Below are 109397 nucleotides of genomic sequence, written 5' to 3'. Positions count from 1 at the left end.
TTTGCCCGGCCACTGGCTGCGTCCCCCTGGGGGGAAGCGCCGCAGGCGCACAGGGGGGCGATCATGTTTGATTGGATGGCCTGGACCACGCCTGTTGCGGTCTTCTTCGTTTGCATCGTGCTCATGCTCGCCGGCATGGCCGTGTGGGAGGTCAAGTCCCCCACCACCTTGCGCCGTGGCTTCCTGCCCATCGCCACCACGCGCGGCGACCGGCTCTTCATCGGCCTGCTCTCGGCCGCCTACATCAACCTGATCTTCGTGGGCCTGGGCGCGAAGTTCGCCGAGTGGTTCAAGCTCGAGCAGGAGCCTTCCGTCTGGATCAGCTTCGGGGTCTCCATGGCCGTGCTCGCGCTGATCCTGCGCAAGGGATAGGGACCGTTTCTGCCAGATCACTCGGCCAGCGCTTCCCGACCGAGCTGAGGTTATCCAAGGGAAGCTTCACAGGAGACAACGATGACATTGCGTTTTCACGCGGTAGCCTGCGCCGCCGCGGTCCTGGCCCTGGGCCAGGCCGCGTGGGCCGGCGAAGCCGAGGCCAAAAAGTGGATCGACAGCGAGTTCCAGCCCTCCACCCTGGGCAAGGACCAGCAGCTGGCCGAGATGAAGTGGTTCATCGAAGCGGCCAAGAAGCTCAAGGACAAGGGCGTCTCGGAAGTGTCCATCGTCTCCGAGACGATCACCACGCATGAATACGAGTCCAAGACGCTGACGAAAGCGTTCGAGGAGATCACCGGCATCAAGGTCAAGCACGACATCATCCAGGAGGGCGACGTCGTGGAGAAGCTGCAGACATCGATGCAGTCGGGCAAGTCCATCTACGACGGCTGGATCTCCGATTCCGACCTGATCGGCACGCACTACCGCTACGGCAAGATCATGGCCCTGTCCGACTACATGGCCGGTGCGGGCAAGGACTACACCAACCCGGGCCTGGACCTGAAGGATTTCATCGGCACCAGCTTCACCACGGCGCCGGACGGCAAGATGTACCAGTTGCCCGACCAGCAGTTCGCCAACCTCTACTGGTTCCGCGCCGACCTGTTCGACCGCAAGGACCTGAAGGACAAGTTCAAGGCCAAGTACGGCTACGAGCTGGGCGTGCCGCTCAACTGGAGCGCGTACGAAGACATCGCGGCCTTTTTCTCCAACGACGTCAAGACGCTGGACGGCAAGCCCATCTACGGCCATATGGACTACGGCAAGAAGGATCCGTCCCTGGGCTGGCGCTTCACCGACGCCTGGCTCTCCATGGCCGGTGCCGCCGACAAGGGCATCCCCAATGGCATGCCCGTCGATGAATGGGGCATCCGCGTGGCCGACGACAAATGCACGCCCGTGGGCGCATCCGTGTCGCGCGGCGGCGCCACCAATTCGCCGGCCGCCGTCTTCGCCCTTACCAAGTACATCGACTGGATGAAGGCCTATGCCCCCAAGGAAGCGCTGAGCATGACCTTCGGCGAGGCCGGCCCCGTGCCCGCCCAGGGCCAGATCGCACAGCAGATCTTCTGGTACACCGCCTTCACCGCCGACATGATCAAGCCCGGCCTGCCCGTGGTGAACGCCGACGGCACGCCGAAATGGCGCATGGCCCCCGGCCCCAACGGCCCCTACTGGAAGGACGGCATGCAGAACGGCTACCAGGACGTGGGCAGCTGGACCTTCTTCAAGGACCATGACCCCAACCGCGTCGCCGCCGCCTGGCTCTATGCGCAGTTCGTGACCAGCAAGACGGTCTCGCTGAAGAAGTCCATCACCGGCTTGACCTTCATCCGCGACAGCGACATCCGGCACGAATACTTCACCAGGAACGCCAACCGCTACGGCGGCCTCATCGAGTTCTACCGCAGCCCCGCGCGCGTGGCCTGGACCCCCACCGGCAACAACGTGCCCGACTACCCAAAGCTCGCGCAGCTCTGGTGGAAGAACGTCGCGGTCGCCGTCACCGGCGAGAAGACGCCCCAGGGCGCCATGGACAGCCTGGCCGGCGAGATGGACGACGTCATGGCCCGCCTGCAGCGCGCCGGCATGGCCCGCTGCGCGCCCAAGCTCAACCCGAAGAGCGACCCCGCCAAGTGGCTCAGCGACCAGCATGCGCCCTGGAAGAAGCTCGACAACGAGAAGCCGCAGGGCCGCACCATCGAGTACGACAAGCTGCTGGCCGCCTGGAGGGAAGGCCGGGTCCGCTGAACCTGCGGGGCGCACCTGCCAGGGGCCCTTGCGCCGCTGGCATCATCGCGCCATGAAACTGCACCTGCTGCGCTACTTCGCCGTGCTGGCCGAGGAGCTGCATTTCGGCCGCGCGGCAGAGCGGCTGGCGATCACCCAGCCGCCGCTCAGCTCGGGCATCAAGGCACTGGAGGACGAACTGGGCGTGAAGCTCTTCGACCGCAGCAGCAAGCACGTGGCGCTCACGCCTGCGGGCCAGGCCTACCTGGCCGAGGTGCGCGTGGTGCTGGACCGCGTGGCGCGGGCGGGCGACACGGCGCGGGCCGTCGCCGCGGGCCTGCGCGGGCGGCTGGACATCGGCTTCACCGGATCGATGGTCTACCGCGACATGCCGTCCATCGTGCGCGCCTTCGGCGAACGCGCGCCGGGCATCGAGGTCAACCTGCGCGAGATGTCCTCGGGCGAGCAGATCGAGGCGCTGCTGCACCGGCAGCTGCACGCCGGCTTCATCAACGCCAGCGTGGTGCCCGTGCCGCTGCGCAGCCTGCCGCTGGCGCAGGACCATTTCGTGGCCTGCCTGCCGCACGACCATGCGCTGGCCGGTGCGGCGCAGGTGGACCTGCGCGCCCTGGCCGAAGAAACCTTCGTGATGTTCGCGCGCGACGTCGCCCCGGCCAACCACGACAACGTGGTCGCCCTCTTCCACCGCGCCGGCATCCACCCGCACACCCGCCATGCAACGCGCCAGTGGCTGACCGTGGTCGCCCTGGTGGCCATGCGCATGGGCGTGGCGCTGGTGCCCGCCACGATGGCGCAGGCCGCCGTGCAGGGCGTGCGCTTCGTGCCCATCGCGCACCTGGAGCATCCCACGGTGGGGGTGCTCGCATGGCACGAGGCGGCACCGAACCCGGCATTGCAGACGTTTCTGGACGTGGCGGCGGCTGCCGTGCCGGGCCAGGCCGGTGGCCCTGGCTGAAGGCACGGGTTCGCACGACTGGTGTGCGCCGAGGCGGCGAACGCCGAGTGCCGCCCGCGTCCGGGGCCAGCCCTTCCGCTCCCGGCGCTACTTCGCCAGTGCGGGCGATTTGCGCAGTGCGACCGCCAATTGCGCAAGGGCCTCATTGCTCGCGCGCACCGCCGCGAGAGAGAAGTTGTCCTTGAACTCATCGAATTGGGCCATGCCGCGCCCCTCGACCTGTATGTTGTCCAGGGTCTTTCCCTGGGCGTCCTTCAATTGGCACTGGATCGCAACAGTGAACAGGGTAGGCGGCCAGGTGACCAGGCTCTCGGAATAGGATGTGGTGCGGATATCCGGAATGATCAGCAGCTGGATTCCGCTCTGGCGGATTTCCTCGGCATTCTGCGGATCGCGGACCTTTGCCACATCCCGGAACACCGTAGCAAGGGCTTTGTAGATTCCGGTTTCAAGATCACGGTATGGGAAGTACCGGACCTTGTCGCCCCCGCCTCCGGCAGTGGTCACCTCCACCTCGGCAGCGGATGCCGCGATGTAATAACCGGCCTTTTTGTCCAGGGGAACCTCTCCCGCGGCGGATTCCAACTTGGACAGATCGGGCGCCATGGAGATGGGATGGGCACAGCCGACCAGGGCCATGGCGAGGCTCGCGGCGGCTGCGAGCATTGCGACGCGCTTCATCATCGATCCTCAGCGCTTCTTCACGGCTGCGACGAAGTCGGGATCCGAAAACAGCTCTCCCAGCAATTGCTGCACCATCAGCGGATAGTTGTTGGCCGCCTGGGGAATGGCCACTCCGCCGGCGAAGGCGCCTTCCCACTCGCGGGTGATTTTCTTGGTCTTGTCGTAGCGCACGGTTGCACCGTCCTTGACGACGAACTGTGCTTCCAGCTGGCCGTCGTTCTTGCTGATGCCGCCGGCATTGATGTTGTTCTCGATGAGAGTGCCGGACACCTCGATGGTGGATGCCGGGTCATACAGCTTGGCCAGTTCGAGTTCCGACTTCAGCGCCGCCGCCAGGTAATCGCCGTAGTTCTTGCCGACGGGAGACACCATCGACGCGGCCCGCAAGCCGATGGACTCCGCATTCGGCATCCCGGCTTTCGGCGTGAACGCTCCCACCTTGGCAGTGGACAGGTCCATTTTCTTGAGCTTTTCCACGTTGCTGACGGACGGGGAATAGTTGGGAGCCGGGCCCGCGCATCCGACGAGGAAAATGCCGACGAGCGCCGCGGAAAGGGTAAGGAGTGAACGCTGGATTCCCATGGATTTCTCTTTTGAAATGTGTTTTGGCCGCTTCACTGTCGAGCAGCGGCGGGAATCATATATGAACCAAATTTACAAAAAGACACTCAAGCCAGCTCTTTCTACAATCGTGTCCATGCAGCCCCTCCACTACACCCGCGCCCAACAACTGCCTGGCATCCTGGCCGAACGCATCGCCATCCTCGACGGCGCCATGGGCACCATGATCCAGCGCTTCAAGCTGGGCGAGGCCCAGTACCGCGGCGAGGGCTACAGCGGCCCCGGTGGCGCGGGCGACCGGTTCAAGGATTTCCCGCGGGACGTGAAGGGCAACAACGAGCTGCTGTCGCTGACCCGGCCGGACGTGATCCGCGACATCCACGAGCGCTACCTGGCAGCGGGCGCCGACCTGATCGAGACCAACACCTTCGGCGCGACGACCATCGCGCAGGAGGACTACCACATGGCCGACCTGGCGCGCGAGATGAACCTCGCCTCGGCCAAGCTCGCGCGCGCCGCCTGCGACAAGTACTCCACGCCCGACAAGCCGCGCTTCGTGGCCGGCGCCCTGGGGCCCACGCCCAAGACGGCCAGCATCAGCCCCGACGTGAACGACCCCGGCGCGCGCAACGTCGATTTCGAGCAGCTGCGCGCGGCCTACTACGAGCAGACCGAGGCACTCGTCGAGGGCGGAGCCGACGTGCTGCTGGTGGAAACCATCTTCGACACGCTGAATGCCAAGGCCGCCCTTTTCGCCATCGACGAGTACTTCGAGGCGAGCGGCGAGCGCCTGCCGCTCATCATCAGCGGCACCGTCACCGATGCCTCCGGCCGCATCCTCTCGGGCCAGACCGTGACGGCCTTCTGGCACAGCGTGCGCCACTCGCGCCCGCTGGCCATCGGCCTCAACTGCGCCCTGGGCGCCACGCTGATGCGCCCGTACATCCAGGAGCTGAACCGGGTGGCGGAAGACACCTTCATCAGCTGCTACCCCAATGCCGGCCTGCCCAACCCGATGAGCGACACCGGCTTCGACGAGACGCCCGAGGTCACCAGCCGCCTGGTGCACGAGTTCGCGGCCGAAGGCCTGGTGAACATCGTGGGCGGCTGCTGCGGCACCACGCCGGACCACATCGCCGCCATCGGCCGCGCCGTGGCGCCCGTGCCCGCACGGCGGCTGTTCTACCCCGAAGCGGCCTGATCCCGCCCGGTCCGGCCCTCCGGCCTGGACCTCCGGGCCGGTGGATGGGCTGCTCTCCTACCGCCGGCTCATCCGTGGCACCGTAGGATGCGCACGTCTTCCACCCGCGGATCCCCCGTGCGCTCCCTGCGTATCCAACTCACCCTCTTCTGGACCCTGCTGCTGGGCGCCTGCGCCCTGGTGGCCGTGGTCCTCACGGTGCTCTACCAGTCGGGCTCCGGCGCGCAGGTGGCCGCCGGCCGCACCCGCGTGGCCCAGGCCTGCGCCGACGTCGCCGCACGCTACGCCCAGTCCGTGCCCGACGTGGCGGCCGACGCGCCGCGCGAGGACCTGCTGCGGGTGCTCCTGCACATGGTGCTGCTGGAGGCGCCGCGCGTCGAAGGCGGCGCCTGGAGCGCCAGCGGCGGCATGCTGGCCTATGCCTATCCCACCTACGAAGGCAGCGGCGTGAAAAGCGACGTGCCCTCCGCCGAGGAGCCCCTGATCGTGGAAATGGCGCGGCAGTCCAGCGCCGGGCGCCAGCCGCTGGTGAACCTGGTGCGCGGCAGCCGCGAGGTGCTCATCGTGGCGGCCTGCCCGCTGTCCGCGCACCCGGACACGGCCGTCTGGACCATGACCCGCGTGCATGCCGGCGCCATCGCCGCGCAGGACAGCCTGCGCGCGGGCATCGCCATCCTGGCCCTGCTGGTGGTGGTGTCGGGCGCCTGGCTCGGGTGGATGCTGCAGCGCGGCCTGCGGCAGGTGCAGCGCATGGAGGATGCGCTGGCGCAGGCCGGGGGCGACACCGTGCCCGTGCTGCAGCGCACCGGCATCCGCGAGCTCGACCGCATCGTGGATGGCTTCAACAGCTTCGGCACCCGGCTGCAGGAAGCGCGCGAGCGCCTGCGCGAAGCGCTCGCCCAGCAGCACCGCGACATGCGCCTCACGGCCCTGGGCCGCATGACGGCATCGGTGGCGCACGAGATCCGCAACCCCATCGCCGCCATGCGGCTGAAGGCCGACAACGCGCTGGCGGCGCCCCCTGCACGCCATGCCGACGCGCTGGCCGCCATCGGCACGCAGATCGACAGGCTGGAGGGCCTGGTGCAGAGCCTGCTGACCCTGGTGCAGCCCCTGCAGCTCGAACCCCACCCGGTGGACCTGCCCGCCTGGCTGCAGGAGCGTCTGGACACCGCCCGGGCCGCGGCCGGTGCCCGGGGCGTGCGCCTGACGCTGCGCGGCGATGCGCCGGCCACGGCCGTCTTCGACCCGGTGCACGCGGCACGTGCCATCGACAACCTGCTGGACAACGCCGTGCGCCATGCGCCGCAGGGAGGCGAGGCCGTGCTCTCGGCCCAGGTGGATGCCGCCCGTTCCCTGTGCGTGATCGCGGTGGAGGACGACGGCCCGGGCGTACCCGAGGCGTTGCGCGCCCAGCTCTTCGAGCCCTTCGCCACCGGCCGCACCGACGGCAACGGCCTGGGCCTGGCACTGGCGCGCGAGGTGGCGCTGGCGCACGGCGGCGACCTGCACTACGCGCCGCGCGAAGGCGGCGGCGCCCGCTTCCTCCTGGAGCTGCCATGGCACGCATCCTAGCCGTCGATGACGACGCGGCCTTCCGCGAATCGCTGGTCGAAACCCTGCAGGGCCTGGGGCACGAGGTGCACGAGGCCGCCAGCGGCGACGAAGCGCTGCAGCAGGCCGGGCGCCACCGCTACGCCGCCATTTTCCTGGACCACCGCATGCCCGGCATGGACGGGCTGCAAACCCTCGCCGCGCTCGCCGCCCGCGTGCCCGAACTGCCCCCGGTGGTGGTGCTCACGGCCTACGCCAGCGGCTCCGGCACCATCGAGGCGATGCGCCTGGGCGCCTTCGACCACCTGACCAAGCCGGTGGGCCGTGCCGCGGTGATCGAGGTGCTGGAGCGCGCCCTGCGCTCCCGCGCCGAGGCGGATGCCACCCCGCCCGCCCCCGCGGCGCGGGCCGGCGCGGACGAGGCGGACGGCGAACTCATCGGCGTGAGCGAGGCCATGCGCGAAGTCCACAAGCGCATCGGCCTGGCCGCCGCGAGCGAGGCGCCCGTGCTGGTGCAGGGCGAAACCGGCACGGGCAAGGAGCTGGTGGCGCGCGCGCTGCACCGGCACTCGGCCCGCAGCGCCGGCCCGTTCGTGGCGCTCAATTGCGCGGCCATTCCGAAGGAACTGCTGGAAAGCGAGCTGTTCGGCCATGTGAAGGGCGCCTTCACCGGCGCCGCCACCGATCGGCCCGGGTGCTTCCGCGCGGCCGACGGCGGCGTGCTGCTGCTCGACGAGATCGGCGACATGGCGCCGGACGTGCAGGCCAAGCTGCTGCGCGCGCTGCAGGAGGGCGAGGTCACGCCCCTGGGCAGCCACCGGCCGGTGAAGGTGGACGTGCGCGTGGTGGCCGCCACGCACCGCGACCTGGCCGCCGCCGTGCGCGAGGGGCGATTCCGCGAGGATCTGCGCTACCGGCTCGACGTGCTGCAGATCGCGCTGCCCCCGCTGCGCGAACGGCTGGCCGACATCGTGCCGCTCGCCGAGCATTTCCTGCGCCGCGCAGCGGCGCCGCAGCCGGCCAAGCGCCTGGCGCCGGACGCGGCGCGCGCCCTGCTCGCCCACGGCTGGCCGGGCAACGTGCGCGAACTGCGCAACGCCATGGAGCGCGTGCAGGCCCTGCAGCGCGGCCCCGTGGTGGGTGCGGCCGACCTCGACCTGGGCCCGCCCACGGGCCCGGCGGCAGCGTCCGGGCCCGCCGACGGCGCCCTGCCGCAGGACTGGCTCGACGTGCCGCTGCCCGAGGCCGTGGAACGGCTGGAGCGCCGGCTGATCGCCCACGCGCTCGAACAGGCCCGCGGCAACCGCTCGCTTGCCGCCCGGCGCCTGGGCATCCACCGCCAGCTGCTCTACAGCAAGCTGGCCCAGTACGGCATGGAATGAGACAGGTGGAGGCCCCGGCGATGTCGCGAATCCGGACAGATTGTCTTCACGACATCCATGCACCGGCAGTGAAAAGCAACGCAAGCCCTTGATTCATAAGGAATTCCATGCTGGCACGCCTCTTGAGATACCAGAGCTCCACAACCTGAAGGAGTTCTGCCATGCGACTCAACACCCTGACCCGCGCCGGCCTCGCCGCCCTCCTGCTCGCCTGTGCCGGAGCACAAGCCCAGCCCGCGCCCCCGGCCCCCGGCGACGTTCCGCCGCCCCCCGCGGCCGGCCAGCCGCCCGGCCCGATCGGCCAGCCTGCTGCCGTGGAGCAGGCCTCGCACAGCGGCGCCGTGCAGCGCTGGCTGCTCAACCCCAACGGCGAGGCCGACGGCCTGCTGCTGCAGGACGGCACGCAGGTGGCCTTCCCGCCGCACCTGTCCGATACCCTGACATCCTGGCTGCGCGCGGGTGATGCCGTGGACGTGGCCGGCTGGCACTATTCCGGCGTGCCCGTGCTGCGCATCGGCGCGATCAGCTCGCAGGGCCGCACCGTCCAGGACACGCCCCCGACCCCGGGCCAGATGCCCCCCGCCCCGCCGCAGCGCCCGGCCCTGGTCGAGCTGCAGACCGACGGGCGCGTGGCCGCCGTCCTGCTCAACACCCGCGGCGACGCCCACGGCCTGCTGCTCGACAACGGCGTGATCGTCCGTTTCCCGCCGCACGTGGCCGCCTCCATCGGCAACCTGCTGCAGACCGGCGCCACCGTGTCGGCCCGCGGCTGGGGTACGCGCAATGCACTGGGCACGGCACTGGAGGCCACGCAGCTGGGCTCCTCCGCCAGCACGCTGCAGGAAGTCTTCCGCGGCCCGGCCGGCGGCCCGCCGCGCATGCCCTGATCCCCTTTCCGTTCCCCCTCACCCACAGGAAACCCGTATGACCCAACCCCAGGAAACCGTGGAAGTCTGGTCCCTCGAGGGCCGCTTCCAGCACCTGCTCCACAGCCCGCGCGGCGAAGTGGAAGGCGTGCTCATCGACGTGGACGGCGTCCCCGCGCAGTTCACCTTCGGCAAGCATGACGAACGCGCAGTGCGCGCCGCCGAAGCCCTGAAGCCCGGCCAGTCCGTCGTGCTCGAAGGCAGCGTGGCGACGCCCCCGCGGCATGGCGAGGCCGCACACGAGGTCTATGTCTTCGAGCGGCTCGTGTCGATCGATGGCGAGCCCGCCGCGCCCGAAGAGGCCGTGCGCCGCGCCGAAGGCCGCGTGGCGCGCATCCACCACGCCCGCCACGGCGAGCCCAACGGCGTGGTGCTGGACACCGGCGACTTCATCCACCTGCGCCCCGACGGCTACGCGGCGCTGCAGCTGCAGCCCGGCGACGCGGTCGAGGCCACCGGTCCCGCCCGCCCGCTGCGCGGCGCGCAGGGCCATGTGATCGAGGCCCGCACCGTCAACGGCAAGACCCTCCCCGCCCAACCCCACCACGGGTGACACCATGACCACCGCCGCGCACCCCGCCATCGCAGACACCGCCCCCTCCCCGCTGTTCGGAGGCCCGGCCCCCGAGGAAAGACGGTCTGCCGGAGGGAACGCGCCGGTGGCCGCCGGGGCCTCCCTCACGGCCCTGGCCTGGATGGCGTTCTTCATGGCGGACGTGCGCGACGGGCTCGGTCCGTTCCTCGCCACCTACCTGCAGACCCAGCGCATCGACCAGACCATGATCGGCATCGTGATGTCGGCCGGCGGCCTGGCCGGCATGCTGGCCACGCCCCTGGCCGGCGCCTGGGCGGACCGCGTCCACGCCAAGCGGATGCTGGTCGCCATCGCCGCGGTGGCCATCCTGGCCGCGAGCGCGATCGCCTTCGGCACCCGGTCGCCGGGCATGCTGGTGCTGTCGCAGGTGCTCACCGGCGTGGCCGGCGCGCTGCTGGCCGCCGGGCTCGCGGCGCTCACGCTGGGCCTGGCGCGCAGCGGCGGCCTGCGCCACCAGACCGGCCGCAACGAGGCCTACAGCCATGCCGGCAACATCGTTTCCGCGCTGGGCGCGGCGGCCTTCGCGCACTGGCTGGGCGCGCCCTGGATGCTGGTCGTCATGACGGCCATGGCCGTGGGCGCCCTGGCCTGCCTGATGGCCATCCGCGACCGCGACATCGACCACGTGGCAGCCCGGGGCGGCGAGCCGGATCCGGAGGCCGCGCGCATGGACGCCGTACCGGCTGCCGCATCCGCCCGCGCCACGGCCGCTCCCGAAGGCTGGCGCGCCTTCCTGTCGCACCGCGCGCTCTGGCTTTTCGGGCTGGCGTGCGCGCTCTTCCACCTGGGCAACGCGGCCATGCTGCCGCTGCTCAACCAGCGGCTGGCGGCCACGGTACCCGACTCCGCGCCGCTGCTGTGGACCGGCATCGCCATCGTCGTCGCCCAGCTCACCATGGTGCCGGTGGCGCTGTGGGTGTCGCGCAGCCGCCGCCTCGACCTGCAGGTGTTCATCTACATCGCCATCCTGGCGCTGCCCGTGCGCGGCATCCTGGCCTGGGCGATTCCCGATGCCTGGGCCAACATTCCCGTGCAGATCCTCGACGGTCTCGCGGCCGGCGCCCTGGGCGTGGCCACCCCCCTGATGGTGGAGCGCTACGTGCGCGGCAGCGGCCGCTACAACACCGCCCTCGGGCTGGTCATGACCCTGCAGGGCGTCGGCGCCTCGCTGAGCCCGGCCATCGCCAACAGCGTGGTGGGAGCACAGGGGCACTTCGGGCTGGCCTTCGCCGTGCTCGCGGGCTGCGCGGTGCTGGCGCTGCCGGTTTTCTGGCTTGCGCAGCGGCAGGCCGCACTGCATCCCGCACCGCATTCCGCCTAGGGAAAACGGCGAAAGCAGCGGCGCGGGAGGGTGGCCTCCCCATCAGCGGGACCGCAGTCACGGTCGAGCCGCCCCATAATGGATGGGCCACCCGTCCATGGCAGCCCGATCCGAGAGGCCCGCATGCCCCCACCGCGCCGACCCCTGCGCAGACCCGTGCGCCTGTTCCCACCGCTCCTGGCGTCCGGCGCCCTGGCGGCGGCCCTGCTCGCCACCGGTCCTGCCCATGCCGCCGCGCCCCTGCCCGAGCCCGACACGCAGGTGCTGCACCTGGCCATCGACGGCCGCGAGGTGGACGTGGCGACCCAGGTCTTCCGCCCCGGCGGGCCCGGCCCCTTTCCCCTGGTGATCTTCTCGCACGGCCGCTCGGCCGATCCCGCCGTGCGTGCCGCCCTGCAATATCCCGTTCCCCTGGGCCACGTGGCCTACTGGCTGCGCCAGGGCGTGGCCGTGGTCGCGCCGATCCGGCCCGGCTATGGCGCCACCGGCGGCCCGGACCGCGAGAATTCCGGCGCCCGCTGGCCGGCCGGAGCCGCCGGCTGCACAGGCCTGCCCGACTATGCCCAGGTGGCGCAGCACGCCGCGGCCACCGTCCAGGCCGTGCACGGCTGGGCCCTGCAACAACCCTGGGTGCGGCGCGACCGCATCCTGCTCGAAGGCCAGTCGGTGGGCGGCATGGCCACCATCGCCGCGGCGGCGGGCCGCCTGCCCGGCGTGGTCGGCGCGGTCAACTTCTCCGGCGGCGCGGGCGGCAAGCCCGACACCGCCCCCGGCCACAGCTGCCGGCCCGACGTGCTCACCGGGCTGTACCGCCAGCTGGGCACGCAGGTGCGCGTGCCCACCCTGTGGCTGTATGCCCAGAACGACCAGTACTGGGGCCCGGACATGCCGCGCCAGTGGTTCGGCGCCTTCCGCGAAGGCGGCGACGATGCGCAGTTCATCGCGGCCCCCGCGCTGGAAGGTGCGGACGGGCACAACCTGCTGCGGGTGGGAGGCCGCTACTGGCGGGACCCGCTGAACGGATTCGTCGCGAAAACCGGACTGCTGGCGCCCTGACACCTGCGGGCACGCCGGGGCCTGCGCATGGCTGGCGGCGATGCGGATACCCCACACCCGCCGCACTACAAAAAGTCTCTTTTGTTGCGTTTCGCATTATTCTGGGTCACGTAACGACCATCCCCACCGGAAGCCTGCCATGGACGCACCGAAACGACGCCGCCATCTCTCCCCCAGCGCCCAGCAGGCCCTGCAGGCCATCGGCTGCCGGGCGGACGGCCTGCTGCTCGCCATCTGCGTCCTCGGCGCGGTCGTCGCGCTGTGGCTCGGTTTCATGTACGGCCGGCCCGGCACCGCCGCCCTCTGGGGCGGCGGCCTGCTGGCGCTGGCCGCATGGGCCTATCTGGCGGTGCGCGGCAGCCTGCTGAGCCGGCTGGCGCTCGTGACCGCCGGCATCGGCATGGTGGCGCTGCACATCCAGCTCAGCCTGGGCGCCACGGAGATGCATTTCGGCGTCTTCGTCTTTCTGGCCTTCGTGCTGGCCTACCGCGACTGGCGGCCCGTCGTCTTCGCGGCAGTGCTGATCGCCGTGCACCATATCGCGTTCGACCGCCTGCAACTGGCCGGGGGCCCGGTGTACTGCCTCACCGAGCCCGACTTCGGGCGCATCCTGGTGCACGCCGCGTTCGTGGTCGTGCAGACCGCCGTGGAAGTGGCCATCACCTTCCGCACCCGCGCCGATGCGATCGAATCGGCGGAACTCCAGTACCTGTGCCGCCCCCAGCAGGACGGCCAGCTGTCGCTGGACGTGCGCGACGTGCCGGTGAACAGCACCGCGGCCCGGGCCCTGCAGGCCGCGTTGCTGCGGCTCAACGGGGTGGTGACCGATGTCCACCAGGCCGCGGCGGGCCTGGCAGCAGCGGCGGGCGAGATCGCCACGGGCAACCGCGACCTCAGCCAGCGCACCGAGCGCACCGCGTCCCACCTGCAGGACGCAGCGGCATCGATGGGCCAGCTGGACGGCGCCGTCCAGCACAGTGTGCAGGAGGCCGTGGCGGCCCGCCGGCTGACGCAGGAAGCCACCCAGGTGGCCGAGCACTGCGGCAGCGTGGTGACCGAGGTCGTCGCCACCGTGCAGGACATCCACTCCAGCGCCGGCCGCATTGCCGACATCGTGGGCGTGATCGACGGCATCGCCTTCCAGACGAACATCCTGGCGCTGAACGCCGCGGTGGAGGCGGCCCGCGCCGGCGAACAGGGCCGGGGTTTCGCGGTGGTGGCGAGCGAGGTGCGTTCGCTGGCCGGTCGCAGCGCCGAAGCCGCCCGCGAAGTCCGCACGCTGATCGCCGCCTCCGTGGAAAAAGCCGAGCGCGGCAGCCGGCTGGCGACGGATGCCGGCGAACACATGCAGAACGTGGTGGATTGCGCACGCCGGGCCTCCGAGGTGGTGGGCGCCATCAGCACGTCGGTCGAAGGGCAATCGGGCGAACTGGGCCGCGTCAACGCCTCGGTGACCGAACTCGACCACATGACCCAGCAGAACGCGGCGCTGGTGGAGCAATCCTCGGCCGCCGCGGCCAGCCTGCTGGAGCAGGTCGGCCGGCTCAGGAGCGTGGTGGACGGCTTCCAGTTCCAGCCCGAGCGCCTGCTCGCTTCAGCGCGCTGAATCCACGCCGTCGAACTGCAGGAACACCTTGCCCTGCTCGATGCGCACGGGGTAGGTGCGCAGACCCTGCGTGAGCGGCGCGCACAGCGCGCTGCCGTCGCGCACGTCGAAGCGGCCCTGGTGCAGCGGGCACTCGATCTCGTGCCCCTCCAGGAAGCCGTCGCACAGCCGGGCGTTGCCGTGGGTGCAGAGGTTGTCGGTGGCGAACACCTCGCCCTCCACCGAATACAGGGCCACGTCGCGGCCTGCGACGGTCACGCCGATCACATCGTCCTGCGGCACCTCGTCCAGCGCGGCGGCCTCGGTCCATCCGGTATCGATAGCGGTCATGGTGTGTCTCCTCGGATCAGATGGGATAGATGATGGAATTCAGGATCATTTCGCTGTCGTAGATGCATTCCTTGCGGGCGAAGCGCAGCCCTTCGGGCGTGCGCACCACCACGTCGAGGTAGCGGCCCACGTTGAACACGGTGGAGGGCTCCGACAGCTTGGTGCGGAACACGGCGTAGTTCGCCTCGCACTCCCAGCGGCCCTCGCCGGCCGCGCGCACGCGCGGCGCGCCGATCACGTGGCGCTGGTAGTAGGGGTCGTGGAACAGCGTCTCGCGGATGCCGTAGACGCGGTCCTTCAGCATGCCCTGGCTGTCGAACGAGAGCGTGGCCAGCGGCAGGCCGCGCTCGTGGTTCTCGCGCGGCTGCAGGCGATAGACGCAGTCTTCGGTGAAGAAGCCGGGCCAGCGGTCCCAGTCGGCGGCGTCCAGCGCCGATGCGTAATCGGCATAGAGCTGCTGCAGCGCAAAGAAATCGGCGAAGTCGATGGCGGGCATGCCGGTGGTGGCAGTGGTGGTCGTCGTCGTGCTCATGGTCTCAGTCCTCCTTCTCCATCACGCCGCGCCAGTATTCGTACATGCCGCGGATCAGCGTCTCGGTCACCATGTGGTCGGTGTCGCCCACCTCGTGGCCGCCCAGCTCCACCAGCGCGCGGTGGAACGGCTTCTGCTCGAAGCCCTGCTGCGAGAACTCGATCACCTCGCCGTCGTCGGCCGACACGAAGCCCGCCGGGCCGAACAGGTTGGACTGGCGCAGGCGGCGCTCGGTCATCTCGTCGGTGTCGTCCTCGTAGCCGAAATGCGTCCACACGAAATCGAAGGCATCGTGGCCCACGGGCTGGATGTGGCGCGTGGAGACGCTGTTGACCTGCTGCTGCAGGATCACGCTCGGGAACAGCGTGGTCATCACCGCCGTGGGGCCGCCCCACCAGGGCTCGGGCACGATGTCGAGAAAGCGCGGGTCTTCCAGCTGCATGCCGGCCTTGAAGCTGGAAACATTCGACACGTCCGATGCCTGCTTCTTGGCCTCGCCGCGCGTGGACACCATGGCCGCATGGCGGTGGCGCGCGTCCATCTTCAGCTCCGACTTGTTGTCCGCCCGCCAGAGGCCGAAGGTGACGAACCAGGTGTGCAGCAGGCCGGGGTGGTACGGGTCCTTGATGTTTTCCTGCATCAGCTTCCAGTTGCCCGGAATGCGCTGGCGGTTGTAGCCGAGGATCTTCAGCTTGCGGCCGTTGAACATGCGGTCGAAATAGCCCAGGATCACCGGGCCCATGAAGTCTTCCAGCGACTCCACGTCATGGTCGAACGAGGCGAACACCACGCCGCCGCGCACCGCCACCTTGAGCCGCGTAAGGCTGTGCTCCTCCAGCTTGAAGTCCGCCGGCATGCCGCCGTGGACCTTGCCGTCCTGCTTCACGCCTCGCCGGAAGGGCACGCCCTGCAGCGCGCCGTCGAGCTTGTAGTTCCACTGGTGGTAGGGGCAGACGAACTCCTTGCGGTTGCCGTGCCGCTCGCGGCAAAAACGCATGCCGCGGTGCGCGCAGACGTTCTCCACCACATGCAGCTGCATGTCCTCGCCGCGCGTGAGGATCACCGAGCGCTCGCCGATCGCCGTGCGCTTGAAGTCGCCGGGGTTGGGCACCTCGGCTTCCAGGCCCACGTAGCACCAGTGGCCGCGGTAGAAAAACCGCTCCAGCTCGCGGCGGTAGATCTCTTCGCTGGTATAGGCCGCGAAGGGCACGCGGTGGGTGCCGGGGGTTTCCCAGACGGGCTGCAATGGAAAGACGGGGTGGGGCGAACTGCTCATGTCGTTGTCTCCTGGTGAGGGTTGTTCAGTCAATGCACGGCGCGTCACGATCGAAAGGCCGCGGAGCAGGCCATGCCAGCGGACGCCGCGGAACGGGCTTGGCCCGGCCGCTGGCGTCGTCCCCCTGGAAGGGGGAAGCGGCGCAGCCGCTCAGGGGGTACCCGCATAAAACGCGTCGGCGTAGAGGTGCTCGGGCGCGATGCCGCGCTGGCGCGCCAGCAGCGACACGGCCTCCACCATCGGCGGCGATCCGCACAGGTAGGCACGCCAGCCTTCCAGCGAAGGCCAGTCCTGCGCGATGGCATCGGTGACCAGGCCCGTGCGCTGCCCTGGCCCCGCATCGGCCGCAGCCACCACGGCATGCACCTGCAATTGCGGATGCCGCTGCTGCAAATCGGCCAGCCACTGCAGGCCATAGACATCGCGCGCCGAACGCGCGCCGGCATAGACGTGGATGGGGTTGGGCATGCCGGCCTCCAGCGCGCCGCGCACGATGGACAGGATCGGCGCCAGCCCCGTGCCGCCCGCCACGCAGAGCATGGGCCCTTCGTACTTGCGGCGCAGATAGGCCGACCCCAGCGGCCCGCTCACGCGCACCGCGTCGCCCACGGCCAGCACGTTGGCGACGTGGGTGGACACCAGCCCGCCTTCGACCAGGCGCACATGGAATTCGAGTTCGCCGTCGTGCGGCAGCCCGGCCATGGAATAGGGCCGCACCAGGCCCGGGCCGAACTGCAGCTGCGCGTACTGCCCCGGCGAGAAATCCAGCGGTTTGGCGGGCTTGAGGAGCACGCGGCGGATGTCGTGCGTGAGCGTTTCCACGGCCGTCACCGTGGCCTTGAGCGTGCGGGCGGTGTGGACGACGACCTCGTCGGGCTCGGGAATCTCGATGGTGCAGGACTCGCTCAGCACCGTCTGGCATGCCATCACGTACTGCGCCTCGCCATCGCCGCCCAGCGGCGGCATGCGCAGCGCCTGGCCGGAATCCAGCACCTCGCCCGCGATCACCTTGCAGCGGCAGGTGCCGCAGCGCCCGGCCATGCAGCTGTACGACACGGGAATCTGGTGCTCGCGCAGCACTTCCAGCAGATTGGCGCCGGGCGCCACAGGCAACACGCGGCCCAGCGGCTCGATATGCAATTCCATCGGGGACTGTCTCCAGGTTTTCGTTATGGGCCCGATCATTCCCGCGATCCATTCATCAGCCAATAGAATGGCATGAATACACAGCATCACCTAGATGAATAAAGGTCTGCCATGGAGCTGGAAGAGATCGACCTGAACCTGCTGGTGGTCTTCCAGCAGCTGCTGGTCACGCGCAAGGTGTCGCAGGCCGCCGAGAACCTGGGCCTGACGCAGCCGGCCGTCAGCAATTCCCTGGCGCGGCTGCGGCGCCTGCTGGGCGACGAACTCTTTCTGCGCACCGCCCAGGGCATGCAGCCCACGCCCTATGCCGACCAGCTGGCCGAGTCGGTGTCGTATGCGCTGGCCATGATCCACGGCGCCCTGAACCACAAGCTGGGGTTCGACCCCGCCACCAGCCGGCGCGTGTTCAAGGTGGGCATGACGGACATCGGCGAGATCTACTTTCTGCCGCGCCTGCTGGAGCGCCTGGCCCAGGTGGCGCCCGGCGTGCGCCTGGCCACCGTGCGCAATTCAGCGACCGATCTGAAGGACGCCATGGAGGCCGGCAAGGTGGACCTGGCCGTGGGCCTGCTGCCGCAGCTCAAAGCCGGCTTCTTCCAGCGCCGCCTCTTCCGCCAGCCCTATGTGTGCCTGTTCCGCCAGGACCACCCGCTGCACAAGCGCCGCCGCATCGGGCTGGACGATTTCGCGAAGGCGCAGCACGTGGTCGTCGTCTCCGAAGGCACGGGCCACGGCAAGGTGGACGAACTGCTGGAGCGCATGGGCGTGGCCCGCGACGTGCGCCTCACGGTGCCGCATTTCGTCGCCATCGGCCACATCCTGCAGGCCACCCAGATGGTCGCCACCGTGCCCGAGAAAATGGCCCAGAGCATGGCCGAGCCCTTCGGCCTGGCGTATGCGCCCCACCCCGCCAAATTGCCGCAGGTGGCGATCAATCTGTTCTGGCACACCAAGTACCACCGGGATCCGGGGAACCAGTGGCTGCGGGGGGTGATGGTGGAGATGTTTGCGGAGGGGGAGTGAGGGGCACGGCGGCACCGCCGTTTCGGTCATCGGGATTCAGGAGCTATTGGGGCGCTACTTTTTCCATGAAGCATGGGCGCGTATCAATGTCGCCTGTAGGCTGGCAGCAGACACTTGCATAGATAACCGACTGACTGCCGACGTCGGAAGCGGTCGCGCAACTGCGCGTGCAACGAGTACTCGCTGCACGCGACAAGTGCTCGATCTCACCTAAGGGGTGCGGCGCCGAAGCCCCAGCTAACGTCACGCAGTGGTCGGGAGTACGAGCGCCTCTCGCCAAGCCTCACTCCTCACGTGATCGAAGTGCGACCTAGAAAACCACGAAGCGGACTATCCATCAGCAGAGTTCTTGCTACCTAAGGAAGGTCTGCATAAACCGTCCCACGCCATGCTTGGCATCGACGTGAAGCCCTGAGACGATACGGCACATGAAGCAGCACAGCCTGGGCTTGGGAATGACGGCGAAGCGAACGCGGCGGCGGGAGTTTCTGGATGAGATGGAGAAGGTGGTACCGTGGGCCGAACTGGTGTCCCTGGTGTCGCCGTACCTGCCCGACGGCAAGCGGGGCCGCCCGCCGTTCCCGTGCGAGACCATGCTGCGCATTCACTTCATGCAGCAGTGGTTCGCTCTGAGCGACCCGGCCATGGAGGAAGCGCTGCACGACATGCCGGTGTTCCGCGAGTTCGCAGGGCTCGGAGGCTGGGATGAGCGGCTGCCCGACGAGAGCACGATTCTGCGGTTCCGGCACGTGCTGGAGAGGCACAAGCTGGCGGTGCAGATCCTGCAGACCGTCAACGATCTGCTCAGCGCCAAGGGCGTGATGCTCAAGAGCGGCACGGTGGTGGACGCCACCTTGATCGCAGCGCCCAGCTCGACCAAGAACAGCAGCGGCGAGCGCGACCCGGAGATGAAGCAAAGCCGCAAGGGGCAGCAGTGGTACTTTGGGATGAAGTGCCATATCGGAGTGGACGCCGACTCGGGTCTGGTGCATACCGTGCGCGGCACCAGCGGCGCGGTCAATGATGTGATCGAGGCCAACAGCCTGGTGCGGGGCAGCGACCACGATGCCTATGCCGACGCTGGCTACCAAGGCGCCGGCAAGCGGCCTGATGCCAGGCGCGACGTGACGTGGCACATCGCCATGCGGCCGGGCAAACGTCGCCTGCTGGATCCGGCCAAACCGATCGAAGCCTTGACCCGGCAACTCGAGCGCGTGAAAGCGGGCATCCGCGCGCGGGTCGAACACCCGTTCCGAGTGCTCAAGCGCCAGTTCGGGCATGCCAAGGTGCGCTACCGAGGGCTGGCCAAGAACACGGCACAACTGCACACGCTGTTTGCGCTAGCCAATCTCTGGCTGGTGCGGCGCAAATTGCTGGCTGCCATGGCATGAGTGCGCCCGCGGTTCGCCAAGCAGGCCACCTCGGCTGTAATCCGCAGCCGCGGACGCCTGAAGTGGGGTGAAACAGGCCTTTGCCGCGTTGCAGATCGATAGGTTCAGACGTCAGCACGCTTATGTGTGTGTTGTGCAGACTTTCCCTAACTCAGGTCTATCATCAACTTTTTTGGAGGGGGCGTATGTCTCAAGTTGCGGCGGAAGATATTGTTCAATTGGCTACGAGCATCGACTTTAACGAGGCAGATACTCGTTTTCAGATCATTGATAGGCTCCTGAGGGAGGTGCTTGGTTGGCCAACTCAAGCGTTCCGCATGGAACAATCCACGCTAGAGGGATTCGCCGACTATCACCTTCTTCGGCCAAACGGCAAGCCGGCACTAATAGTGGAGGCAAAGCGAACTGGGGTCTACTTCGATCTCCCTGCAAACTTCAATCACAAGAAACCATTTCGCGCGGTCAAAACACGCACCCTACTAACGGCAGAGGCTTTGAAACGCGCAATCATACAAGCACAGCGGTACTGCGCCGATGAGGGGTGCGAATACGGCGCCGTCACCAATGGCGCACAGTTTGTTCTTTTCAAGGCATTTCAGCGGGGAAAGGCGTGGCGAGACCTTACGGCACTAGTTGTATCCGACATTGTTTGGTTCGCGACTAACTACACAGAAGCAGTCAGGTTACTCGGCTATTCCTCAGTAATTGAGCGCCAGAGTCTCCTAGAAGCGTTTGAAGGAAACAATCCAGACAGCCGTGAAGTCTTCTTTCCGAAAGAGCGGATTGTCTCTTTCAACCAGACGATCAATGCAAATGCCTTGGCGAGACACATTCGAGGCATTGTTCAACGATACTTCGGACCGATAGATGTGGAAGACCCCGAGTTTGTTGATAAATGCTACGTCTTCGAGCGGGCTCACGATAAAAATGTGCGCGGAATTCGCACACTGATTCGAGATTCGGTGTCGCCCTTTATGGAGACGTATGGGGTTGCAGATACAGAGGATGCAGAATCTGGCGGAGTCTTTGCCAACCGTTTAGCGAAGGCCGTCCGAAAGGAAGATAAGGGAGATGTTGTAATTCTCTTTGGGGGCAAGGGGTCCGGCAAGTCAACTTTCATAAAAAAGGTTCTCATGTATAAGCCTCCTCAATATCTAAAGAAGCACTCAACTCCTGTCATCATTGACTTGCTGTCGGCCCCTAAGGATCCGCGTTCTGTTCGCGAGCACCTCTGGCGTGCGTTGATTACAAAGCTTGATACCGAGCAGTTGCTCGTCGCCGACCGGGACGCATTGATCCGGCTCTTTGATGACCGCTTCCAGGTCGCCAAGCGGCAAGAGCTTACAGGGTTGTTTGAAGACTCAGAGGCGTACAACCTTAAGCTAAATGCACTTCTTGCTGCTTGGAAGGCGGATGAAAAGTATGTGGCCGCACGTCTTGTGATGTGGCATAAAAAGCATCATCGCGGCGCAATTATTGCGGTCGATAACACCGACCAATTGGAGAACGAGCTTCAGGACTACGCTTTTTCCCTTGCGGCGGAAATTAGCGAGGAGCTTGGCTGTGTCGTGCTAATAACAATGCGAGAGGAACGCTTCTACGCTTCTAAGATCCGGGGCATGCTGGATGCGTACCAGAATAGCGCTTTTCACATTAGTTCACCAACTCCGGATGAGGTTTTCAGTCGTCGAATTCAGTATGTCCTGGAGTTGATAGCAAAAAGTTCTATCGAGATAGAGGAAGGCTTCCTAGAAGATGTGCTCGCATTCTTCCGGGTATTCCGCGCAGACTTTCAACGCGATCCCCCATCACCACTAAACCAGTTTGTAACTGCGTCCGCTCATGGCAACATTAGACTGGCCCTTGATCTTTTCGGTGACTTGATCCTTTCTGGATATACAAACGCGACAGAGATGGCCCAATCACGATCTGGATGGGTGATCCTGATTCACCAAGTAATCAAACCTCTCCTTACTCCTACACGCCTCTTCTATGATGAAAAGCTCAGCAAAATTCCAAATCTGTTCCAAATCAGAACAAGCGAAGGGGGTTCGCACTTCACGGGACTTCGCATACTGAAGCGGCTTTCAATTGCACAGGATCCTTTATCGCCGTCGTTTGTTTCGATGACCGATTTGCGCGGTTTCTTCTCTGAGACCTTTGGCGCTGACGCGGACTTTCGGCATTGGATAGACCGCCTGCTGGCTTCGAACTTGGTAGAGGCCTCAACGAGACACGACGCCTTTTCTGAAGATATCGATGCGTTGAAAATCACTTCGTTCGGACAGTTCGCTCTGACAGACCTGTACAAGGCATTTACCTACTGCGACCTTGTCTGTACAGACTGCGGCATGAGATCGGAGAGCCACGCTAACGGTCTGGTAACGATCGCCAACACAGAGGTTCAGTTATTTAATGAGCGGCGTCGATTTGAGCGAGTAAAGCTTCGGCTAGAAAAGATGGACCTTTTCGTTAGCTATCTTGCGCAAGAAGAGGATCGAGAGGTTGCCTACTTCTCGTTAGGCAGCGAGTATGAGTTTGTGTCCGACCTAGTCAAGAGCTGGGAGATCGAAAAGCCTCGGGTCTTGCAGAGCGCAAGCCGGAATAAGTAGGGCAAAGATTGCTTCACCGTTGGTGCGCCACCGTCCGAATGACTGTTCTCGGCGCGTTGGCGTGCGTTCAGAGACGGGGGCGGTTGACAGCTACCGCTGCAAAACAGTCATCGCAGCCCCATCCACAGCAATGAACCCCGCACACCGCGTCCCTTAACAGCACCCACGACCCAGAAAGCAAAAAGGCGTATCGGAGCCTCCTCCGATACGCCTTTGCCCAATGTCTCAGCCAAGGCCGAAGCTAACCCCGCCCCAGACTAACCGCTACCGCCCAACTCTACTCCCCCCGAAAAACAATATCCAGCGACACCAGCGCATCCCCGCTCCCCCGGGCCAGGCAACGGAAGCGGCGCACGGCGGAGCGCACGGTGCGGTAGTACTCGCTGGGGCCGGCCACCGGGTTCACCTCCACCACGGCGCCGTCCCGCACGCGGAATTCCACCTTCACGGTGCCGGTGATGCCCACGCGCTCGTAGGCGCCGGCCAGGCTGGACTGCAGCGACTGCTGGTAGCCGGGGCAGGCCACGCCAGCCTCCAGCCGGCCGCGAGGAGCCGGGTGGGGCCGCAGCGCTGTGGGAGTTCAAAACCGATAACTCACCCCCGCCGTCACCACCAACGGATCCAGCCGCACCCTCGCATGCGCCGGCGCCCCGCCCAGCGCCGGCAGCGTGCCCGTCGCGGTCGTCTTGAGCCAGATCTTCTTCGCATCGACGAAGAAGCTCCAGCGCGGGTCGATCGGCACCTCGAAGCCGGCCTGCAGCACCGGGCCCACGCCGTTCTTGACGTGAAGGTTCGACACGAAGCCATCGCGGGATTCGAGCACCAGGGTGTAGTTGATGCCCGCGCCGATGTAGGGGCGCACGGGGCCGTCTTCCCACAGGTGGCGGCGCACGGAGAGCACGGCGGGGCCGTATTTCACCTTGCCGAGCGTGCCGGCGCCGGCCAGGGTGCCGGTGCCCTTGAGGGCGGTGGTGGGGGGCAGGCCCAGGGCGATTTCGGCGCTCCAGCCCGGGTGGAAGTCGTAGATGGCGCCGAAGCCGAGGCTGTTGTTGGCGTCGGCCTTGGCATCGGCGCCGGGCACCCGCTGGCCGCCGGCACGCACTTCGGCCGAGGTGCTGAAGCCGATGTGCGCGGGGCCGGCATAGATGCGCCAGGGCGACTTCGGGGCCGCGTCGGGCGCCTGGGTCTGCGCCTGCGCCTGCGCGGGCAGCGCGGCAGCGAGGCTGGCGAAAGCGGCGGCTGTGGCAAAGGCCGCACGGGCAGACCGTGAAAGGAACGGGCGCGCGGCGGCGAGGGTGTTGCGGTGTGCAGTGGCTTGCATGGCGTTGTCTCCTGGCTGTCTGGGTGTGTGCTGTTGTGACCGCAGGTCAATCCCGCCCCGCGCGCTCGATGCCGCGCGCGAAGCCTTCGGGGTCGGTGAACAGCGCCTCGTGGCTGCCGCCCGCCTCCACGTAGCGGAACAGCCCCAGCCGCTCCGACAGGCGCGGGTGCCAGGGCAGGCTTTGCGGCAGCGCGGTGTCTTCGCGGCAGTTCAGGTACGACTTGCCCAGCGCCAGCGCGGCGGTGGGCTGCGAGAGGGTGATGGGGTCGGTCAGGCAGCGCAGCGGCTGCGGGTGCAGCAGCGCATAGGTGGTGCGCGCCAGCTCCGCATCGGCATCGTTGATGAAGGATTCGCGCCAGACCTCGTAGGGCAGCTGCACCCCGCCGCCGTTGGCGGCAGCAATGCTTTCGAACATGGCGCGGTAATAGGGCGGCGCCATGTCGGCCAGGGATTCGCCGGGCAGCGGCACGAAGGCGTTCACGTACACCAGCCGCCGGATGCGCCCGGGCACGCGGTCGGCCGCGCCGGAGAGCAGCATGCCGCCGTAGCTGTGGCCGACGAGGCGCACGTCTTTCAGGTCGTTCGATTCGAGGAACTGCACCAGCCCGTCGATCGCGTCCTGCAGGCCCAGCGGGGCCGTGCCGTCACCGGGACGGTTGCCCGGCAGCGTGGGGCAGTGCACGGTATGGCCGCGCGCGCGCAGGTACTTCGCCGTCGCCGCCAGGGTCTCGCCGGTATGCCAGGCGCCGTGGACCAGTACGTAGGTGTCCGCCATGTCGTTGTCTCCTTGTGTGGTGGGAGACCCATGGTGGCCCGGCGGTGGGGCCGCGGATGGCCGCTGCGTGCCAGGCCGGCGGACGGAAGGTGCCAGCGGCTACCGGATGTCGTTGTACACCGTGGCCCGGGACACGCCCAGGTGCTGGGCCACCGTGTCCATGGAGCGCTTGATCTCCAGGAAGCCCTCGCCCTTGAGCGTCTGCAGCAGTTCGCGCCGCTGCTCGGTGCGCAGCGCGCGGGGCGTGGTGGCGAGCGTCATCGCGAAGCGGTCGATGCGGTCGCGCAGGGCCTCGGCATTGCCCGTGTCGAGCGTCTCCTTGCGACCGTCCTCGCCGATGGCGGAGAACTGCTCGATCATGGTGGCGATCCCGCGGAAGACGGTCATGTCCACGTTCAGGCACAGCGCGGCGAAGTAGTGCCCTTCGGAATCCTTGATGCCGATCGAGGTGCTTTTCGCGCGGCGGCCGTCGGCGAACTGGTTGGCGTAGTTGGCCAGCACCTGGGGGTACTGGTCGTCCGCGATGCGGGCCAGGCCCAGTTCCGTCGCGGGATCGCCGACCTGCCGGCCGGACAGGTTGTTGTGGATCGCGAGGATCGCGTGCTTGGGGGACCGCAGGTCGTGCAGCACGACCTCGGTGAACGGCGCGAACGTCTCTCCCAGCGCGGAGGCGATGTGCTGGACCTGCTCGAGGATGGCCTGCTGCTCCGCGGTGTGCGCCTTCTTTTTCATCTGGACATTTTATCCAGCATTGGTCAGTTGACCGGGCATTCTGCTGGAGGCCATGGCCGGCCCCTGTCCAAAAACAAACATATTGTCCAATTTTAGATTTATCATCCAACATCGACGACAGCGTGCGGCCGGCTGCGGCGCGCCAGGCATTGAAAGCAGGAACCCGAGACATGACGACTTCGCTCTACATCGACCCGGCCAGCGGCCGGACCTACCCCCTGGACGTGCCGCGGTGGTGCTCCGACGACCGCAAGCCGCTGCTGATCACGCCGCAGCCCGGCATGTCGCGCGACGACATCGACCGCACGTGCCGCTCCCAGTGGCGCTACCGGGCATCGCTGCCGCTGGACGTGGCGCGCCCGATCTCCATGGGCGAGGGCTGCACGCCCCTCGTGCAGAAGGAATGGGGTGCCCACCGGCCGCATTTCAAGCTGGAATGGTTCCACCCGACCAGCAGCTTCAAGGACCGGGGCACCACGGTGATGCTCTCCGTGCTGCGCCAGCAGGGCATCGATGCGGTGCTGGAGGACAGCTCGGGCAACGGCGGTGCGTCGGTGTCCGCATACGGTGCCGCGGGCGGCATGCGCGTGAAGATCCTCGCGCCGGCCTATGCCTCGAAACCGAAGATCGCGCAGATGCGTGCCTACGGGGCGGAGGTGCAGCTGGTCGAGGGGCCGCGGCAGGCCTGCGAGGACGAGGCGGTGCGGCAATCGGCCCATATCTTCTATTCCAGCCACAACTGGCAGCCCTTCTTCCTCGAGGGCACGAAGGCGATCGGCTACGAGATCTGGGAAGACCTCAACTTCCGCGCGCCGGACAACATCGTCATGCCCGCCGGCGCCGGCAGCAACGTGCTGGGGTGCTTCATGGCGTTTTCCGAGCTGCTGCGCGCGGGCCAGATCGCGAAGATCCCGCGCCTGTTCGTCTGCCAGCCGCTGAACTGCTCGCCCATCGACGCGAGCTTCCAGGCGGGCGTGACGACGCCGGTGGCCCGCGAGGTGCGCAAGACGGTGGCCGAGGGAACGGCGATCGCGCACCCCCTGCGGCTGCGGGAGCTTGTCTCGGCGGTGCAGGCCACCGGCGGTGCCACCGTGGCGCTGCAGGAGCAGGCGATCGTCGATGCGCTGAAGAAGGCGGCGCACACGGGCCTGCTGCCGGAGCTCACCTCCGCCACGGCGATTGCCGGGCTCGACCACCTGATCCAGGCCGGCACGGTTCGCGAGAGCGAAGAGACGGTGGTGATCCTCACGGCCACCGGCATCAAGAATGCCGACGCCATCGCGGAGATGTTCGCATGACGGCTTCGACCACCCGGGATGCGCGGCTGCTGCTGCTCACCAGGGACCACGTGGAACAGCTGCTGCAGCCGGAGGGCGTGCTGGCCGCCGTGCGCGAGGCCTTCGTCCTGCACAGCGAGCGGGCCGGCCGGGTGTTCCCGGTGGTGCGCGAGCGCCTGGAGACGGGCGGCATCTTCGGCATCAAGTCCGGCGACGTGCCCTCGCAGGGGCTGCTCGGCTTCAAGGCGGCGGGGTTCTGGCCGTCCAACCGCGCGCTCGGAGGCGAGCCGCACCAGGCCACGATCCTGCTGATCGACCCCGCCACCGGCCGGCCCACCTGCCTGATCGACGGCAACGCGATCACCACGGCGCGCACCGGTGCCGCGGGTGGCCACGGCCTGGCGCAGCTGGCGCGGCCGGACAGCCAGCGGCTGTGCCTGTTCGGAACGGGCGTGCAGGCCGGCGTGCAGCTCACCTACGCGCTGCGGCTGCTGCCGCAGCTGCGGGACGTGCGGTACGTGACGGCCGACGGCCGTCCCGACCCGGCGTTCGAGCAGCGGTTCGCCGGCCAGTGCCTGCTGCGCCATTCCACCGACCGCAACGCGGACGTGGCCGCGAGCGACGTGGTGATCACCGCGACGCCGGGCGGCGGCCCGCTCTTCGAGCTGGACGCCGTGCGCCCCGGCACGCACCTGAACTGCGTGGGTACCGACACCCGCGGCAAGCGGGAAGCGCCGCAGGGCCTGCTGGACAAGGCCCGCGTCTACGTCGATGACGAGGCCCAGGCGCGCCAGATCGGCGAGATGCAGTGGGCGCCCGGGGCCGCGTGCACGGAAATCGGCGATGTGCTGCGGGGGAGTGCCTCCGTCGATCGGCAGCCCGGAGACATCACGCTGTTCGACATGACGGGCCTGGCCCTGCAGGACCTGACCGTGGCCCGGCTGGTGCAGCAGCAGGCCGATGCAGCCGGACTCGGGCTGCCGGTGGCCTGGCCCTGGTGACGTTCACGACCCGGAAGGGCATCGCATCGTCCATTCACGCGACCCGCGCGCGCTCCTGCGCGGGCGTCCTGCCGCACCACTGCCGGCAGGCGCGCGCGAAGTGCGACGGGTCCAGGAAACCCGCGCGCCGTCCGATCTCGGCGACGGTCAAATGCCGGTGCGAGGGCGCGTGCAGCATGCGCTGCGCCACGGCCATGCGCTCACGCATGAGCAGCAGGGCGAAGGTGCTGCCGCCCGCCGACAGCGCGCGGTGCAGCGTGCGCAGCGACACGCCCACGTCGCCCGCCACGTCGGCGGCGGTGAGGCCGGGCTCGCAGAAGCGCTGGCGCACGCAGGTTTCTATGCGCTGCAGCAGGCCGGGGCGCGGCGGCTCCTCGGGCGCGGCGCCGCAGGCCAGCGACAGCAGGCCGCCCAGGTGCTCGGCCTGCAGCGTGCCCAGGCGTTCGGGCCGCTCGGCGCGCAGCTGGCCCACGTAGGCGCTCAGCACCCTGCCCCAGCCGGCGGAGCCGTCCACGCGCCGACCCAGCCAGCGGTCGGCGGCGGGCAGCCAGGTATCGAGCCAGCCGATGGGGATCTGGATGGACACGGTGTCCACCACCTCCGTGAAGTCCAGCAGGTAGCGCCGGCGCGAGTCGATCAGCGCCAGGTCGCCGGGCAGCAGGCGCGCGGCGCCGCCATCGTCCTGCGCGACCTGGCAGGGCGCGGCTTCCTTGCACAGCAGGTAGTAGAAGTTGTCGCTCTCGCTGCGGCGTATGCCCTGCAGCGTGCGGCGCACGCGCTGGGCGCTGCCGCTCACATGGTTGACCTGCAGGCTGCCGCAGGGCATGGAGGCCAGCGTGGCCGAGAAGCCCTGGCGCTGGCCGGGCTCGACCTCCATGTCGAGGAAGCAGTCGCAGACGGCGCCGACCCAGTAGTCGGCCCGCTGCGCCGGGGGAAGGCCGTCGGTGCTCCAGATGCGGATGCCGTCGTGCATGGCATGCCTTTCGTGGGTTCTTTTCTTGTCTTGTCTTTTCTTTTGTCTCCAGCGGCGATGCTAAGCCGGCCCAGCGGCCGGCGGGCTCGGGTCCGACCCCTGGATCGGCCGGGTCCCGTCAGGCGCCCTGCCGCACGCGCCCCAGCAGCAGCACGGCCAGGGCCGCCAGCACCGCCGGCACGGCGGCCACGAGGATGATGGAGGAAGGCGTCCAGGCCGCAGCCAGCAGCGCGCCGCCCGCCAGCGGGCCGACGATGGCGCCGATGCGGCCCACGCCCAGCGCCCAGCCCACGCCGGTGGCGCGGATGTGGGTGGGGTAGATGGCGGCGGCCAGCGCGTTGCAGCCGATCTGCGCGCCCACCACGCCGAAGCCCGAGAGCGCGGCGCCGGCCAGCAGCCCCGTGAGGTTCTGCCCGCTGAAGGCGATCAGCGCGATGAAGCCGGCCGATGCGGCGTAGGCCGCGCCCAGCACGGCGTAGGCGCTGAAGCGGTCGATGAGCCGGCCCAGCACGAGCGCGCCCACCACGCCGCCCAGGTTGAGCATGGCGGTGGAGAGGATGGCTTTCTCCAGCGGCAGGCCGGCGCTCTTGAGCAGCGTGGGCAGCCAGTTGACCAGGAAGTACATGACCAGCAGGTTCATGAAGAAGGCCAGCCAGAGCAGCACGGTGGTGTGCAGGCGGCCGTGGCGGAACAGTTCGAACACCGAGAAGCCGGACTGCACGCCCGCGGCCTCGCCGCGCAGGCCGGCCATCACCGTGGCCGGGTCTTCGCCCGGGTAGGCGCTCTTCACGATGGGCTCGTAGCGCGCAGGGGCCGCGCCGCTGGCGGCCAGGTAGCGCAGCGATTCGGGCAGCAGCGCGGCCAGCACCGGCAGCAGCAGCAGGGGGAGCACGCCGCCCAGCACGAACACCGAGTGCCAGTCGAAATGCGCGATGAGCCAGCTGGAGATGAGCCCGCCCAGCGTGGAGCCCAGCGGGAAGCCGCAGAACATCACCGTGACCAGCGTGGCGCGCAGGCGCTGCGGAGCGTATTCGCTGGTGAGCGCGATGATGTTGGGCATGGCCGCGCCCAGGCCCACGCCGGTGATGAAGCGGTAGGCCAGCAGTTCGTTCATGCTGGTGGCCCAGGCGGTGAGCAGCGCGAACAGGCCGAAGATGAAGGTGGACAGCAGGATCACCTTCTTGCGGCCCCAGCGGTCCGCCGCCGGGCTGAGCAGGAAGGCGCCGGCCATCAGGCCGAACAGGCCCGCCGCGAAGATGGGGCCGAACTCGGAAGCCTTCAGGCCCCAGTCTTCCGCGATGCGCGGCGCCACATAGGCGATGGACTGGGTGTCGAAGCCGTCGAGCATGGCGACGATGGCGCACAGCAGCGTCACGCGCAATTGCAGCGGCCCGAAGGCGGCGCGGTCTGCCGCCGGAATGCCGGCGGCCATGGATGGGTTCATTGTTGTCTCGCTCCGTTTTTATGGATGGAAGGGGCCCGGCCCGCCGGTACCGGATGGCTTGTCGCCATCCTGGCCGGCGGATCTCTGGGCCCTGGGACTCGCTCAGATCAGGTCATGGCTGGTAGTCCGGCTGCGCCTGCGGCCGCGCCGCGACGAAGGCGGGATGCTGCTCGGCATGCGCGTGGACGGCCATCACGCGGGCGTAGGGCGCAAGGTCGCAACCCGCGCGCAGGGCGTTCGCCACCTGGGGCACCAGGCACACGTCGGCCAGGGTGGGCGCGGCGCCGAAGCACCAGGGCCCCTTGCCGCCCTCGCCTTCACCGCCGTGCCGCTCCAGCAGCCGCTCCACGGCCTCGAAGCCTTCGGCGGCCCAGTGGGCGTACCAGGCGTCCTTCTGCGCCGCGCTCAGGGCCAGCGGGCCCTGCAGGTACTTGAGGATGCGCAGGTTGTTGACCGGGTGCATGTCGCAGGCGATCACGTTGGCCAGCTCCAGCACGCGGGCGCGCAGGCGGGGTTCGAGCGGGATCAGCCGGGGCTCGGGGTGGCGCTGGTCCAGGTAGTCCAGGATGGCCATGGACTGGCCCAGGGCGAAGTCGCCATCCACCAGCGTGGGCACGACGCGCGCGGCGTTGAGCTCGGCATAGTCCGCCGCGCGGTGCTCGCCGGTGCGGATGTTCACGCCGTGGTAGTCGGCCGGCAGCCCCTTGAGCGCCAGCGCGATGCGCACCCGGTACGAGGTGGAGCTGTTGAAGAAGCTGTAGAGCTGCATGGCGGTGCCCATCGAGCGTCAGACCACGTCCACCGTCAGCTCGCCCAGGCGCTCCACGCCCACCACCATGCGGTCGCCGCGCACCACCGGGCCCACGCCTTCGGGCGTGCCGGTGTAGATCAGGTCGCCGGGCTCCAGGCGGAAATACGTGGAGAGGTCCGCGATGGTCTCGGCCACCGACCAGATCAGGTGCGTGACGTCGCTGCGCTGGCGGTCCGCGCCGTTCACGGTGAGCCAGAGGCCGGCCTGCTCGAAGTGGCCCACGTCGCTCGCGCGGTGGATGGGGCCGATGGGCGCGGAGGCGTCGAAGGCCTTGCCGATCTCCCAGGGGCGGCCCATCTGGCGCATCTCCATCTGGCGGTCGCGGCGGGTCATGTCCAGGCCCACGGCATAGCCCCAGGCATGCTCCAGCGCCTGCTCGCGCGGAATGTCGCTGCCGGCCTTGCCGATGGCGACGACCAGCTCGGCCTCGTAGTGGAAGTTGTCGGTGCGCGAGGGATACGGCAGCCGCAGCGTCTCGCCGTAGGCCACGGGAATCACCGCATCGGCCGGCTTGCAGAAGAAGAACGGCGGCTCGCGGTCGGGGTCGAACCCCATCTCCCGCGCATGGGCCGCGTAGTTGCGCCCCACGCAGTACACGCGGCGCACGGCAAAAGCATCCTGGGTGCCCACGACAGGCACGGCAACGGTAGGGGGAGCAGGGAAAACGAAGGCCATGGTTTTTTTCTTTCGGAGAAATGAATCGTTCAAAGGGGAAGCAGGGTCACGCTCGTAAGCGGTCCACAGAGCCTCTATGGCAAGGCGCCGCATCGCAGACAGTGGCAACGCCACGGCAAGATGCGGCAACGCGGCCAGAGAGGCTCTGTGGACCGCGCCCCGTCACAGGCGGTGTTCGCGGTGGAGGTGGAGTGCTGCCTGCACGGGCCGGTCGGAGTAGCTGAACAGCACCGCGTCCTGCGTGGCGGCCAGCTGCACCGGCGCCCACGACGGCGCGACGAAGGTGTCGCGCGGGCCGAACTGGAAGGTGCTGTCTCCGATGCGCGCCGTGCCCTGGCCTTCGACCACGCTGAACACGGTGGCATCGGTGCCGCGGTAGGTGCGGCCCTGGAAGCCGGCCGGCAGGAACTGCAGGAAGGTGGCCATGGTGGGCATGGGCGAGCCGCCGGTGGCGGGGTTCACGTAGCGCAGCTTCACGCCGTCCCAGGCGTCGAGTTCGCCCTGGCGGAACAGCCGGTCCAGCGCCTCGCGGCTGCGGTCGTAGGGGTAGCAGAAGATGGGCGAGGTCGAGGCCGAGTCCGCCGCGCGGTGGCGCACCGGGGCCATGTTGTGGCCGAAGGTGGCGAAGCTGTGGCCTTCGGGGCGGGTCACGGGCTGCACGGCCTCGGGGTAGTTCTCGGCGAAGCCGGCATCCAGGTGGCCGATGAGCGGGATGTCCAGGCCGTCCAGCCACACCACGGGCTCGCCGCCCTCGTCCAGCCGGGGGTTGCCGTGGTCGTGCCAGGTCCACGAGGGGGTGATGATAAAGTCGCCCGGCCGCATGGTGGTGCGCTCGCCGTTGACGGCCGTGTAGGCGCCCTGGCCTTCCACGATGAAGCGCAGCGCCGACTGCGTATGGCGGTGGCTGGGCGCCACCTCGCCGGGCAGGATCAGCTGCAGGCCCGCGTACAGCGTGGAGGTGATGCTGGAGCGGCCCGGCAGGCCGGGGTTCTCCAGGATGAGAACGCGGCGCACGGCCTCTTCGGCGCTGATGAGCTCGCCGGCCTGCATGACCAGCGGCCGAACCTCCTCGTAGCGCCAGAAGGCGGGCACGGCCTGCGGGCGCGGCTCGCGCGGCACCAGGCTGTGCAGCGACTCCCACAAAGGCGCCATGCCATGGCGGGCGATGCGGTCGTAGTAGGCCTGGCGTCCGGACGTCTGGGCGCCTTCCGCGGCGGACCGGGCGAGGGTGGTGGTGTCCATGCGTTGTCTCCTGTATCTGCAGAAATTATTCGGCGCCAGCGATAGTCCGTAAAATCATTTATTGGTCTTATTCATAATCTTTTGGATATACCTCGACCCCAAGGACCGCGCCATGGACTGGACCCACCGATTGCGGCTGCGCCAGCTGCAGATGCTCCTGAGCCTCGCGCAGACCGGCAACATGAGCCAGTCGGCCCAGCAGCTGCATACCGCGCAGCCCGCCCTCTCCAAGTGGCTCAAGGAACTCGAGGACGACCTGGGGCTCGTGCTGTTCGAGCGCCACGCGCGCGGCCTGCGCCCCACCCCGCAGGGCGAGGCGCTGATCGCCCATGCCCGCCGCATCGAGGCCCACCTGGACAGCGCCCGCGACGACATGCAGGCCCTGCGCGACGGTGGCAGCGGCCTGGTGGTGGTGGGCACCTCGGGCGCATCCGCCTCCGACGTGGTGCCCATGGCCGTGCTGCGCCTGCTGGAATGGCTGCCGCGCGCACAGATCCGCCTGGCCGAAAGCACCATGAACGTGCTCATGCAGCAACTGGCCAGCGGCGAACTGGACGTGGTGGTGGGCCGCTCCGCCCCGGAACTGCACGACACCCACATCCACGCCGAGACGCTCTACATGGAGCCCATCCACCTGGTGGCACGCCCGCAGCACCCGCTGCTGCAGCGCCCGGACAGCCCGCCCGACTGGCCCGACCTGATGGCGTACCGCTGGCTGGTCTGGCCACGCGGCACGCCCATCCGCAACGCGCTGGAGAACGCGCTCGTCGCCGCCGGCCACGCCCTGCCGCCGGGCAGCGTGGAATCCAACTCCGTCACGCTCAACCTCACCCTGCTGGGCCACAGCGACATGATCGGGCTGGCCTCGCACCGGGCGGCGCTGCGCTTCTCGCACATGGGCGCGCTGCGCGTGCTGCCGGTGCGGCTGTCGGGCTTCGGCTCGGTGTCGATGTACTGGCGCGAGAACACGACCGACCGCACGGCCGTGGCCACCATGCTGCGCGCGCTGCGCGAAGTCTCCGCGCCGGTGTCCTGAAGGCGCGTGCAGGCCCGGGCGAGTGCGGGCACCATGCGGGTTCTGGCGCACGCCGCCGCATCCCTGTGGAGGAGACACCCATGGCCCAGGCCACCCACGAGGTTTTCAACCAATACGCCGAGCTGGCCGACTACGACCTGCTCGCCACCGACGCCGCACTGCAGGAGGCGCTGCAGCGCACAGGCGCCGCACATGCCCTGCCCGCGCTGGGCGAATACGCCCGACGGCTCGGCAGCGCCGAAACCCAGGCCCTAGCCCAGCTGGCCAACCGCCACACGCCCACGCTGCACCGCTTCGACAGCCGGGGCCGGCGCATCGACCGGGTGGAGTTCCATCCCGCCTGGGACGCGCTCATGGCGCTCTACCGCGGCCAGGGGCTGGTCTCCATGCCCTTCGACAGCGACCGGCCCGGCCGCTGGCCCGCATGGGCCGCCGGCTTCTACCTGCACGGGCAGGTGGAACAGGGCACGCTCTGCCCCGCCACGATGACGCAGGCCGCCATCCCGCTGCTGCGCAAGGAGCCCGCCCTCTGGGCACAACTGGGCGACCGGCTCTACAGCCGCGTCCACGACCCGCGCGAGCTGCCCGCGCATGAGAAAGCCGGCATCTGGCTGGGCATGGGCATGACGGAAAAACAGGGCGGCTCCGACGTGCGCGCCAACACCACCGTGGCCATGCCCCTGGGCGCAGGCGGGCGCGGCGGCGAATACCGGCTGCGGGGCCACAAGTGGTTCTTCTCCACCCCGCAGAGCGACGCACACCTCGTGGTGGCGCGCACGGGCGAAGGCGGCCCCTTCGCCTGCTTCTACGTGCCGCGCCGCCTGCCCGATGGCACGCTCAACGGCGTACACGTGCAACGCCTCAAGGACAAGGTGGGCAACCGCAGCAACGCCAGCGGCGAGGTCGAGTTCGACGATGCCTGGGGCGTGCTCATGGGCGAAGAGGGCCGCGGCATTCCCACCATCATCGAGATGGCCACGTATACCCGCCTCAACTGCGTGGCCGGCAGCGCCGCCATCCTGCGGCAGGCCACGGTGCAGGCCATCGCGTACGCGCGTCGGCGCCACGCCTTCGGCCGTGCGCTGGCGGAGCAGCCCCTGATGCGCACCGTGCTCGCGGATCTGGCGCTGGAAAGCGAGGCCGCGCTCGCCCTGCTGATGCGCCTGGCCGAAGCCTTCGAGCGCGACGACGGCGGCACCGCCAGCCCGGCCGACCGCGCCTGGAAGCGCGTGATGACGCCGGCCGCCAAGTTCTGGGTCTGCAAGCGCGGCGTGGAGATGTCGGGCGAGGCGATGGAAGTGTTCGGCGGCAACGGCTACGTGCAGGAGGGCGTGATGGCACGCCTGTTCCTCGAGGCACCCGTCAACTCCATCTGGGAGGGGTCGGGCAATGTGATGTGCCTGGACGTGCTGCGGGCGCTGGCCCGCGATCCCGGCGCCGCCCAGGCCCTGCTGGAAGAGCTCGCGCCCGCGGCGCAGGGCGAGCTGCGCATCGGCGCCGCGCTGCGCCAACTGGGCGTCCTGCTTGCGCTGCCGCCGCACGAACTGGAAGCCATGGGCCGCCTCGCGGTGCAGCGCCTGGTGCTGGTCGCCCAGGCCTGCCTGCTGCGCCAGCATGCGCCCTCGGCCGTGGCCGACGCCTTCATCGCCACGCGCCTCGGCGACGCGGGCGGCGGGCGCGTGGCGGGCGCGGTCGATGCGCGCACACTGGACGTGGACGCCATCCTGCGGCGAGCCTGGCCCGCCTGAGCACGGGCGCGGCGCCATCCTTCGTGCCATCGCGCGGGACTTCGCGGACCCGGCCGCCGGAAGCCCGGCACGGCCCCACCATGGGTGGAAGGCCTGCCGCCAGCCGCACCGCCAAGCGTCCTCCACATCGCTCCATGCATTCCATTTCCGCACGCCCCTGCTCTCCTTCCGCACGGCCGGATGTCTCCGGCACCCCCCCGCCGCAACGGACGCCACGCGGTGCCCGCTCGCCCTCGCCCCGCCAGGCGACAGATGGTCTGGTCTCCCGGTCTTCACCACCCGCGCCGGACAGCCCGATGGCACCCCGGCCCCCGTCGCCTTCCGCTTCCACGGCCCATGAACGGCTGCAGGCAATGCTGCTGCAACGGGCCGAGGGATCGGTCGATCCGGAGCCCGCAGGGATGGACCAGGACCCGGACACCGGCTGGGACTCGGACACGGATTCCGAGGCCAGCTTCGATGTCATCGTGGACGACGGCCCGATCCAGGCTGCGCGCCGCGCACGGCTCTCGGACATCACGCAGGCACTGGCCAGCGCACGCACGCCCGAGGCCCTGGATGCCATGGTGGCCCGGGCCACGGAAATGGCCCGGGCAGCCCTGGGCAGCACACTGCCCACCGGGGAGGACATTTCCCAAGCCCTGAGGCCCACGTACGACCACAGGTCGAGTGGCTTCATGCAAGTGAAGCAGGCCCTGGGGCATATCGAGGCCGCCGCAAACGCCTGGGAAGCCGCAGCGGAACACCATGAGGCCGCGCTGTCCGCACGCGAAATGCTGCTGCCCCACGCAGGCCCCGACCAGCTCGACCAGCAACTCTGGCAGCTGCAGACCGTGGCCTGCCGCCTGCGTGCGCAGGAAACGACCCTGAAGGGACTGCTCCTGCTGCGGCAGGCCCCCCACGCCGGGGCGGCAGGCAAAAGCCGGACGCACGAAGAAGCCGCAGCCCGACTGCGCGAGGCCTGCGGCCTGCGGAGGTACGAAACACTGGCAGGCCTGCCAGACGCCGTCATGGACATCGACGCAGCGCTGCGCCAGGAGCTGGCCGGTATCGGCCCGCGGATGAAAGACCTGCTGGACGCGATCGGCCCGGACGGCAAGCTGCCCGGAATCCCGTCGCGCCTGCCCCCACCGGGCAACGATGCCCTCGAAGCCGGCGCCATCGAGGAAGCCTGGCTCACGGCCTACGCGCACTCCTGCGCCGCGCTGGAAGACACTGCTCGCGCCTTGCTCGAGGCCTGGTCGCATCCGCCCGATGGCGCCGGCCCCGAGGCTGCCGTGAAGGCAAGCGCCCTGACCCACCCCGAAGCCCGGGAAAGCCGCGCCACTTTGCGGCGTGAAGCGGCACTGCACAAAACCATGGCTCCCCTGCTGGCCGGCCTGCAGCCCCCGCAGGAAGGTGCCTCCGCACGGCAAGGCACACGACAGGACACGCAGCCCCAGGCGCCCTGGCGGCAGGCGCTGGAAACGCTCGAAGAACAGCACCTCGCCCTGCAGCGCGTGGAGAACGCCGGCCGCACGCTCCAGGCCCACACCGCGCCGTGGAGCCCGGTGCAGCGCGAGGCCTCGCGCGATGCCATCGGCAGCCTGCAGGCGCGCATTGCCGCCGCGCAAGCGGCCGCATCGGACCGGGGCCGGGCAGCGGTCCTGCAATTGCTGGGCCACCTGGCCAGGCAAGGCCTCCACGCAGCGCAGGCAATGCCTCAGGGCGACCCGGCCACGGCCCGGTACGCGCTGACCGGCGCGGCCGAGGCCGCCCGGCATGCCCGGGATGCACTGGAACGTTCAGGAATGCATGCGAGCATGGCCCCCCTCACACTGGAGCGGTGCAGTGCGGTATGCGCCGCCATCGCCCAGGCATGCGAAGACCTGGCGCACGCACCCCGCACAGCGACGGAGGCGAGAGACCACGCTGCACGCCTGCAGACCGCCGGACAACAGGCCCGGGCGGCGGCCTGGGGGGACATGGCCGCGGCCATGCACCAGCTGGCGTACCTCTGCGGCACGGCCTGCGACGGCGCGCTGCGCAGCGCCGCGGAAATGGAAGCGGAGGTGGCAGGCCAGGCCCGCGTCCAGAAGGAAGACGCATTGCAGGCCGCGGTGGAGGCCGCGCTCCGGGCGATGGAGCGACCACATCCGCCTGCCGTCGGCGCCAGCGACGGGCAGAGCCTGCCAACGGTGCCATGGCAGCGGCCCGGCGACCTGGTCGAGCAGCTGCGCCAGGGACTGGCGGCAACACAGCAGGCGCAATCCACGCTCGGCGAGCACCTCGCCGGCTGGACCGCGGCGCAGCGCCAGGCATCCAGCGGGACCCTCGGCGCGCTGCAGGCACGCATCGACACGGCCCATGCCGCCACGCTCGAGAAAGCCCTCTCGGCACTGGAACAGTCCTTCGAAAAAATCTGGAGGGCCACAGCGCCGGTGCTGTACGCAGATCCCGCGCAACAGCCGCGGCCTTCCGGCATCGAACACCTGGCTGTCCGAGCCTTGGCCGCAGCCGGGGAATTCCACCGGTCGCTCCATGGCATCGATGGGCCGGAACTGCCCGAGCGCGCACGCATCGCCGCCATCGCCAGGGCATTCGCCGCCTTGTCCGCGACCGGCGACGCCCTGCGCATGCCGCTGGACACTCCCACGCAAGCCCTGGCACGCGCCGAGGCTCTGGGCACGGCGGCCCGGCAGGCCAGTGAAGCCGCCCTTTCCACCTTCAAGATCCCCTTGCAGCATTGGGCACGCTGGTGCGACGGCCTCCGGACGGATGCCATCAGCTTCGCCTTGCTTCACGGCATGAAGGCCATCGACAGCCTGCGCGAGGCCAGCGAGGCAGACCTCCTGGCCGCGACGTCCCAACTCAGCGACCGGATGCTGTCCATCCATGAACTGGCCTTCGACCTCCCGCTGCAGTTCACGAGCGATGGGTCGGTCGCGCCATCGGCACAGGCCTCGCCCGCCCCGGCAGTCCCTCCAGAAGACCTGGAGTTGGCAGCGCGCGTGGCTGCCATCGCGCAACGCACCACCGACCTGCGCGCCACCCTGCTGCCGGCGCTGCCGCCCGGCACCTTGCCGGAGATGGCGCAGGACTACCAGACCTCCCGCAACAGCCTCAGCGAGACGGCCTATGCCGCACGGGTCACCTCCGGCCTGCTGCAGCTCTTCCACGAAGCCTCGCAGGCCATCGCCCAGGCGCCGGCAGACCAGCAGCCGCGGGTCGCACGGCAGTTCGCCAGAAAAGCACTCACCTATCAGCAGGACGCGGCCGGTGCCCTGGGTGACTACCTGGAGGCCAGCATGCGGCTGTCGTCCCGCAGCGGCCGCCAGGCCGCCATGATCGACGGCGCGAACATCCGCCAGAGCGAACGGCTGGTGACCCTGATGCAGCGGAGCCTGGATGGTCTGGGCCACCTCCTGGAGTGCCGGTCGATCGCGATCGGCGTCCACGCCCGGGAGGCCACCCGGCCCCGCGACGTCCGGGATGGCCTGATGACCATCGCAGACCGCTATGAGCGCGCGACCCAGAAAATCGATGACAGCCTGGAGCACATGGCGCAGCGGCTGGACGCGGAGAGCCGGCTCCCGGGCTATGCGGACATCGCGCAGGCCGAGAAGGTCAACATGGAAGGCGCATTCGGCATGCTGATGTGGCGCGGCAAATTCGAAAGCACCATCGTCCAGGCCCAGGTAGCCGCGCACTGGCTCGCCAGGTTCCTGGGCCCGGACGTGCAGCGGCGCACGGCGAAAGACCTGGAAGTCTGCACCGAATTCATCGATTTACTCCACAACGACCTCTCCGAGAAGAACCAGTTCGCCCTCCGCGAACTGCGCGATGACGGCAACGCCCACCTGGTCAGGAAGATGCTCAAGGCATCGCTGGAGTGCATGCAGCGGCTCAAGGCCTTCAAAGCGCCGATCGCCAGCCGTGCACAGGAACTCGCCGCCGCGGCAGCAGCCGCCTCGTCCAGTACGGCGCCCGCCATCGCCCCCGCGAAGGCACCGCGCCACCGCCGCAGGCGCTGACGGCCGGCGGCCACACGCCTCAACGGCGGATGGGCGCCCAGGTCCTGCTCCGGCACAGCCAGGCAACCGCGGCCAGCAATGCCGTCAAAAGCAGCAGGCCACCTTCCGTCAGCCCCGGAATGGCGACCGGGGCCGGCGCTGCGGAGAGCGCCAACGCATAGCTGCGGCTGGCCTGTCCCGCGGTCCCGGACGTACTGTCGGTCACGGTCAGCGTGAAGGCGAAATCGCCCACCACCGTGGGCGTGCCGCTGAGCGCACCCGTCGCACTGTCGAGGCGCAGACCCTCCGGCAATGCACCGGCGCTCAGCGCATAGGTGTACGGGGCGACGCCTCCGGTCGCCTGGTTGATCGTGGCACTGTAGGCCTGGCCGCGGGTGCCGCCGGGCAGCGTCGTCGCCGGCAGGGTCAGCACCGGAGCGGCAACGGTCAGGGTGTAGGCGCGGTTGCCGGTGGCCGGATTGACGTTGCGGCTGTCGGTGGCGGTCACGGTGAAGCTGAAACTGCCGCTGGCCGTGGGAGTGCCCGACAGCACGCCGGCGCTGCTCAGGCCCAGCCCGGCTGGCAGGGCGCCGGCGGTGACGGCGAAGGTGTATGGCGCGGTCCCGCCATTGGCGCCAAGGGTCTGGCTGTAGTTCGTGCCGGCGGTGGCCGCCGGCAGCGACGCCGGCGAGATCGTCACCACGGCATCGTCGTTGAGGATGGTGCCGGTGGCCGTGGCGCGGGCAATGCTCGCGTTGCTGGCGCCGGACAGATTCAGGGTAAAGGTCTCGTCCGGCTCGACGGTGGTGTCGCCGTTGATGGTCACCGCCACGTTCTGCGTCGTCGTGCCCGGGGGGAAGGTCAGCGTGCCAGAAGCGGCGACATAGTCGCTGCCGGCGTTGGCGCTGCCATCGGCGGTCGCATAGTTGACCGTGACGGTCCGGCCGCTGGCCGCGCTGAGGCTGACGGTGAACGTCGCCGTGGTCGTGAGGTTGTTGCCTTCGGTGACGCTGACATCGCCGACCGTCAGCGCCGGCACCGCATCGTCGTTGACGATCGTGCCCTGGCCTTGCCCATCGGCGACGGTGGCTCCACTGACGTTGGTGACGTTGACGAAGAAGGTTTCGTTCGGTTCGTTGAGCGTGTCGCCGACCACCTGCACGGTGAAGGTGGCGCTGCTGCTGCCGGCCGGGATGGTCAGCCCGGTCACGCTGGACGCGATGTAGTCCGTGCCCGCGGTCGCTGTACCGTCGGCAGTGGCGATGTTGAAGCTGACCCCGCCGGTACCGGCCGGCTGGCTGAGCGAAACGGTGAAGGTGAACGCGGTGGTGCCGGAGTTGCCCTCGTTCTGCGACACGTCGTTGACCGACAGCGCCGGCAGGTCGTCGTTGAGGATGGTGCCGGTGGCGCTGTTCGGCGACCCGACCGTGTAGCCGCTGCCCGCGTTGAGGCTGATCACCACGGTCTCGTCGGGTTCGACGGTGGTGTCGGGGGTGGGATCGATGGTAATCGTGCCGCTGGTCTGCCCGGCGGCGATCACCAGCGGCGAATTGACCGCGGCGTAGTCGGTGCCGGACGTCGCGGTACCGCCCACGCTGAAGCCGATGGACAGCGCCGAGGGAGACGGTTGGTCCAGGGCGACGGTATAGACCAGATTGGCGGCGCCGTCCTCGGCCACGCTGGCCGGCGACACGCTGATGCTGGCCACGGGGAAATCGTCGTTGACGATGGTGGCCGTGGCGCTGGACGGGTTGCCGATCGAGTAGCCGCTACCGCTGGCCACCTGGAAGATCACCGTCTCGTCCGGCTCCACCGTGGTATCGGCGACCGGGGTGACGCTGAAGCTGGCGGAGGTGGCGTTGGCCGGCACCACGACGCTGCTGACCGCGCCGGTGTAGTCGGTCCCGCTGGTGGCCGTGCCGCTCCGGGTCAGGTTCACCGTGGTCGCCACACTGTTGGTCTGGCTCAGCGTCACCGTGTAGACGAAGGCCGTGCCGCTGTCCTCGTTGGCGCTGGACGGCGAGACCGTGATGCTGGCGGTGCGCGAGGGATTGATGGTGATGTTGAAGACGACTTGGTTGTTGTCCTCGTCCAGCAGGTAGAACGAGTCCGAGGTCGCGCCGTCGCCGTTGTTGGTATAGGTCACCGTTTGGGTGCCAGGGCCGGACTGACCGCTGAGGACATAGCTGCCGTGTGCGGGCGGCACGCTGTCATCGGTCATGCCCGTATTGGAAGGACCGTCGCAATTGCTGACGTCGAAGGTCGTGGCCCCTCCCGGGTTCACGGTCGCAGTCTGAGGCGTTGGGCAGTAGGCAGCCAGGCAGACCTGCGACGTCGCCAGCAGGCATGCCGCGATGAGCCAGCGCAGGGCCCGGCGTGCCGTGGCCCGAAGAACATTGTTTTCTTTCATTTCCCTGCCTCCCTGTCATCCTCGTAGGCGCGGGCACGCGGTGTGCCGCAGATACCGTGTGCCATGGGCGCACGGCTCGATCCCAAACAGGAAAGAATGCCCGCAGAGCCCCTTCGCCGCATGGAATTCGCCCTCTTCCAACACCAGACCATGGGGGAATGGCGCATGAGAAAACAAGCGTGTATGGATGGCCGGTCCTGTAGAGTTGGGAACTGCGGCGCGCGGCATGGGCATCCTGCTCGGCAGGCGCGACAATGGCGCCCATGCTCACCCTCCCCGACATCCAGGCCGCCGCCGCCCGACTCCAGGGCCAGGTGCTCGACACCCCCTGCGTCGAATCGCGCACGCTCTCGCAGATCGTGGGCGCGCAGGTGTTCCTCAAGTTCGAGAACCTGCAGTTCACCGCCTCTTTCAAGGAGCGCGGCGCCTGCAACAAGCTGAGCCAGCTCTCGCCCGAGGAGCAGCGGCGCGGCGTGATCGCCATGAGCGCCGGCAACCACGCCCAGGGCGTGGCCTACCATGCGCAGCGCCTGGGCCTGGCCGCCGTGATCGTGATGCCGCGCTTCACGCCCGGCGTGAAGGTGGAGCGCACGCGCGGCTTCGGCGCCGAGGTGGTACTGCACGGCGATACGCTGGAGGAAGCCCGGGCCCATGCCTATGCAATGGCCGAGGAGCGGGGACTCACGTTCGTGCACCCCTACGACGATGAAGCCGTCGCCGCGGGCCAGGGCACCGTCGGCCTGGAAATGCTGCAGGCGGTGCCGGACCTGGACTGCCTGGCCATCGCCGTGGGCGGGGGCGGCCTCATCGCCGGCATCGCCACCGCCGCCAAGGCCCTGAAGCCCGGCATCGAGATCATCGGCGTGCAAACCTCGCGCTTTCCGGCCATGGTCAATGCGGTCAAGGGCACGCAGCACCCGCAGGGCACCTCCACCATCGCCGAGGGGATCGCCGTGGGCACGCCCGGCCGGATCACCCGCGAGGTGATCGCCCGCCTGGTGGACGACCTGCTGCTCGTGGACGAGGGCGACATCGAGCAGGCCGTGCTCATGCTGCTGGAAATCGAGAAGACCCTCGTCGAGGGCGCCGGAGCCGCCGGCCTGGCGGCGCTGCTGCGGCACCCGGAGCGCTTCCGCGGCAAGCGCGTGGGCCTGGTGCTGTGCGGCGGCAACATCGACCCCCTGCTGCTGGCGGCCATCATCGAGCGCGGCATGGTGCGCTCCGGGCGCCTGGCGCGCGTGAAGGTGAGCGCGCGCGACATCCCGGGCGTGCTCGCGCGCATCACCGCCACGGTGGCCGAGGCGGGCGCCAACATCGAGGAAGTCCACCACCAGCGCGCCTTCACCATGCTGGCCGCCCAGAACGTGGAGATCGAAATCGTGCTGCAGACACGCGGCCGCGAGCACGTGCAGCAGGTACTGGCCTGCCTCCGTGCAGCGTCCATGGAAGCCGATCTCCTGTGATCCTGCGCCCCTCCGCGCTGTAGGACTGGAGCGGCTTTTGCGGGCAATATCCACAGAGTCACACGGCGTTGCATCACCGCCGCGTCGTTTTCGGCACACTGCTGCCCCATGCAGAAACCCCAACGACGCCATTTCCTCCGCACCCTCGGCCACGGCGCCGCGCTGGCCACCGCAGGCGGCCTGGGCCTGAACTGGACCCAGGCCTTCGCCGCCCTCAAGCCGCTGGGCCAGCCCCAGCCCTTCGATTTCGCGGCGCTCAAGGGCCAGGCCCGCGCCCTGGCGGCCAAGGCCTACGAGCCGCCGAAGGACACCATCCCCCCCTCGGTGTCCAAGCTCGACTGGGACCAGTACCAGTCCATCCAGTTCCGCGGCGACCACGCCCTCTGGGCCGACGAGAAACTGCGCTTCCAGGCCAAGTTCTTCCACCTGGGCCTGTTCTTCAAGAAGCCGGTGCGCATGTTCGAGCTGGCCGACGGCAAGGCCCAGGAACTGGCCTACGACCCCGAGATGTTCAACTACGGCAAGAGCGGCCTGAAGCCCGGCGACCTGCCGCCGGACCTGGGCTTCGCGGGCTTCCGCCTCAATTTCCACACCGACCCGGTGCGCGACGTGGCCGCGTTCCTGGGCGCCAGCTACTTCCGTGCCGTGGGCGGCGAGTGGCAGTACGGCCTCTCCGCCCGGGGCCTGGCCATCGATACCGGCATGCAGCGGCCGGAGGAGTTCCCGGACTTCACCGCCTTCTACCTGGAGCGCCCCGCGCCGGGCTCCAACACCGTCGTCGTGCTGGCCCTGCTGGACTCGCCCAGCATCTCCGGCGCCTACCGCTTCGCGATCACGCCGGGCGACACGCAGGTGATGGAGATCGATGCCGCCCTGTATCCGCGCAAGGCCATCGAGCGGCTGGGCATCGCGCCCTGCACCAGCATGTTCCAGCACGGCGAGAACGACCGCCGCATGGCCAACGACTGGCGTCCCGAGATCCATGACTCCGACGGCCTGCAGATGTGGCGCGGCAACGGCGAATGGGTCTGGCGGCCGCTCACCAACCCGCCGGCGCTGCAGTTCAACGCCTTCGCCGACCAGGGCCCGCGCGGCTTCGGCCTCGTGCAGCGCGACCGCAATTTCGACCACTACCAGGACGACGGCGTGTTCTACGAGCGCCGGCCCTCTCTCTGGGTGGAGCCGAAGTCCGACTGGGGCGCGGGCTCCATCCAGCTGGTGGAGATCCCCACCATCGACGAGACCTTCGACAACATCGTCGCCTTCTGGAACCCCGACCGCAAGCCGCAGCCCGGCGAGGAACTGCTGATCGGCTACCGCCTGTTCTGGGGCGCCCACCCGCCGGCCCAGTCCCCGCTGGCGCGCTGCGTGGCCACCTGGACAGGCCTGGGCGGCGTGGTCGGCCAGCCGCGCAAGTACTTCTCCTGGCGCTTCGCGGTCGATTTCGCCGGGGAGAACCTCGTGGCGCTGGGCCGCGGCGCCAAGGTCGAGCCCGTGATCACCGCGAGCCGCGGCAAGATCGAGATCACCTCGGCCCGGCCGCAGGACGCCATCCAGGGCTGGCGCGCCATGTTCGACATCAAGCCCGAGGACGACAGCACCGCGCCCATCACCATCCGCATGTTCCTGCGCGGAGAGAACGGCGCGCCGCTCACCGAAACGTGGCTCTACCAGTGGGTGCCGCCCGCCCCGGCGGACCGCCGCCTCTCCTGAGCGGCCACGCGCCGCCCGGCACGGATACTGAGGTTATTACCGAGGAAACCGCGGCACGGGCGCCGCGGGGCTGTAGCTAGAATGGGCCATCCCATCCGCAACCCCGTCCCGAGGAGAATGCCATGGCACACGACACCACCACCACACCGCACGCCGGCGAGCACCACGCACCCGACGGCGTGGAGGCCGTGGTGCCCTACATGCCCATCGTGCTGCCCATCGCGGGCGGCATCCTCATGTTGCTGCTGGCGTTCATCGCCATCTACATGGCCTGAACCCCTCCCGACCACCCGCCAGCCGGCCCCGCCCATGCGGGGCTTTTTCTTTTCGCTCTCCTCTTTCTTTTCCCAAGGACCCATCCCATGCGAGCCGGCCACGCCCTCGTCCTCTTCTCCGGTGGCCAGGACTCCACCACCTGCCTGGCCTGGGCGCTCGAGCGCTTCGAGCGGGTGGAGACCATCGGCTTCGACTACGGCCAGCGCCACCATGTGGAGCTGGACGCCCGCACCACCGTGCTGGCGGCGCTGCGCGAGCGCTTTCCGCGGTGGCGCGAGCGGTTGGGCGAAGACCACATGGTCGATCTGGCCGTGCTCGGCCAGATCAGCGACACCGCGCTCACCCGCGACACCGCCATCCAGATGACGGAAGCCGGCCTGCCCAACACCTTCGTGCCCGGCCGCAACCTGCTGTTCTTCCAGCTGGCCGCCGCCGTGGGCTACCGGCGCGGGCTCCACACCCTGGTGGGCGGCATGTGCGAGACCGACTTCTCCGGCTACCCCGACTGCCGCGACGACACCCTCAAGGCGCTGCAGGTCGCCCTCTCCCTGGGCATGGGCCAGCGCTTCACCATCGAGACGCCGCTCATGTGGATCGACAAGGCCGAAACCTGGGAAATGGCCCGGCAACTCGGAGGCGACGAACTCGTGCGGCTCATCGTGGAAGACACGCACACCTGCTACCACGGCGTGCGCGGCGCGCTGCATGCGTGGGGACACGGCTGCGGCGAATGCCCGGCCTGCGCCCTGCGACGCGCCGGACACGAGCGCTGGAGCGCACAGCGCGCCGCCTGAACAGCGCATAACCCCATGCATCTTTTGCATGGAATTCCCCCCTGTCTGACAGACAGGAAGGGGGGCTATTCATAAAATTGTCATCCCAGCCGACCTGCGGATGACGCAACCGCCCCTGGCGAACCGCCACTCCCGCGCGTTCGTCCGCCCGCCGACTGAGCCGCAAGACGTTTTCTCAAAGACAGCGCTCAGGATCCAGCGCGGCCTTGCCGCATTCCCGGCCGCTTCCTTTGAAAAACCGTTTTTCAACTTCAGGAAGCCCGCGATGAACGCACCCACCATGCAAGGCCTCGACCTCCAGGCCCCCGCATACGTCAAGAACGCCCGCCTGCTGGCCTGGGTGGCCGACATGGCCGCCCTGTGCAAGCCCGCCAGGATCCACTGGTGCGACGGCTCGCAGGAAGAGTACGACCGCCTCTGCCAGCAGCTGGTGGACGCCGGCACCTTCAAGAAGCTCAACCCCGCCAAGCGCCCGGGCAGCTACCTGGCCTGGTCCGACCCGTCGGACGTGGCCCGCGTGGAAGACCGCACCTACATCTGCTGCGACAAGAAGGAAGACGCCGGCCCGACCAACAACTGGATGGCCCCGGCCGAGATGCGCGCCACGCTGCAGCCCCTGTTCGACGGCTGCATGAAGGGCCGCACGATGTATGTCGTGCCCTTCAGCATGGGCCCGCTGGGCTCGCCCATCGCCCACATCGGCATCGAGCTCTCCGACAGCCCCTACGTGGCCGTCAATATGAAGATCATGACCCGCATGGGCAAGGCGGTGTACGACGTGCTCGGCGTGGAAGGCGAGTTCGTGCCCTGCGTGCATACCGTGGGTGCGCCGCTGGCCACCGGCCAGCAGGACGTGTCCTGGCCCTGCAACAAGACCAAGTACATCGTCCACTACCCCGAGACGCGCGAGATCTGGTCGTACGGCTCGGGCTACGGCGGCAACGCGCTGCTGGGCAAGAAGTGCTTCGCGCTGCGCATCGCCTCCACCATGGGCCGCGACCAGGGCTGGCTGGCCGAGCACATGCTGATCCTGGGTGTGAGCAACCCCGAGGGCAAGAAGTACCACGTGGCCGCGGCCTTCCCCAGCGCCTGCGGCAAGACCAACTTCTCCATGCTGGTGCCGCCGAAGGCCTTCGAAGGCTGGAAGGTCACCACCATCGGCGACGACATCGCCTGGATCAAGCCCCAGGCCGACGGCTCGCTGCGCGCCATCAACCCCGAGGCCGGCTACTTCGGCGTGGCTCCTGGTACCAACTACCACACCAACCCCAACTGCATGGCCAGCCTCGACAAGGACGTGATCTTCACGAACGTCGCGCTGACCGATGACGGCGACGTGTGGTGGGAAGGCATGGAAAAGGACACCGGCAAGCTGCCCGACCATCTGATCGACTGGCAAGGCAAGGACTGGACGCCCCAGATCGCCAAGGAAACCGGTGCCAAGGCCGCCCACCCCAACGCCCGCTTCACCGTGGCCGCCACCAACAACCCGGCCCTGGACCCGGCCTGGGACGATCCCAAGGGCGTGAAGATCGACGCCTTCATCTTCGGCGGCCGCCGCTCCACCACCGTGCCGCTGGTGACCGAAGCCCGCAACTGGACCGAGGGCGTCTACATGGCCGCCACCATGGGTTCCGAGACCACCGCCGCCGCCTTCGGCGCGCAGGGCGTGGTGCGCCGCGACCCGTTCGCCATGCTGCCCTTCATGGGCTACAACATGAGCGACTACTTCCAGCACTGGCTGAACCTGGGCGAGAAGCTGGCCGCCTCGGGCGCCACGCTGCCGCGCATCTACACCACCAACTGGTTCCGCAAGGATGCCGACGGCAAGTTCGTCTGGCCCGGCTACGGCGACAACATGCGCGTGCTCAAGTGGATGATCGACCGCATCGAGAACAAGGCGGCCGGCCAGGACACGCCCTTCGGCACCGCCCCGCAGTACGCCGAGATCAACTGGACGGGCCTGGACTTCTCCGCCGAGCAGTTCCAGACCGTGACCAGCATCGACCGCGCGGCCTGGGCCGACGAGCTGAAGCTGCACACCGCGCACTTCGACCAGCTGGCCTACCACCTGCCGGCGCAGATGCTGGACACCAAGGCCGCCCTGGAAAAGCGCCTGGGCGCCTGAGTCCCCCTTCCGCAGACCCGAAAGCCGCACGCCCTGCGCGGGCGGCTTCCGGCCAGCCCCGCACCACGCCTGTGGCCGGGGCTTTTTCACGCCTCAGCCCATGTAAAACAACGGCATTGAGCTATATCTTCAATAGCAAATCGGCTCCGACGCCCTCTGCGGCCGCCCCGTCAGCCCAGCGGCCCGCGCGAGCGCGCCGCCTCCTCCAGCAGCCAGGCGCGAAAGGCCGCGAAAGCAGGCAGGTGCATGCGGTCGGGCCGGTAGCAGAGGTAGTGCCCCTGCTCGACCACCACCGGGTCGCCGCAGGCCACGCGCAGGGAGCCTTCGGCCAGCTCGTCCTCCACCAGGATGCGGGGCACCAGGGCCAGGCCCAGGCCGCTGCGCGCCGCCTGGATCAGCGCCGAGTACTGGGCGAAGCGCGGCCCGGCCGCCACCCAGCTGGCCGCCACGCCGTGCTGGCCCGCCCAGCGCGGCCAGGCGGCGGTGGCCTCCTCGTGATGCAGCAGGGTGTGGCCCAGCAGATCGGCGGGCGCATGGATGCGGTGCGGGCCTTCGAGCAGCGCGGGTGACGCGACGGGCACGAATTCGCGGCCCGCGATGTATTCGGCCACCACGCCGGGCAGTTCGGCCGGGCTGTAGCGGATGGCGGCATCCACCTGGAGCGGCAGGTTCTCGGTGGGCGCAAGATGCCGGCTGAAGCCCAGCGTGACCTGCGGATGGCGGCGGCTGAAGGCCGGCAGGCGCGGAATCAGCCAGCGCGTGAGGAAGGTGGGCACGCTGGCCAGCGTGACCACGCCCGCATCGCCGCCACCCGCCCGCGCTTCGTAGCTCGCGGCCTCCAGCGCGCGCAGCGGGCCGGCGATCTTCTGCCAGTAGGCCCGGCCCTGGGGCGTGAGCTGCACGCCCCGCCCCTGCTTGCGCAGCAGCGGCTGGCCCAGGAAAGCCTCCAGCCCCGCGATCTGCTTGCTGACGGCGCTCACGGTGAGGCACAGCGCCTCGGCGGCGCGGGTCAGGCCTTCGTGCCGGGCGACGGCATCGAGGGCCAGCAGTTCCTGGATGGTGGGGCAATCGCGCTTCATGCAGGCGCATGATACTTTCCAAAAGCTCAAGCTTTGTCACGCAAGCTTCACGCAAGCCCCTGTCGCGATTTCTAGAATTCCGGCACATCCTTCGCCGTTTCGTCGCCTCCGGAAAGTATCCGGACTGTTCCGCGGCCTCCCTCCCTTGTTCGAAAGCAGCGCCCTTGGTTCGCGGCATCACCCTTCTCTACGGCCTCTACCTGCTGCTGCCCATGGGCCTGCTGGTGCTGGGCAGCTTCGGCCAGAGCTGGACCAACACCCTGCTGCCCACGGGCCTCACCGGCCGCTGGTATGCCGAGCTGTGGCAGGACCCGTCCTTCCGCAAGGCCTTCGGCAGCAGCCTCGTGGTGGCGCTTTCGGCCTGCGCCATCGACGCGCTGCTGGCGCTGCCGCTGGCCTATGCGCTCTACCACGGCGCGCGCCGTGGCGGCGGCATGGCGGCGCGGCTGGTGTCGGCCATGCCGGTGGCAGTGCCGGCCATCACGCTGGGCTTCGGCTACCTGCTGGTCTTCAACACCGACACCCTGCCCTGGCTGGGCAGCACTCCGCTGCTGGTGGCGGCCCACGCCATCGCCACCCTGCCCTATCTCACTCACACCCTGCTGACCGACCTGCGCCACCTGGGCCTGGAACGGCTGGAGCAGGCCGCCGCCACGCTGGGCGCCGGCGAATGGCAGCGCTTCACGGGCATCGTGCTGCCCAGCCTGCGGCAGAGCCTGCTGTCGGGCCTGGTGATGGTGGCGGCGCTCTCGATCGGCGAATTCAACCTCTCCAACCTGCTGGCGGGCTTCCAGAACCGCACCTATCCGGTGGTGCTGCTGCAGGCCTTCTACGGCGCCACGGGCTTCGCCTGCGCCGCCACCGTGGTGCTGCTGCTGCTCGCCGGCATCGCAGCGCTGCTGTCTTCCACCGTCTTCCGCAAGCCGTCCCCATGAGCCTCGTTTTCGATCAGGTCAGCTACCGCTATCCCGGCACCACGCAGGGCCTGCACGCGGTGTCCTTCGATGTGGCGGCCGGCGAGCTGGTGGCCGTCATCGGGCCCAGCGGCTCGGGCAAGTCCACGCTGCTCAAGCTGGTGGCGGGGCTGGAGACGGGGCACGAAGGCCGCATCGTGCTGGGCGGACAGGACATGGCGGGCACGCCGGTCCACCAGCGCGGCATCGGCATGGTGTTCCAGAGCTACGCCCTCTTCCCCCACCTGAGCGTGCTGGACAACGTGGCCTACGGCCTCACGCTGCGCAAGGTGGCTGCCGCCGAGCGCCGCCGCCGCGCCCTGGAGCTGCTGGAAGTGGTGGGCCTGGCCAGCCACGCGCAGCGCGCCGTCACCCAGCTATCGGGCGGGCAGCAGCAGCGCGTGGCGCTGGCCCGGGCCCTGGCCATCGACCCGCGCGCGCTGCTGCTCGACGAACCCCTGTCCGCGCTGGACGCCAGCGTGCGCGGGCATCTGCGCGACCAGATCCGCAGCCTGCAGCAACGCTTCGGCGCCACCACGCTGCTGGTCACGCACGACCAGGAAGAGGCCCTGGCCATGGCCGACCGCGTGGCCGTGCTGAAGGACGGCCGCCTGCTGCAGATGGCCACGCCGCGCGTGCTGTACGAGCGCCCCGCCTGCCGCGCGGTGGCGGAGTTCGTGGGCCTGTCCACGCTGCTGCCCGCCCGCGTGAGCGCCGAAGGCCGGGTGGACACGGGCTTCGCCGAACTGGCCGTCGCCACCGCCGGCCGCGCCCTGGGCCAGACCGTGCAGGTGCTGGTGCGCCCCGAGCACGTGCAGGCCGACCCGCCCGCGGGTACGCCCAACCGCCTGGCCGGCCGGGCCGGCGCCGAACGCTATCTGGGCGCGGTCACCCGCTACGACTTCGCCGTGGCCGGCGCGCCCCACCCCCTGCTGTGCGAAGGCGCCAGGCCGGCGCGTGAGGCCGTGGCCATCGCGCCGGAACACCTGCAGCTGCTGGACGCCTGAGCGCCCTTCGTGCCGTCACCCCCCGTCTTTTCCCTTCATCCCGGAGCTTTCCCCATGCAACGCAGACATCTCCTCCAGGCCGCCGGCGCCCTGCCCCTGGCCTCCCTGCTCACCACCCGCGCCGCCTTCGCCTTCGAAGGCGCCGAGCTCTATGCCGGCGAGCGCGCCCTGTACGACGAGGCGAAGAAGGAAGGCCTGTGCGTCTCCTTCGATACCGGCCCCGAATGGGCCAACTGGAAGTCGCTGTTCCGCGACTTCAAGAAGCGCTATCCCGAGATCGAGCTGACCTACAACGACCTGGGCTCGGCCGCCACGGTGGTCGCGCTGGAGAAGATGCGCCGCCGCCCGCAGGCCGACACGGCCTACTACTTCGCCGCATCGGCCGTCGATGCGGTGAAGAAGGACGTGGTCGCGCCCTTCAAGCCCCTGCATTTCGACAAGCTGCCCGAGGTCTTCCGCGACGCCGAAGGCCGCTGGTTCACCATCCACACGCTGAACATCGCCTTCCTGGTCAACAAAAAGCTGGTCAAGAACGTGCCCGCCGGCTGGGCCGACCTGCTCAAGCCCGAATACAAGGGCGCCGTCACCTATCTGGACCCGCGCAGCACCGGCGTGGGCCAGGTGATGGCCTTCGCCGCCGCCTATGCCAACGGTGGCAGCGTGGACGACGTCAAGCCCGGCATCGACTACCTGGGACGCCTGCATGCGGCCGGCAACGTGCAGCGCGTGGAAGGCACCACGCCCTATGCCAAGTTCCTCAAGGGCGAGATTCCCGTCTGGATCGGCTACGAGAACGACGGCCTGAAAGCCAAGTACAGCGACGGCATGGGCGACGACTGCGCCGTGGTCATCCCCAAGGAAGCCAGCGTGGCCGCGCCCTACGCCATCAGCCTGGTCAAGAACGGCCCCAACCCCAACGCCGGCAAGCTGTGGCTCAACTTCATCATGAGCACCGCCGGCCAGCAGCTCTTCGCCCAGGGCTTCGTGCGCCCGGCCGTGCCCGGCACGCCGCTGCCCGCCGACATCGCCGCCAAGATGCCCGCCGCGCCGCAGATCCGCCCGCTGGACGTGGTCAAGGCCGCCGCCCGCAAGGCCGAGGTGGACCAGCTCTGGGCCCAGGTCGCGCTCGGCGCCAAGTAAGCCCTCCATGATCCGCCGCTTCGGCGCCTGGCCCGCCTGGGCCTTCATGGCGCTCTTCTTCGCGCTGCCGCTGGCTGCGCTGCTGCCCGAGGCCTTCGCCGAACGCGGCAGCGCCTTCGGCCGGCTCTTCGCCAACCCGCTGCTGCCTGCCGCGCTGCGCAACACGCTGGCGCTGGGCCTCACGGCCGGCGGCGTATCGGCCCTGGTGGGCACGGCCGTGGCCATCGAGCTGGCCCGCCAGCCGGACGCGCGCCGGCGCTGGATGGTGGCCCTGCTGGGCCTGCCGCTGGCCTTCTCGGGCCTGGTGATCGCCTACGGCTTCATCCTGGCCTTCGGCCGCGCCGGCTTCGTCACCCAGCTGCTGGCCCGCCTGGGCGCCGACCCGGCGCAGGTGGGCGGCTGGATCTACGGTGCGGGCGGACTGGGCCTGGCCTACGCCTATTACCTGGTGCCGCGGGTGGCGCTGTCGCTCTACCCCGTGTTCGCCAACCTCGACCTACGCCCCATGCTGGCCGCGCGCACCCTGGGCGCCACGCGCTGGCGCGCCTTCAACGACACGGTGCTGGCCGAGGTCGCGCCCTCGGTGCTGTCCAACGCCTGCCTGGTGGCGGCCATCGCCATGGGCACCTACGGCACGGCGCTGGCGCTGGCCGGCACCCAGCTCAACATCCTGCCGCTGATGCTCTACGCCCAGGTGGGCGACGGCGGATCGGACTTCGGCGTGGCGGCGGCCCTGTCGCTGCTGCTGATGGCGCTGTGCGTCATCGTCATGGGCGCAGGCGACGTGCTGGCCCGCCTGCGCGAACGGAATACGACACATGCACGCACGACGCACTGATACCGATACCGCCTTCCACGGCACCGCCGAGACCTTGCCCCCCGCCGTGCGCGCGGCCCTGCAGCAGCTGGCCGAACGCCAGCGCGGCCCGGAACGCCACCGGCGCCCGGTGGGCATCATCGGCCCCGGCGACGGCGGCGAGCGCGAATGCAGCGCCGCGCGCCAGGTGGCCCGGGCGCTGGCCGGGGCGGGCATGGCCATCGTCTGCGGCGGGCGCGGCGGGGTGATGGCGGCCGCATCGCAGGGCACGGCCGAGGCCGGGGGCCTGGCCATCGGCATCCTGCCCGAGGAGGACGAGCGCAACGCCAACCCCTGGCTGGGCGTGGCCCTGCCCACCGGCATGGGGGAGATGCGCAACGCACTCATCGCCCGCAGCGCCCTGTGCCTGGTGGCCATCGGCGGCAACATGGGCACGCTCTCGGAAATGGCGCTGGGCCTGAAATGGAACACGCCCGTCTTCGTGATGCACGGCGACGTGGCCCTGCCGGGCGCCGTGCCGGTGGACGATGTGGCGGACATGCTGGCCCGTGTGGCGGCATGCCTGCTGGAATGAAGCGCCGGCGCGGCCGGGCACGAGTGCACGCCCGCGTGTCGCACGCCCACGAAAAAGGGCACCTCGCGGTGCCCTGAAAAAGATGCCGGGTCGTGGCCCCGGCCGGTCCGGGCGATGGCCCGGAACCTGATCAATAGTAGCGGCGGATGTTGTCCACTGCGATACCGTTCATGGCGCGGCTCAGATCGGCCATGATGCGGGCATCGTGCAGGGCGGCATTCCAGGTCTTTTCGTCTTCGGCTTCACGGCGGCGGGCTTCCTTCCAGGCGTGGAAGCCGGCGCGCAGCATGGAAGCAGCGCGACGAACGGGGCCGGCCAGCAGGGCCAGGGCGGCGAAGGCGATCAGCCAGAGCACCATCCAGGCGGTGAGGGTGTGGCCCTCGCTCCAGGTGTCGATGATCTGGTTGGCCACCACCAGCACGGCAGCCACGACGGCGGCCAGGAGCAGCGAGGAGGCGCCGCGTGCGCCTTCGAAGGCGCTCTTCAGCGTGGCGGCAGCCTGTTCGGCGCGTGCCACGCCAGGATGTTCGGTACGGTAGTCGATGTGTACAAAGTTCGTCATGATGCAGACCCTCTCAAACGCTTGTGGCGAAGTTGCCGGGCGAATGCAGGTATCTTAGGGTTTACCCCAGGGTTGTTCCACTTTATATTTTGAATCCCAGACATTCACACCGATGATGGTTCAGGCATGCAGCCCGTCAATTTCCGCTCGCTCGACCTGAACCTCCTGCGCGTCTTCGACGAGGTCATGGCCGAGCGCAATCTCACCCGCGCCGCCGCCAAGCTCGCGCTCACGCAGCCCGCGGTGAGCAATGCCCTGCGCCGCCTGCGCGAAGTGATGGGCGACGATCTCGTGGTGCGCAGCGGCCAGGGGGTGGAGCCCACGCCCCGGGCCCTGGCCCTCTGGCCCCCGGTGCGGCAGGCGCTGGCCCAGCTGCAGCAGTCGCTCGCCCCCGGTGCGTTCGATCCGGGCTCGGCCAATTCCACCTTCGTGCTCGCCATGGCCGACGCCACGGGCGCCACGCTGATCCCCCCGCTGGTGGAGATCGTGGAGCGCGAGGCCCCCGGCGTGTCGCTGCGGGTGGTGCCGCTGACCACGCGCGACCCGCGCGGCCTGCTGGACGACGAATCCACCGACATGGCCGTGGGCTACTTTCCCGCCGTGATGGCCGACCTCACGGCGCGGGCGCAGACCGACAGCGTCATCGCCTACGACAGCCTGCGGCTCTACGACGGCGAATATGTCTGCGTGATGCGCCAGGACCATCCCCTGGCCCGCGAACCGCTCACGCTGGACCAGTACTGCGCGGCCCGCCATCTGCTGGTGAGCTTTTCCGGCAAGCCCTACGGCTTCATCGACGAGGCCCTGACCGCGCTCGGCCGCGAGCGGCGCATCGTGCTCACGGTGAACCAGTTCTTCACCGCCGGCCGGGTGGTCGCGACCACCGACCTGCTCACCGTGCTGCCGCGCCACTTCGTGGGCGTGGCCAGCCTGGGCGGGGAACTCGTCTGGCGCCCGCTGCCCATGCCGCTGCCCACCGTGCACGTCGATGCGCTCTGGCACCGCCGCAAGCGCCACGACGCCGCCCACCTCTGGCTGAGGGATGCCATGGCGCGATCGGCCCGGCACACGGCGGCGTACCCTCCGGCAGCCACGGCAGCGTCCGCACCGGAGAATCCGGGGGCATGAAGATCCAATTGCTGTCCGACCTGCACCTGGAGACCCATCCCGCGTTCCAGCCCAGCCCCGCTCCCGGTGCCGACCTGCTCGTCCTGGCCGGGGACATCGGCTCCTACCAGACCGGCTCCCGCCTCGCGGACGACGACTTCGGCCTGGCGCGCTTCTCCCCGCTGCCCCAGCACGCCGGCTGGCCGGTGCCGGTGCTGTTCGTGCCGGGCAACCATGAATACGACCTGCACGACTTCGACGCGGCGCGGGACCGCCTGCGCGCCACCTGCGACCGGCTGGGCCTGCAATGGCTCGACCGCGAGACCGTGGTGCTGCAGGGCGTGCGCTTCGTGGGCACCACGCTCTGGAGCGACTTCGACGCGCTGGCCCTGGACAAGAGCGACGGGGGCGCCGACATGGCGCGGCTGCTGCGCCACCGGGACAAGGCCTTTCGCGCCGCCAACTTCTACCTGCGCAAGACCGGAGGCACGCGCGGCGGCGAACCCTTCCTGGCCGAGGCGATGCGCGAAGAAGCGCTGCTCTGCCAGGACTGGCTGCGCAGCGCCCTGCAGGCCCCCTTCGACGGAACCACGGTAGCGGTCACCCACTTCGCCCCCAGCCTGCGCAGCGCCGACCCCCGCTATGGGCTGGTGCCCGGCACGGCGGGCTTCTGCAACGCGCTGGACGACCTGCTGCCGCTCGCGCAGGTCTGGATGCACGGCCACCTGCATGCCCCCAGCGACTACACCGCCCAGGGCACCCGCCCGGACGGCAGCGCCTGGGCCTGCCGCGTGGTCGCGAACCCGCTGGGCTATGCCGGCAAGGGCGAGCAGGAGACCTTCCGGCCGCATTTCACCGTGACCGTATGATGGCGCCACGGGGCACCCGCCCCGGCCCGCACGCGCACGGCAGCACAAAGATGACCCAGGTCAAGACAACAGGCACAGGCGCGCTTTAGTCTTTCCACCACCTTTGTGAAGCCATCCCAAGCATGAAAATCCTCCTCGCCGTCGACGGCAGCGCCTACACCAAGAAGATGCTGGCCTACCTCGCCACGCATGACGAACTGCTCGCCGGCGGCACGCACGACGTGACCGCCATCACCGTGCAGTCGCCGCTGCCGCCCCGGGCCCGCGCGGCGCTGGGCAAGGACGTGGTCGAGAAGTACTACGCCGACGAGGCCGAGAAGGTCATCGCCCCCGTCGCCAAGTTCCTCGCCCGCCACGGCATCACCGCCAAGCGCCTCGTGAAGACCGGCCCCGTGGGCGAAACCATCGCCAAGGCCGCCGACAGCGGCAAGTTCGACCTGCTGGTCATGGGCTCCCATGGCCACAGCGCCCTGGGCCAGCTCGTCATGGGCTCGGTCAGCACCCAGGTGCTGGCCAGCAGCCGCGTGCCGGTGTTGCTGGTGCGCTGAAGCAGCAGCTTGCCGTCAGAAGGCCGCGGAGCAGGCCGCGCTCAGGGGGATGTCCTGCTTTTCAATCCGTCGAAGCAGGTCTGCACCGCCCAGTCCACGATCTGTCCATCGGTATAGCCGCCCTGCTCCCGCAGCATGGACAGCAGCGGATCGGCGCTGCGGGCATAGATGGAGTAGAGGATCACCTCGGCCGGCAGCACCCGGCTCAGCAGGCCTTCGCCCTGCGCGGCGGTGATCCACTCCATGACCCGTGCGCTCACGCATTGCAGGGCGCTCTGGTAGGCCGCGCATTCCTTGAGCGGCCGCTGCAGGCCGGAGTTGCGGCTGAGCAGCAGCGGCAGCTCGTCGGTGAGCTGCAGCGACAGCAGCCAGCGCAGCAGCCGCTGGAGGCAGTCGAGCGGAGGAAGGCCCGGTGGCAACCCTTCGAGGAACTCGCTCAGGCGCTCGACCGCGCGCGCCATGGCCGTCGCGCAGAGGTCTTCCTTGCCGGCGAAATGCTTGTAGAGGCTGGCCTTGGCCACACCCACCTCGGCGGCGACCTCGTCGAGCGTCATGGCCTCGAAGCCCTTCTCGCCCAGCAGCCGGCCTGCGGCGGCAACGATGGCCTGGGCGCGGGCCTCGTGCATCTGTGCCCTGAAGGAGCGACGGGGTGGCGGGGAAGGCGTATTCATGCACACATCTTAGGGCCTGCGACACGGACCGATCGCCACGGTCGAGCTGCCGCTCAAGCGGCGGCGAGCGAGCGCGCCGCCGTGGCCATCAGGGCCTCGGTGAGGGAGTCCAGCACCTCGGATTCCAGATTCCAGCAATGCCAGTAGAGCTGGATCGGCAGGGCGTGGCCGGGCGCGAGGTCCACCAGCGCCCCGCTGGCCAGGGCGGGGCGCGCAAGCAGTTCGGGCACGACCCCGGCCCCCCAGCCGGCGATGACCGCGCGCACCTGGCCTTCGGAGCTGGGCACGAAGAGGTGGTGCAGCGCCACGCGCTTGAGGCCGAACGCGCGCATGATGAACTCCGACTGCATGTCGTCCTTGCGGTTGAACGACAGGAACGGCACGTCGCGGAAGTTGTGCGGCGTCAGGCCCTGGGGCAGGTGCCGGGCCGCAAGGCCCGGGGACGCCACCGCCACGTAGCGCATGGCACCCAGCGGCACGACCTTGCAGCCCCGCAGCGCCTGCTTGAGCGTGGTCACGCAGCCCAGCACCTGGCCCGAGCGCAGCCACTCCTGGGTGAAGTCCTGGTCGTCCACGATGATTTCGATGGGCAGGCGCTGGCGCGCCAGGTCGTGCAGGGCATCCAGCGCCCAGGTGGCGATGCTGTCGGCATTGATGGCGATGGCGATGCGCTCGTCCTCGCGGGCGCCGCCCGGCGCGCTGGGAGCGAGCTCCTGCAGGTCGCGCTCCAGGTCGGCGCGCAGCAGGCGCAACTGCTTGGTGTGCTTGAGCAGCAACTGGCCCGCGCTGGTGGGCTTGAGCGGCCGGCTGCGCACGATCAACACGGAGCCCACCTGCGCCTCCAGCGCCCGCAGGCGCTGCGAGACAGCCGACTGGGTGACGTTCAGGCGCTGCGCCGCACGCTCGAAGCCCCCCTCTTCCACGATGGCGGCCAGGCATTCCAGGGCGGCAGGATCGAAGGTGCTCATGGCGGATAGCCTATTAGACGAACTGATGAATTTGGAGGAAGTTTAATTCCTCTTCAAAAAAAACAGGCTCCGCAGCACACTGCGGAGCCATGAAAACCATCGTTCTCGGAGCCGGCATCATCGGCATCAGCACCGCGTGGCACCTGCTCGAGCGCGGCCATGAAGTCATCATCGTCGATCGCCAGCCCGATGCGTCGCTGGAGACCAGCTACGCCAATGCGGCGCAGATCTCGGTGAGCTATTGCGAGCCCTGGGCGAACCGCGAGGCGCCCTGGAAGGCGCTCAAGTGGATGTTCGACAAGGAGGCCCCGCTGCTGTTCCGCCCCCAGCTGGACTGGGAGCAGTGGCGCTGGAGCCTGAAGTTCCTCGCGCAGTGCAATGACGCCGCCTTTGCCCGCAACGTGCAGCAGATCGTGGCACTGGGGGCCTACAGCCACGCCGCGCTCAAGGACCTGGTGCGTTCCACCGGCATCGAGTACCACCGGCTCGAGCGCGGCATCGCCCACTTCTACACCGATCAGAAATCCTTCGATGCGGCCGGCAAGGCCGTGGACCTGATGCGCCAGTACGGCGTGCAGCGCCGCCTCGTGAGCCGCGACGAACTGCTGCAGATCGAGCCGGCGTTCCGCGCCTATGGCGACCGCATCACCGGCGGCACCTACACCAGCACCGACGAGAGCGGCGACGCCCGGGTGTTCACGCAGGCGCTGGCCCGCCGCTGCGCGGAGCGGGGTGCGCAATTCCTCTTCGGGCACGACGTGCTGCGGCTGCAGCGCACGGGCGACGCCATCGACGCCGTCACGGTGCGCTCCCGCGAGCCCGGCTCGGCCGCGCAGGAACTGCGCGCCGATGCGTTCGTGGTGGCCTGCGGCTCCTATACGGCGCCGCTGCTGCGCACGGTGGGCGTGGACCTGCCCATCTACCCCGGCAAGGGCTACAGCGCCACCTTCCCGCTGCTCAAGCCCGAGGGCGCGCCGATGGTTTCCACCATCGACGACGGCAAGAAGATCGCGATGAGCCGCCTGGGCAATTTCCTGCGTGTGGCCGGCACGATCGAGCTGGGGGGCTATGACCTCTCCCTGGACAGTCCCGTGGCCCGCGCACGCTGCCACATGCTCTCGCGCCGCATCGCCGAGATCCTGCCCGGCGTGTGCGACACGCGCACGCCCGAGGAAGGCGGCAATCCGCAGTACTGGACCGGGCTGCGCCCTGCCACGCCGACCAACATCCCGTTCATCGGCCGCACGCGCGTGGGCAAGCTCTGGGTGAACGCAGGCCACGGCACGCTGGGCTGGACGCACGGCGCGGGCTCGGGCAAAGCGATGGCCGAGCTGCTGAGCGGCGAGCGGCCCGCGATGGATTTCGGCTTCCTCGGCTTCGGCACGCAGGACCGCCAGGCGAGCGCCACCCCGGTCGCCGCCTGACACAGGCAACCCCCGGCCCGGCTGGCGGGCGTGCAGCGCTACCATCTCGCGCATGCCGTCCTCCTCCCATCTTCTCTTCCTGAACGCCTCCACCCGCGAGCCGGGCCATGTCGGCAACACCGAATGGCTGGCCCGGCAGGCCGAGGCCGCGCTGCCAGCAGACACCGCCGTGAACTGGCTGCACCTCGCCCGCCTCGATCTTCCGCCGTTCGTGGACCTGCGCCACACCACCGGCACCTACCCCGCGCCCGAAGGCGATCTGCGCACGCTGCTGGACGCCACGCTCGCGGCCTCCGAAATCGTGTTCGTGTCGCCCGTGTACTGGTTCAGCATTCCTTCGACGCTCAAGACCTACCTGGACCACTGGAGCGCCTGGATGCGCGTGCCGGGCCTGGAGTTCAAGGAGCGCATGGCCGGCAAGGCGCTCAGCCTGGTCACGACCAGCGGCGATCGCGCCAAGGCCCAGCCGATGATCGATTCGGTGCAGCTGTGCGCGCAGTTCCTGGGCATGCGCTTCCGGGGCGCGCTCTGGGGCAAGGGCGGGCCGCCGGGCGCGGTGCAGGCGGATGCGGTGGCCGTGCAGGAGGCTGCGGGCTTCCTGGCCGCGCCCCTCTCCTGAGGCCCTACCGCGCCGGAGTGCCGGCGGCCGGCGTATCGGTGGCGGCCAGGTGGGTGTCCATCCACCGCAGCAGGTCCACCCACATCTGGCGCACCTGGCTGTCCTCGGGCATGCGCAGTTCGTGCTGCAGCTCGATGGTGACGACGGGCATGCCCTGGCGCACGCTGCCGTAGTGGCCGAGCGAGCCCGGGAAGATGCCGAGCTGGTCGAGCCGCAGGCGGCCCAGGCGGCTGGGCGGCGGCAGCGGGCCGTCGTAGTCGAGCACGCCATACGGAGCGTGGATGCTCACCACCAGGTCGGGCCGGAAACCTTCCATCTGCTCGTGCAGGAAGCGCGACTCGGGCTCGGACAGAGGCTCGGGCCCCGGCCAGCGGCGCGGATCGCGGCGGGTGCGCTTTTCCCAGTACACCGGGGCATCGCGCTCCCAGTTGGGCGTGGGGAAGTTGCGGTTCAGGTCCACGCCCCGTGCATTCACGCGCGTCGCCGGACGGGCCAGCATGCCGTCGGGGTTGAGCGCCGGAATGAAGCGCCAGTGCACGGACTGCCGCAACGCCGGCTGCGGCTGCGCCGCGAAAGCGATCCAGCGCATGGCCAGCGATGCGGAGGTGGGCTCGTCGCCGTGGATGGCCCCCAGCACCAGTACGCGCAGCGGCTCCGGGCCCGGGGCACCGCCCGCCGCCGGTGCGGGGGGCACGTCGCGCCAGTAGATCGGCAGCCCCTTGCGGGAATGCGCCCCGCTCTCGGACAGGCGCGTGGATTCGCAGAGCGGCCGGTCCACCGTGGGCAGGCGCGGCAGCAGCAGCCTGCAGGCAGCCACCGATTGCGCCGCGCCGGGCGGCGGCAAGGGGACGGGGACCTGGGCGGGCGCCAGGGCACGGGGGGCCATGGCGCCGGACACGGACGCTGCGACGCCATCGCTGCGGGCCGCAGCGGATGCGGCGCCTCTCCGCGGCAGGGCCACGCTGGACGCGCCGGACGCCCTGGGCGCCGCCGGGAAAGCCGCGGTATCCCCCGAACGTTCGGCGGGCGCGCCGAGCACGACCACCGAGTGGTATCCCGCGCCGGCCTCGCCCGTACCCAGGTGGCCCCGGCCAATGGCGACGACCGCATCGGAGGCCGTTCCCGGTCCTGCCTGCCCGCCGGACTGGAAGGCCCGGGAATCCCAGACGGAGGCGCCGAACAGCGCCAGCGCCAGCGCGGCCGCCGGGGGCAGCAGCCAGGGGGACAAGAGGCCTGGTCCCCGCGGGACGGCTGGTGCCCCGGAGGTGCCGTTCGTGCGCGCCGCCATCAGTGGATGGTCCGCGGAGCGGTGGAGCCGAGGAAGTCCAGCAGCGCTCCATCGAAGCCGTCCGGGTCTTCCAGCTGGGGCCAGTGCCCCACGTTCGGCAGGCTCAGGTGACGCGCGTCGGGCAGCACGTGGGCCAGGGCCTGCAGGGCCTCGGCCGGCATGCATCGGTCCTGGGCCCCGCTCACGAGCAGGGTGGGCATGGAGAGGTGGGAGAGGTCCGCGGCATCGCGCGCGAACGCCGGCAGCAGCTCCAGCGCGCGGCGGAAGGCGGAACGATGGACCTGGCCCATGGCATGGCCGGCCAGGCGCGCGCCTTCGGGCAGCGCCCCGGTACCGGTCTGGCGCGGCACCAGCAGCTCGGCCACGCGCTCCATGGCCCGGTCGTCCTCCAGCGCGGCGACGCGGGGTGCCACCCAGGTGTCCAGGCCTTCTCCGTCCAGGGCCGGGCCACCAGCGCACAGCACGAGCCGGCCCACGCGGCGGGGCGCCCGCAAGGCCACCTCGACCGCCACCATGGCACCCAGGCCATGGCCGACGAGGGTGGTGCCGTGCGTGCACTGCAGGGCATCGAGCAGGGCGATGCAGCTCTGCGCCAGCCCCTTGAAGCTGTAGGGCTCGATGGGCGCGCTGCGGCCGTAGCCCGGCATGTCCCATGCCACGGCGCGGTAGCCGGCGCCCGCGAGGGTCTCGACCTGGGGAGCGAAAGTCAGGTGGCCGCCGTCCGCATCGTGCAGCATGAGCACGGTGGGGCCGGCGCCGAGGGTGGTGAAAGTGGGAAGCAGGGCCATGGAAGGGAGGGGCAACGACAACGCGCCCGGTGGGGATTCGCCCCCGGTCGGCGGAGGGGGCGCGGGCACCGGACCATAATAGCCGACCCCTTCCTCCGCCTGGCGCGCGCCGCGCCTTCGCCTTCCGTGACACGTCCCCTGCCCCGGCCCACGCTGGCCACCCCGCCGAGCTTTTCCCCCCGCGAGTTCCGCGATGCGCTCGGCATGTTCGCCACCGGCGTGACCATCGTCACCGCGCAGGATGCCTCCGGCGGCCTGGTGGGCCTCACGGCCAGTTCGTTCAATTCGGTGTCGCTCGCGCCGCCGCTGGTGCTCTGGAGCCTGGCGCGCGCGGCCGGCTCGATGGGCGCGCTGGCCGCCGGCTCGCACTATGCGATCAACGTGCTGGCCGCAGACCAGAAGGCGCTGGCCGAGCGCTTCGCCAGCCGCGGCGTGGACCGCTTCGCGGGCGTGGCCTACACGCCGGGCGTGGCGGGCGCGCCGCTGATCGAGGGCGCGGTGGCCACGTTCGAATGCTTCAACCGCAGCCGCTACGACGAAGGCGACCACGTCATCTTCGTCGGGGAGGTGGAGCGCTGCGCGCATCGCCCAGGCGTGCCGCCGCTGCTCTACCACGGCGGACGCTTCTACACGGAACATCCCCTCTGAGAGGTCCGCGGCCACGGACCGCGGGCCGCGGCCGGCCGCTCAGCGCACGGTGTCCGGCAACTCGATCTTGACTTCGAGCACCTCGAGGTTGTCCTGGCGCTCCAGCTGCACCTTCAGGTCTTCGGGGCTGATCTTCACGTATTTGGAAATCACGGCGACGAGTTCGCGCTGCAGTGCGGGCAGGTAGTCCGGCTCCGAGGCATTGCGGCCATTGCGCTCGTGCGCGAGGATGATCTGCAGCCGCTCCTTGGCGACACTGGCGGTCTTCTTCTTTTCGCCGAGCAGGAATGAGAGAAAGGATGCCATGCGTTACCTCCCGCCGAAAATGCGCTTGAAGAAGCCGGGCTTCTGCGCGTCGATGAAGCGCAGGGGCTTGTCCTCGCCCAGGAAGCGCGCCACCACGTCCTTGTAGGCCTCGGACACGTCCGTGCCCTGCAGGTGGACGGCGGGCGTGCCCTGGTTGGACGCCTGCAGAACGCTTTCGGACTCGGGCACGACGCCGATGAGTTCGATGCGCAGGATGTCCTGGATGTCCTCCAGGCTCAGCATCTGCCCGTCCTGCACGCGGCCGGGGTTGTAGCGCGTGATGAGCAGGTGCTCCTTCACGGGCTCCTTGCCCTCGATGGCGCGCTTCGTCTTGCTGCCCAGCATGCCCAGGATGCGGTCGGAGTCGCGCACCGAGGAGACTTCGGGGTTGGTCACCAGCAGCGCCTCGTCGGCGAAGTGCATGGCCATGAGCGCGCCGCTCTCGATGCCGGCGGGCGAGTCGCAGACGATGTATTCGAAGTCCATCGCGGCGAGGTCGTTCAGCACCTTCTCGACGCCCTCCTGCGTGAGCGCGTCCTTGTCGCGCGTCTGGCTGGCGGCGAGCACGAACAGGTTCTCGCACTGCTTGTCCTTGATGAGGGCCTGGTTCAGGTTGGCCTCGCCATGGATCACGTTGATGAGGTCGTACACGACGCGGCGCTCGCAGCCCATGATGAGGTCGAGGTTGCGCAGGCCGACGTCGAAGTCGATCACCGCGGTCTTGTGGCCGCGCAGCGCGAGGCCCGATGCGAAGCTGGCGCTGGTGGTGGTCTTTCCCACGCCTCCCTTGCCGGAGGTCACGACGACGATTTTGGCCATTTCTGCAAATTCCTTGGGACGTTGGTCTGGTGTTCTGGGTCAGGCGAGCGGCTCGATGATCAGCTTCTCGCCGTCGAGCCGCACCTGCGCGGGCTTGCCGCGCACGTTGTCGGGCAACTCGGTGTCGGTGGTGCGGTAGATGCCGGCCACCGAGACGAGCTGCGGTTCCAGGCAGGTGCTGAAGATGCGGGCGGAGGTGTCGCCACGCGCACCGGCGATGGCCCGGCCGCGCAGCGGCGCATAGACGTGGATGTTGCCGTCGGCGATGACTTCGGCGCCGAAGCTCACGACGGCCATCACCACGAGGTCGGAGCCGCGCGCATAGACCTGCTGGCCCGAGCGCAGCGGCTTGTCCACCACGACGGTGCCGGGCGCGGGCGCGGGTACTTCGCGCACCACCTCGACCTCGCGCACGACTTCGCGGACGATCTCCTGCGCGGGCGGTTCGGCCACAGCGGGCGGCTGTGCGGCGCGAGCAGGCGGTGCCTCCGGCGCGGCCACGAGCCCGGCGGCGAGCGCGGCCTCCATCTGCGCGGGGCTGCCGCCACGCACGGCCACGGGCTGGGTGCGGTGCTGGCGCAGCAGGGCCACGAGGGCGGGGAAATCGATGGGCGCAGCCTCTTCGCGCACGGCGGCGAGGTCGATCAGCACCGGATCGTTGTCGAAGAAGCCCGGGTCCTCCCCGAGGCGCGCGGCCAGGTCGGCAGCGAACGCGTCGGCGTCGGTGGTCCGCAGCGCCACGGCCACCACGGGCAGCTGGGCGCTCTTGAGGTCAAAGCTGGTGCGGGCCTGGCCCACCGTGTCAACGGCCATGGAAGGAAGGAGTGCGAACGACGCGGCTCAAAGCGGCGGAGTTTACCGTTACCGGGGCCAGTGCAGGTATTGCGCGGGATTCCATGGGTAAACGGGCGCCCCTTCACGCCAGCGCAGAGCGCACCCCGTCAGAAGGCCGCGGAGCAGGCCACGCCAGCAGACGCCGTGGAACCGGCTTTGCCGGGCCACTGGCGTCGTCCCCCTTGGGGGGAAGGCGCCGAAGGCGACTCAGGGGGGGTCAAAACTTCGGTATGCGGATCCGGCTGATCATGAGCGAGCCGGACACCGCGAACAGCAGCACGAAGGGGTGCAGCGTGAAGCCCCCCACCAGCAGCTTGCCGAACCACAGGTTCTCGCGCACGGCGCCGAGCGATGCGGCCAGCGCCATGAGCCCCACGAGCACGATGGACGTGGGGATCGGCGTGCCCTCGAAGTACTTCACCTTGCCCGAGCCTTCGGAGAGCGTTTCCGCCGTGACGTTGTAGCGCGCGAGGCGCGAGACGCCGCAGGCCACGAAGAAGGCCAGCACGATGCGGTCGTAGAGGCCCTGCATGCCGCAGGCGTAGGCGATGATGGCCGGCGCCACGCCGAAGGAGATCACGTCGGCCAGCGAATCCAGCTCGCGCCCCATGGCGGAGGACTTCTGCCGCCAGCGCGCGACGCGGCCGTCGAGCACATCGAAGATCAGGGCCGCCAATACCAGCGCGGCCGCGAAATACACGTGCCGCACATCGCCCGTCTCCATGAACGTCATGGAGGAGAACAGCGCCCCCACGCCGCACACGGCGTTGCCGAGCGTGAACCAGTCGGCCAGGTGGAACTCGCGGATCATCGAAAAACGCTTGGGGGCATGCGGTGTCATGGGCGGTCTTTCCTTCCTGGCGGTTCCTGCGGATGCTGCGGCGCGGGGCCGTCGGCCGATTATGGGACGGGGCCGGGGCCGGCCTCGTCAGGCATGTCCTACCGGCGTGCGCCCGGAGCCTGCTGGGGCGGCGCGCGCAGGGTTTCCAGGTGGATGCTCGTTTCCGTATTGCGGATGCCCTTGATGAGCCGGATGCGCTCCAGCGCCTGGGCCAGTTCGGCCAGGGACGCGACCTGCAGTTCGGCCAACAGATCCCACTGGCCATTGGTGGCGTGCAGGGACAAAACGCTCGGCTCGCCCAGCAGGGAGGCAGTGACGCGGCGCGCGTCGTTGCCCTCGATGGAAATGCTCATCCAGGCCTGCAGCCCCCCGGTCTCGCCCTCCGGCCGCAACCGCACGGTGTAGCCGACGATCGTTCCCGCGTCTTCCAGCTTGCGGATGCGATTGGTGACCGTGCCGCGCGACACGCCCAGGCGCGTTGCCAGCGTCGCCACGCTGGCGCGGGCGTTGTGGCGCAGGGCAGCGATGAGTTGCTGGTCGATGTTGTCCATAGTGGCAACGGATGCTGCCATAACGGCAGCTTCCTGCGCAATTGCGGTCAATCCTGGCGATTTGGATTGGTACACGCCTGTGGGAACCTCGTACACCAGCACCGAAGAGGCATGCCATGGACCGCACCCATACCTTCCGCCCCGCCCTGCACCGCGCCGTATCCACCGAATTCCTGGACGCACCGCGAGCCGCCGAACTGGTGGGGCGCACGGGCGTCACCGCCTGCCTGCGCGCCATCGCCCAGGCCATCGAGGCCGACTTCGCCCGGTGGAACGATTTCGACAAGACCGCCCGCACGGCCGCCCATTCGCCGCGCGGCGTGATCGAGCTCATGCCCGTGGCCGACACCCGGCCCGGCGGCGGCTATGCCTTCAAGTACGTCAACGGCCACCCGGCCAACACGCAGGACGGGCTGCCCACGGTGATGGCCTTCGGCGCCCTGGCGGACGTGGACACCGGCCTGCCGGTGTTCCTGAGTGAACTCACCCTGACCACCGCGCTGCGCACGGCCGCCACCTCGGCCGTGGCCGCCCGGCGGCTGGCCCGGCCGGACAGCCGCAGCATGGCGCTGATCGGCAACGGCTCGCAGGCCGAGTTCCAGGCGCTGGCGTTCTTCGGGCTGCTGGGCGTGCGCGAACTGCGGCTGTACGACACCGACCCCGCAGCCACGCGCAAGCTCGTGCGCAACCTCGGGCCCTATGCACGCGAGGGACTGCGCTGCGTGCCCTGCGCGAGCGTGCGCGAAGCGGTGCGCGGCGCCGACATCGTGACCACGGCGACGGCCGACAAGACCCGCGCCGCGATCGTGCAGGCCGACATGCTGGAGCCGGGCATGCACCTAAACGCCGTGGGTGGCGACTGCCCGGGCAAGACCGAGCTGGCACCGGAGGTGCTGCGGGCCGCCTCGGTCTTCGTGGAATACGAGCCGCAGACCCGCATCGAGGGGGACCTGCAGCAGATGCCCGCGGATTTCCCCGTCACCGAGCTCTGGCGCGTGCTGGCGGGCACCGCGCCCGGGCGCATCTCGCCCGGGCAGGTGACGGTGTTCGATTCGGTGGGCTTCGCGCTGGAGGATTACTCCGCCCTGCGCACCATGCGGGCCCTGGGCCAGGCGTCAGGGCTGCTGGACCGCATCGCCCTGGTGCCGGACCTGCCCGACCCGAAGGACCTGTACGCGCAGTTGCGCCCCTGGCTGCCCGAGGGCGCCGCGGGCGCGGCCGCGTCGGCGCCGCGCGCGCCCACCTTCGTGCACGAGGCGGCCTGATCTCCGACGCCCGCGCGCCGGTCCGCACCGCACAATGCCCGCAGCAGGAGAGACGCCCACCATGGACAACGCCCCCTTTCCACGCCCGGTCACGCTGATCGGCGTTCCCACCGATGTCGGTGCCGCGCGCCTGGGCGCGGCCATGGGCCCGGACGCGTTGCGCGTCGCCCAGCTCGGCCCGGCGCTCGAACGGCTGGGACTGGAGGTCGAGGATCTGGGCAACCTGCACGGCCCGCCGAATCCGCGCGGCGAGCGCACGGCCGAGGGCCTGCGCAACCTCGCCGAATGCGAGGCATGGAACCGTTCCACGCACGATGCGGTGTTCGCCCAGCTGCAGGCCGGGCGCCTGCCGGTGATGCTGGGTGGCGACCACAACCTCGCCATCGGCTCGATCAGCGCCGTGGCACGCCATTGCCGCGATACCGGCAAGCGGCTGCGCGTGCTCTGGCTGGACGCGCATTCCGACAGCAACACGCCGGAGATCTCGCCCAGCGGCAATGTGCACGGCGTGCCGGTGGCCAGCCTCTGCGGGCTCGGTCCGCCCGCGCTCGCAGGGCTCGGTGGCCCCGGGCCGGCGCTGCGCGGAGCGCAGATGTGCCAGATCGGGTTGCGCAGCGTGGATGCGGCCGAGAAGCGCATGATCCACGAACTGGGGCTGGAGGTGTACGACATGCGCGCGATCGACGAACTCGGCATGCGCGAAGTCATGCACCGTGCGCTCGCCGGGCTGGAGGACGACGCCGACGCGCACCTGCACCTGAGCTTCGATGTGGACTTTCTCGATCCGGAGATCGCCCCCGGCACCGGCACCACGGTGCGCGGCGGGCCGAACTACCGCGAGGCGCAGCTGTGCATGGAGATGATCGCGGACACGGGACGCCTGGCCTCGCTCGACATCGTGGAGCTCAACCCCGCGCTCGACATCCGCAACCAGACCGCCGAACTGGTGGTGGACCTGGTGGAAAGCCTGTTCGGCAAGAGCACGCTGGTGCGCGCGCCGGCCCCTGCCAGGCGGCGCTAGCCCCGCAGCTCAGGCCCCCGGGGCGCTGGCGATGGCAGCTGTGCGCGCCAGGTGCCGCCGCGCGAAATCCTCGTACCAGGCGAGGCAGCCGGGATTGGCCATGGCGTCGCGGTTCACCACCTTCTCCAGCGGCTGGCCGAGCAGCAGCTTCTTGATGGGCAGCTCCTGCTTCTTGCCCGTGAGGGTGCGCGGCACCTCGGCCACCTGCACGATCTCGTCGGGCACGAAGCGTGGCGACAGCGCGGTGCGGATGGCGCCCGCGATGCGCTCGCGCAGGGCATCGTCCAGCACGGCACCCTCGCGCAGCGCCACGAACAGCGGCATGTGGCTCTCGCGGCCCAGGTACTCCAGGTCCACCACCAGGCTGTCGAGCACCTCGGGCAACGCCTCCACCGCGCGGTAGAGCTCGCTGGTGCCCATGCGCAGGCCGTGGCGGTTGATGGTGGCGTCGCTGCGGCCGTAGATCACGCAGCGGCCTTCCGGGCCCACGCGCAGCCAGTCGCCGTGGCGCCAGACCGCGCCCATGGCGGCAGGCCCGTCGCCACCCCCGGGCCGGCGGCCGTGGCCGGGCGGGTACATGTCGAAGTAGCTCGCGAGGTAGCGCGGGCCCTGCGGATCGCCTGGCAGTGCCGGCGCTCCTGCCGGGGCATCGCCCCAGAAGTACAGGGGCATGGAGGGAATCGGCTGCGTGCAGACCAGTTCGCCCACCGCGCCGGTGACGGGCCGGCCCTCCTCGTCCCAGGCTTCGACGGCCGCACCCAGCATGCGGCACTGCATCTCGCCGGGCACCTGGGGCAGCTCGCGGTGGCCGCCGATGAAGGCGCCGCAGAAATCCGTGCCGCCGGAGATGTTGTCCCACCAGACCGGCTCGCCGCCGCCATCGCCTCCGGCCCGGGCCCGGATGCGCGCGAACTGCGCCGTGCCCCACTCCTGCACCTCGGGCGAGAGCGGCGAGCCGGTGGTGCCCAGGGCGCGGATGCGGGAGAGGTCACCGCAGGCCGGGAGATCGATCCCCGCCTTCATGCAGTTGGCATAGAAAGCGGCGCCCGCGCCGAAGAAGGTCACGCCGGTCTCGGCGGCGAAGCGCCAGAGCGTGCCCCAGTCGGGGCGCTCGCGGCTGCCGCCCGGGTTGCCGTCGTAGATGACGCAGGTGGTGCCCGAGAGCAGGCCGCTCGCCTGCGCGTTCCACATCACCCAGCCGGTGGAGCTGTACCAGTGGTATCGCTCGCCGAAAGAGTTGGGCGCGTGGCTCGGACCGATGTCGTTGTGCAGGCCCTTGAGCAGCAGCGCCACCAGCACCATGCCGCCGTGGCCGTGCACGATGGGCTTGGGCAGGCCCGTGGTGCCGCTGGAATAGACGATCCAGAGCGGGTGGTCGAACGGCAGCCAGAGCGGCTCGAACGACGCCACCGCGGCATCGTCCCGTGCGGTGGCCTGGGCATATTCCATGCAGCCGGGGATGGTGCCCGTGGTGCCGAGCTGGTCCACGACGACCACGTGCTCCAGCGTGGGCAGGGCCGCGCGCAGTTCGGCGAGCACGCCGCGGCGGTCGAGGTCGCGGCCGCCGTAGGTCACGCCGTCCACGGCGATCAGCGCCTTGGGTTCGATCTGCCGGAAACGGTCCAGCACCGCGGCCGTGCCCATGTCGGGGGCGCACACGCTCCAGATGGCGCCCAGGCTGGCCGTGGCCAGCAGGGCCACCATGGCCTCGGGGATATTGGGCAGGTAGGCCGCGACGCGGTCGCCCGGCCCCACGCCCTGCGCGCGCAGGTGCAGTGCCAGCGCCGCCACCTGCCGGCGCAGTTCGGGCCAGGACAGTTCGCGGTGCTCGCCGCGTTCGTTGCGGCTGATGACGGCCGGCTGGCCGGCCGCGTGCGCGGCATCGGCGTGCCGCAGCGCCTGGCGCGCGTAGTTCACCTGGGCACCCGGGAACCATTCGGCACCCGGCATGGTGTTGCGGGCCAGCACGGCGGTGTGCGGCGTGGGCGATTCGAGGCCGAAGTAATCCCAGATGCTCTGCCAGAAGGCGTCCAGGTCGGTCACGGACCAGCGCCAGAGGGCGTCGTAATCGTCGAACCGCAGGCCGCGCGTGTCGCGCAGCCAGTCCTGGTAGAGCCGGATCTGGGGAACGAAGGGAGCGAGCCCTTCGGTGGCCGCGTTGCGCGGCGGGGGGGTGGTTGTCTCCATGGCCACGCAGCGTACTGCGTGGGGCCCCGGCGTGTCACCGCCGGGGCGTCCCGGGCTTGACAGGCAGGCGCCCGGATCAGTCTTCCTTGAGTTCCTTCACGCTGGTGATCGCGTAGCGCTTCTCGCTGAGCTGCCGGGCCGGTTCGGGAATGCCGTAGTCGTTCCAGTGCGCGGCGCTCTCGTCCAGCTCGTGACCCCGCTCCTGGCAGCTCCAGTCGGTGTTGATGGCCTCCTGCGGGATGGGGCGGCCTTCGGGAACCACGAGGTAGGAATGCTTGCCGTCAGCTTCGGGCCGGCGGTAGATGTCGACGCGCATGGGAGGGATCCTTTGCTGTGGGGAGAGAAGTCCCCACTCTAGCCAACGCTCCGCGGCACCCCCGTAGGAAAACCCCCCGCCCCTGGCGGGAACGGAGGGAGGTTGCCGTAGCCCTTACTTCGCGGCCATGTCGCGCATGCGGTCGGCGCGGCCGGCCGGATCCGGGTGGGAGGACAGCATCTCGTCGAGGGCGCCGCCCTTGCCGCCGCCCTGGGCCGCCAGCTTGCGGAAGGCCGATTCCATCGCGCTCACCTTGTACTTGTGCTTCTTCATGAAGGCCAGGCCATAGTCGTCGGCGGCCGTCTCCTGGCTCTGCGAGAACTGGCTGTTGACCAGCTTTTCGCCCAGTGCGCCCAGGTCGCTGTCGGCCAGGGCGCCAACGCCGCCCGCTGCGGAAGCGGCCTTGCGGCCGGCGGAGGCGAGATAGGCGGTACGCATGGCGGCCAGCGAGTGCTGCAGCTTGACGTGGCCGATCTCGTGCCCGATGACGCCCAGCAGTTCCTGGTCGTTCATCATGTCCATCAGGCCGCTGTACACGCGGATCGAGCCGTCGGCCGTCGCGTCGGCGTTGACCTCGTTGGCGAGGTAGACCTTGAAGTTGAGCTTCATGCCGTCTTCATTGACGTGCTTCTTCGTGAGGCGGGCCAGGCGCTGTGCGTACTTGTTGTTGGCCGGCGCGACCTTCTCCGTACGCTCCTCGTAGGCGCGCAACTGCTGGGACACGGACTTGAGTTCGGCGTCCGACACCGTCGCCGCCTTGAACACGTCCGCGGCCGCGCCGATCTTGCTGTCGGTGCCGGAGCCGGTGCCACCGGTGCCCGCGGCTCCCAGCACGGAGCCGAGCGCGGAGCCGGCGGACGACGAAGATCCCGTGGAGCCACTGGTGGCGCAGCCGGCCAGGATCAGGGAGAGCGCAAGCGCGCCCAGGCGGAACGTATTCATGGTTTTATTACCCTCGTTGGAATGATGCGCCGCCCGAAGAAGGCCGGGCGTGGCCCGGGCCCGGCACCGGCGCGAGGCTGCGGCGGTGGGACGGCGGGCGGATTCTCTCCAGGGATGGAGTGCCGGGGCGGACTGGCAGGTACGTACTTGCATCTATTTGTATTTACCGCTTCAAGCGGGTAACACCCCACATCTCCCGGGAACTTTTGGCCATTTCGCCGCGCATGCATCGCGCCACCGGAGGCACATCTTGTTGCAAAAAACCGCCACCTCAGAGCGGCAGCGCGAACAGGCGGCCGGACAGCGGCGCGTTCGTGAGCATGTCCAGTGCCACGGGCTGGCGCGCGGTCGTCACGAAAAGGATGTCGCCGTCCGGCCCACCCACGGCCACGTCGGTCGGACAGGGCACGGGCAGTGCGGCCACGCGGTCGAGCCCGCCGTCCGGCAGGAAGCGCACCACGCTCCACCCGTCGCGCAGCGCGGTCCACACGCCGCCCTCGGCGTCGAAGGCGAGCCCGCTCACGCGTCCCGAGCCCTTGGGCATGGTGACCAGCCTCCGCACCACGCCGGGGCTGTCCGGGTGCATGTGCAGGATGGCGCCGGTGTCGGGTGCGGTGGCCAGCAGGGCACCGTCTCCGGCTCGCCAGCGCAGGCACTGCAGGGCTTCGGCCAGCCGCCAGAGCACCTCGACATGCCCCATGGCGTGCAGGCGCCCTACCGCGCTGCCGCCCTCGGCGGTCTCCACGGCGAGCCAGACGCCGCTGCCACCGCCATCGGTCCCGTCCAGGCACGCGGCCTGCACGATGGTGCCGTCCGGCCAGGCGAGCCACGGCTCGGGTTGCGCGGCTCCCGGACGCCAGCGCACGGCACTCCGCGCCCCGACCAGCGACACATCCTGCGGGCCGTGCACGAGCACGCCGGCAATGGGCTCTTCGCATTCCGCCAGGGCCTGGTCGGTGCCGGTCGGCAGGGCCGCCGTCCCGGCCTCGCGCGGCTCTCCCTCGGGGCCAGCCTGCGGCGACCAGGCGCGCAGCGCCGGGGCCAGGCTGTCCGCCCAGTACAGCAGGCCGGCCTCCGCGCACCAGTGGGGATGGGCGCCATGGAAGGCCCACGGCCCCGCCAGGGCGCACGCCACGGTGTCGGCCACCGGGGCACGGGTGCGCCCGAGCTGGGCACCCACCCGGCGGGCGGCCTCGGCCACTTCCGGCCCGAGCAGTTCCAGCCGCTCGGGCGTGAGGCGCCAGGCCGGACCGGCCACGCTGAGCGCCCCGCGCACCTGGCCCTGCCGATCCACGATGGGGGCGCCGACGCAGCGCACGCCGGGCACGATCTCCTCGTCGTCGATAGCGTAGCCGCGCGCCGCCGTCACGCGCAGTTCCGCCTGCAGACGGCGCCGGTCGGTGATGGTGCGCGGCGTGGCGGCCTTCAGGGAAAGGCCCTTCAACAGGGTGTCCCGCTCGGGCTCGCTCAGCGCCGACAGGATGGCCTTGCCCTGGCTGGTGCAATGCACCGGCTTGCGCTGGCCCAGCGCGCTGGAAGAGCGCTCGCTGTGCGCCCCGTCGCAGCGCTCGAGCGATACGACTTCCCGGCCGTCGAGGGCCGCGAGGTAGGAGGTTTCACCCGTCAGGTCCCGCAGCGCCCGCAACTCCAGCGCCGCGGCCGCGGCGAGGTCGGGCATGGCGTAGGCCTGCCGCGCCATCTCGAAGCAGCGCATGCCCAGGCAATAGACCTTGCGCAGCGGGTCGCGCCGCAGCAGCCCGCGCGCCACCATGGCGGCGAGCAGGCGGTAGGCGGTGGTGCGCGGCAGCCCGAAGCGCTCGGACAGCTCGGCCTGGCTCAGTCCATCGGGTGCGGCGCCGACCGCATCCAGGAGATCGAGGGCCTTTTCAAGGGCCGCGGTGCCTTCGCTGGAAGACGAGGCCATGGTTTGTCTCAGATAGTGGTACTTCCCGCGACTGTAGCGACCCCGCCCGGATGCCGGTGTCACGGGTGCTCGCTACGATCTGCCGGCAGGACGCTGCGGGCCGGAATTCCGCACCGGCTTTCCATCCCTTGAGACAGCCCCGGCCCCCTTTCCCAGGAGACATTCCATGACCACGCCCGACACCCTGCAATCCATCGACGCGCGCACCGGCCAGCCCCACGGCGATGCCTGGAACGCGTCCACGCCGGCCGCCATCGACGCCGCCGTGGCCGCTGCCGCACAGGCGGCAGACGCCTTTGCCGCCCGCAGCGCAGCCGACCGCGCGGGGCTGCTGCGTGCCCTGGCCGACGCCGTGGAATCGCAGCGCGAAACCCTGGTGCCCATCGCCGACCGCGAGACCGCCCTGGGCCCGGTCCGCCTGAACGGGGAACTGGACCGCACCGCCTTCCAGTTGCGCGGCTTTGCCGCCGAGCTGGAGCGGGGCGCTGCGCACGCGGTGGTGGACGATCCCGCGGTGCCCGGCGCGCCGCCGGCCGGCCGGCCGCACCTCACCCGCGTGCGCGTGCCCGTGGGGCCCGTCGCCATGTTCTCGGCGAGCAATTTCCCGTTCGCGTTCTCGGTGCTGGGCGGGGACACCGCTTCGGCGCTGGCGGCCGGCTGCCCGGTGGTCGTGAAGGCGCACCCGGCCCATCCGGATCTGTCACGCCAGACGGCACGCATCGCGCAGCAGGTGGTGGCGGCGCAGGGCCTGCCCGGAGGGATCTTCCAGTTCGTGGAAGGCGGATCGGTGGCCACCGGCGTGCAGCTCGTGCAGGCGCCGGCCATCGCCGCCGTGGCCTTCACAGGCTCGTTCAAGGGCGGTACCGCCCTGGCCCGGGTGGCGGCGGAACGCCCCCGGCCGATTCCCTTCTACGGCGAACTGGGCTCGGTGAACCCCCTCATCGCCCTGCCCGCGGCACTGCAGGCCCAGGGCGCCGCGCTGGCGGAAACCCTGGCCGGCTCGATCTGCCTCGGCGCGGGCCAGTTCTGCACCAGCCCCGGCGTGATCGTGGTCCGCCGTGATGCCCCGGGCGATGCGTTCGTGCAGGCGCTGGCGGACAAGCTCCAGGCGCTCGCGCCGCACGCCATGCTCTCGGCGGGCATCCGCGCGCACTTCGATCACGGGGTGGGCGCATGGAGGGCCCACGGCAAGGTCAGGCCGCTGGTGGACGGCACGGCCGCGCCCGGCGCCACGCCGCGCCCCTTCCTGGCCGAGGTGCAGGCGGCGGATTTCATCGCCGACGCTGCGCTGCACGAGGAAGTCTTCGGCTCCGCCGCCCTGGTGGTGCGCACGGGCTCGGCCCAGGAGACGATCGACGTGCTGCGCGCCGTCGGCGGCTCCCTCACGGTCACGCTCTGGGGCGCGGACGACGACACGGAAGACAACCGCGCGCTGGTGCGCACCGCCACCCAGGTGGCGGGCCGCGTGCTCTTTGCCGGCGTGCCCACGGGCGTGGCCGTCACCGCCGCCCAGCACCATGGCGGCCCCTACCCCGCCAGCACCGCGCCCTTCACCACGTCGGTGGGCCATGCGGCGATGGACCGCTTCCTGCGCCCCGTGGCGCTGCAGGATGCGCCGCGGTGGCTGGCAGCGCGCAATGGAGTGCCCTGCTGAGAGGCACCAGGCGACGGCCGCAAAGGCTTCATGGCGCGCGCCGACGCTGCCCGGCCGGCTTTGGCCTGCCTTCCCCCGCGCGGCTGCCGCTCGCTCCCTGCGGTCCGGGAAGCACCAGCGCCTGCGTGCGCTGGTCGCAGTCCTGCAATTGCCGGATCGCGGCCAGCGAAGCACCCAGCGCCGCCGCCATCAGGGGCCGGTTTTCACGCAAAGGCTGTAGTTGCAGGGCCTTTTTGTTCAGATCCGTCATCCATGCAATGAGCTCGTGGAGCGTGGTCCGGTTCATTTGCAGAGCCTGGGCAAGCCTGCTGCCGGGCGGAGTTACCTCGATTTCCTGGTTCTGCACGGCAGCATAGATCCGACTGACGACGAGCGTACTCTCCAGTTGCATGCGCCAGTCCATCATGCCGCACCAGTCGGCCAGGAGTTGGCGCTCGTCACCGGCGCGCTTGCCTCCATCGCCCCGGATTTCCGACTGCAATTCAGCCTCCCGGGCAACCACGAGACGCGACGCGGATATGAAGAGCGCCCGGATGGCCTCTACTTTGGTATTGAGCTTTGCCGGTGAAAGGCGCCGGAGATCCTGTATCCGCTGCTGCGCATTGGTTCGGGCCTGGAACACCTGCTGTATGGTTTTCAATGCCGCATTCATCTGCAGGCCCCGCCGCCGGACTTCCCGGGCCAGTGACATCACATGCATGGCATCGGTTCCTGCCGCGTACTCCGGCCCGGGGACCGGAGCGTCCAGGTCCACACTGATCGCGCGTTGAGCGAACTCGGCCACCCTGGCAGTCCGCGAGGACGTGGAAGCGGGCAGCAGGAGGGAGGGGGTTTCCTGCCACAGGGCGAGCAACGTGCCAGAGCCTTTTGCCGCATAGGCCATGGCCTCCAGAGTCGCCTTCGCGCAATGGAACTCCTGCACGGCTTCCGGCGACATCTCCCGCGGCATGGTGATACTCGGCCGAGGCAGCGCGTCCACCTCCCGCGCAATGGACCGCAAAGACTCCAGCAGCGCATTCTCAGCGGATGCATCGCCTGTGGAGGTTGCTTGCGGCGCCGGCCTCTGCCCGGGCTCTGCCTCCTGCGCGAGGGCCGGCGTGAAGGCGAAATGCCAGCTCTGGAACAGTTCGACCCCCAGCCGATCGGCTGCCGCCTCCAAGGTGGGCCGGGACTGCGCGAACAACTGCGAAACATCCACGGCATGCGTTCGCACTGCCGCCGACAGGCACAGAACATGGGCGGCATCGCAATGTCCGGCCAACGTCCGCAGCGGTTCGACCATCGCACCCCGGGCCACCGACCGGGCGGACTTGGCCACGGTCTGGAGCCGTTCGGCCCGCTGCATGGCGGCAAGGGTTTCGCCAGGAGGCGTGCCGAGCAGTTCACAGGCGTTGGCGAGGGTGAAGAAGCCTTGCAGGCGCATCTCCGTGGACACCCCCGCGTCGATGCCTTCGGCCGCGGCGGGCAGCGGCAGAGTCTTCAGCAACGCTCCGGCAGCACGGGCCCAGGATGCCAGCTGCGGCAAATCGAGGGCCGGCACCTCGCTCGAGGAGCCGGAACGGGCCGCCCCCCCCAGCAAAGCCGACCCACTTTGCCAAAGCGCCAGGAAGGCTTCATCGAGCAAGGCTTGCGCCTCCCGCCCATGGGCCTGCGCCTGGGCGGTGGCGAGCTCGCGCAGGGTGGCGATGGTAGCGGCTGAGCGTTCACGCTCCGCTGCGGTCCACTGCTCCAACGAGCGCTCCAGGACGCGGGGCAGGCTCGCTGCCGTCTGCAGCAGGCCGCAGAGCTGGCGCAGGCGCTCCAATTGCCTCAGCCCCGGCAACAGGCCGGACTCCGCGGCAGCAGACTTCGCCCGGTTGCGCAACGGCTCCAGGGAGTCCAACAGGAGCCCGAAAGAGCGCCGCAAGGATGCCTCTCTCCAGGCAGGAGCCCGGACAGCGTTGCCGGGGGCCGCACGCAGGGCATCGGCAGCCGCCTGTGTTTCAGGCGAGGCATCGGGCAGGGCATCGCCCCAGGCTGCGCGCAGGCGTCGGGCCATGGCCTCCAGCGCCTCTGCATCCGCGATGAAACATTCCGTCCATTCCTTCTGCCGAAGCGCACGGTCCGCCGCGGACAGTTCCGGAAACGCGGGTACTGAGAGCTCTCCACTTTGAAGACGTTCAAGACGCAATGCCGCGGCCCGGGTCATGCCCGCCAGCTCCCGGCAGAGCACGGTGTCCATTTCGTACCGGGGGGGAGTCTCCGGAACGGCGGCGGCATCCGCGTCCAGGTAATCGCACGCTTGACGAAGGCATTGAACCAGATGCGTCTGGCAGCCCATCTGGAGGCGGAAGTCCAGCATGGGGTGGAAGCGGGATCGCCGCGCCGCCCAGAACACCGGGCGCCTGGCAAGGAGCTGGCGTTCCGCAGCCTCGCAGGATGCCCTAGCGGCGTGGATTTGCCCATCCCCTGCATCGGCATCGGGATGGAGCTTGAAAAAAATCGCCTGCGCCGCGCCGTAATGCTCAGCGGCGGCGCGCCAGGCGGAGGCGGCGTCCATCAGTCTGCGATGCACCTGCTGGAACTCGGGCGGAACACGGTAGCCTCCCAGCGCACGGATCACCTCGGCCGTACCCGGCAGGCGCTGCAATGCAGCAGCATGGGAGGCCGCTGCATCCGCCATGCGAACCATGGCATGCAGATCCTGGTCGGAGCGGGCCTGCTCGACCGCCCGGGCGATGGATGCGGTGCGCTGCGCGGCCGCCAGCGCTGCAGGGCCATCATCTGCGATAACCTGGAAGTCGGGCTCGTCGCTTCCGCCGTCATGTTCCACGTCATGCGGGACCGCCGGGTTCCCCGGAACGGGAGAGAAAATGCGCGGGGACCGCGGCAAGTGGAAAGGCAGCACCGCGCGGGGCGGCCGGATGCCGGCTTGGCGGCGTTGCGTGCCGGATGCCGTGTGGCGGGCAGGAAGCGCACGCCGCAGGGCGTCCATGGAGGGCCCGGACAGGGCGCCATCGTCCTGCGTCGGCATGGACCTCGCGGCAGGGTCATGCGGCTCTGCGCGCTTTTCCTGCGGACGGAGAGGGGTCGAAATACCTGGGAGACGCGGAATCATGGAATGCCATTTTTTGCACGGACAGCGAGATTGGAAGCTCCCGGCCCGAACCGTCCCCCACCAGCCGAAAAGGTAGGGGAACTTGCGAAGCTTGATGCATGGCAATGGCGGACCCGCGCCGCCGTGCCCACAATCGAGCCTTCCATCGACCACACCCGAGATGCCTGCTCCCTCCTCCGACCCGCCTGCCCTGTCCCCACCGGCCTTGGCTGCGCACGATTGCGATGTCCTGGTCGTGGGCGGCGGCCCCGCCGGCCTGTCGCTCGCAGTCTCGCTGGCGCAGGCAGGTTTCACGGCCACGGTGGTGGAGCGCCAGCCGGATGCCGCGCTGGCCGAACCGGCGCCGGACGGCCGGGAGATCGCGCTCACCCACCCCAGTGCGGACACGCTGCGGCGCCTGGGTTCCTGGCAGCGCCTGCTGCCGCACGAGATCGGGCGCATCCACGCAGCGCAGGTGCACGACGGCCCCGTGGGCGGCGCGCAGCCGCTGCGCCTGCAGACCGGGCGCGGCCCGGGCCACCTGGGCTGGATCGTTCCCAACCACGCCCTGCGGCGCACGGCGCACGCCGCGGCCCTGGCCACGCCGGGCGTGCGGCTGCTGGCCGGCCGGCAGGTGGCGCACGTGGCCGTGTCGCAGGACGCGGCGGAACTGGAATGCGCGCCTGCCGGCGACAGGCTGGATGGCGCAGCACCCCTGCGGCTGCGCGCGCGCCTGCTGGTGGCGGCGGACAGCCGCTTTTCCGCCACGCGGCGGCAGTTGGGGATCGGCGCGGCGAGCACCGATTTCGGGCGCACGGTCATCGTCTGCCGCATGCACCACGCGCTGGCGGGGGACGGCACCGCGCACGAATGCTTCGGCTATGCCCGCACGCTGGCCATCCTGCCGCTGGCGCCCGACCCCGGCACGGGCGAGCCCCTGTGCTCGGTGGTGGTCACCACCCGCACCGATGACGCCACCGCACTGCTCGCGCTGCCACCGGCCGATTTCGCCGCCCAGGTGCAGGCGCAGTTCGGCGACCGCCTCGGCGCGATGCGGCTGGCCGGCGAACGCCATGCCTATCCGCTGGTCGCCGTCTATGCCCGGCGCTTCAGCGGCCACCGCTGCGCACTGCTGGGCGATGCCGCCGTGGGCATGCATCCGGTGACCGCGCATGGCTACAACCTGGGCCTCGCGGGCGTGGAGCGGCTGACCGCCGCGCTGGCGCATGCGCGCGATACGGGCCGCGACATCGGTGACGCCGGCCTGCTGGAGCGGCACTACGCGCGGGCACACCACCGCCATGCCTGGCCGCTGTACGAGGGCACGAACGCCATCGTGCGGCTCTATACCGACGACCGCCCGCTGCCGCGCCTGCTGCGGCGCGTGGTGCTGCAGGGCGCCCGCCGGCTCGCCCCCGTGCAGGCGGCGATCGTGGGGCAGTTGATGGGAACGGCGCCCGAGGCCGGCGCCTGGGCGCCCGAGGCCGGCGCCTGGGCGCCCGGCCCCGCGGGGCACTGAACTTTCCCGCCACGGCGGACTCCGCCATGCCGCCCCTCGCGCGGCATTTCGTGTGCGGCGACGGCATGGCCCGGCCTTTTGTCACGAGGACCGGCTACCCTATGCGCCCTTTCCGGTTCCGCACACCATGAAAAACCAAGCGTCCCGCGAATTCTTTCCACGCCAGGTCGTGGATGCCGGCCCCAACCGCTGGGACTGGGCCCTGCTGCCGCTGGTGCTGGCGGGCGTGGTGCTGCTGGCCTATGGGGCGGCGCAGATGGCCCGGCCCTTCGAGATGGGCGACGTGATCCCGCTCTCGCTGGACCCCTGGCAGCTGCCGTACTACCTGCTGCGCACCACGCTGCGCATGTTCATCGCGCTGGGTGCATCGCTCATCTTCGCCTGCGTGTTCGCGGTGCTGGCGGCCAAATACCGGCTGGCCGAACGGGTGCTGGTGCCCCTGCTGGACATCCTGCAGTCCATTCCCATCCTGGGGTTCCTGTCGATCACGGTGACGGGCTTCATCGCCCTTTTCCCGGGCAGCCTGCTGGGCGTGGAGTGCGCGGCCATCTTCGCCATCTTCACCTCGCAGGCCTGGAACATGGCCTTCAGCCTCTACCAGTCGCTGCGCACCGTGCCGGCGGAGCTGCAGGAGGCCGCCCGGGTGTTCCAGCTTTCGGGCTGGCAGCGCTTCTGGCGGCTGGAGTTGCCCTTCGCCATGCCGGGGCTGCTGTGGAACATGATGATGTCGATGTCCGGCGGCTGGTTCTTCGTGGTGGCGTCGGAGGCGATTTCCGTCTCGCACCAGGACATCAAGCTGCCCGGCGTGGGCTCCTACATCGCCATGGCCATCGAGGCGCGCGACCTGCCGGCCATCGGCTGGGCCATCGCCTGCATGCTGGTGGCCATCCTGCTCTATGACCAACTGCTCTTCCGTCCGCTGGTCGCCTGGGCCGACAAGTTCCGCTTCGAGGAAGGCAGCGCCGATGCGGCCCCCCGCTCCTGGCTGCTGGACTGGCTGCGCCGTGCGCGCGCCACGCAGACCGTGGCCGGCTGGTGCCAGCGGCAGCTGGGCCGCACGCTCACGCTGTTCAAGCGCAGCCACGACGGCACCTCGATCCGCGCCCGCCCGCCCGCGCCTTCGGCCCGCGCCGAGCGCGTATGGGACGCAGTGCTGGCCGCGGGGGTGCTCTTCGCCATCGCGCGGCTGGTGCAGTTCGTCCATACCGAGGTGGGCTGGCACGAGGTGGTGCACGTCTTCACCCTGGGCGGCTACACCCTGGTGCGCGTGATGGTGCTGATCGCGCTGGCGGCCGTGGTGTGGGTGCCCATCGGCGTGTGGATCGGCATGAACCCGCGCTGGGCGGGGCGGCTGCAGGCGGTGGCGCAGTTCCTGGCCGCCTTCCCGGCCAACCTGTTCTTTCCCGTGGCGGTGATGCTGGCGGTGCACTGGAAGCTGAACCCGGACGTGTGGCTGTCGCCCCTGATGATCCTGGGCACGCAGTGGTACATCCTCTTTAACGTGATCGCGGGCGCCTCCAGCATCCCCAACGAACTGCGCCTGGCCGCGCAGAACCTGGGCCTCTCGGGCTGGCTCAAGTGGAAGCGCTACCTGCTGCCCGCCGTGTTCCCCAGCTTCGTGACCGGTGCCATCACCGCCAGCGGCGGCTCGTGGAACGCCAGCATCGTGGCCGAATACGTGACCTGGGGCGACACCACGCTGCAGGCCCGGGGCCTGGGCAGCTACATCGCGCAGATGACGGCCGCCGGCGACTTCCCGCGCATCGCGCTGGGCATCGGCGCGATGGTGGTCTTCGTGATGGGGCTGAACCACTTCCTGTGGCGGCGCTTCTACCGCCTCGCAGAAGACCGTATGCATTTCTGACCCGCCACGAACGCTGAACACAACGCATCGCTGCCATGACGCAATCCATCATCGAACTCCACGGCGTGGGCAAGACCTTCCGCTCTTCCGACGGCCGCGAGCGCCCCGTGCTGCAGAACGTCGATTTCACGCTGCGCGAAGGCGAGATCGTCGCCCTGCTGGGGCAGTCCGGCTCGGGCAAGAGCACGCTGCTGCGCATCATGGCGGGCCTGGTGCCGGCCGACGAGGGCGACGTGCGCTACCGCGGCCAGCCGCTGCACGGGCCGGCGCGCGCGATCAGCATGGTGTTCCAGTCGTTCGCGCTCTTTCCCTGGCTGACGGTGCAGCAGAACGTGGAGCTGGGCCTGGAGGCGCGCGGCGTGCCGCAGGCCGAGCGCGCCGCGCGGGCCGAGGCCGCCATCGAGCTCATCGGCCTGGCCGGCTTCGAAGGCGCGCTGCCGCGCGAGCTCTCGGGCGGCATGCGCCAGCGCGTGGGCATCGCCCGCGCCCTGGTCATCCAGCCCGACGTGCTGCTGATGGACGAGGCCTTCTCCGCGCTCGACGTGCTGACCGGCGAGCGCCTGCGCGAGGACATCCTGCAGCTCTGGCGCAGCGGCACCATGCCCACCAAGGCCATGCTGGTCGTCTCGCACAACATCGAGGAGGCCGTGATGATGGCCGACCGCGTGCTGATCTTCGCCAGCGATCCGGGCCGCATCCGCTGCCAGCTGTCGATCCAGCTGCCGCGCCCCCGCGATCCGGACAGCCACCACGTGCGCGCGCTGATCGACGAGGTCTATGCGCTCATGACGGCCGGCGCCACGCGCCACGCGTCCGCGGCCGGGGGCGCGGCGGCCGAACCGGCGCCCGCCACGCTCACCGACCGCCTGCCCGCCGCCGACGTGGCGCGCATGGACGGCCTGCTGGAACTGCTGGCCGAGCCCCCCTTCGACGGCCGCGCCGACCTGCCCCGGCTGGCGGAGGAAACGAGCCTCACCGATGCCGAACTGCTGCCGGTGGCCCATGCGGTGTCCCAGCTGGGCCTGGCGGCGCTGGCGAGCGGCGACCTGCAGATCACCCCGCTAGGGCGGCGCTATGTGGAAGGAGCCCACGGCCTGCGGCAGCAAATCTTCGGCCAGCAATTGCTGGCCCACGTGCCGCTCGTGGCGCACATCCGCCACAGCCTGGAACAGGAGCCCGCGGGCGAACTGCCGGACGCCCCGTTCCTGCGCCTGCTGAGCGAGCAGCTCGACGCCCAGGAGGCCGAGAGCGTGCTGCGCACGGCCATCACGTGGGCGCGGCATGGCGAGGTGTTCGAGTACGACTTCCGCACCGGGGTGATGCGGCTGCCGACGGGGGAGGAGTCCCCCCCCTGAGTCGCCTTCGGCGCAGCGCTCAGGATTCGGTGCTTGCCAGTTCCTGACCAGCCACCACGCCAGGCGGCTTGGGCTGGGCGGCCCTTGCCTGGGTGGATCGATCCGGCATCGCGCCGGCGGTGGGCGCGGGGTGATCGGACGCGGCATGGCGCAATGGAGTCCCCCCGCCGCCGACCGGCGCGAGGTGGCCGTACAGGAGGCGCTGGATGGGGATGACGCGGCTGAACATGGTCGATGGTCTCCGGTCGGGTCAGGAGGCGGCGGGCGCGGCGGCATCGCGCCACCAGGGTGGGGTGGCCGCGGGAGAGCGGATGTCCACGCGCTCGCCCATGGCGGGCGTCAGCAGCGGCACGCCGCATGCGGCGGCCAGCGCGCCGATGCGCTCGAAGGGCTCGGTCCAGGCATGGAAGGACAGGTCGAACGTGCCGTTGTGGATGGGCAGGCAGTGGCGCCCCCGCACATCCAGGTGCGCCTGCAGGCTCTGCTCGGGCTGCATGTGCACGTCGGGCCAGTCGGTGTTGTAGGCACCGGTCTCCATCAGCGTCAGGTTGAACGGGCCGTAGCGCTCGCCGATGGCGCGGAAGCCGTCGAAGTAGCCGGAATCGCCGCTGAAGAAGACGCGGGTGCTGCCGGCGATCAGCACCCACGATGCCCAGAGGGTGCGGTTGCCGTCGGACAGGCCCCGTCCCGAGAAATGCTGCGCCGGTGTGCAGACCAGCTGCACGCCGGCGAAGGTGGTGCCCTGCCACCAGTCGAACTGCCGCACTTTGTCCGCCGGCACGCCCCAGCCCACCAGGCGGTCACCCACGCCCAGCGGGGCCATGAACTGCTCCACCTTCGGCACCAGCGCGAGGATGGCCGCACGGTCCAGGTGGTCGTAGTGGTCATGCGAGAGCACCACGCCCCGCAGCGGCGGCAGGTCTTCGATCCGCAGGGGCGGCGCGTGGAAGCGCCGGGGCCCTGCGAACGGCACGGGAGAGGCACGCTCCGAGAACACCGGGTCCGTGAGCCAGAAGCCGCCCTGCAGCTTGAGCAGTACCGTGGAATGGCCCAGCCGCCACAACGACATGTCGGGCGCGGACAGCAGCGCCTCCCGCGTGAGCGCCCGCACCGGCACGGGGCGGTCGGGCACCGTGCCGGCCGGCTTGCCGAAGGCCATGCGCAGCATCACCTGCAGGCCTTTCAGCCAGCCCATGCGGCGGGGCCGGGCCGCGTTGCGAAAGCGGCCGTCGGCCGATGCCGGAAGCCGCAGGGGGGACGGTTCGATCGGGGCAGCGTGGCTGTAGGCAGACGGACGGGCCATGGCAGTGGTGAGGAAATGGGAAGAAGACGCACTACGAAGTGCACTGCACAGTGTAGTGTTGTTTCGAGAAAAGTAAACCGTGCGGTGTAAAATCTCCTGATGACAGCAGCCGACGTGCTCCCCCGCCTGACCGACCGCAAGCGCGAAGCCATCGTGCAGGCGGCCATCGCGGAGTTCCGCGAAAGCGGTTTCTCCGGCACCAGCATGGACCGCGTGGCCGCCGCCGCCGGTGTATCGAAGCGCACGGTCTACAACCATTTCCCCAGCAAGGACGAGCTGTTCTCCGCCATCCTCGACCAGCTCTGGAACCGCAGCCACGCGCTGCCCGAGTTGCGCCACGACGCCGGCCGGCCGCTGCGGCAGCAGTTGCTGGAGCTGATCGGCGGCAAGATGCAGCTCTTCAACGACCCGAGCTTCATGGATCTCTCGCGCGTGGTGATGGCCGAGATGCTGCACACGCCCGAGCGTGCCAAGGCGATGGCCGAGCGCCTGTCCTCGAGGGAAGAAGGCCTGCCCGCCTGGATCCGCGACGCGCAGGAGGCGGGCCGCCTGCGCGCCGATGCCGATCCGCTGTATGCCGCGCACCTGCTCATGGGCCAGCTCAAGACGCATGCCTTCTGGCCGCAACTCCTGCTGGGCCAGCCGCCGCTGGACGCGGATCAACAGGCCCAGGTGCTGGCCGACGCGGTGGACATGTTCCTGGGCTTCTACGCCCGCGGCTGAGGCGGCGGCGCGGGGTCCAGCACGCGGCGCGCCGCCTCCATCGCACTGCGGGCCAGGCGCTCCAGCCGCGGCGGCTGCTGCCGCCAGCCGTGCCAGAACAGCGCGACGTCGATGGCGGCGTCCGGCAGCACATCCACTAGTTCCCCCCGCTCCACGGCCCCCGGAATCTGCAGCTCGGGCACCATGCCGTAGCCCAGGCCGCAGCGCACCGCTGCCACGAAAGGCTCGGATGCCGGCACGTAGTGGCTGGGGCAGGCGCTGGCCTGCAGGCCGAAGGCCTGGCGCAGGACCTGGGCCTGCAGGGCATCCTTGCGGTTGAAGACCACGACCGGCGCCCGGCGCGCCGAGGAACGCGTGATGCCGCGCGGGAACCACTCCGCCGCGAACGCGGGCGACGCTACCAGCCGGTAGCGCATCGTTCCCAGCGGTTCGGCCACGCAGCCGCGCATGGCCTCCGGCTGCACGGAGATGCAGGCATGCACCAGCCCGGCCTCCAGCAGCGCATGCGTGTGCTCCTGGTCGTCCAGCATCAGTTCCAGGGCGATGCGCTCGCGCTGCAGGACGGGTGCCAGCGACGGCAGGAGCCAGGTAGCCAGCGAATCCGCATTCACGGCCAGCGCAACGGGAGAAAACGGCGCCTCCCCGCCATCGCCGGCAAGGTCGGCCAGCAGTTCACGCTCCATGGCCCGCGCGCGCTGCAGGTGCTGCAGCAGTTGCCGCCCGGCCCGCGTGGCGCGGCAGGGGCGGCCACGCACCAGCAGCGGCTGGCCGAGGCGGGCTTCCAGCGCGCGCACGCGCAGCGACACCGCCGAGGGCGTCAGGTGCAGCGCAGCGGCGGCCTGCTCGAAACTGCCGGCCTCGGCCACGGCGAGGAAGGCTTCGCACTGTCTGGAATCAAGGTTCATGGCGGCCTGGGACGGCTTGATTGAGAATTTTTCGGCCTGTCCGATGAATACACGAGTCTGGCTCAATTTCGGCAGTACGGCCGCAGAATTCCCGCATGTGGTGGACAACTTCCTTCCTGCAGGGCCTGGGTACCGGCGCGGGCCTGCAGCGCCGGCACGTGGCGCTCACGGCATGGACCTGCATCGCCGTCGATGCCGGGGCGATCGCCGCCTCCACCGCATGGTTCCTTTCGCTGGGCTTCGGTGCCCGGCTCCTGTCGCCCTGGTTCGCCCGGCCTTCGGCCTGGCGCGCGCTCGACGCCTTCGTGGCGGCCGTGACGCTCTCGCTGGCCGCCTTCCTTGCCTTCGCGCCCCTTCCCTCCGCACCATGACACGTCCCCGGATCACCCTCGCCCCCCTGCCCTCGCGCTATGCGGTGGCGCGCCTCGCACCTTCGTCGGCATTCCCGGACTGGGCGGACGGCGACGGCTTCGTCTCGATCACGCGCACCTCCGAGGAGCTGTCGGTGGTCTGCCTGCAGGAGCGGGTGCCCACCCACGTGCAGGCCGAGCGGGACTGGAAGGCGTTCCGTTTCGTCGGTCCGTTCGCCTTCGGCGCCACGGGGATCGTGCTCTCGGTGATACAGCCGCTGTCGGAGGCGGGCATCGGCGTGTTCGTGGTCTCCACCTTCGACGGCGACCACCTCCTGCTGCAGGAGCGCGATGCCACCGCCGGCCAGGCCCTCCTGCTGGCAGCGGGCCATACCGTCCTGCAGGAAACCTGAGCCCCGGGCTGCGGCGCGGCCCGGCGTGCCTTACGCTCCGGGGCCACGCCCTTCATTTGCCGGCCCCGGCCGCTTTCAGCCCATGCCTCTTTCCCCCTATCTCGACGCCACGCCCACGATGGACGAAGGCGTGTTCATCCATGCCTCCGCCCAGGTGATCGGCGACGTGCGCCTGGGGCGGGACGCGTCCGTCTGGTGCAACGCCGTGCTGCGCGGGGACGTGCACCGCATCACGGTCGGCGAGGGCTCCAACGTGCAGGACCTGAGCATGGGCCACGTGTCCCACCGCCACCCGGGCAAGCCGGACGGCTCGCCCCTGGTCATCGGCAGCCACGTGACCATCGGCCATTCGGCCATCCTGCACGGCTGCCGCATCGGCGACGAATGCCTCATCGGCATGGGCAGCATCGTGATGGACGATGCGGTCATCGGCGACCAGGTGATGCTCGGCGCCGGCAGCCTGGTGCCGCCGGGCAAGGTGCTGGAGCGCGGCTCGCTCTATATCGGCCGGCCCGCCGTGCGCCAGCGTACGCTGACGCCGCAGGAGATCGCCTACCTGCGCTACTCGGCGGAACACTACATCCGGGTCAAGAACAATTACCTGGCCACGCCGCCGAAGGGCTGAGCGCTCGACAGGCCCATGCGGATCATCTAACCTCCCTTCCGCATGACCCCGCTCCTCGAGCAACTGTCCGGCTCGGTCTCCACGGCGCGCACCCTGGAGGACCTCACGCGCCCGCTGCTGGAGATGCTGTCGGTGGTGACGGGGCTGGAATCCACCTACCTGACGTCCATCGACGAGGCGCAGGGCACCCTCCGGATCCTGCACGCGCGCAATGCCGGCACGCTGCAGATCCCCGAAGGCCTGGTCACCTCCTGGGACCAGACGCCCTGCAAGCGGGCGCTGGACGAGGGCCTGCGCTACGCCAGCGACATTTCCAGCCGCTGGGCAGACCTGGCGGTCGTGCGCGACCTGGGCCTGCGGGCCTATGCCAGCATGCCCGTTCGCACCGCGGACGGCCGGCTGTGCGGCACCCTGTGCGCCGCCAGCACGCGGGCCCGGCCCTCCACGCCCGAAACCGAGCACATCCTCACGCTCTTCGCCCACCTGATCGGCCAGCAGATCGAACGCGAGCGGCTGATCGGGGAACTGGTCTGCGCCAACGAACGGCTGGCCCGATACGCCGCGACTGACGCACTGACGGGACTGCAGAACCGCCGGGCGCTCATCGAGTCGCTCACGCGGCTGCTGTCGCAGGGCCGGCGCCGGCAGGTGGAGGTGCTGGTCGCCTTCATCGACCTGGACAGCTTCAAGTCGATCAACGACCGCCACGGGCACGAGGTGGGCGACCAGTTCCTGGTGGCCATCGCGCAGCGGCTGCGGGCGGTGCTGCGCGGGGAGGACGTGGTGGCCCGCATGGGAGGCGACGAATTCGTCGTGGCGGCCCTCGGAACACACGCTGGAGATACGGTGGCCTGCACGCAGGAGCCCTTCCGCGAGCGCGTCGCCCGGGCCACGCAGGGACGGTTCGTGCTTCCGGACGCCACGCTCGATTACGCAGGGGCCAGCGTGGGCGCCATCGCCGTGCCGCCGGAGCAGCCGCTGACGGCCGAGCAGGCCCTGGACCGGGCCGACCGGCAGATGTACGAGGTCAAGCAGGCCCGGCGGCTGGCACGGCAGGCCCCGGTACGGGCCGGTGAAGAACCGGCCCCCGGCCCCTGAGCCCCCCGCTACCACCCGATGGAGGTGCCGCAGTGCCCCCTGGCCGGCACGCCGTGCGGCCCGCCGGGATAATCGGGGCCTCCCTGCCCCACGTTCTCCATGCCCGATTCCGCCTGCCGCGTGCTGGCCGTCATCCCGCCGATGACGCAGCTCAACACGCCCTACCCCTCCACCGCCTACCTAACGGGCTTTTTGCGCTCGCGCGGCATCGCGGCCTTCCAGGAAGACCTGGCGCTGGCCCTGGTGCTGCGCCTTCTCTCGCCCGAAGGACTGAAGGCGGTGGCAGAGCGGGTGCAGGCGATTCCCCCGAAGCGGCGCAGCGCCGCCGTGCAGTCATTCGCGGCGCAGCAGGACCGGTACCTGGCCACCATCGGCCCGGCCATCGCCTTCCTGCAGGGGCGGGACAGCACGCTGGCGCACCGCATCGCCGGGCGCCACTACCTGCCCGAGGGGCCGCGCTTTTCCACGCTGGACGTGTACGTGGACGACGAGGGCGGCGATCCGCTGGGCTGGGCCTTCGGCGCCCTGGGCCTGCAGGACAAGGCCAAGCACCTGGCCACGCTCTACCTGAACGACCTGGCCGACGTGCTGCGCGACGCGGTGGACGAACGCTTCGAGTTCGTGCGCTATGCCGAATCGCTGGCGGGCAGCCAGCCCACCTTCGACCCGCTGGCCCAGGCCCTGGCCGCCGCGCCCACGCTGGTGGACGATCTGCTGGCCCAGCTCACGCACAAGGCCGTCGAACGCCACCGGCCCACGGTGGTGCTGCTGTCCGTGCCGTTTCCCGGCTCGGTCTATGCGGCCTTCCGCATCGCCCAGGCCATCAAGGCGCGGCACCCGCACATCGCCACCGTGCTGGGCGGCGGCTTCGTGAACACCGAGCTGCGCGAGCTGGCCGACCCGCGCGTGTTCGACTTCTTCGACTACGTCACGCTGGACGCCGGCGAACGCCCACTGCTGGCGCTGCTGGAGCACCTGAACGGCCGCCGCGGCCGCCAGCGCCTGGTGCGCACCTTCGTGCGCGGCGAAGAGGGCGCCGTGCAGTACGTGAACATGATGGAGGCCGACGTCGCCTTCGCCGAGGTCGGCACGCCCACCTGGGACGGCCTGCCGCTGGACCGTTATCTCTCGCTGCTGGACATGCTCAACCCCATGCACCGGCTCTGGAGCGACGGGCGCTGGAACAAGCTCACCGTGGCGCACGGCTGCTACTGGAAGAAATGCAGCTTCTGCGACGTGGGCCTGGACTACATCGGCCGCTACGAGGGCGCCAGCGCCCAGGTGCTGGCCGACCGCATCGAGGCCATCGTCGCCGAGACGGGGCAGACGGGCTTCCACTTCGTGGACGAGGCCGCCCCCCCGAAGGCGCTCAAGGCCCTGGCCACCGAGCTCATCGAGCGCAATGCGGGCATCAGCTGGTGGGGCAACGTGCGCTTCGAGAAGACCTTCACGCCCGAGCTGGCCGAACTGCTGGCCGACTCGGGCTGCATCGCCATCTCCGGCGGGCTGGAAGTCGCCTCGGACCGGCTGCTGGCGCTGATGAAGAAGGGCGTCTCGGTGGACCAGGTGGCCCGCGTGACCCGTGCCTTCAGCGATGCCGGCATCCTGGTCCATGCCTACCTGATGTACGGCTTCCCGACGCAGACCGTGCAGGACACGGTGGACGCACTGGAATACGTTCGCCAGCTGTTCGCCAACGGCTGCATCCAGAGCGGCTTCTTCCACCGCTTCGCCTGCACCGTGCATTCACCCGTGGGGCAGAACCCGGCGGAATACGGCGTCACGCTGGCACCGCTGCCGCCGGGCGGCTTCGCGAAGAACGACGTGGCCTTCATCGACCCGACGGGAGTGGACCATGATGCGCTGGGCGCGGGGTTGAAGAAGGCGATCTACAACTACATGCACGGCATCGGACTGGAAGAGGACGTGCGCACGTGGTTCCCGTTCCACGTCCCGAAAACCACCGTGAACCGGCGCCGGATCGAGCGGGCGCTGGCCGGCCAGGCCTGACTCCAGGCCCCGGCCGATGCGCGCAAGCGACAGACATGCGCGCATCGCCATGCAAGCTGCAGGTGCACTGCACTGACGCACGGCAATTGGTTGCGTTTTGTCACATACTCTCAAAACGTCACGGCTCCGCGCAAAAATGCGTGCCCGCACAGGTTTTCCACCTGGCGGAGTCTCCTGCCCCGATCAGAAAGTTCATATGCAATTCCTCCGCCGTCTCAACCTGGGAGCCCGGCTGGCCCTGGGCTTCGGCCTGCTGCTGCTGCTGCTGGCCATCGTCACCGGAATGGGCATCGCCCGCATGTCCACGCTGGACCATACGTCTCAGCAGATCACCACCGAGCTCTACACCAAGGCGAATTCCAGCCAGCGCATGAGCTACCTGGTGCTGGACATCGCCCGCGCCGCGCGCAACCTCATCATCCTGGAGGACCAGGCCCAGATGGCCAGCAACCAGGCCGTCATCGACAAGAACACCGCCGAGTTCGTCGATACGATCGCCCGGCTGCGGCAGATGGAAACATCGCCCGAGATGCGCGGCCTGATCGATACCACCGAAGCATCGAGCAAGGAATACCTGGCGTTCACGGCCGACGTGACCAAGCTGGGCCTCGCCAACCAGAATCTCGAAGGGCAGAAACTGCTTTTCGGCCCGCGCTACAAGATCCAGGGCGAACTGCTCGGCCACCTGGCCCAGCTCGTGAAGCAGTACGAAGGCGAAATGCAGCGTGCCAGCGCGCAGGCCCATGCCACCTTCGTGCAGTCCGCCACCATCGTAGGCGTGGTGGCCCTGGTCGCCGTGCTCGTGGGCGTGGCCGGCGCCATGCTGATCACGCGCTCCATCACCGGGCCGATGTCCCAGGCCGTGGGCCTGGCGCAGGCCGTGGCCGAGGGCGACCTGACCCGCACGATGGACGATACCGGTCGCGACGAGGCCGCCCTGCTGCTGCATTCGCTGCAGACCATGAACGGCAACCTCACGCGGGTGGTGCACCAGATCCGGCAGGCGAGCGACTCCATCGCCACCGGCTCCTCGCAGATCGCCAGCGGCAACGCCGACCTCTCCCAGCGCACCGAGTCGCAGGCCTCCAGCCTGCAGCAGACCGCGGCCTCCATGGAGGAAATGAGCGCCACCATCCGCCAGAACGCGGATACGGCGCGCACGGCCAGCCAGCTCGCATCCACCGCCAGCCAGGCCGCGAGCCGGGGCGGCGACGTCATGGGCCAGGTGGTCGCGACCATGCAGGACATCTCGGGCAGCTCCAACAAGATCGCCGACATCATCGGCGTGATCGACGGCATCGCCTTCCAGACCAACATCCTGGCACTGAACGCGGCCGTGGAAGCCGCCCGCGCGGGCGAACAGGGCCGCGGCTTCGCGGTCGTGGCCAGCGAAGTGCGCGCGCTCGCGGGGCGCAGCGCCGAGGCGGCCAAGGAAATCAAGAACCTCATCGGCCAGAGCGTGGAGAAGGTCGGCACGGGCACGCGCCTGGTGGACGAAGCCGGCGCCACCATGTCCGACATCGTGCAGCAGGTGCAGCGCGTGAGCGACCTGATCGCCGAGATCGACGCCGCCACCCGCGAGCAGAGCGAGGGCATCGGCCAGGTGAATTCGGCCGTGTCCCAGCTCGACCAGGCCACGCAGCAGAACGCCGCGCTGGTGGAGGAATCCGCCGCCGCAGCCAGCAGCCTGCAGCAGCAGGCCGTGCGCCTGACCGAGGCGGTGGGCGTGTTCCGCCTCTCGGGCATGGCCGAGCGCGCAGCGCCTGCGCCAGCCCCCGTCCACGCCGCTGCCGCCACGCCCCAGGCCATTGCGGCACGCCCGGCGGCACGGCCTGCGCCTGCAGCCTCTCCGGCCCTGGGTGCCCGCAAGGCACCGGCTGCGCAACTGGGAAGCACGCCCCCGCCCCCGGCCAGGCCCGCAGAGCCTGCGCCGCGCGCGGCCAAGGCGCCCGCGGGCCCGGCCGCGGCGCCCAAGGCACCGGCCCTGCCGGCAGCCGCACCCAAGCCCGCCGCGAAACCGGCCGCGCACAGCAACGCCGACGACGACTGGACCACGTTCTGAGCGCCGCAGGAGCCGGCCAGCGATGACGGGGCGCCTTCGGGCGCCCCGTCTTTTTTCCTAGTCGGGATCCCGCCGTACCGGCGGCAGGCGGCGTGGTGCCGGCGGCTCCTGCCGGTCTTCTCCGCCGAAGATGCGCCGCACGGTTTCGCCGATGCGCGCGCCCAGGGCCGTGCCCACGCCCGGCGCAACCACCGTGCCCACCGCGGCGCCGGCCAGCGCGGCGGGCGGCAGGCTGAGCGTGGGGTCCTTCACCGTGCCGCCGAATTCCAGCGGCACGCCCACGATGCCGTCCACCAGGTCCACCGCCACGTGGCCGCTCACGCGCTGGTTCTGGACCACGGCGTCGCCGGTGGCGGTGAGCACGCCGGAGGTCGCCTTCAGGTCGCTGTAGCGCACGATGGTGCCGCCGGAATCGGCCTCGGTGCGCACGATACCGGTCAGGCTGTCGAGCTGGGTCGTGCCGCCCTTGTCGCTGCCGGCGCTGCGGATGGCGGCCTCCAGGTCGAAGGTCAGCAGCTTCGCCCGGGCCACCGTGAAGGACGTGCGCGTATGGAGCGCCCGCATCGCCGCGGCCAGGTCGTCGCCCTCGGCGATCAGGTCGGTGTGCCCGCTCGCCCGGCCGGACACGATGGAGCGGCGATCGAAGGCCTCCATGACGCCCACCACGTCCACCCCCGAGAAATCGAGCGAGCCGGTCACCCGGTAGCGCTCGCCGAATTCCTGCAGCCGCAGTTCGCCGCGCTCGGTGCGCCCGCCGGCCGTCACGTCGGCGCGCCAGCGGTCCTCACCGCCTTCGCGTTCGATGGCCAGGCGCGCGGGCGGCGAGGCGCCCTCGCGCTCCAGCAGCCCGCGCACCGGCCGCCATGCGGGCCCGAAATCCACGGAGCCCCCGTAGGCCAGGTCGCGCCCCTGCCGGCCGATCCAGCGCACGCCCTGCCATTCGGCGCGCTCCAACGGCACCTCGGCGAGCGTGAAGGGCCCGAAGCCGGCCGGGCCGTCCTGCCCGGCATCGCGCACCTTGAACTGCGAGAGCGACAGTTGCGGAATGGCCGCGCCCTCCAGCCGCAACCGCGCCAGGGCGAGCCGCAGGCGCAGCAGGTCGGACCAGCGCGCATCGGCCACGATGCGGTCTGCCGAGACGGGCGCCTCCTGCTCGGTGTGCACGCCGTGCAGCACCACCCGGGGCGCAGGCAGCAGGTGCCATTCGAGACGGTCCACCACCACGGGCACGCCCAGCACATCGCCGGCACCGTCACCTGCACGCCGGGCGAGTTCCTCGTCGGACGGCATCCACCACCACAGCGCGGCCCCCGCCGCCAGCACGAGGGCGCCCGCGACGGCGAGCCCGCCCAGCATCCACCGCAGGGCGCGGCCCCAGGCCGGACGGGCGCCAGGGCGCGGGCCGCCGCCCGGTACGGCCCGGGCAGCGGGCACAGGGGCGTCGGCCGGCGCGTCGGACGAAGGGGAAGAAGAGGACGTGGGCACGCTGCGCGATCCAGAGGACAGGCCACCTTACCGCAGGCATTCCGCGGCACGGGTCGTCCCATTCCTACTCCCGCGTGGGCGGGCGTCGCCAGCGCCTACACTCGCCACGCTTCCCGGCACCACCCTTCCCCATCCACCGCGCGGGCGCGGCCACGCCCTGCCCGCCCGGAACACCAGAACGCCAGCCCCCAACGTCCAAGGAGCCCATCGCCGTGTCCACCCCCTCTTCTTCCTATTTCACCCGCTGGCGGCTGGCTTCGCCTGCCGAGGGTGCCGTGGTCGCCCCCGACGAGCGCCTGCCCTGGGGGCAGACCGCCGCCATGGGCGTGCAGCACGTGATCGCCATGTTCGGGGCCACCGTGCTCGCGCCCATCCTCATGGGCTTCGATCCCAACGTGGCCATCCTGATGAGCGGCCTGGGCACGCTGATCTTCTTCGTCGTGACGGGCGGCCGCGTGCCGAGCTACCTGGGCTCGAGCTTTGCCTTCATCGGCGTGGTGATCGCCGCCACGGGCTACACCGGCCCGGGCCCGAACGCCAACATGGCCCTGGCGCTGGGCGGGATCATCGCCTGCGGCCTGCTCTACACCGTGATAGGCGCCATCGTGCAGGCCGTGGGCACGGGCTGGATCGAGCGCTGCATGCCGCCCGTGGTGACGGGCGCGGTGGTCGCGGTGATCGGGCTCAACCTCGCGCAGGTGCCCATCAAGAACATGGCGGCCAACAATTTCGAGAGCTGGATGCAGGCCGCCACCTTCGTGTGCGTGGGCCTGGTCGCCGTGCTCACGCGCGGCATGCTGCAGCGGCTGCTGATCCTCGTGGGCCTCGTCGCCGCCAGCGTGCTGTATGCGCTGCTCACCAATGGCCTGGGGCTGGGCAAGCCGATGGACCTCTCCGGCGTGCTGGCCGCGCCCTGGCTGGGCCTGCCGCACTTCGCCGCGCCTGCCTTCAGCGCGCCGGCCATGCTGCTGATCGCGCCCGTGGCCGTCATCCTGGTGGCCGAGAACCTCGGCCACGTGAAGGCCGTCACGGCAATGACGGGCCGCAATCTCGACCGCTACATGGGCCGCGCCTTCATCGGCGACGGCATCGCCACCATGGCGAGCGGCGCGGTGGGCGGCACGGGCGTGACCACGTATGCCGAGAACATCGGCGTGATGGCCGCCACCAAGATCTACTCCACCGCCGTGTTCCTCGTGGCCGGCCTGATCGCGCTGGTGCTGGGCTTCTCGCCGAAGTTCGGCGCGCTGATCCAGGCGATCCCGCTGCCGGTGATGGGCGGCGTCTCTATCGTGGTGTTCGGCCTCATCGCCGTGGCCGGCGCCAAGATCTGGGTGGACAACCGCGTGGACTTCTCCGACAACAAGAACCTCATCGTGGCGGCGATCACGCTGATCATCGGCACGGGCGATTTCACGCTGAAGTTCGGCGATTTCGCGCTGGGCGGCATCGGCACCGCGACCTTCGGGGCGATCGGGCTCTACGCGCTGCTGAACCTGCGGCACGGCCGCTGACCGCACCCACAGCGGCGGCAGAGGACTCTGCCGGCCGCTCAGCGCTTCAGGAGCGACCAGACCAGTTCCACCCCGGCCGAGAGCAGGTCGAACCCCTCGGAGGCGGAGGATGAGGTGAACGCCTCGCGCTGGCGCTCCCGGCGCTCCCGTTCACGCTCGCGCTCCATCGCGATGAGCGCGTCGGCCAGGGCCTCGGGCCGGGCGGGCTCGGCCACCGCCTGCGCGGCGCGGGCATGGCGCTCCAGCGCCTTGTCCACGGCCCGCGGATCGAGCAGCGACAGGGCGGAACGGCAATAGGGGCAGGCATGGTCGTTGCGGATATCCACCGCGCCGCCGCAGGCCGTGCACGCGATCGTGCCCACGCGCTCGGCCAGCGCATCGATCTCCAGCGGCGAGAGGTGGCGCACGAAGCCCTTTTCCACCATGAAGGAGCCGAAGGTGCTGAACCGGCCGTGGCGGGCCGCGCAGCGGTAGGTGCGGTAGCGCCCGCCCTGGCCCAGGTCGAACCCCGGCTCCAGTGCCTTCGCGCAGCGCGGGCAATGCATGCGCCCGGCGAGCGGGCGGTGCGCGTCGCCGCGGTGCTGGTGCAGCAGCTCGAACAGCTCCAGCACCGCGCCCGGCGCGAGCCGCGTGTTTTCCCGTGGATCGAACCACAGGCCCTGGCAGGCGAAGCACAGGTCGATGTGCAGGTCCCCGCCGTCGCGCGCGGCGAAACGGTGGTTCTCGGCGGGCTGGCGGCAGGAGGGGCAGAGGCTGGGCGAGGGCATCGCGGTGCATGTTACGGCACGGCCCGGTCCGTCCGCGCACCCGGCCCGCGGCCTCGCACCGGCCGGTGCCTGCCCGCCTGCTGCCGGGCGCGCAATGTCGGCCGCGTCACGCTGCGGTGCCCCGGGGCCCGCAGCCGCCGCCCGGCCAGCGACTCGGCCGTGCCAGGACGCTAAGATTTTTGCATCCGCCTCCTCCCGGCTTTCCACGCGGCCTCGCGCCCGGCTCTTCCATGCCTTCCTTCGACACTTCCCGCATCCAATGCCCCGTCCTGCGGGACAAGCTCATGACGGCCGAGCAGGCCGCCGCCCTCATCCCGCACGGCGCGCGCGTCGGCATGAGCGGATTCACCGGCGCCGGCTATCCCAAGGTGATCCCGCCCGCGCTCGCCGCCCGCATCGAGACCCTGCACGCCGCGGGCGAGCCCTTCAGCATCGGCCTGTGGACGGGCGCCTCCACCGCGCCGGAACTCGACGGCGCGCTCGCCAAGGTGGGCGGCGTGAACATGCGCATGCCCTACCAGTCCGATCCGACCTGCCGCGCGCAGATCAACGCCGGCAAGATGCAGTACGTGGACGCCCACCTGTCCCACGTGGCGCCCTACGTGTGGTTCGGCTTCTGGGGCCGGCTCGACGTGGCCGTGATCGAGGTGGCCGGCGTGCTGCCCGACGGGCGGCTGATCCCGTCGTCCTCCGTCGGCAACAACAAGACCTGGCTCGACCAGGCCGACAGGATCATCCTGGAGGTGAACGCCTGGCAGCCCGAGGGGCTGGACGGCATGCACGACATCTACTACGGCACCGACCTGCCGCCCAACCGCGTGCCGATCCCGCTGGTCCAGCCCGGTGACCGCATCGGCGAGCCCTACCTGCGCTGCGACCCGGCCAAGGTGGTGGCCGTGGTGCCCACCCATTCGCCCGACCGCAACTCCGTCTTCAATCCGCCGGACGACACCTCGCAACGCATCGCGGGCCACATCATCGAATTCCTGCAGCACGAAGTGCGCCACGGACGGTTGCCGCCCACGCTGCTGCCGCTGCAGTCGGGCGTGGGCAACATCGCCAACGCCGTGCTGGCGGGGCTGGACGCCGGCCCCTTCCAGCACCTCACGGCCTACACCGAGGTGCTGCAGGACGGCATGCTGGACATGCTGCGCTCCGGCACGCTGGACAGCGCCTCGGCCACCGCCCTGTCGCTGAGCCCCGCGGCCACCGAGGAATTCACCCGCAACATCGGCTTCTACCGCGACCGCATCGTGCTGCGCCCGCAGGAGATCAGCAACCACCCCGAGCTGATCCGCCGGCTGGGCCTGATCTCGATGAACGGCATGATCGAGGCCGACATCTACGGCAACGTGAATTCCACGCACGTCATGGGCTCGTCGATCATGAACGGCATCGGCGGCTCGGGCGACTACGCGCGCAATGCGTACCTCTCGATCTTCATGACGCCCTCGCTCGCCAAGGGCGGCAGCATCTCGTGCATCGTGCCCATGGCGTCGCACGTGGACCACACCGAGCACGACGTGCAGATCCTCGTCACCGAGCAGGGCCTGGCCGACCTGCGCGGCCTCTCGCCCTCGCAGCGCTCGGAGGTGGTGATCGAACGCTGCGCGCACCCCGACTTCCGCCCCGCCCTGCGCGACTACGTGGCGCGGGCCCGCGCGAGCGGCTGCGGCCTGCACACGCCGCACTTGCTGGGCGAGGCGCTGTCGTGGCACGAGCGCTACCTGCGCACGGGCACCATGCGCGCCTGACGGCCCCTGTCCCGGGCAGGCCTGCAGGAAAAACCGGCGCCTCCCATAATCACCGGATCGCACCTGAAGGAGACATCGCCCATGCCGATCTGGAAGCAGCCCATCGACCTGCACAGCCTGAACCATCCGGCCACGCCGAACGCGGTGACCCACCTGGGCATCGAGTTCACCGAGATCGGCGACGACTTCCTGCGCGCCCGCGTGCCGGTGGACGAGCGCACCAGGCAGCCCTTCGGCCTGCTGCACGGCGGCGTGAGCGTGGTGCTGGCCGAAACGCTGGGCTCCGTGGGAGCGTTCTACGCCTCGCCCGAGGGCTGCCGCGCGGTGGGCCTGGACATCAACGCCAACCACCTGCGCTCCGCCACCGAGGGCTGGGTGACCGGCACCGCCCGGCCCATCCACATCGGCCGCACCACGCACGTGTGGCAGATCGACATGGCCAACGAGGCCGGCGACCTCACCTGCGTCTCGCGCCTCACCATGGCGATCCTCGCGCCGCGCTGATCAATCCGCCCTGCCTTCCCGGCAGGCGACAGACTCCGTAGCGGCCGCCCACACCCCCAGGCGGAAATCCGCATCCGTCGTGTCCACCACGCGGTGCAGCGCCATCGCGTTCTCCAGCCGTGCATGCGCCGCGTCGCCGCCGAGAGCGCATCCCTCGATCGGCCGGCGCCAGTGGCATGCCGCGACCACGCCTCCGGGCGCGAGCGAGGCGCGCACGCGCTGCGCCAGGCGGTCGATGCCGGCGGGGGCCAGGTAGTACACGAACTCGCTGAGAACGATCAGGTCGAAGGCGCCTTCGGGCCATTCGTCCGGCACCCACATGCGCCGCAGCGTCACATGGGGATGCGGCCGCAGGCGCTGGCCGGCGACCGACAGCGCCCGCGCGGCGCCGTCGGTGGCGAGCAGCCGGCCGCAGCGCGGGGCCAGGTCGGCCGTGAGCACTCCGGTGGCGCAGCCGGGCTCGAAGGCGCGGGCATAGCGCTCATGGGGCAGCGCCGCCAGCAGCATGCGGCGCTTGCGGGCTTCGTACCAGCTGCCGTCGAAGCGCCAGGGATCGTCGCTGCCGGCGTACATCGCCTCGAAATGCCGCGCCGGGACCGCGCCGCCGTCTGCGGAATGGCCGACATCCACGGGCATCGTCATGCCCCCGGAAGGAAGAAGTATTCGAGCGGCCACCGGGCGCGCTCCAGGATCGCACCGTCGAGCACGGGCGCCAGGCCCTGGCCGCGCTCGGAAAGCTGCGACCGGTGGCGGGCGAGTGCCGCCTGCTTGGCTGCCGCGGCCCCTGCCGGGGGCTGGAAGGCGCAGAGCCGGTGCCACGGCACCTTCGGGTGCTCAGGCTCCGACCAGTGCCACATCCACACGGGCGCCTCCCACAGCAGTGCGCCGGCCCCGCGCACCGCGCCGGCAGCGGCCAGGCCGCAGGCTTCGTGGTCCGGATGCCCGTCGAGGCGCCACGTGGTCACCACGGCATCGTCCGGGCGCAGCAGCGTGCCCAGCGCCTGCTGCAGGTCACCGACGCGCTCCTGCAGGGCGCCGTCCGGCAGGCCGAGCAGCAGCAGGTCGGCCGTGCCGGCGCCCAGCGCATGCAGGCCTTCCACGCGCTCCCGGCGGCGCATGGCGGCGGTGTCCGGCGCCGACCAGCCCGGCACGTCGCGGTGGCTGGCTTCGCCGTCGGTCACTCCGATGATCAGGACATCGCCACCCCGGCGGGCATGGGCGTGCATCAGCATGCCGCAGGCCAGCAGTTCGTCGTCGGGATGCGGCGCCAGCACCACGAGCCGCTGGGCAGCGCCGACCATGGCCGAGATGGGCATGCAGGCGCCGCTGCGGCGGGACAGCTGCTCCTGCCAGGCCTGGGAAGTGCAACGCGGGCGGCCGATATCGATCTGCCGTTCTGCCGCGCGGTCTGCCGTCAGATCGACCATGGCGCCTCCTCCGATGCCGCCAGGCATTCGCCCATGGCGGCATCGTCGCGTTCCGCATGGCTCTGGCGGATGAAGACCGGCAGGTCCGCCGCCCTGCGCGCAAATCCGGCATCGCGGCACCAGGGCGTGGCCCCCAGGGCCCGGCCCACCTCGTCGAGCACGCACCGCGCGCCGGCCTCCGCCGCCTGGCGCACCCGCAGGGCCGCCAGCCGTGCATCGTCGCGTGGATGCGCGTCGATCCAGCCGGCCGCCTCGCGCAATAGCGCCGCCGAGCCGGCCAGCACCCTGTCCACCCGTCCCAGGGCCGCGAGCCGGAAGGCCGTGCGCTGCGCCTCGGGAGCCTGCGCGACGGCCGCGTGCAGCACGCGCGCCAGGGCCACCGCGCCGCCATGCCAGCACGCCGCGACGCCGGCGCCACCGTGCCAGAACCCGGGCCGCCGCAAATAGTCACCCACCGCGCCCAAGGGTACGGCCGGAACGCCGTCGAACAGCACATCGACGCTGGCGCTGGCGGCCATGCCCACGGCATGCCATTGCTCTCCGGAGAACGACACGCCCCGCTGGCGCATGTCCACCGCCACGAGCTGCGGCCCCTGGCCGTCCGGATGCCAGGCAGTCAGCAATCCGTGGCTCGCATGCTGCGCGCCCGAGCACCATGCCTTGCGGCCGCACAGGAGCACCGTTCCGTCCGTGCCGGCATGCACGGTGACGCGTGCGCCGGGCGCTTCCGCCGCCCAGGTGCCCCATGCCGATGCGGGGGTGCTGCCCGCGATACCCGCCGGGGCGCCCAGTTCGCGCAGGATGGCGAGCGCGTCGGTGTGGCCTTCGTAGAGTTTCACGAGCGGGAGGTCGTGCGCGGCCACCTCGCCCAGCGCACGCCAGCGGTCCGCCGTGCCGCCCCCACCGGGCGCCGGAAGGTCCGCGCAGCCCGCATCCACCAATGCCCGCAGGCCGTCCGCCGGCCCGGTATCCGTGCCGAGGCCTGCCAGCACGGATCGCAGCGTGGGCAGCAGCGCCGCGCCGTGGCCGGGGTCGCGCATGGTCATGCAACGCCCCCCGCAGCGGCAGAAGCCATGGCCGCCGGCCCCGGCAGGCCCGCGAGGCCTGCCAGGTAGGCGCCGAAGCCGTCCGGCGCGCGCCAGCGGCGGCGCGCGCTGGTCACCACGCGCGGCAGGTCGGTCCACGCGATGGACGCGCCCGACGCCTCGAGCGCGCGCACCAGGGCCACGTCCTCGCCCGTGCACAGCTCGGGAAAGCCCCCGGCCTGCACATAGGCGCCCGACGCCACGCCGAGGTTGGCGCCATGGATGTGCCGGTGTCCCGGTGCGTCGGAATAGGCGGCCAGGTAACGCTGCTGCACGTCACCGGAATATCCGTGCCAGTCACGCACTTCGACGGTGCCGCAGACGACATCGCTCGCCAGGGCCAGCTGGCTGGCGATCCAGTCGGGGGCCACGGTGCTGTCGGCATCGGTGAAGCCCAGCCAGCGGGCACCCGCATCCAGGGCTGCGCGGGCACCTGCCGCACGGGCCGCGCCCACGTTGCGGCGCTCCAGCGCCAGCGCCGTCACGCGGTGGCGCCTCGCGATATCGGCCGAGCGGTCGGAACAGGCGTCGAGCGCGACCACGATCTCCACGCCCTCGCCACGCAGCCGGGGATGGGCCGCAGCCACGCGCAGGGCGCGAAGGCACGTGTCCAGGCATTCTTCCTCGTCGTGGACCGGAACGACGATGCCGATCATCGCGTCCACCTCGCGGCACACGGGCCGGGCACCGCTCCGTCCGTACTGCCGGGCTGCCGGCTGCCCGCCTTGTCCACGCACTCCATTGACGTCCTGCTTTCCTTTTGTTGCCAAAGGAAAGTAATGCATGGGTTCTCCCGTCAGCCGTAGGAGAACAGGCCCACCTGCGGAGCGCTGCCGGCTATCCCGCGTCGGCACCTTCGTCCTGCGCGGCAGCGCGCGCCATGCGGTCGCTGCGCCAGTACACGTCGTCGCCCCCCTCCATGCGGTTGAGCACGCGGGCGAGCACGAAGAAAAGGTCCGACAGACGGTTCAGGTACTGCCGGGGTGCGGGCCGCAGGCCTTCGGCCTCGCCCAGCGCCACCACGGCGCGCTCCGCGCGCCGGGCCACCGTGCGGCAGACATGCGCCTGCGCCGCCGCGCGCGTGCCGGCGGGCAGGATGAACTCCTGCAGGCGCGGCAGGGTGGCGTTGTAGCGCGCCAGGGCCGCATCCAACTGCGCGAGCGCACCCTCCTTGAGCAGCTCGAAACCCGGGATGGACAGCTCGCCGCCCAGGTCGAACAACTGGTGCTGCACATCGCCCAGCAGCGTGCGCACGTCCTCCGGCAGCGGCTCGCAGAGCAGCAGGCCGATGTGGGAGTTGAGCTCGTCCACGTCGCCCATGGCGTGCGGCCGGGCGCTGTGCTTGGAGACGCGGGAGTTGTCGCCCAGGCCGGTGCGCCCGTCGTCGCCCGTGCGCGTGGCAATCTGTGTCAATCGGTTGCCCATGGGTGCCTTCCGGAGGGATTGGGGAGAAGAGGCGCCATTTTCCGTTACATCCGGGGCGCGAATGTGTACTCGGGCAACAGCGGGCAAAAGCGCTGGCACGGCAAGGCATGCTGCGGTGGAATGAAGGCCTGTTCAACTTCTACGGAGCCTGACATCCATGCCAGCTACGCAGCAACGACGACCCACCCTCTCCTTCGATGCCCGCAGCGTGATGCTCTTCGCGGCCATCGCCGTGGGAAGCGCCGCGGCGCATGCACAGACCTCCCCCACCACGCCCTCGGCGGGAACACACTCCACGCCATCGCATTCCGGCGCCACCTCCATGGGCGCCCAGGGACTCTCCGCCGCGGGCAGCAACCGCGCCACCTTCGGGGGCACCTCTCCCACCACGTCCGCCAGCGCCTCGTTCGACCGTGCGGACGCCGACAAGGACGGAAAGCTGAGCGCCCAGGAGGCCGCCCGCCTGCCCGCCATCAGCCAGCATTTCAAGGAACTGGACACCAACCACGACGGTGCCCTGTCCCGCACCGAATTCGAGGCAGGCGCCAAATCCTGACGGCCCGCCTCCAGCGTCCTGCCGACGTTCTGTGATTGCGCAACTACCACGAGAACTCCAGGATTGTGATTCCCCGACCCGACCCGCATGGCAGGAGGCATGCGGGTTTCGGTGCGTATGGCTACCGGAATTGCCGGGCATGGAGCATCATCGTGTGGATACCCTCCACGCTCCGCCATTGTTCCGATGTCAGCCCGCTGCTCCGGACCGCTGCGTCGATGTGCGCCAGGAGTTGTGCCTGCTCAGGGTGTTCCGTCAGCAGGCCGACGGCATGGCGCGCGGCGGCCAGCAAGGTGCCACGGTCCTGCCAATCCTTGTTCCCCGCCGCCGCGACGCCGCGCCGTACCGCCATGGCGACTTCGTCCGCAGGGGTATCGGGGCCGATGTCCAGCAACGCGTGGGCACCTTCCATGGCGTGCATGGCGTCTCTTTCGTTGCGCGGAAGGGCCCGGTGGGTTGCCGGGCCCGCCTGGCGCAACGCACCCCGGTCGGTTCTGGGCAGCAGGTCCGTCACCTGCTGTTGAATGTCGTCCGGCAGATCACCGAATCCCTGCGCCACTACAGCGGCTCTGCGCCGCGGACTGATGGGCAGCTCTGCCGCTGGCGCATAACTGCTGCTGCGTTGACTACTCCCGGACGGCATCCGGGCCGGTCCGGATGCCTGAGGCGGCTGATTCGCTCTTGTTCCGGCTGAACGGATCGGCATGCAGGCGTTTCCCATGGTGGGCTCCTCAAATAGAGGGCGACTCTACCGATACCCCCATGCGGGGACACGGTGCGGCGCGAACACAGCCAAGGGCTTGCGAAGCAGATCGGGCGCAGGCTGGCAGGACGCGATTTGGTAAACCGCCCGTACCCATTGCATTCAAGTGCTGGCCATGGAAGGCATGCCCATGGTGCAGGCAGGGTGCCTAGAATGGATCTCCCCCAGGAGACACCCGCCATGAACGCCCCCACCGCCACCGCCCACCTGCTGCCCGAGATCCGACTGCGCCCCGTGCCGCAAGCCTTCATGGACGCGCTGCAGGCCCGATTCGGCACCCAGTGCTCGCTGGCCCAGGCGGTGCGCGAGCAGCACGGGCGCGACGAAGGCTCGATGCAGGCGCCGCCGCCCTCGGCCGTGGTCTTCGCCGAGAGCACGCAGGACGTGGCCGATGCCGTGCGCCTCGCCGCGCAGCACGACGTGCCCGTGATTCCGTATGGCGCGGGCTCGTCGCTCGAAGGCCACCTGCTCGCCATCCAGGGCGGCATCAGCATCGACGTCTCGCGCATGAACCGCCTGCTGAGCGTGGACGCCGACGACCTCACCGTGACCGTGCAGCCCGGCATCACGCGCAAGCAGCTCAACGAGGCCATCAAGGACACGGGCCTGTTCTTCCCCATCGACCCGGGCGCGGACGCCAGCATCGGCGGCATGGCCGCCACGCGCGCCAGCGGCACCAACGCCGTGCGCTACGGCACGATGCGCGAGAACGTGCTCGCGCTCGAAGTGGTGACGGCATCGGGCGAGGCCATCCGCACCGGCACCCGCGCCAAGAAGAGTGCCGCCGGCTACGACCTGACGCGCCTTCTGGTGGGCAGCGAAGGCACGCTCGGCGTCATCACCGAAGTCACGCTGCGCCTCTACCCGCTGCCCGAGGCCGTGAGCGCCGCCATCTGCTCGTTCCCGAGCATCGAGGCCGCCGTGCGCACCGTCATCCAGACCATCCAGCTGGGTGTGCCGATCGCCCGCGTGGAGCTGATCGACGCGCACACGGTGCGCATGGTGAACGCCCACAGCAAGCTCGGCCTGCGCGAGGAACCGATGCTGCTCATGGAATTCCACGGCTCGCCCGCCGGCGTGCAGGAACAGGCCGAGACCGTGCAGTCCATCGCACAGGAGTGGAACGGCAACGCCTTCGAATGGGCCACTACGCCCGAGGAGCGCACGCGCCTGTGGACCGCGCGGCACAACGCCTATTTCGCCGCCGTGCAAAGCCGCCCCGGCTGCCGCGCCATCAGCACCGACACCTGCGTGCCCATCAGCCGCCTGGCCGACTGCCTGCTCGATTCCGTCGCCGAGGCCGACGCCAGCGGCATCCCCTACTTCCTCGTCGGCCACGTGGGCGACGGCAACTTCCACTTCGGCTACCTGATCGACCCGAACAGCGACGACGAGCGCATGGTGGCCGAGCGGCTCAACCACCAGCTCGTCGCCCGGGCCCTGTCCATGGGCGGCACCTGCACCGGCGAGCACGGCGTGGGCATCCACAAGATGGGTTTCCTGCTGGACGAGACCGGGCCGGGGGCCGTGGGGATGATGCGGGCGATCAAGCAGGCGCTGGATCCGAAGAATATTTTGAATCCGGGGAAGATTTTCGCGCTGTGAGGCGGTTGCCGGGCCGGCATATCGGGGGGTTGCATGGGCGCATGGGGAACCGGGCTGTATGCCGACGACACGGCGTGCGATGTTCGTGATGATTACGTGCGGCTGCTCAGGCAGGGCCATTCCTCAGAAGAGGCCACGGAAATCATCCTCGGGCGATTTCCCGGCCTGGCGGCGAACCGGCAACTGGAATGCCTGGTCGTCCTGCCCCTGGCGGATACGCAGTGGAAATACGGCAGGCTCACCCTGCCGGTCAAGGAAAGGGCACTCGCCCTGCTCTCCACGGGCGGCGACCTGTCCGTATGGGAAGCAGACGCGCCATCCGATGCTGGCGCGAGAAGGAAGGTGCTCCAGAAGCTGGCAGCCCAGCTGGGCAGCACGCTCCCACCTCCGAAGCCCGTCCAGGTCCGCCCGCCGCCCGGCGAAAAACCGAAGAAGGTGCGGATGACGGCGCCCGTGGGCACGGTATTCCTGCTGCCTGTCGGTGAGACGCTGCACCTGCCGCTGGTCCTGCTCGGATACCGCGAACTGGAAGAGAGCATCGAGCCCCTGTTCTGCATCTTTCCCACGCCCATCGATCCGGCATCGAAGTTTTCGGCCGACGCACTCGGCGGCACGCCACTCGGGCTTCCCTCCGGATCGGGACCGCAGTCCGTGTTCGGCGCCTTCCCCGGCGACGAGAGAAAGAATCCCTACAAGCACCTCCAGGCCATTGGAATGGCCCAGGACATGCCATTGCCTTCCGCTCCCGCATCGCCCACCTTCTACAGCTTCGGCGGCATGGTCAGCCGCGCGGCCGACACGTGGCGCATGCTGCCGGACTGCTGACGCCCCTTGGCAAGCGGGGCAGGCGCAGCAGCGACTTTCCAGCGTCGTGGATTTCCGCATGCGTTGCAATGCACGAACTCAATGATGCAAACAGGCCTAAAGCCCAGCTCGATCACTATCCTTTTTGTATTGCCGAAAGAATCCGTGATCCTGCACTAACCAACCGTGCAAGTACAGCCAGATGCTCATTTATGCGTTCGTCTTGGGTCAGTCCCTTATATTTAATTTTGTGATCAACCTCACCCCACACCTCCTCGAGCAAAGATCGCACCTGAATTTCACAAACAGCCAATGAGTTCTTCCTCGGTTTTACCAAATAATGAACTGATGTGTAAAAACTTGGCTTTAATTCGCACTTTAGCCCCAAAGACTTTAGAAAGTTAACACTATCGGGATCCCAGGTGTAAGCTTTCGGTTTTTCTGCAAGAATCCAATCTTTCTTTGCGGCATGATCGATTATTACATCATGAACTGATTTTATATCATGAGGATATAAGTGAATTAACCTCACCGCATATATATCAGTAATTTCTGAAAATACATTGGTTGAATCTATTTTCGAACCAGAAAGTCTTTTTTTATTTATTTTTTCTTCTATACTTTTCTCTCCCTTCAATCGCCTCTTGAAAGAATGAATTACTGGATAGACTCTCGGATCCTTGGTCAATATAGCTTCAACAGTGTTACCAAAACCCTCTATCACGGGGAATTGCGCTTTAATAGTTTCTAGAATACTGCTTACCGACTCTGGATTTTTATTCGTTGTAGCCATTTTAGTCCCCCAACCGAGAAATCACATCTTGGGCGAACTCCTTATATGCTGACTCAGTTTCTATGTATTGATTTCTATTTGGTGAAACGCTTGACCGATCTTCTGCACTTAAATTTGCATGATCGGGAACACTCCAGATAGGAACTCTATATTTCTGAGACATTCCGGGAATTGTTGAATGAGAGTACATAACAGATGTCCCACCTATTGGATTCGAAATGTCGCTCTCGACCCGTTTGCTAATAGTTTCCTTGGGAATGAAATTATTTACAGCAGCCGGAATTTGTTTCGCATAATTGTAATGTGCTTTTGCAATTTTCCATTCATTTGAAGCATCCCCCCTCTTTTTCGCATTGTAAATAGTGAAACCAAGAAAAACAACGGGAGATGTGGGCAAGTTTTTGGCGTGCCGTGCTCCGACAATTTTCTCTAGAAGCGAAAAGTCTTTGATCCAAGAACTTAAAGCTCTACCAATATTTTTTATTCCATAGACCGAAAACATATCCGGCGCACATGGAACCAAGAATGCGTCAGCAGTCGAAATAACTATCTTATTCAGTATACCTAGAGCGGGAGATGTGTCCACAATTACTATGTCATAACGTCCTGTCGCTCCATAAGATTTTATTATCCTACTAATATTTGTAATCGTTCTGATTGCTAGAGGATCACTTTGAAAGGCCTCTGACCATCGACTTGCAATCTTGTTCTCGAACATATGAACTGAAAGACGGCCAGGCAGAAGATCAAGATTCTTTGCAAGTTTTCTGGCTGGCGGTAGGTTTTCTAATTCATCTACGCCATCTTCCGTAGGCTTGAGAAGAAAATGAATTGACCTCGTAGTTGAAGTTATTTTTTTATATCTCGCCGGACTACTTTCTTTTTTTGCCTGAGGAAAATCTTCAATAAAATCATCCTCTTCTTTCCATAACTCCTCAAGCTCCTCCGGAGAGTATCCATAAAGAGTTAAATTAGATTGCGGATCTAAATCCACCAAAAGAGTCTTTTTCCCCAGATCGGCCATAGCACTAGCCAAATGATAAGCAAGCGTTGTTTTCCCCACGCCGCCCTTATTATTAAAAACAGCTATCGACTTCATACTCCCTCCTCATGAAAATTCAAATAAAATCATCATCAAGCATCTATTACAAATCCAAGGAATATCTACACGAATCGCACCAGGCTTTGACAAGCTGATTCCAAAGCACCCGAGGTCCAGCGTGAATAACGAGAAATCCACGAATTACCCAATATGAAGAGCCTGATGGCAGCAGCAGGGGTGGTTCATAGCACTTCGTTTTGATTCGTGCAGAGGCTCCTAACTTGTTATGTCAATCTGCCAACTAGGGAAGGTCTGCAAAACCCCTGAAATTCTCAGAAATGGCCTCGTAAGTCATTGATTTTAGAGCGGCTAACACCACCGATCCACGAAGCGCGCACAGATAATTGCTGCAGCCAGTTTCAACAGCGCTTCGTGGATGTCCAGCCGCCGCTCGAAGCGGATGCGCAGCTTGCCAAAGCCTGCAAACCATCCATGCGTTCTCTCCACCACCCAGCGATGCCGGCCCAGCCGCTCGCTGCTCTCCACGCCTCTTCTGGCAATTCTGCTGGCAATGCCCCGCTTCTTCAGATAGGCACGGCAACGCGCGTAGTCGTAGCCCTTGTCGGCGTGCAGCTTCGAAGGCCTGCGGCGCGGCTTGCCCTGCAGTCCCCTGATGGCTGGCAGCGCATCGATGCATTT

Annotated in this window: 100 protein-coding genes; 54 read left to right on the top strand and 46 right to left on the bottom strand. The window is 69.2% G+C overall.

The window, feature by feature from the left end:
- The first annotated feature begins 63 nt into the window (after window positions 1-63).
- From T336_RS0116890 to T336_RS0116880, 3 genes are all read left to right on the top strand, one after another.
- Window positions 64-372, top strand: a complete 309-nt coding sequence (locus T336_RS0116890; RefSeq protein ID WP_026433449.1) for a DUF2160 domain-containing protein — start codon at window positions 64-66, stop codon at window positions 370-372.
- An 81-nt stretch (window positions 373-453) separates the two neighbouring features.
- Window positions 454-2187, top strand: coding sequence for an ABC transporter substrate-binding protein (locus T336_RS0116885; protein ID WP_026433448.1), 1734 nt, complete (start codon window positions 454-456; stop codon window positions 2185-2187).
- A gap of 52 nt (window positions 2188-2239) precedes the next feature.
- Window positions 2240-3142, top strand: a complete 903-nt coding sequence (locus T336_RS0116880) for a LysR family transcriptional regulator (protein ID WP_026433447.1) — start codon at window positions 2240-2242, stop codon at window positions 3140-3142.
- 87 nt (window positions 3143-3229) lie between these two features.
- Here T336_RS0116880 and T336_RS0116875 read toward each other — a convergent pair whose 3' ends face one another.
- Window positions 3230-3823 (bottom strand): hypothetical protein, encoded by a 594-nt coding sequence (locus T336_RS0116875; RefSeq protein WP_026433446.1) that lies wholly within the window; start codon window positions 3821-3823, stop codon window positions 3230-3232.
- Window positions 3824-3832: 9 nt separating this feature from the next.
- The gene (locus T336_RS0116870; RefSeq protein ID WP_026433445.1) at window positions 3833-4408 is read right to left on the bottom strand and encodes a hypothetical protein; all 576 of its coding nucleotides are present in this window, start codon (window positions 4406-4408) and stop codon (window positions 3833-3835) included.
- Between the two features lie 115 nt (window positions 4409-4523).
- On the opposite strand from T336_RS0116870, the gene T336_RS0116865 reads away from it, so the two are divergent.
- From T336_RS0116865 to T336_RS0116830, 8 genes are all read left to right on the top strand, one after another.
- Entirely contained in the window at window positions 4524-5588 is a 1065-nt protein-coding gene (locus tag T336_RS0116865) for a homocysteine S-methyltransferase family protein (protein ID WP_026433444.1), read from the top strand.
- An 87-nt stretch (window positions 5589-5675) separates the two neighbouring features.
- Entirely contained in the window at window positions 5676-7163 is a 1488-nt protein-coding gene (locus T336_RS0116860) for a sensor histidine kinase (protein ID WP_035226334.1), read from the top strand.
- A complete protein-coding gene (locus T336_RS0116855; RefSeq protein WP_026433442.1) occupies window positions 7148-8524 on the top strand; it encodes a sigma-54-dependent transcriptional regulator in 1377 nt (458 codons plus the stop codon). The genes T336_RS0116860 and T336_RS0116855 overlap by 16 nt, the downstream gene beginning before the upstream one ends.
- Before the next feature lie 161 nt (window positions 8525-8685).
- The gene (locus T336_RS25335) at window positions 8686-9411 is read left to right on the top strand and encodes a hypothetical protein (protein WP_051647276.1); all 726 of its coding nucleotides are present in this window, start codon (window positions 8686-8688) and stop codon (window positions 9409-9411) included.
- A gap of 37 nt (window positions 9412-9448) precedes the next feature.
- On the top strand, window positions 9449-10003 hold the full coding sequence (locus T336_RS0116845) for a hypothetical protein (RefSeq protein WP_026433441.1): 555 nt from the start codon (window positions 9449-9451) through the stop codon (window positions 10001-10003).
- A gap of 4 nt (window positions 10004-10007) precedes the next feature.
- Complete coding sequence (locus T336_RS0116840) at window positions 10008-11366, top strand: MFS transporter (protein WP_026433440.1); 1359 nt, start codon at window positions 10008-10010, stop codon at window positions 11364-11366.
- 123 nt (window positions 11367-11489) lie between these two features.
- Window positions 11490-12422 (top strand): dienelactone hydrolase family protein, encoded by a 933-nt coding sequence (locus T336_RS0116835; RefSeq protein WP_026433439.1) that lies wholly within the window; start codon window positions 11490-11492, stop codon window positions 12420-12422.
- A gap of 139 nt (window positions 12423-12561) precedes the next feature.
- Entirely contained in the window at window positions 12562-14028 is a 1467-nt protein-coding gene (locus T336_RS0116830; protein ID WP_026433438.1) for a methyl-accepting chemotaxis protein, read from the top strand.
- Here T336_RS0116830 and T336_RS0116825 read toward each other — a convergent pair.
- The 4 genes from T336_RS0116825 to T336_RS0116810 all read right to left on the bottom strand — a co-directional run bounded on the left by T336_RS0116825 (window position 14017) and on the right by T336_RS0116810 (window position 17312).
- Window positions 14017-14358: a non-heme iron oxygenase ferredoxin subunit gene (locus T336_RS0116825; protein WP_026433437.1), complete on the bottom strand. Its 342-nt coding sequence runs from the start codon at window positions 14356-14358 to the stop codon at window positions 14017-14019. The two genes, T336_RS0116830 and T336_RS0116825, sit on opposite strands and share 12 nt — an antisense overlap.
- 16 nt (window positions 14359-14374) lie before the next feature.
- Window positions 14375-14890, bottom strand: a complete 516-nt coding sequence (locus T336_RS0116820) for an aromatic-ring-hydroxylating dioxygenase subunit beta (RefSeq protein ID WP_051647274.1) — start codon at window positions 14888-14890, stop codon at window positions 14375-14377.
- A gap of 4 nt (window positions 14891-14894) precedes the next feature.
- The gene (locus tag T336_RS0116815; RefSeq protein ID WP_026433435.1) at window positions 14895-16166 is read right to left on the bottom strand and encodes an aromatic ring-hydroxylating dioxygenase subunit alpha; all 1272 of its coding nucleotides are present in this window, start codon (window positions 16164-16166) and stop codon (window positions 14895-14897) included.
- A 150-nt stretch (window positions 16167-16316) separates the two neighbouring features.
- Window positions 16317-17312: a 2Fe-2S iron-sulfur cluster-binding protein gene (locus T336_RS0116810; protein WP_026433434.1), complete on the bottom strand. Its 996-nt coding sequence runs from the start codon at window positions 17310-17312 to the stop codon at window positions 16317-16319.
- Window positions 17313-17423: 111 nt separating this feature from the next.
- Between T336_RS0116810 and T336_RS0116805 the strand changes: the two genes are divergently transcribed.
- From T336_RS0116805 to T336_RS26745, 3 genes are all read left to right on the top strand, one after another.
- Window positions 17424-18335 carry a LysR family transcriptional regulator gene (locus T336_RS0116805; RefSeq protein ID WP_026433433.1) on the top strand — a complete coding sequence of 304 codons (912 nt, stop codon included), beginning with the start codon at window positions 17424-17426 and terminating at the stop codon, window positions 18333-18335.
- A 428-nt stretch (window positions 18336-18763) separates the two neighbouring features.
- Window positions 18764-19726: an IS5 family transposase gene (locus T336_RS0116800; RefSeq protein ID WP_026433432.1), complete on the top strand. Its 963-nt coding sequence runs from the start codon at window positions 18764-18766 to the stop codon at window positions 19724-19726.
- A 185-nt stretch (window positions 19727-19911) separates the two neighbouring features.
- Window positions 19912-22338 carry a hypothetical protein gene (locus T336_RS26745; RefSeq protein ID WP_156957880.1) on the top strand — a complete coding sequence of 809 codons (2427 nt, stop codon included), beginning with the start codon at window positions 19912-19914 and terminating at the stop codon, window positions 22336-22338.
- A gap of 277 nt (window positions 22339-22615) precedes the next feature.
- On the opposite strand, the gene T336_RS0116790 is transcribed toward T336_RS26745, so the two are convergent.
- The 4 genes from T336_RS0116790 to T336_RS0116775 form a co-directional block, all read right to left on the bottom strand.
- Window positions 22616-22864: a hypothetical protein gene (locus T336_RS0116790; protein WP_026433430.1), complete on the bottom strand. Its 249-nt coding sequence runs from the start codon at window positions 22862-22864 to the stop codon at window positions 22616-22618.
- A gap of 54 nt (window positions 22865-22918) precedes the next feature.
- On the bottom strand, window positions 22919-23659 hold the full coding sequence (locus T336_RS0116785; RefSeq protein ID WP_084151451.1) for an OmpW/AlkL family protein: 741 nt from the start codon (window positions 23657-23659) through the stop codon (window positions 22919-22921).
- Window positions 23660-23705: 46 nt separating this feature from the next.
- Window positions 23706-24434 (bottom strand): alpha/beta fold hydrolase, encoded by a 729-nt coding sequence (locus T336_RS0116780; protein ID WP_026433428.1) that lies wholly within the window; start codon window positions 24432-24434, stop codon window positions 23706-23708.
- 99 nt (window positions 24435-24533) lie between these two features.
- A complete protein-coding gene (locus T336_RS0116775; RefSeq protein ID WP_013592702.1) occupies window positions 24534-25166 on the bottom strand; it encodes a helix-turn-helix transcriptional regulator in 633 nt (210 codons plus the stop codon).
- Between the two features lie 170 nt (window positions 25167-25336).
- On the opposite strand from T336_RS0116775, the gene T336_RS0116770 reads away from it, so the two are divergent.
- Together T336_RS0116770 and T336_RS0116765 are read left to right on the top strand one after the other, a co-directional pair.
- Window positions 25337-26464: a threonine synthase gene (locus tag T336_RS0116770; protein ID WP_026433427.1), complete on the top strand. Its 1128-nt coding sequence runs from the start codon at window positions 25337-25339 to the stop codon at window positions 26462-26464.
- A complete protein-coding gene (locus T336_RS0116765) occupies window positions 26461-27444 on the top strand; it encodes an ornithine cyclodeaminase family protein (RefSeq protein ID WP_026433426.1) in 984 nt (327 codons plus the stop codon). The genes T336_RS0116770 and T336_RS0116765 overlap by 4 nt, the downstream gene beginning before the upstream one ends.
- 34 nt (window positions 27445-27478) lie before the next feature.
- Here the strand turns inward: T336_RS0116765 and T336_RS0116760 are convergent, their stop codons facing one another.
- The 5 genes from T336_RS0116760 to gtdA all read right to left on the bottom strand — a co-directional run bounded on the left by T336_RS0116760 (window position 27479) and on the right by gtdA (window position 32589).
- Window positions 27479-28417, bottom strand: a complete 939-nt coding sequence (locus T336_RS0116760; protein ID WP_026433425.1) for an AraC-like ligand-binding domain-containing protein — start codon at window positions 28415-28417, stop codon at window positions 27479-27481.
- 118 nt (window positions 28418-28535) lie between these two features.
- A complete protein-coding gene (locus T336_RS0116755; protein ID WP_026433424.1) occupies window positions 28536-29861 on the bottom strand; it encodes an MFS transporter in 1326 nt (441 codons plus the stop codon).
- 112 nt (window positions 29862-29973) lie between these two features.
- Window positions 29974-30630, bottom strand: a complete 657-nt coding sequence (maiA, locus tag T336_RS0116750) for a maleylacetoacetate isomerase (protein WP_026433423.1) — start codon at window positions 30628-30630, stop codon at window positions 29974-29976.
- 18 nt (window positions 30631-30648) lie between these two features.
- On the bottom strand, window positions 30649-31347 hold the full coding sequence (locus tag T336_RS0116745; RefSeq protein ID WP_026433422.1) for a fumarylacetoacetate hydrolase family protein: 699 nt from the start codon (window positions 31345-31347) through the stop codon (window positions 30649-30651).
- A 162-nt stretch (window positions 31348-31509) separates the two neighbouring features.
- Window positions 31510-32589 (bottom strand): gentisate 1,2-dioxygenase, encoded by a 1080-nt coding sequence (gene gtdA / locus T336_RS0116740; RefSeq protein WP_026433421.1) that lies wholly within the window; start codon window positions 32587-32589, stop codon window positions 31510-31512.
- A 112-nt stretch (window positions 32590-32701) separates the two neighbouring features.
- Between gtdA and T336_RS0116735 the strand changes: the two genes are divergently transcribed.
- From T336_RS0116735 to T336_RS0116725, 3 genes are all read left to right on the top strand, one after another.
- Window positions 32702-33625, top strand: a complete 924-nt coding sequence (locus T336_RS0116735; RefSeq protein WP_026433420.1) for a LysR family transcriptional regulator — start codon at window positions 32702-32704, stop codon at window positions 33623-33625.
- An 80-nt stretch (window positions 33626-33705) separates the two neighbouring features.
- Complete coding sequence (locus T336_RS0116730) at window positions 33706-35373, top strand: acyl-CoA dehydrogenase family protein (RefSeq protein WP_026433419.1); 1668 nt, start codon at window positions 33706-33708, stop codon at window positions 35371-35373.
- A 296-nt stretch (window positions 35374-35669) separates the two neighbouring features.
- Window positions 35670-39386 carry a hypothetical protein gene (locus T336_RS0116725; RefSeq protein ID WP_244883975.1) on the top strand — a complete coding sequence of 1239 codons (3717 nt, stop codon included), beginning with the start codon at window positions 35670-35672 and terminating at the stop codon, window positions 39384-39386.
- Window positions 39387-39405: 19 nt separating this feature from the next.
- Here T336_RS0116725 and T336_RS25325 read toward each other — a convergent pair whose 3' ends face one another.
- A complete protein-coding gene (locus T336_RS25325; protein ID WP_035226329.1) occupies window positions 39406-41775 on the bottom strand; it encodes a Calx-beta domain-containing protein in 2370 nt (789 codons plus the stop codon).
- 263 nt (window positions 41776-42038) lie between these two features.
- On the opposite strand from T336_RS25325, the gene T336_RS0116715 reads away from it, so the two are divergent.
- The 5 genes from T336_RS0116715 to T336_RS0116695 all read left to right on the top strand — a co-directional run bounded on the left by T336_RS0116715 (window position 42039) and on the right by T336_RS0116695 (window position 48149).
- On the top strand, window positions 42039-43238 hold the full coding sequence (locus T336_RS0116715; RefSeq protein ID WP_026433417.1) for a threonine ammonia-lyase: 1200 nt from the start codon (window positions 42039-42041) through the stop codon (window positions 43236-43238).
- Window positions 43239-43346: 108 nt separating this feature from the next.
- Window positions 43347-44951, top strand: coding sequence for an OpgD/OpgG family glucan biosynthesis protein (locus tag T336_RS0116710; protein ID WP_019699833.1), 1605 nt, complete (start codon window positions 43347-43349; stop codon window positions 44949-44951).
- A gap of 122 nt (window positions 44952-45073) precedes the next feature.
- Window positions 45074-45226 carry a hypothetical protein gene (locus T336_RS27140; protein ID WP_019699832.1) on the top strand — a complete coding sequence of 51 codons (153 nt, stop codon included), beginning with the start codon at window positions 45074-45076 and terminating at the stop codon, window positions 45224-45226.
- A gap of 87 nt (window positions 45227-45313) precedes the next feature.
- Window positions 45314-46021, top strand: coding sequence for a 7-cyano-7-deazaguanine synthase QueC (queC, locus tag T336_RS0116700; RefSeq protein WP_026433416.1), 708 nt, complete (start codon window positions 45314-45316; stop codon window positions 46019-46021).
- A 265-nt stretch (window positions 46022-46286) separates the two neighbouring features.
- On the top strand, window positions 46287-48149 hold the full coding sequence (locus T336_RS0116695; RefSeq protein ID WP_026433415.1) for a phosphoenolpyruvate carboxykinase (GTP): 1863 nt from the start codon (window positions 46287-46289) through the stop codon (window positions 48147-48149).
- 170 nt (window positions 48150-48319) lie between these two features.
- Here the strand turns inward: T336_RS0116695 and T336_RS0116690 are convergent, their stop codons facing one another.
- Window positions 48320-49228: a LysR substrate-binding domain-containing protein gene (locus T336_RS0116690; RefSeq protein WP_026433414.1), complete on the bottom strand. Its 909-nt coding sequence runs from the start codon at window positions 49226-49228 to the stop codon at window positions 48320-48322.
- Window positions 49229-49440: 212 nt separating this feature from the next.
- Here T336_RS0116690 and T336_RS0116685 point away from each other — a divergent pair, with 212 nt between their 5' ends.
- The 5 genes from T336_RS0116685 to T336_RS0116665 are packed head-to-tail and all read left to right on the top strand — an operon-like array spanning window position 49441 to window position 53719.
- A complete protein-coding gene (locus tag T336_RS0116685) occupies window positions 49441-50163 on the top strand; it encodes an ABC transporter permease (RefSeq protein WP_026433413.1) in 723 nt (240 codons plus the stop codon).
- Window positions 50160-51188 carry an ABC transporter ATP-binding protein gene (locus T336_RS0116680; protein WP_026433412.1) on the top strand — a complete coding sequence of 343 codons (1029 nt, stop codon included), beginning with the start codon at window positions 50160-50162 and terminating at the stop codon, window positions 51186-51188. The genes T336_RS0116685 and T336_RS0116680 overlap by 4 nt, the downstream gene beginning before the upstream one ends.
- 54 nt (window positions 51189-51242) lie before the next feature.
- Complete coding sequence (locus T336_RS0116675; RefSeq protein WP_026433411.1) at window positions 51243-52328, top strand: extracellular solute-binding protein; 1086 nt, start codon at window positions 51243-51245, stop codon at window positions 52326-52328.
- Window positions 52329-52335: 7 nt separating this feature from the next.
- Window positions 52336-53166 (top strand): ABC transporter permease, encoded by an 831-nt coding sequence (locus tag T336_RS0116670; RefSeq protein WP_209435980.1) that lies wholly within the window; start codon window positions 52336-52338, stop codon window positions 53164-53166.
- Window positions 53147-53719, top strand: coding sequence for a TIGR00725 family protein (locus T336_RS0116665; protein ID WP_026433409.1), 573 nt, complete (start codon window positions 53147-53149; stop codon window positions 53717-53719). The genes T336_RS0116670 and T336_RS0116665 overlap by 20 nt, the downstream gene beginning before the upstream one ends.
- A gap of 130 nt (window positions 53720-53849) precedes the next feature.
- Here T336_RS0116665 and T336_RS0116660 read toward each other — a convergent pair whose 3' ends face one another.
- Window positions 53850-54281 (bottom strand): hypothetical protein, encoded by a 432-nt coding sequence (locus tag T336_RS0116660; protein WP_019699823.1) that lies wholly within the window; start codon window positions 54279-54281, stop codon window positions 53850-53852.
- A gap of 126 nt (window positions 54282-54407) precedes the next feature.
- Between T336_RS0116660 and T336_RS0116655 the strand changes: the two genes are divergently transcribed.
- From T336_RS0116655 to T336_RS0116645, 3 genes are all read left to right on the top strand, one after another.
- Window positions 54408-55409: a LysR family transcriptional regulator gene (locus T336_RS0116655; RefSeq protein WP_019699822.1), complete on the top strand. Its 1002-nt coding sequence runs from the start codon at window positions 54408-54410 to the stop codon at window positions 55407-55409.
- Window positions 55406-56257, top strand: coding sequence for a metallophosphoesterase (locus T336_RS0116650; protein ID WP_026433408.1), 852 nt, complete (start codon window positions 55406-55408; stop codon window positions 56255-56257). The genes T336_RS0116655 and T336_RS0116650 overlap by 4 nt, the downstream gene beginning before the upstream one ends.
- A 122-nt stretch (window positions 56258-56379) precedes the next feature.
- Window positions 56380-56805 carry a universal stress protein gene (locus tag T336_RS0116645; RefSeq protein WP_019699820.1) on the top strand — a complete coding sequence of 142 codons (426 nt, stop codon included), beginning with the start codon at window positions 56380-56382 and terminating at the stop codon, window positions 56803-56805.
- Window positions 56806-56846: 41 nt separating this feature from the next.
- Here T336_RS0116645 and T336_RS0116640 read toward each other — a convergent pair whose 3' ends face one another.
- Together T336_RS0116640 and T336_RS0116635 are read right to left on the bottom strand one after the other, a co-directional pair.
- On the bottom strand, window positions 56847-57431 hold the full coding sequence (locus T336_RS0116640; RefSeq protein WP_019699819.1) for a TetR/AcrR family transcriptional regulator: 585 nt from the start codon (window positions 57429-57431) through the stop codon (window positions 56847-56849).
- 98 nt (window positions 57432-57529) lie between these two features.
- The gene (locus T336_RS0116635) at window positions 57530-58444 is read right to left on the bottom strand and encodes a LysR family transcriptional regulator ArgP (protein WP_019700406.1); all 915 of its coding nucleotides are present in this window, start codon (window positions 58442-58444) and stop codon (window positions 57530-57532) included.
- A gap of 89 nt (window positions 58445-58533) precedes the next feature.
- Here T336_RS0116635 and T336_RS0116630 point away from each other — a divergent pair, with 89 nt between their 5' ends.
- Both T336_RS0116630 and T336_RS0116625 read left to right on the top strand, forming a co-directional pair.
- A complete protein-coding gene (locus T336_RS0116630) occupies window positions 58534-59868 on the top strand; it encodes a D-amino acid dehydrogenase (protein ID WP_019700405.1) in 1335 nt (444 codons plus the stop codon).
- 52 nt (window positions 59869-59920) lie between these two features.
- Window positions 59921-60487: a flavodoxin family protein gene (locus T336_RS0116625; RefSeq protein ID WP_019700404.1), complete on the top strand. Its 567-nt coding sequence runs from the start codon at window positions 59921-59923 to the stop codon at window positions 60485-60487.
- A gap of 4 nt (window positions 60488-60491) precedes the next feature.
- Here the strand turns inward: T336_RS0116625 and T336_RS0116620 are convergent, their stop codons facing one another.
- Window positions 60492-61715: a M14 family zinc carboxypeptidase gene (locus tag T336_RS0116620; RefSeq protein WP_019700403.1), complete on the bottom strand. Its 1224-nt coding sequence runs from the start codon at window positions 61713-61715 to the stop codon at window positions 60492-60494.
- 59 nt (window positions 61716-61774) lie between these two features.
- The gene (locus T336_RS0116615) at window positions 61775-62563 is read right to left on the bottom strand and encodes an alpha/beta fold hydrolase (protein ID WP_019700402.1); all 789 of its coding nucleotides are present in this window, start codon (window positions 62561-62563) and stop codon (window positions 61775-61777) included.
- Between the two features lie 126 nt (window positions 62564-62689).
- On the opposite strand from T336_RS0116615, the gene T336_RS0116610 reads away from it, so the two are divergent.
- Entirely contained in the window at window positions 62690-63211 is a 522-nt protein-coding gene (locus T336_RS0116610) for a flavin reductase family protein (RefSeq protein ID WP_026433405.1), read from the top strand.
- Between the two features lie 39 nt (window positions 63212-63250).
- On the opposite strand, the gene minE is transcribed toward T336_RS0116610, so the two are convergent.
- From minE to T336_RS0116585, 5 genes are all read right to left on the bottom strand, one after another.
- Window positions 63251-63517, bottom strand: coding sequence for a cell division topological specificity factor MinE (gene minE, locus T336_RS0116605; RefSeq protein ID WP_011793316.1), 267 nt, complete (start codon window positions 63515-63517; stop codon window positions 63251-63253).
- Window positions 63518-63520: 3 nt separating this feature from the next.
- The gene (minD, locus tag T336_RS0116600; RefSeq protein WP_013592671.1) at window positions 63521-64336 is read right to left on the bottom strand and encodes a septum site-determining protein MinD; all 816 of its coding nucleotides are present in this window, start codon (window positions 64334-64336) and stop codon (window positions 63521-63523) included.
- A gap of 39 nt (window positions 64337-64375) precedes the next feature.
- Window positions 64376-65149, bottom strand: a complete 774-nt coding sequence (gene minC, locus T336_RS0116595) for a septum site-determining protein MinC (protein WP_026433404.1) — start codon at window positions 65147-65149, stop codon at window positions 64376-64378.
- Between the two features lie 238 nt (window positions 65150-65387).
- The gene (pssA, locus tag T336_RS0116590; protein ID WP_019700399.1) at window positions 65388-66011 is read right to left on the bottom strand and encodes a CDP-diacylglycerol--serine O-phosphatidyltransferase; all 624 of its coding nucleotides are present in this window, start codon (window positions 66009-66011) and stop codon (window positions 65388-65390) included.
- 98 nt (window positions 66012-66109) lie between these two features.
- Complete coding sequence (locus T336_RS0116585; RefSeq protein WP_013592669.1) at window positions 66110-66562, bottom strand: Lrp/AsnC family transcriptional regulator; 453 nt, start codon at window positions 66560-66562, stop codon at window positions 66110-66112.
- Between the two features lie 116 nt (window positions 66563-66678).
- Here T336_RS0116585 and ocd point away from each other — a divergent pair, with 116 nt between their 5' ends.
- Complete coding sequence (gene ocd / locus T336_RS0116580; protein WP_026433403.1) at window positions 66679-67827, top strand: ornithine cyclodeaminase; 1149 nt, start codon at window positions 66679-66681, stop codon at window positions 67825-67827.
- A gap of 61 nt (window positions 67828-67888) precedes the next feature.
- Window positions 67889-68848 (top strand): arginase, encoded by a 960-nt coding sequence (gene rocF, locus T336_RS0116575; RefSeq protein WP_026433402.1) that lies wholly within the window; start codon window positions 67889-67891, stop codon window positions 68846-68848.
- 9 nt (window positions 68849-68857) lie between these two features.
- Here the strand turns inward: rocF and T336_RS0116570 are convergent, their stop codons facing one another.
- From T336_RS0116570 to T336_RS0116555, 4 genes are all read right to left on the bottom strand, one after another.
- A complete protein-coding gene (locus T336_RS0116570; protein WP_026433401.1) occupies window positions 68858-71035 on the bottom strand; it encodes an acetoacetate--CoA ligase in 2178 nt (725 codons plus the stop codon).
- Window positions 71036-71111: 76 nt separating this feature from the next.
- The gene (locus T336_RS0116565; protein ID WP_013592665.1) at window positions 71112-71351 is read right to left on the bottom strand and encodes a DUF6139 family protein; all 240 of its coding nucleotides are present in this window, start codon (window positions 71349-71351) and stop codon (window positions 71112-71114) included.
- A 114-nt stretch (window positions 71352-71465) separates the two neighbouring features.
- Window positions 71466-72293, bottom strand: coding sequence for a M48 family metalloprotease (locus tag T336_RS0116560; protein ID WP_026433400.1), 828 nt, complete (start codon window positions 72291-72293; stop codon window positions 71466-71468).
- Window positions 72294-72564: 271 nt separating this feature from the next.
- Window positions 72565-74217 carry an IclR family transcriptional regulator domain-containing protein gene (locus T336_RS0116555; protein ID WP_026433399.1) on the bottom strand — a complete coding sequence of 551 codons (1653 nt, stop codon included), beginning with the start codon at window positions 74215-74217 and terminating at the stop codon, window positions 72565-72567.
- Window positions 74218-74383: 166 nt separating this feature from the next.
- Here T336_RS0116555 and T336_RS0116550 point away from each other — a divergent pair, with 166 nt between their 5' ends.
- Window positions 74384-75871, top strand: a complete 1488-nt coding sequence (locus tag T336_RS0116550) for an aldehyde dehydrogenase (NADP(+)) (protein ID WP_026433398.1) — start codon at window positions 74384-74386, stop codon at window positions 75869-75871.
- A gap of 28 nt (window positions 75872-75899) precedes the next feature.
- Here T336_RS0116550 and xopU read toward each other — a convergent pair whose 3' ends face one another.
- Complete coding sequence (xopU, locus tag T336_RS0116545) at window positions 75900-78884, bottom strand: type III secretion system effector protein XopU (protein ID WP_084151450.1); 2985 nt, start codon at window positions 78882-78884, stop codon at window positions 75900-75902.
- Between the two features lie 244 nt (window positions 78885-79128).
- On the opposite strand from xopU, the gene ubiM reads away from it, so the two are divergent.
- The 3 genes from ubiM to T336_RS0116530 all read left to right on the top strand — a co-directional run bounded on the left by ubiM (window position 79129) and on the right by T336_RS0116530 (window position 83685).
- Window positions 79129-80466 (top strand): 5-demethoxyubiquinol-8 5-hydroxylase UbiM, encoded by a 1338-nt coding sequence (ubiM, locus tag T336_RS0116540; protein ID WP_026433396.1) that lies wholly within the window; start codon window positions 79129-79131, stop codon window positions 80464-80466.
- Window positions 80467-80593: 127 nt separating this feature from the next.
- Window positions 80594-82330: an ABC transporter permease gene (locus tag T336_RS0116535; protein WP_026433395.1), complete on the top strand. Its 1737-nt coding sequence runs from the start codon at window positions 80594-80596 to the stop codon at window positions 82328-82330.
- Window positions 82331-82365: 35 nt separating this feature from the next.
- A complete protein-coding gene (locus T336_RS0116530; protein ID WP_026433394.1) occupies window positions 82366-83685 on the top strand; it encodes an ABC transporter ATP-binding protein in 1320 nt (439 codons plus the stop codon).
- A 19-nt stretch (window positions 83686-83704) separates the two neighbouring features.
- On the opposite strand, the gene T336_RS26740 is transcribed toward T336_RS0116530, so the two are convergent.
- Together T336_RS26740 and T336_RS0116520 are read right to left on the bottom strand one after the other, a co-directional pair.
- On the bottom strand, window positions 83705-83914 hold the full coding sequence (locus tag T336_RS26740) for a hypothetical protein (protein WP_026433393.1): 210 nt from the start codon (window positions 83912-83914) through the stop codon (window positions 83705-83707).
- Between the two features lie 21 nt (window positions 83915-83935).
- On the bottom strand, window positions 83936-84988 hold the full coding sequence (locus T336_RS0116520) for an MBL fold metallo-hydrolase (protein ID WP_019703040.1): 1053 nt from the start codon (window positions 84986-84988) through the stop codon (window positions 83936-83938).
- Window positions 84989-85087: 99 nt separating this feature from the next.
- Between T336_RS0116520 and T336_RS0116515 the strand changes: the two genes are divergently transcribed.
- On the top strand, window positions 85088-85711 hold the full coding sequence (locus T336_RS0116515; protein ID WP_019703039.1) for a TetR/AcrR family transcriptional regulator: 624 nt from the start codon (window positions 85088-85090) through the stop codon (window positions 85709-85711).
- On the opposite strand, the gene T336_RS0116510 is transcribed toward T336_RS0116515, so the two are convergent.
- Window positions 85696-86616, bottom strand: a complete 921-nt coding sequence (locus tag T336_RS0116510) for a LysR family transcriptional regulator ArgP (RefSeq protein ID WP_026433392.1) — start codon at window positions 86614-86616, stop codon at window positions 85696-85698. The genes T336_RS0116515 and T336_RS0116510 overlap by 16 nt on opposite strands.
- A gap of 95 nt (window positions 86617-86711) precedes the next feature.
- On the opposite strand from T336_RS0116510, the gene T336_RS0116505 reads away from it, so the two are divergent.
- From T336_RS0116505 to T336_RS0116480, 6 genes are all read left to right on the top strand, one after another.
- The gene (locus T336_RS0116505; protein ID WP_026433391.1) at window positions 86712-86987 is read left to right on the top strand and encodes a LysE family transporter; all 276 of its coding nucleotides are present in this window, start codon (window positions 86712-86714) and stop codon (window positions 86985-86987) included.
- Complete coding sequence (locus tag T336_RS0116500) at window positions 86984-87379, top strand: ACT domain-containing protein (RefSeq protein WP_019700298.1); 396 nt, start codon at window positions 86984-86986, stop codon at window positions 87377-87379. Before T336_RS0116505 ends, T336_RS0116500 begins: the two co-directional genes overlap by 4 nt.
- A gap of 82 nt (window positions 87380-87461) precedes the next feature.
- On the top strand, window positions 87462-88004 hold the full coding sequence (locus T336_RS0116495; protein WP_026433390.1) for a gamma carbonic anhydrase family protein: 543 nt from the start codon (window positions 87462-87464) through the stop codon (window positions 88002-88004).
- A gap of 42 nt (window positions 88005-88046) precedes the next feature.
- The gene (locus T336_RS0116490) at window positions 88047-89102 is read left to right on the top strand and encodes a GGDEF domain-containing protein (RefSeq protein ID WP_026433389.1); all 1056 of its coding nucleotides are present in this window, start codon (window positions 88047-88049) and stop codon (window positions 89100-89102) included.
- Window positions 89103-89201: 99 nt separating this feature from the next.
- A complete protein-coding gene (locus tag T336_RS0116485; RefSeq protein WP_026433388.1) occupies window positions 89202-91112 on the top strand; it encodes a B12-binding domain-containing radical SAM protein in 1911 nt (636 codons plus the stop codon).
- A gap of 196 nt (window positions 91113-91308) precedes the next feature.
- Entirely contained in the window at window positions 91309-93174 is a 1866-nt protein-coding gene (locus T336_RS0116480; RefSeq protein WP_026433387.1) for a methyl-accepting chemotaxis protein, read from the top strand.
- 57 nt (window positions 93175-93231) lie between these two features.
- Here T336_RS0116480 and T336_RS0116475 read toward each other — a convergent pair whose 3' ends face one another.
- Window positions 93232-94659: an AsmA family protein gene (locus T336_RS0116475; protein WP_244883974.1), complete on the bottom strand. Its 1428-nt coding sequence runs from the start codon at window positions 94657-94659 to the stop codon at window positions 93232-93234.
- Between the two features lie 212 nt (window positions 94660-94871).
- Here T336_RS0116475 and T336_RS0116470 point away from each other — a divergent pair, with 212 nt between their 5' ends.
- Window positions 94872-96173, top strand: a complete 1302-nt coding sequence (locus tag T336_RS0116470; RefSeq protein ID WP_026433385.1) for a solute carrier family 23 protein — start codon at window positions 94872-94874, stop codon at window positions 96171-96173.
- Window positions 96174-96211: 38 nt separating this feature from the next.
- Here T336_RS0116470 and T336_RS0116465 read toward each other — a convergent pair whose 3' ends face one another.
- Window positions 96212-96940, bottom strand: a complete 729-nt coding sequence (locus tag T336_RS0116465; RefSeq protein WP_026433384.1) for a zf-TFIIB domain-containing protein — start codon at window positions 96938-96940, stop codon at window positions 96212-96214.
- Between the two features lie 230 nt (window positions 96941-97170).
- On the opposite strand from T336_RS0116465, the gene scpC reads away from it, so the two are divergent.
- On the top strand, window positions 97171-98694 hold the full coding sequence (gene scpC, locus T336_RS0116460) for a succinyl-CoA:acetate CoA-transferase ScpC (RefSeq protein ID WP_019700290.1): 1524 nt from the start codon (window positions 97171-97173) through the stop codon (window positions 98692-98694).
- 81 nt (window positions 98695-98775) lie between these two features.
- Window positions 98776-99198, top strand: coding sequence for a hotdog fold thioesterase (locus T336_RS0116455; protein WP_019700289.1), 423 nt, complete (start codon window positions 98776-98778; stop codon window positions 99196-99198).
- Here T336_RS0116455 and T336_RS0116450 read toward each other — a convergent pair whose 3' ends face one another.
- The 5 genes from T336_RS0116450 to T336_RS0116430 all read right to left on the bottom strand — a co-directional run bounded on the left by T336_RS0116450 (window position 99199) and on the right by T336_RS0116430 (window position 103135).
- On the bottom strand, window positions 99199-99840 hold the full coding sequence (locus T336_RS0116450; RefSeq protein ID WP_035226314.1) for a class I SAM-dependent DNA methyltransferase: 642 nt from the start codon (window positions 99838-99840) through the stop codon (window positions 99199-99201).
- Window positions 99837-100625: a PIG-L deacetylase family protein gene (locus tag T336_RS0116445; protein WP_026433382.1), complete on the bottom strand. Its 789-nt coding sequence runs from the start codon at window positions 100623-100625 to the stop codon at window positions 99837-99839. The genes T336_RS0116450 and T336_RS0116445 overlap by 4 nt, the downstream gene beginning before the upstream one ends.
- The gene (locus T336_RS0116440) at window positions 100613-101671 is read right to left on the bottom strand and encodes an acyl-CoA dehydrogenase family protein (protein ID WP_026433381.1); all 1059 of its coding nucleotides are present in this window, start codon (window positions 101669-101671) and stop codon (window positions 100613-100615) included. The genes T336_RS0116445 and T336_RS0116440 overlap by 13 nt, the downstream gene beginning before the upstream one ends.
- Window positions 101668-102366: a glycosyltransferase family 2 protein gene (locus tag T336_RS0116435; RefSeq protein WP_019700285.1), complete on the bottom strand. Its 699-nt coding sequence runs from the start codon at window positions 102364-102366 to the stop codon at window positions 101668-101670. Before T336_RS0116435 ends, T336_RS0116440 begins: the two co-directional genes overlap by 4 nt.
- A 181-nt stretch (window positions 102367-102547) precedes the next feature.
- Window positions 102548-103135, bottom strand: coding sequence for a cob(I)yrinic acid a,c-diamide adenosyltransferase (locus tag T336_RS0116430; protein ID WP_019700284.1), 588 nt, complete (start codon window positions 103133-103135; stop codon window positions 102548-102550).
- A 157-nt stretch (window positions 103136-103292) separates the two neighbouring features.
- Between T336_RS0116430 and T336_RS0116425 the strand changes: the two genes are divergently transcribed.
- Entirely contained in the window at window positions 103293-103691 is a 399-nt protein-coding gene (locus tag T336_RS0116425; RefSeq protein ID WP_026433380.1) for an EF-hand domain-containing protein, read from the top strand.
- Between the two features lie 121 nt (window positions 103692-103812).
- On the opposite strand, the gene T336_RS0116420 is transcribed toward T336_RS0116425, so the two are convergent.
- Window positions 103813-104112, bottom strand: a complete 300-nt coding sequence (locus tag T336_RS0116420; protein WP_156957879.1) for a hypothetical protein — start codon at window positions 104110-104112, stop codon at window positions 103813-103815.
- A 522-nt stretch (window positions 104113-104634) separates the two neighbouring features.
- Between T336_RS0116420 and T336_RS0116415 the strand changes: the two genes are divergently transcribed.
- The gene (locus tag T336_RS0116415; RefSeq protein WP_026433378.1) at window positions 104635-106059 is read left to right on the top strand and encodes an FAD-binding oxidoreductase; all 1425 of its coding nucleotides are present in this window, start codon (window positions 104635-104637) and stop codon (window positions 106057-106059) included.
- Between the two features lie 33 nt (window positions 106060-106092).
- The gene (locus T336_RS25785) at window positions 106093-106884 is read left to right on the top strand and encodes a hypothetical protein (protein WP_051647272.1); all 792 of its coding nucleotides are present in this window, start codon (window positions 106093-106095) and stop codon (window positions 106882-106884) included.
- Window positions 106885-106999: 115 nt separating this feature from the next.
- Here T336_RS25785 and T336_RS26210 read toward each other — a convergent pair whose 3' ends face one another.
- The 3 genes from T336_RS26210 to T336_RS0116405 all read right to left on the bottom strand — a co-directional run.
- On the bottom strand, window positions 107000-107656 hold the full coding sequence (locus tag T336_RS26210) for a RelA/SpoT-related domain-containing protein (RefSeq protein ID WP_084151449.1): 657 nt from the start codon (window positions 107654-107656) through the stop codon (window positions 107000-107002).
- A 1-nt stretch (window position 107657) separates the two neighbouring features.
- Entirely contained in the window at window positions 107658-108755 is a 1098-nt protein-coding gene (locus tag T336_RS26205) for a ParA family protein (RefSeq protein ID WP_084151452.1), read from the bottom strand.
- A gap of 312 nt (window positions 108756-109067) precedes the next feature.
- On the bottom strand, window positions 109068-109397 hold a 330-nt coding region (locus T336_RS0116405; protein WP_026433377.1), incomplete at its 5' end, for an IS5/IS1182 family transposase.

The sequence above is a fragment of the Paracidovorax oryzae ATCC 19882 genome (assembly GCF_000687165.1).
Lineage (GTDB): Bacteria > Pseudomonadota > Gammaproteobacteria > Burkholderiales > Burkholderiaceae_C > Paracidovorax > Paracidovorax oryzae.
This window is presented reverse-complemented; position numbering and strand designations above follow the sequence as displayed.

What these genes read in the sequence shown, in the direction of transcription:
- T336_RS0116830 (WP_026433438.1), top strand. Translation starts at nt 12,562, where the DNA reads ATGGACGCACCGAAACGACGCCGCCATCTCTCCCCCAGCGCCCAGCAG.
- T336_RS0116710 (WP_019699833.1), top strand. Translation starts at nt 43,347, where the DNA reads ATGCAGAAACCCCAACGACGCCATTTCCTCCGCACCCTCGGCCACGGC.
- scpC (WP_019700290.1), top strand. Translation starts at nt 97,171, where the DNA reads ATGCCTTCCTTCGACACTTCCCGCATCCAATGCCCCGTCCTGCGGGAC.
- T336_RS0116635 (WP_019700406.1), bottom strand. Translation starts at nt 58,444, where the DNA reads ATGAGCACCTTCGATCCTGCCGCCCTGGAATGCCTGGCCGCCATCGTG.
- T336_RS0116815 (WP_026433435.1), bottom strand. Translation starts at nt 16,166, where the DNA reads ATGAGCAGTTCGCCCCACCCCGTCTTTCCATTGCAGCCCGTCTGGGAA.
- T336_RS0116425 (WP_026433380.1), top strand. Translation starts at nt 103,293, where the DNA reads ATGCCAGCTACGCAGCAACGACGACCCACCCTCTCCTTCGATGCCCGC.
- T336_RS0116560 (WP_026433400.1), bottom strand. Translation starts at nt 72,293, where the DNA reads ATGAATACGTTCCGCCTGGGCGCGCTTGCGCTCTCCCTGATCCTGGCC.
- T336_RS0116535 (WP_026433395.1), top strand. Translation starts at nt 80,594, where the DNA reads ATGAAAAACCAAGCGTCCCGCGAATTCTTTCCACGCCAGGTCGTGGAT.
- T336_RS0116640 (WP_019699819.1), bottom strand. Translation starts at nt 57,431, where the DNA reads ATGCACGAGGCCCGCGCCCAGGCCATCGTTGCCGCCGCAGGCCGGCTG.
- T336_RS0116840 (WP_026433440.1), top strand. Translation starts at nt 10,008, where the DNA reads ATGACCACCGCCGCGCACCCCGCCATCGCAGACACCGCCCCCTCCCCG.
- T336_RS0116680 (WP_026433412.1), top strand. Translation starts at nt 50,160, where the DNA reads ATGAGCCTCGTTTTCGATCAGGTCAGCTACCGCTATCCCGGCACCACG.
- T336_RS0116730 (WP_026433419.1), top strand. Translation starts at nt 33,706, where the DNA reads ATGGCCCAGGCCACCCACGAGGTTTTCAACCAATACGCCGAGCTGGCC.
- gtdA (WP_026433421.1), bottom strand. Translation starts at nt 32,589, where the DNA reads ATGGACACCACCACCCTCGCCCGGTCCGCCGCGGAAGGCGCCCAGACG.
- minC (WP_026433404.1), bottom strand. Translation starts at nt 65,149, where the DNA reads ATGGCCGTTGACACGGTGGGCCAGGCCCGCACCAGCTTTGACCTCAAG.
- T336_RS0116745 (WP_026433422.1), bottom strand. Translation starts at nt 31,347, where the DNA reads ATGGCCTTCGTTTTCCCTGCTCCCCCTACCGTTGCCGTGCCTGTCGTG.
- T336_RS0116685 (WP_026433413.1), top strand. Translation starts at nt 49,441, where the DNA reads ATGGGCCTGCTGGTGCTGGGCAGCTTCGGCCAGAGCTGGACCAACACC.
- T336_RS0116550 (WP_026433398.1), top strand. Translation starts at nt 74,384, where the DNA reads ATGACCACGCCCGACACCCTGCAATCCATCGACGCGCGCACCGGCCAG.
- T336_RS0116485 (WP_026433388.1), top strand. Translation starts at nt 89,202, where the DNA reads ATGCCCGATTCCGCCTGCCGCGTGCTGGCCGTCATCCCGCCGATGACG.
- T336_RS0116780 (WP_026433428.1), bottom strand. Translation starts at nt 24,434, where the DNA reads ATGGCGGACACCTACGTACTGGTCCACGGCGCCTGGCATACCGGCGAG.
- xopU (WP_084151450.1), bottom strand. Translation starts at nt 78,884, where the DNA reads ATGCCGACGCAGGACGATGGCGCCCTGTCCGGGCCCTCCATGGACGCC.
- T336_RS0116890 (WP_026433449.1), top strand. Translation starts at nt 64, where the DNA reads ATGTTTGATTGGATGGCCTGGACCACGCCTGTTGCGGTCTTCTTCGTT.
- T336_RS0116880 (WP_026433447.1), top strand. Translation starts at nt 2,240, where the DNA reads ATGAAACTGCACCTGCTGCGCTACTTCGCCGTGCTGGCCGAGGAGCTG.
- T336_RS0116490 (WP_026433389.1), top strand. Translation starts at nt 88,047, where the DNA reads ATGACCCCGCTCCTCGAGCAACTGTCCGGCTCGGTCTCCACGGCGCGC.
- T336_RS25785 (WP_051647272.1), top strand. Translation starts at nt 106,093, where the DNA reads ATGGGCGCATGGGGAACCGGGCTGTATGCCGACGACACGGCGTGCGAT.
- T336_RS0116555 (WP_026433399.1), bottom strand. Translation starts at nt 74,217, where the DNA reads ATGGCCTCGTCTTCCAGCGAAGGCACCGCGGCCCTTGAAAAGGCCCTC.
- T336_RS0116825 (WP_026433437.1), bottom strand. Translation starts at nt 14,358, where the DNA reads ATGACCGCTATCGATACCGGATGGACCGAGGCCGCCGCGCTGGACGAG.
- T336_RS0116630 (WP_019700405.1), top strand. Translation starts at nt 58,534, where the DNA reads ATGAAAACCATCGTTCTCGGAGCCGGCATCATCGGCATCAGCACCGCG.
- T336_RS0116670 (WP_209435980.1), top strand. Translation starts at nt 52,336, where the DNA reads ATGATCCGCCGCTTCGGCGCCTGGCCCGCCTGGGCCTTCATGGCGCTC.
- T336_RS0116805 (WP_026433433.1), top strand. Translation starts at nt 17,424, where the DNA reads ATGGAGCTGGAAGAGATCGACCTGAACCTGCTGGTGGTCTTCCAGCAG.
- T336_RS0116435 (WP_019700285.1), bottom strand. Translation starts at nt 102,366, where the DNA reads ATGATCGGCATCGTCGTTCCGGTCCACGACGAGGAAGAATGCCTGGAC.
- T336_RS27140 (WP_019699832.1), top strand. Translation starts at nt 45,074, where the DNA reads ATGGCACACGACACCACCACCACACCGCACGCCGGCGAGCACCACGCA.
- minD (WP_013592671.1), bottom strand. Translation starts at nt 64,336, where the DNA reads ATGGCCAAAATCGTCGTCGTGACCTCCGGCAAGGGAGGCGTGGGAAAG.
- T336_RS0116800 (WP_026433432.1), top strand. Translation starts at nt 18,764, where the DNA reads ATGAAGCAGCACAGCCTGGGCTTGGGAATGACGGCGAAGCGAACGCGG.
- T336_RS0116690 (WP_026433414.1), bottom strand. Translation starts at nt 49,228, where the DNA reads ATGAAGCGCGATTGCCCCACCATCCAGGAACTGCTGGCCCTCGATGCC.
- T336_RS0116510 (WP_026433392.1), bottom strand. Translation starts at nt 86,616, where the DNA reads ATGAACCTTGATTCCAGACAGTGCGAAGCCTTCCTCGCCGTGGCCGAG.
- T336_RS0116770 (WP_026433427.1), top strand. Translation starts at nt 25,337, where the DNA reads ATGACGACTTCGCTCTACATCGACCCGGCCAGCGGCCGGACCTACCCC.
- T336_RS0116875 (WP_026433446.1), bottom strand. Translation starts at nt 3,823, where the DNA reads ATGAAGCGCGTCGCAATGCTCGCAGCCGCCGCGAGCCTCGCCATGGCC.
- ubiM (WP_026433396.1), top strand. Translation starts at nt 79,129, where the DNA reads ATGCCTGCTCCCTCCTCCGACCCGCCTGCCCTGTCCCCACCGGCCTTG.
- T336_RS0116420 (WP_156957879.1), bottom strand. Translation starts at nt 104,112, where the DNA reads ATGCACGCCATGGAAGGTGCCCACGCGTTGCTGGACATCGGCCCCGAT.
- T336_RS26740 (WP_026433393.1), bottom strand. Translation starts at nt 83,914, where the DNA reads ATGTTCAGCCGCGTCATCCCCATCCAGCGCCTCCTGTACGGCCACCTC.
- ocd (WP_026433403.1), top strand. Translation starts at nt 66,679, where the DNA reads ATGGACCGCACCCATACCTTCCGCCCCGCCCTGCACCGCGCCGTATCC.
- T336_RS0116585 (WP_013592669.1), bottom strand. Translation starts at nt 66,562, where the DNA reads ATGGACAACATCGACCAGCAACTCATCGCTGCCCTGCGCCACAACGCC.
- T336_RS0116500 (WP_019700298.1), top strand. Translation starts at nt 86,984, where the DNA reads ATGACACGTCCCCGGATCACCCTCGCCCCCCTGCCCTCGCGCTATGCG.
- T336_RS26205 (WP_084151452.1), bottom strand. Translation starts at nt 108,755, where the DNA reads ATGAAGTCGATAGCTGTTTTTAATAATAAGGGCGGCGTGGGGAAAACA.
- T336_RS0116715 (WP_026433417.1), top strand. Translation starts at nt 42,039, where the DNA reads ATGCTCACCCTCCCCGACATCCAGGCCGCCGCCGCCCGACTCCAGGGC.
- T336_RS0116665 (WP_026433409.1), top strand. Translation starts at nt 53,147, where the DNA reads ATGCACGCACGACGCACTGATACCGATACCGCCTTCCACGGCACCGCC.
- T336_RS0116445 (WP_026433382.1), bottom strand. Translation starts at nt 100,625, where the DNA reads ATGGTCGATCTGACGGCAGACCGCGCGGCAGAACGGCAGATCGATATC.
- pssA (WP_019700399.1), bottom strand. Translation starts at nt 66,011, where the DNA reads ATGACACCGCATGCCCCCAAGCGTTTTTCGATGATCCGCGAGTTCCAC.
- T336_RS0116655 (WP_019699822.1), top strand. Translation starts at nt 54,408, where the DNA reads ATGCAGCCCGTCAATTTCCGCTCGCTCGACCTGAACCTCCTGCGCGTC.
- T336_RS0116645 (WP_019699820.1), top strand. Translation starts at nt 56,380, where the DNA reads ATGAAAATCCTCCTCGCCGTCGACGGCAGCGCCTACACCAAGAAGATG.
- T336_RS0116660 (WP_019699823.1), bottom strand. Translation starts at nt 54,281, where the DNA reads ATGACGAACTTTGTACACATCGACTACCGTACCGAACATCCTGGCGTG.
- T336_RS0116505 (WP_026433391.1), top strand. Translation starts at nt 86,712, where the DNA reads ATGTGGTGGACAACTTCCTTCCTGCAGGGCCTGGGTACCGGCGCGGGC.
- T336_RS0116415 (WP_026433378.1), top strand. Translation starts at nt 104,635, where the DNA reads ATGAACGCCCCCACCGCCACCGCCCACCTGCTGCCCGAGATCCGACTG.
- T336_RS0116675 (WP_026433411.1), top strand. Translation starts at nt 51,243, where the DNA reads ATGCAACGCAGACATCTCCTCCAGGCCGCCGGCGCCCTGCCCCTGGCC.
- T336_RS0116495 (WP_026433390.1), top strand. Translation starts at nt 87,462, where the DNA reads ATGCCTCTTTCCCCCTATCTCGACGCCACGCCCACGATGGACGAAGGC.
- T336_RS0116465 (WP_026433384.1), bottom strand. Translation starts at nt 96,940, where the DNA reads ATGCCCTCGCCCAGCCTCTGCCCCTCCTGCCGCCAGCCCGCCGAGAAC.
- T336_RS25325 (WP_035226329.1), bottom strand. Translation starts at nt 41,775, where the DNA reads ATGAAAGAAAACAATGTTCTTCGGGCCACGGCACGCCGGGCCCTGCGC.
- T336_RS0116870 (WP_026433445.1), bottom strand. Translation starts at nt 4,408, where the DNA reads ATGGGAATCCAGCGTTCACTCCTTACCCTTTCCGCGGCGCTCGTCGGC.
- T336_RS0116785 (WP_084151451.1), bottom strand. Translation starts at nt 23,659, where the DNA reads ATGCAAGCCACTGCACACCGCAACACCCTCGCCGCCGCGCGCCCGTTC.
- T336_RS0116480 (WP_026433387.1), top strand. Translation starts at nt 91,309, where the DNA reads ATGCAATTCCTCCGCCGTCTCAACCTGGGAGCCCGGCTGGCCCTGGGC.
- T336_RS0116440 (WP_026433381.1), bottom strand. Translation starts at nt 101,671, where the DNA reads ATGACCATGCGCGACCCCGGCCACGGCGCGGCGCTGCTGCCCACGCTG.
- T336_RS0116530 (WP_026433394.1), top strand. Translation starts at nt 82,366, where the DNA reads ATGACGCAATCCATCATCGAACTCCACGGCGTGGGCAAGACCTTCCGC.
- T336_RS0116765 (WP_026433426.1), top strand. Translation starts at nt 26,461, where the DNA reads ATGACGGCTTCGACCACCCGGGATGCGCGGCTGCTGCTGCTCACCAGG.
- T336_RS26210 (WP_084151449.1), bottom strand. Translation starts at nt 107,656, where the DNA reads ATGGCTACAACGAATAAAAATCCAGAGTCGGTAAGCAGTATTCTAGAA.
- T336_RS0116820 (WP_051647274.1), bottom strand. Translation starts at nt 14,890, where the DNA reads ATGAGCACGACGACGACCACCACTGCCACCACCGGCATGCCCGCCATC.
- T336_RS0116755 (WP_026433424.1), bottom strand. Translation starts at nt 29,861, where the DNA reads ATGAACCCATCCATGGCCGCCGGCATTCCGGCGGCAGACCGCGCCGCC.
- T336_RS0116775 (WP_013592702.1), bottom strand. Translation starts at nt 25,166, where the DNA reads ATGAAAAAGAAGGCGCACACCGCGGAGCAGCAGGCCATCCTCGAGCAG.
- T336_RS0116865 (WP_026433444.1), top strand. Translation starts at nt 4,524, where the DNA reads ATGCAGCCCCTCCACTACACCCGCGCCCAACAACTGCCTGGCATCCTG.
- T336_RS0116570 (WP_026433401.1), bottom strand. Translation starts at nt 71,035, where the DNA reads ATGGAGACAACCACCCCCCCGCCGCGCAACGCGGCCACCGAAGGGCTC.
- T336_RS0116650 (WP_026433408.1), top strand. Translation starts at nt 55,406, where the DNA reads ATGAAGATCCAATTGCTGTCCGACCTGCACCTGGAGACCCATCCCGCG.
- T336_RS0116520 (WP_019703040.1), bottom strand. Translation starts at nt 84,988, where the DNA reads ATGGCCCGTCCGTCTGCCTACAGCCACGCTGCCCCGATCGAACCGTCC.
- maiA (WP_026433423.1), bottom strand. Translation starts at nt 30,630, where the DNA reads ATGCAGCTCTACAGCTTCTTCAACAGCTCCACCTCGTACCGGGTGCGC.
- T336_RS0116725 (WP_244883975.1), top strand. Translation starts at nt 35,670, where the DNA reads ATGGCACCCCGGCCCCCGTCGCCTTCCGCTTCCACGGCCCATGAACGG.
- T336_RS0116855 (WP_026433442.1), top strand. Translation starts at nt 7,148, where the DNA reads ATGGCACGCATCCTAGCCGTCGATGACGACGCGGCCTTCCGCGAATCG.
- T336_RS0116835 (WP_026433439.1), top strand. Translation starts at nt 11,490, where the DNA reads ATGCCCCCACCGCGCCGACCCCTGCGCAGACCCGTGCGCCTGTTCCCA.
- T336_RS0116810 (WP_026433434.1), bottom strand. Translation starts at nt 17,312, where the DNA reads ATGGAATTGCATATCGAGCCGCTGGGCCGCGTGTTGCCTGTGGCGCCC.
- T336_RS0116885 (WP_026433448.1), top strand. Translation starts at nt 454, where the DNA reads ATGACATTGCGTTTTCACGCGGTAGCCTGCGCCGCCGCGGTCCTGGCC.
- T336_RS0116430 (WP_019700284.1), bottom strand. Translation starts at nt 103,135, where the DNA reads ATGGGCAACCGATTGACACAGATTGCCACGCGCACGGGCGACGACGGG.
- T336_RS0116615 (WP_019700402.1), bottom strand. Translation starts at nt 62,563, where the DNA reads ATGGCCCTGCTTCCCACTTTCACCACCCTCGGCGCCGGCCCCACCGTG.
- T336_RS0116735 (WP_026433420.1), top strand. Translation starts at nt 32,702, where the DNA reads ATGGACTGGACCCACCGATTGCGGCTGCGCCAGCTGCAGATGCTCCTG.
- T336_RS0116625 (WP_019700404.1), top strand. Translation starts at nt 59,921, where the DNA reads ATGCCGTCCTCCTCCCATCTTCTCTTCCTGAACGCCTCCACCCGCGAG.
- T336_RS0116760 (WP_026433425.1), bottom strand. Translation starts at nt 28,417, where the DNA reads ATGCACGACGGCATCCGCATCTGGAGCACCGACGGCCTTCCCCCGGCG.
- queC (WP_026433416.1), top strand. Translation starts at nt 45,314, where the DNA reads ATGCGAGCCGGCCACGCCCTCGTCCTCTTCTCCGGTGGCCAGGACTCC.
- T336_RS25335 (WP_051647276.1), top strand. Translation starts at nt 8,686, where the DNA reads ATGCGACTCAACACCCTGACCCGCGCCGGCCTCGCCGCCCTCCTGCTC.
- T336_RS26745 (WP_156957880.1), top strand. Translation starts at nt 19,912, where the DNA reads ATGTCTCAAGTTGCGGCGGAAGATATTGTTCAATTGGCTACGAGCATC.
- minE (WP_011793316.1), bottom strand. Translation starts at nt 63,517, where the DNA reads ATGGCATCCTTTCTCTCATTCCTGCTCGGCGAAAAGAAGAAGACCGCC.
- T336_RS0116845 (WP_026433441.1), top strand. Translation starts at nt 9,449, where the DNA reads ATGACCCAACCCCAGGAAACCGTGGAAGTCTGGTCCCTCGAGGGCCGC.
- rocF (WP_026433402.1), top strand. Translation starts at nt 67,889, where the DNA reads ATGGACAACGCCCCCTTTCCACGCCCGGTCACGCTGATCGGCGTTCCC.
- T336_RS0116515 (WP_019703039.1), top strand. Translation starts at nt 85,088, where the DNA reads ATGACAGCAGCCGACGTGCTCCCCCGCCTGACCGACCGCAAGCGCGAA.
- T336_RS0116860 (WP_035226334.1), top strand. Translation starts at nt 5,676, where the DNA reads ATGCGCACGTCTTCCACCCGCGGATCCCCCGTGCGCTCCCTGCGTATC.
- T336_RS0116455 (WP_019700289.1), top strand. Translation starts at nt 98,776, where the DNA reads ATGCCGATCTGGAAGCAGCCCATCGACCTGCACAGCCTGAACCATCCG.
- T336_RS0116450 (WP_035226314.1), bottom strand. Translation starts at nt 99,840, where the DNA reads ATGACGATGCCCGTGGATGTCGGCCATTCCGCAGACGGCGGCGCGGTC.
- T336_RS0116565 (WP_013592665.1), bottom strand. Translation starts at nt 71,351, where the DNA reads ATGCGCGTCGACATCTACCGCCGGCCCGAAGCTGACGGCAAGCATTCC.
- T336_RS0116695 (WP_026433415.1), top strand. Translation starts at nt 46,287, where the DNA reads ATGAACGCACCCACCATGCAAGGCCTCGACCTCCAGGCCCCCGCATAC.